Source organism: Sphaerospermopsis sp. FACHB-1194, assembly GCF_014696235.1.
Classification (GTDB): domain Bacteria; phylum Cyanobacteriota; class Cyanobacteriia; order Cyanobacteriales; family Nostocaceae; genus Sphaerospermopsis; species Sphaerospermopsis kisseleviana.
This window is the reverse complement of the sequence record NZ_JACJPU010000017.1, coordinates 1-91017: the sequence shown is the minus strand read 5'-3', so window position 1 is coordinate 91017 and position 91017 is coordinate 1. Positions and strand designations below refer to the sequence as shown.

The 91017-nt window shown below is 36.9% G+C and carries 94 protein-coding genes and 3 pseudogenes; 51 read left to right on the top strand and 46 right to left on the bottom strand.

Going from position 1 to position 91017, the window contains the following annotated elements; translation table 11 throughout:
- The 3 genes from H6F45_RS12320 to H6F45_RS12310 all read right to left on the bottom strand — a co-directional run.
- On the bottom strand, positions 1-267 hold a 267-nt coding region (locus H6F45_RS12320; RefSeq protein ID WP_190347312.1), incomplete at its 3' end, for a helix-turn-helix domain-containing protein.
- 359 nt (positions 268-626) lie between these two features.
- A complete protein-coding gene (locus H6F45_RS12315) occupies positions 627-1844 on the bottom strand; it encodes a HetZ-related protein (protein ID WP_190347311.1) in 1218 nt (405 codons plus the stop codon).
- A gap of 372 nt (positions 1845-2216) precedes the next feature.
- A complete protein-coding gene (locus H6F45_RS12310) occupies positions 2217-2876 on the bottom strand; it encodes an L-threonylcarbamoyladenylate synthase (protein ID WP_096570043.1) in 660 nt (219 codons plus the stop codon).
- 114 nt (positions 2877-2990) lie between these two features.
- On the opposite strand from H6F45_RS12310, the gene larC reads away from it, so the two are divergent.
- On the top strand, positions 2991-4316 hold the full coding sequence (larC, locus tag H6F45_RS12305; protein WP_190347310.1) for a nickel pincer cofactor biosynthesis protein LarC: 1326 nt from the start codon (positions 2991-2993) through the stop codon (positions 4314-4316).
- Positions 4317-4482: 166 nt separating this feature from the next.
- Here the strand turns inward: larC and H6F45_RS12300 are convergent, their stop codons facing one another.
- A complete protein-coding gene (locus H6F45_RS12300) occupies positions 4483-5085 on the bottom strand; it encodes a hypothetical protein (protein WP_137667991.1) in 603 nt (200 codons plus the stop codon).
- 380 nt (positions 5086-5465) lie between these two features.
- Between H6F45_RS12300 and H6F45_RS12295 the strand changes: the two genes are divergently transcribed.
- The 6 genes from H6F45_RS12295 (at position 5466) to H6F45_RS12270 (ending at position 10970) form a co-directional block, all read left to right on the top strand.
- Entirely contained in the window at positions 5466-6404 is a 939-nt protein-coding gene (locus H6F45_RS12295; RefSeq protein WP_190347309.1) for a lysylphosphatidylglycerol synthase domain-containing protein, read from the top strand.
- 241 nt (positions 6405-6645) lie between these two features.
- On the top strand, positions 6646-7230 hold the full coding sequence (locus H6F45_RS12290; RefSeq protein WP_096572751.1) for a Uma2 family endonuclease: 585 nt from the start codon (positions 6646-6648) through the stop codon (positions 7228-7230).
- Between the two features lie 1299 nt (positions 7231-8529).
- Positions 8530-8739, top strand: coding sequence for an NAD(P)H-quinone oxidoreductase subunit L (ndhL, locus tag H6F45_RS12285; RefSeq protein WP_096572750.1), 210 nt, complete (start codon positions 8530-8532; stop codon positions 8737-8739).
- A gap of 36 nt (positions 8740-8775) precedes the next feature.
- Positions 8776-9075 carry a DUF3007 family protein gene (locus H6F45_RS12280; RefSeq protein ID WP_096570035.1) on the top strand — a complete coding sequence of 100 codons (300 nt, stop codon included), beginning with the start codon at positions 8776-8778 and terminating at the stop codon, positions 9073-9075.
- 176 nt (positions 9076-9251) lie between these two features.
- Complete coding sequence (gene trpA, locus H6F45_RS12275) at positions 9252-10055, top strand: tryptophan synthase subunit alpha (RefSeq protein WP_137667988.1); 804 nt, start codon at positions 9252-9254, stop codon at positions 10053-10055.
- 255 nt (positions 10056-10310) lie between these two features.
- A complete protein-coding gene (locus H6F45_RS12270; protein WP_096570032.1) occupies positions 10311-10970 on the top strand; it encodes a heterocyst differentiation related protein in 660 nt (219 codons plus the stop codon).
- Positions 10971-11036: 66 nt separating this feature from the next.
- Here H6F45_RS12270 and H6F45_RS12265 read toward each other — a convergent pair whose 3' ends face one another.
- Positions 11037-12932 (bottom strand): serine/threonine protein kinase, encoded by a 1896-nt coding sequence (locus H6F45_RS12265; RefSeq protein ID WP_190347315.1) that lies wholly within the window; start codon positions 12930-12932, stop codon positions 11037-11039.
- 166 nt (positions 12933-13098) lie between these two features.
- On the opposite strand from H6F45_RS12265, the gene H6F45_RS12260 reads away from it, so the two are divergent.
- Entirely contained in the window at positions 13099-13587 is a 489-nt protein-coding gene (locus H6F45_RS12260) for a hypothetical protein (RefSeq protein ID WP_096570028.1), read from the top strand.
- A 160-nt stretch (positions 13588-13747) separates the two neighbouring features.
- Here H6F45_RS12260 and H6F45_RS12255 read toward each other — a convergent pair.
- Positions 13748-14020, bottom strand: a pseudogene (locus H6F45_RS12255) (hypothetical protein); the annotation flags it as partial.
- 492 nt (positions 14021-14512) lie between these two features.
- Here H6F45_RS12255 and mgtE point away from each other — a divergent pair.
- The 3 genes from mgtE (at position 14513) to H6F45_RS12240 (ending at position 17890) form a co-directional block, all read left to right on the top strand.
- Positions 14513-15862, top strand: coding sequence for a magnesium transporter (mgtE, locus tag H6F45_RS12250; protein ID WP_190347307.1), 1350 nt, complete (start codon positions 14513-14515; stop codon positions 15860-15862).
- A 111-nt stretch (positions 15863-15973) separates the two neighbouring features.
- Positions 15974-16969 (top strand): aspartate carbamoyltransferase catalytic subunit, encoded by a 996-nt coding sequence (locus tag H6F45_RS12245; protein WP_190347306.1) that lies wholly within the window; start codon positions 15974-15976, stop codon positions 16967-16969.
- A gap of 468 nt (positions 16970-17437) precedes the next feature.
- Positions 17438-17890: a hypothetical protein gene (locus tag H6F45_RS12240; protein WP_096570018.1), complete on the top strand. Its 453-nt coding sequence runs from the start codon at positions 17438-17440 to the stop codon at positions 17888-17890.
- Between the two features lie 198 nt (positions 17891-18088).
- On the opposite strand, the gene H6F45_RS12235 is transcribed toward H6F45_RS12240, so the two are convergent.
- Entirely contained in the window at positions 18089-18898 is an 810-nt protein-coding gene (locus H6F45_RS12235) for a prohibitin family protein (RefSeq protein ID WP_096570016.1), read from the bottom strand.
- A gap of 357 nt (positions 18899-19255) precedes the next feature.
- On the opposite strand from H6F45_RS12235, the gene H6F45_RS12230 reads away from it, so the two are divergent.
- Positions 19256-19501: a hypothetical protein gene (locus tag H6F45_RS12230; protein ID WP_137667897.1), complete on the top strand. Its 246-nt coding sequence runs from the start codon at positions 19256-19258 to the stop codon at positions 19499-19501.
- 188 nt (positions 19502-19689) lie between these two features.
- Here the strand turns inward: H6F45_RS12230 and H6F45_RS12225 are convergent, their stop codons facing one another.
- From H6F45_RS12225 to H6F45_RS12210, 4 genes are all read right to left on the bottom strand, one after another.
- Positions 19690-20244: a DUF1634 domain-containing protein gene (locus H6F45_RS12225; RefSeq protein ID WP_137667896.1), complete on the bottom strand. Its 555-nt coding sequence runs from the start codon at positions 20242-20244 to the stop codon at positions 19690-19692.
- Positions 20245-20246: 2 nt separating this feature from the next.
- On the bottom strand, positions 20247-21083 hold the full coding sequence (locus tag H6F45_RS12220; RefSeq protein ID WP_096570011.1) for a sulfite exporter TauE/SafE family protein: 837 nt from the start codon (positions 21081-21083) through the stop codon (positions 20247-20249).
- Positions 21084-21314: 231 nt separating this feature from the next.
- Positions 21315-21956 carry a cadmium resistance transporter gene (locus tag H6F45_RS12215; protein WP_096570009.1) on the bottom strand — a complete coding sequence of 214 codons (642 nt, stop codon included), beginning with the start codon at positions 21954-21956 and terminating at the stop codon, positions 21315-21317.
- Positions 21957-22029: 73 nt separating this feature from the next.
- Complete coding sequence (locus tag H6F45_RS12210) at positions 22030-23484, bottom strand: APC family permease (protein WP_190347305.1); 1455 nt, start codon at positions 23482-23484, stop codon at positions 22030-22032.
- Positions 23485-24206: 722 nt separating this feature from the next.
- Between H6F45_RS12210 and H6F45_RS12205 the strand changes: the two genes are divergently transcribed.
- On the top strand, positions 24207-24899 hold the full coding sequence (locus tag H6F45_RS12205; protein WP_242052604.1) for a hypothetical protein: 693 nt from the start codon (positions 24207-24209) through the stop codon (positions 24897-24899).
- Positions 24900-25037: 138 nt separating this feature from the next.
- Here H6F45_RS12205 and H6F45_RS12200 read toward each other — a convergent pair whose 3' ends face one another.
- Positions 25038-25715 carry a phosphatase PAP2 family protein gene (locus H6F45_RS12200; RefSeq protein WP_190347304.1) on the bottom strand — a complete coding sequence of 226 codons (678 nt, stop codon included), beginning with the start codon at positions 25713-25715 and terminating at the stop codon, positions 25038-25040.
- A gap of 641 nt (positions 25716-26356) precedes the next feature.
- On the opposite strand from H6F45_RS12200, the gene H6F45_RS12195 reads away from it, so the two are divergent.
- Positions 26357-27151 (top strand): sulfite exporter TauE/SafE family protein, encoded by a 795-nt coding sequence (locus tag H6F45_RS12195; RefSeq protein ID WP_190347303.1) that lies wholly within the window; start codon positions 26357-26359, stop codon positions 27149-27151.
- A 107-nt stretch (positions 27152-27258) separates the two neighbouring features.
- Here H6F45_RS12195 and H6F45_RS12190 read toward each other — a convergent pair whose 3' ends face one another.
- Positions 27259-27918, bottom strand: coding sequence for a cadmium resistance transporter (locus tag H6F45_RS12190; RefSeq protein ID WP_190347302.1), 660 nt, complete (start codon positions 27916-27918; stop codon positions 27259-27261).
- Between the two features lie 25 nt (positions 27919-27943).
- On the opposite strand from H6F45_RS12190, the gene H6F45_RS12185 reads away from it, so the two are divergent.
- Positions 27944-28624 carry a cadmium resistance transporter gene (locus H6F45_RS12185; RefSeq protein WP_096569997.1) on the top strand — a complete coding sequence of 227 codons (681 nt, stop codon included), beginning with the start codon at positions 27944-27946 and terminating at the stop codon, positions 28622-28624.
- A gap of 63 nt (positions 28625-28687) precedes the next feature.
- Here the strand turns inward: H6F45_RS12185 and H6F45_RS12180 are convergent, their stop codons facing one another.
- The gene (locus H6F45_RS12180) at positions 28688-29170 is read right to left on the bottom strand and encodes an Rrf2 family transcriptional regulator (RefSeq protein WP_096569995.1); all 483 of its coding nucleotides are present in this window, start codon (positions 29168-29170) and stop codon (positions 28688-28690) included.
- Positions 29171-29478: 308 nt separating this feature from the next.
- Between H6F45_RS12180 and H6F45_RS12175 the strand changes: the two genes are divergently transcribed.
- From H6F45_RS12175 to pheT, 4 genes are all read left to right on the top strand, one after another.
- Positions 29479-30072, top strand: coding sequence for a Crp/Fnr family transcriptional regulator (locus H6F45_RS12175; protein ID WP_096569993.1), 594 nt, complete (start codon positions 29479-29481; stop codon positions 30070-30072).
- 461 nt (positions 30073-30533) lie between these two features.
- Positions 30534-31109 (top strand): Uma2 family endonuclease, encoded by a 576-nt coding sequence (locus tag H6F45_RS12170; protein WP_190347301.1) that lies wholly within the window; start codon positions 30534-30536, stop codon positions 31107-31109.
- A 25-nt stretch (positions 31110-31134) separates the two neighbouring features.
- Entirely contained in the window at positions 31135-31347 is a 213-nt protein-coding gene (locus H6F45_RS12165) for a type II toxin-antitoxin system VapB family antitoxin (RefSeq protein WP_190347300.1), read from the top strand.
- A 186-nt stretch (positions 31348-31533) separates the two neighbouring features.
- The gene (gene pheT, locus H6F45_RS12160; protein WP_190347299.1) at positions 31534-33969 is read left to right on the top strand and encodes a phenylalanine--tRNA ligase subunit beta; all 2436 of its coding nucleotides are present in this window, start codon (positions 31534-31536) and stop codon (positions 33967-33969) included.
- A 4-nt stretch (positions 33970-33973) separates the two neighbouring features.
- Here the strand turns inward: pheT and H6F45_RS12155 are convergent, their stop codons facing one another.
- Genes H6F45_RS12155 through H6F45_RS12145 form a run of 3 tightly spaced genes read right to left on the bottom strand, consistent with a single transcriptional unit; the run spans position 33974 to position 34586 of the window.
- The gene (locus tag H6F45_RS12155) at positions 33974-34126 is read right to left on the bottom strand and encodes a hypothetical protein (RefSeq protein WP_190347298.1); all 153 of its coding nucleotides are present in this window, start codon (positions 34124-34126) and stop codon (positions 33974-33976) included.
- Between the two features lie 56 nt (positions 34127-34182).
- Positions 34183-34350, bottom strand: coding sequence for a hypothetical protein (locus H6F45_RS12150; RefSeq protein WP_190347317.1), 168 nt, complete (start codon positions 34348-34350; stop codon positions 34183-34185).
- A gap of 2 nt (positions 34351-34352) precedes the next feature.
- Positions 34353-34586, bottom strand: a complete 234-nt coding sequence (locus H6F45_RS12145; RefSeq protein WP_190347316.1) for a hypothetical protein — start codon at positions 34584-34586, stop codon at positions 34353-34355.
- 188 nt (positions 34587-34774) lie between these two features.
- On the opposite strand from H6F45_RS12145, the gene H6F45_RS12140 reads away from it, so the two are divergent.
- From H6F45_RS12140 to H6F45_RS12100, 9 genes are all read left to right on the top strand, one after another.
- Positions 34775-35017 (top strand): hypothetical protein, encoded by a 243-nt coding sequence (locus tag H6F45_RS12140; protein ID WP_137667887.1) that lies wholly within the window; start codon positions 34775-34777, stop codon positions 35015-35017.
- 558 nt (positions 35018-35575) lie between these two features.
- Positions 35576-35806: a hypothetical protein gene (locus tag H6F45_RS12135; RefSeq protein ID WP_190347297.1), complete on the top strand. Its 231-nt coding sequence runs from the start codon at positions 35576-35578 to the stop codon at positions 35804-35806.
- Between the two features lie 59 nt (positions 35807-35865).
- A complete protein-coding gene (locus H6F45_RS12130) occupies positions 35866-36096 on the top strand; it encodes a hypothetical protein (protein ID WP_190347296.1) in 231 nt (76 codons plus the stop codon).
- A 61-nt stretch (positions 36097-36157) separates the two neighbouring features.
- A complete protein-coding gene (locus H6F45_RS12125; RefSeq protein WP_190347295.1) occupies positions 36158-36397 on the top strand; it encodes a hypothetical protein in 240 nt (79 codons plus the stop codon).
- A 170-nt stretch (positions 36398-36567) separates the two neighbouring features.
- A complete protein-coding gene (locus H6F45_RS12120) occupies positions 36568-36837 on the top strand; it encodes a hypothetical protein (protein ID WP_190347294.1) in 270 nt (89 codons plus the stop codon).
- Positions 36838-36929: 92 nt separating this feature from the next.
- Positions 36930-38135, top strand: a complete 1206-nt coding sequence (locus tag H6F45_RS12115) for a phosphotransferase (protein ID WP_190347293.1) — start codon at positions 36930-36932, stop codon at positions 38133-38135.
- A 152-nt stretch (positions 38136-38287) separates the two neighbouring features.
- Entirely contained in the window at positions 38288-38443 is a 156-nt protein-coding gene (locus tag H6F45_RS12110; protein ID WP_190347292.1) for a hypothetical protein, read from the top strand.
- A gap of 68 nt (positions 38444-38511) precedes the next feature.
- Positions 38512-39609, top strand: a complete 1098-nt coding sequence (locus H6F45_RS12105; protein ID WP_137668721.1) for a T3SS effector HopA1 family protein — start codon at positions 38512-38514, stop codon at positions 39607-39609.
- 99 nt (positions 39610-39708) lie between these two features.
- Positions 39709-40011 carry a HetP family heterocyst commitment protein gene (locus H6F45_RS12100; RefSeq protein ID WP_096572749.1) on the top strand — a complete coding sequence of 101 codons (303 nt, stop codon included), beginning with the start codon at positions 39709-39711 and terminating at the stop codon, positions 40009-40011.
- Positions 40012-40178: 167 nt separating this feature from the next.
- On the opposite strand, the gene H6F45_RS12095 is transcribed toward H6F45_RS12100, so the two are convergent.
- The 5 genes from H6F45_RS12095 to H6F45_RS12075 all read right to left on the bottom strand — a co-directional run bounded on the left by H6F45_RS12095 (position 40179) and on the right by H6F45_RS12075 (position 51156).
- Complete coding sequence (locus H6F45_RS12095) at positions 40179-40979, bottom strand: peptidylprolyl isomerase (protein ID WP_137668719.1); 801 nt, start codon at positions 40977-40979, stop codon at positions 40179-40181.
- 72 nt (positions 40980-41051) lie between these two features.
- Positions 41052-42578, bottom strand: coding sequence for an HlyD family efflux transporter periplasmic adaptor subunit (locus H6F45_RS12090; protein ID WP_137668718.1), 1527 nt, complete (start codon positions 42576-42578; stop codon positions 41052-41054).
- 514 nt (positions 42579-43092) lie between these two features.
- On the bottom strand, positions 43093-46146 hold the full coding sequence (locus H6F45_RS12085; RefSeq protein WP_190347291.1) for an ABC transporter transmembrane domain-containing protein: 3054 nt from the start codon (positions 46144-46146) through the stop codon (positions 43093-43095).
- A gap of 17 nt (positions 46147-46163) precedes the next feature.
- The gene (locus H6F45_RS12080) at positions 46164-46763 is read right to left on the bottom strand and encodes a helix-turn-helix domain-containing protein (RefSeq protein WP_096569959.1); all 600 of its coding nucleotides are present in this window, start codon (positions 46761-46763) and stop codon (positions 46164-46166) included.
- A gap of 1867 nt (positions 46764-48630) precedes the next feature.
- Complete coding sequence (locus tag H6F45_RS12075; protein WP_190347290.1) at positions 48631-51156, bottom strand: mannose-1-phosphate guanyltransferase; 2526 nt, start codon at positions 51154-51156, stop codon at positions 48631-48633.
- A 769-nt stretch (positions 51157-51925) separates the two neighbouring features.
- Here H6F45_RS12075 and H6F45_RS26540 point away from each other — a divergent pair.
- A complete protein-coding gene (locus tag H6F45_RS26540; protein ID WP_242052602.1) occupies positions 51926-52114 on the top strand; it encodes a hypothetical protein in 189 nt (62 codons plus the stop codon).
- 180 nt (positions 52115-52294) lie between these two features.
- On the opposite strand, the gene H6F45_RS12070 is transcribed toward H6F45_RS26540, so the two are convergent.
- The gene (locus tag H6F45_RS12070) at positions 52295-52564 is read right to left on the bottom strand and encodes a YciI family protein (protein ID WP_137669112.1); all 270 of its coding nucleotides are present in this window, start codon (positions 52562-52564) and stop codon (positions 52295-52297) included.
- Positions 52565-52704: 140 nt separating this feature from the next.
- Between H6F45_RS12070 and H6F45_RS12065 the strand changes: the two genes are divergently transcribed.
- The 4 genes from H6F45_RS12065 to H6F45_RS12050 all read left to right on the top strand — a co-directional run bounded on the left by H6F45_RS12065 (position 52705) and on the right by H6F45_RS12050 (position 54663).
- A complete protein-coding gene (locus H6F45_RS12065; protein WP_190347289.1) occupies positions 52705-53157 on the top strand; it encodes a hypothetical protein in 453 nt (150 codons plus the stop codon).
- Positions 53144-53356, top strand: coding sequence for a hypothetical protein (locus tag H6F45_RS12060; RefSeq protein ID WP_096569953.1), 213 nt, complete (start codon positions 53144-53146; stop codon positions 53354-53356). The genes H6F45_RS12065 and H6F45_RS12060 overlap by 14 nt, the downstream gene beginning before the upstream one ends.
- Before the next feature lie 75 nt (positions 53357-53431).
- Positions 53432-53971: a Uma2 family endonuclease gene (locus H6F45_RS12055; protein ID WP_190347288.1), complete on the top strand. Its 540-nt coding sequence runs from the start codon at positions 53432-53434 to the stop codon at positions 53969-53971.
- A gap of 152 nt (positions 53972-54123) precedes the next feature.
- Complete coding sequence (locus H6F45_RS12050) at positions 54124-54663, top strand: Uma2 family endonuclease (RefSeq protein ID WP_096569949.1); 540 nt, start codon at positions 54124-54126, stop codon at positions 54661-54663.
- Between the two features lie 160 nt (positions 54664-54823).
- Here the strand turns inward: H6F45_RS12050 and H6F45_RS12045 are convergent, their stop codons facing one another.
- Together H6F45_RS12045 and H6F45_RS12040 are read right to left on the bottom strand one after the other, a co-directional pair.
- Positions 54824-56305 (bottom strand): pitrilysin family protein, encoded by a 1482-nt coding sequence (locus H6F45_RS12045; protein ID WP_199291290.1) that lies wholly within the window; start codon positions 56303-56305, stop codon positions 54824-54826.
- Positions 56306-56547: 242 nt separating this feature from the next.
- Complete coding sequence (locus tag H6F45_RS12040) at positions 56548-58155, bottom strand: pitrilysin family protein (protein ID WP_137669053.1); 1608 nt, start codon at positions 58153-58155, stop codon at positions 56548-56550.
- A gap of 150 nt (positions 58156-58305) precedes the next feature.
- Between H6F45_RS12040 and H6F45_RS12035 the strand changes: the two genes are divergently transcribed.
- The gene (locus H6F45_RS12035; RefSeq protein ID WP_096569944.1) at positions 58306-58920 is read left to right on the top strand and encodes a TetR/AcrR family transcriptional regulator; all 615 of its coding nucleotides are present in this window, start codon (positions 58306-58308) and stop codon (positions 58918-58920) included.
- A 102-nt stretch (positions 58921-59022) separates the two neighbouring features.
- Here the strand turns inward: H6F45_RS12035 and H6F45_RS12030 are convergent, their stop codons facing one another.
- From H6F45_RS12030 to H6F45_RS12020, 4 genes are all read right to left on the bottom strand, one after another.
- The gene (locus tag H6F45_RS12030; RefSeq protein WP_190347287.1) at positions 59023-59475 is read right to left on the bottom strand and encodes a DUF4332 domain-containing protein; all 453 of its coding nucleotides are present in this window, start codon (positions 59473-59475) and stop codon (positions 59023-59025) included.
- Positions 59457-59525: a hypothetical protein gene (locus H6F45_RS27330; protein WP_347237728.1), complete on the bottom strand. Its 69-nt coding sequence runs from the start codon at positions 59523-59525 to the stop codon at positions 59457-59459. The genes H6F45_RS12030 and H6F45_RS27330 overlap by 19 nt, the downstream gene beginning before the upstream one ends.
- 201 nt (positions 59526-59726) lie before the next feature.
- Entirely contained in the window at positions 59727-60524 is a 798-nt protein-coding gene (locus H6F45_RS12025) for a PhzF family phenazine biosynthesis protein (protein ID WP_190347286.1), read from the bottom strand.
- Between the two features lie 66 nt (positions 60525-60590).
- Positions 60591-61163 carry a Uma2 family endonuclease gene (locus tag H6F45_RS12020; protein WP_096569940.1) on the bottom strand — a complete coding sequence of 191 codons (573 nt, stop codon included), beginning with the start codon at positions 61161-61163 and terminating at the stop codon, positions 60591-60593.
- 166 nt (positions 61164-61329) lie between these two features.
- On the opposite strand from H6F45_RS12020, the gene H6F45_RS12015 reads away from it, so the two are divergent.
- Entirely contained in the window at positions 61330-61590 is a 261-nt protein-coding gene (locus H6F45_RS12015) for a type II toxin-antitoxin system ParD family antitoxin (protein ID WP_137669028.1), read from the top strand.
- A 141-nt stretch (positions 61591-61731) separates the two neighbouring features.
- Here the strand turns inward: H6F45_RS12015 and H6F45_RS12010 are convergent, their stop codons facing one another.
- A complete protein-coding gene (locus H6F45_RS12010) occupies positions 61732-61812 on the bottom strand; it encodes a XisH family protein (protein WP_242027488.1) in 81 nt (26 codons plus the stop codon).
- A gap of 287 nt (positions 61813-62099) precedes the next feature.
- Here H6F45_RS12010 and H6F45_RS12005 point away from each other — a divergent pair, with 287 nt between their 5' ends.
- Complete coding sequence (locus H6F45_RS12005; protein ID WP_190347285.1) at positions 62100-63890, top strand: hypothetical protein; 1791 nt, start codon at positions 62100-62102, stop codon at positions 63888-63890.
- 26 nt (positions 63891-63916) lie between these two features.
- On the opposite strand, the gene H6F45_RS12000 is transcribed toward H6F45_RS12005, so the two are convergent.
- Positions 63917-64138: a type II toxin-antitoxin system HicB family antitoxin gene (locus H6F45_RS12000; RefSeq protein ID WP_190347284.1), complete on the bottom strand. Its 222-nt coding sequence runs from the start codon at positions 64136-64138 to the stop codon at positions 63917-63919.
- Positions 64139-64299: 161 nt separating this feature from the next.
- On the bottom strand, positions 64300-64449 hold the full coding sequence (locus tag H6F45_RS26535) for a type II toxin-antitoxin system HicA family toxin (protein ID WP_190347283.1): 150 nt from the start codon (positions 64447-64449) through the stop codon (positions 64300-64302).
- 268 nt (positions 64450-64717) lie between these two features.
- Here H6F45_RS26535 and trxA point away from each other — a divergent pair, with 268 nt between their 5' ends.
- On the top strand, positions 64718-65035 hold the full coding sequence (gene trxA, locus H6F45_RS11990; protein WP_096569930.1) for a thioredoxin: 318 nt from the start codon (positions 64718-64720) through the stop codon (positions 65033-65035).
- Here trxA and H6F45_RS27020 read toward each other — a convergent pair.
- The 5 genes and pseudogenes from H6F45_RS27020 to H6F45_RS11970 form a co-directional block, all read right to left on the bottom strand.
- The gene (locus H6F45_RS27020) at positions 65006-65137 is read right to left on the bottom strand and encodes a hypothetical protein (RefSeq protein ID WP_277876979.1); all 132 of its coding nucleotides are present in this window, start codon (positions 65135-65137) and stop codon (positions 65006-65008) included. The genes trxA and H6F45_RS27020 overlap by 30 nt on opposite strands.
- Before the next feature lie 13 nt (positions 65138-65150).
- Positions 65151-66071 (bottom strand): 50S ribosomal protein L11 methyltransferase, encoded by a 921-nt coding sequence (prmA, locus tag H6F45_RS11985; RefSeq protein ID WP_096569926.1) that lies wholly within the window; start codon positions 66069-66071, stop codon positions 65151-65153.
- Positions 66072-66171: 100 nt separating this feature from the next.
- Positions 66172-67752, bottom strand: a complete 1581-nt coding sequence (gene serA, locus H6F45_RS11980) for a phosphoglycerate dehydrogenase (RefSeq protein WP_190347282.1) — start codon at positions 67750-67752, stop codon at positions 66172-66174.
- Between the two features lie 366 nt (positions 67753-68118).
- Positions 68119-68892 carry a 3-methyl-2-oxobutanoate hydroxymethyltransferase gene (gene panB, locus H6F45_RS11975; protein ID WP_096569922.1) on the bottom strand — a complete coding sequence of 258 codons (774 nt, stop codon included), beginning with the start codon at positions 68890-68892 and terminating at the stop codon, positions 68119-68121.
- A gap of 443 nt (positions 68893-69335) precedes the next feature.
- Positions 69336-69479: pseudogene (locus tag H6F45_RS11970) on the bottom strand (transcriptional regulator); the annotation flags it as partial.
- A gap of 442 nt (positions 69480-69921) precedes the next feature.
- On the opposite strand from H6F45_RS11970, the gene H6F45_RS11960 reads away from it, so the two are divergent.
- Positions 69922-70116: a hypothetical protein gene (locus tag H6F45_RS11960; RefSeq protein WP_137667762.1), complete on the top strand. Its 195-nt coding sequence runs from the start codon at positions 69922-69924 to the stop codon at positions 70114-70116.
- A gap of 10 nt (positions 70117-70126) precedes the next feature.
- Here H6F45_RS11960 and H6F45_RS11955 read toward each other — a convergent pair.
- Positions 70127-70285 (bottom strand): annotated as a pseudogene (locus tag H6F45_RS11955) (IS4 family transposase); the annotation flags it as partial.
- 793 nt (positions 70286-71078) lie between these two features.
- Between H6F45_RS11955 and H6F45_RS11950 the strand changes: the two are divergent.
- The 3 genes from H6F45_RS11950 to H6F45_RS11940 all read left to right on the top strand — a co-directional run bounded on the left by H6F45_RS11950 (position 71079) and on the right by H6F45_RS11940 (position 73390).
- A complete protein-coding gene (locus tag H6F45_RS11950; RefSeq protein WP_096569915.1) occupies positions 71079-72509 on the top strand; it encodes a form I ribulose bisphosphate carboxylase large subunit in 1431 nt (476 codons plus the stop codon).
- Between the two features lie 84 nt (positions 72510-72593).
- The gene (locus H6F45_RS11945) at positions 72594-73001 is read left to right on the top strand and encodes a chaperonin family protein RbcX (protein WP_096569912.1); all 408 of its coding nucleotides are present in this window, start codon (positions 72594-72596) and stop codon (positions 72999-73001) included.
- A gap of 59 nt (positions 73002-73060) precedes the next feature.
- The gene (locus H6F45_RS11940) at positions 73061-73390 is read left to right on the top strand and encodes a ribulose bisphosphate carboxylase small subunit (RefSeq protein WP_096569910.1); all 330 of its coding nucleotides are present in this window, start codon (positions 73061-73063) and stop codon (positions 73388-73390) included.
- A gap of 330 nt (positions 73391-73720) precedes the next feature.
- On the opposite strand, the gene H6F45_RS11935 is transcribed toward H6F45_RS11940, so the two are convergent.
- On the bottom strand, positions 73721-73930 hold the full coding sequence (locus H6F45_RS11935; RefSeq protein WP_137667765.1) for a molybdopterin-binding protein: 210 nt from the start codon (positions 73928-73930) through the stop codon (positions 73721-73723).
- 652 nt (positions 73931-74582) lie between these two features.
- Here H6F45_RS11935 and H6F45_RS11930 point away from each other — a divergent pair.
- The gene (locus tag H6F45_RS11930; protein WP_096569908.1) at positions 74583-74957 is read left to right on the top strand and encodes a hypothetical protein; all 375 of its coding nucleotides are present in this window, start codon (positions 74583-74585) and stop codon (positions 74955-74957) included.
- Between the two features lie 188 nt (positions 74958-75145).
- On the opposite strand, the gene H6F45_RS11925 is transcribed toward H6F45_RS11930, so the two are convergent.
- From H6F45_RS11925 to H6F45_RS11915, 3 genes are all read right to left on the bottom strand, one after another.
- The gene (locus tag H6F45_RS11925) at positions 75146-77071 is read right to left on the bottom strand and encodes an ABC-F family ATP-binding cassette domain-containing protein (protein WP_137667764.1); all 1926 of its coding nucleotides are present in this window, start codon (positions 77069-77071) and stop codon (positions 75146-75148) included.
- A 133-nt stretch (positions 77072-77204) separates the two neighbouring features.
- The gene (locus tag H6F45_RS11920; protein WP_137667761.1) at positions 77205-77624 is read right to left on the bottom strand and encodes a DUF1824 family protein; all 420 of its coding nucleotides are present in this window, start codon (positions 77622-77624) and stop codon (positions 77205-77207) included.
- A gap of 351 nt (positions 77625-77975) precedes the next feature.
- Positions 77976-78824, bottom strand: a complete 849-nt coding sequence (locus H6F45_RS11915) for a prohibitin family protein (RefSeq protein ID WP_190347281.1) — start codon at positions 78822-78824, stop codon at positions 77976-77978.
- A 243-nt stretch (positions 78825-79067) separates the two neighbouring features.
- Here H6F45_RS11915 and H6F45_RS11910 point away from each other — a divergent pair, with 243 nt between their 5' ends.
- The 3 genes from H6F45_RS11910 to H6F45_RS11900 all read left to right on the top strand — a co-directional run bounded on the left by H6F45_RS11910 (position 79068) and on the right by H6F45_RS11900 (position 82117).
- Positions 79068-80876: an ABC transporter transmembrane domain-containing protein gene (locus tag H6F45_RS11910; protein WP_190347280.1), complete on the top strand. Its 1809-nt coding sequence runs from the start codon at positions 79068-79070 to the stop codon at positions 80874-80876.
- Positions 80877-81012: 136 nt separating this feature from the next.
- On the top strand, positions 81013-81441 hold the full coding sequence (locus tag H6F45_RS11905; protein ID WP_190347313.1) for a hypothetical protein: 429 nt from the start codon (positions 81013-81015) through the stop codon (positions 81439-81441).
- A gap of 55 nt (positions 81442-81496) precedes the next feature.
- Entirely contained in the window at positions 81497-82117 is a 621-nt protein-coding gene (locus H6F45_RS11900; RefSeq protein WP_137667758.1) for a hypothetical protein, read from the top strand.
- 112 nt (positions 82118-82229) lie between these two features.
- Here H6F45_RS11900 and H6F45_RS11895 read toward each other — a convergent pair whose 3' ends face one another.
- Positions 82230-83114, bottom strand: coding sequence for an alpha/beta hydrolase (locus H6F45_RS11895; RefSeq protein ID WP_190347279.1), 885 nt, complete (start codon positions 83112-83114; stop codon positions 82230-82232).
- Between the two features lie 127 nt (positions 83115-83241).
- On the opposite strand from H6F45_RS11895, the gene H6F45_RS11890 reads away from it, so the two are divergent.
- The 3 genes from H6F45_RS11890 to H6F45_RS11880 all read left to right on the top strand — a co-directional run bounded on the left by H6F45_RS11890 (position 83242) and on the right by H6F45_RS11880 (position 86047).
- A complete protein-coding gene (locus H6F45_RS11890; RefSeq protein ID WP_096572744.1) occupies positions 83242-83553 on the top strand; it encodes a carbon dioxide-concentrating mechanism protein CcmK in 312 nt (103 codons plus the stop codon).
- A 59-nt stretch (positions 83554-83612) separates the two neighbouring features.
- Positions 83613-83963 (top strand): carbon dioxide-concentrating mechanism protein CcmK, encoded by a 351-nt coding sequence (locus H6F45_RS11885; RefSeq protein ID WP_096569894.1) that lies wholly within the window; start codon positions 83613-83615, stop codon positions 83961-83963.
- Between the two features lie 890 nt (positions 83964-84853).
- On the top strand, positions 84854-86047 hold the full coding sequence (locus H6F45_RS11880) for a HetZ-related protein 2 (RefSeq protein WP_096572743.1): 1194 nt from the start codon (positions 84854-84856) through the stop codon (positions 86045-86047).
- Between the two features lie 85 nt (positions 86048-86132).
- Here H6F45_RS11880 and H6F45_RS11875 read toward each other — a convergent pair whose 3' ends face one another.
- A complete protein-coding gene (locus H6F45_RS11875; RefSeq protein ID WP_096569893.1) occupies positions 86133-86396 on the bottom strand; it encodes a sulfiredoxin in 264 nt (87 codons plus the stop codon).
- A gap of 183 nt (positions 86397-86579) precedes the next feature.
- Here H6F45_RS11875 and H6F45_RS11870 point away from each other — a divergent pair, with 183 nt between their 5' ends.
- Positions 86580-88202, top strand: coding sequence for a SpoIID/LytB domain-containing protein (locus H6F45_RS11870; protein WP_190347278.1), 1623 nt, complete (start codon positions 86580-86582; stop codon positions 88200-88202).
- Positions 88203-88311: 109 nt separating this feature from the next.
- Here H6F45_RS11870 and H6F45_RS11865 read toward each other — a convergent pair whose 3' ends face one another.
- Both H6F45_RS11865 and H6F45_RS11860 read right to left on the bottom strand, forming a co-directional pair.
- Positions 88312-88611, bottom strand: coding sequence for a ferredoxin (locus H6F45_RS11865; RefSeq protein ID WP_096569889.1), 300 nt, complete (start codon positions 88609-88611; stop codon positions 88312-88314).
- A gap of 190 nt (positions 88612-88801) precedes the next feature.
- Complete coding sequence (locus tag H6F45_RS11860; protein WP_190347277.1) at positions 88802-89041, bottom strand: hypothetical protein; 240 nt, start codon at positions 89039-89041, stop codon at positions 88802-88804.
- A 45-nt stretch (positions 89042-89086) separates the two neighbouring features.
- On the opposite strand from H6F45_RS11860, the gene H6F45_RS11855 reads away from it, so the two are divergent.
- Positions 89087-90088 carry a Gfo/Idh/MocA family oxidoreductase gene (locus H6F45_RS11855; RefSeq protein WP_096569887.1) on the top strand — a complete coding sequence of 334 codons (1002 nt, stop codon included), beginning with the start codon at positions 89087-89089 and terminating at the stop codon, positions 90086-90088.
- Positions 90089-90092: 4 nt separating this feature from the next.
- Positions 90093-90857 (top strand): type I methionyl aminopeptidase, encoded by a 765-nt coding sequence (map, locus tag H6F45_RS11850; RefSeq protein ID WP_096569885.1) that lies wholly within the window; start codon positions 90093-90095, stop codon positions 90855-90857.
- The last annotated feature ends 160 nt before the right edge of the window (positions 90858-91017 follow it).

Below are 91017 nucleotides of genomic sequence, written 5' to 3'. Positions count from 1 at the left end.
ATATCTTAATGCGTATTGAGGGGCGCATTTAGACACTTCATAATACCAAGGATGGGTAGATTTAATGGCTGCTACTAACCATTTGTGTAAATCTATGGCTGTGGGAAATTTGATTTTTTCTTCTGGTTGCAGTTTATTATGTAATAATACCTGTTGACAAAGTGCTAAACCTTGATTCCAAGCGTGTCTGGCTACTCCTGCGTTTTGCGCCAGTAGTAGTCGTTGTTGCTTGTTAACTTTGAGTTGGGTTTTGAATCCTAGTAGCATACAGTGATTTTACTGTAATTCTGTCACAAAGCAAAAGATGACAGGAAATTTTCAGTAAATGTGAGTATTTGTTAGTATTGGTTAAGAAAACAGTAACTAGCTACTAACCCTTGCCTAAAGGACGGTTAAGTTTTGGAGCGTGGCGTAAAAACTTAACCTCAAGGGTTTTCAGCCTTTGTTCTTATAAAAGAAGTCGGGGATCTTAATTTTTTTTGATTTTTATTAATTTTTAATGGTGATAACTACTTCTCTAATTCTCCCGTGATGGGGGAGAAATAGAGGAGAATGTTATTTTGTAGAAACAGGTGTATAAGGTGGCTAGGTATGCAGATAAATGTAACAATTTCACCAGAGAATGATCAGGCCTTAACTTCAACATTACCGTTGCGGATAGCCCAAGCTAATTCTAACATTTGAGTCCAGCGTTTTTGTAGCTGCTTGGGAGTGCATTGTACAGCCTTAGCGATCGCCTGATCACTTTCCTTCGCAGTTTTTAAGTTAAAAATTTGCTGTTGTTGTTCAGTCAATTGATTCCAGAACACTTCCCATTGTTGAGAAGACAAACCCAACTTATGTTCTAAACCAGCACCCAACCATTGATGTACTAATTGCCAATGATGCTGTTTAGCAAACTTCTCAACATGATATTTAAATCTTTGTTGCAAATAATCACGCTGACGACTGGTTAAACCTAAAATTTGGTCAATTTCTGGTGCAGACAAATCTTGAAGTTTCAAAGACAAATAATTCATACAGTCAGATTGACCTTGAGACTCCAGATATTTCATCAACTCAGTAATTACGCGATCGCGTTCTGACTCCTCAGAAGGATCAAAACTAGGTTTAGCAACCATCTGGGATCTAATCTGCTGCACTGCTAAATTACGTTGATAAGATTCCGCTTCTTCAGTTTTAGCAGAATCAACCGCCATTTCAATATCAACAGTCGTTTCCTGGGGTTGACGACGAGCAAAACCTTGAGCGCGTAACACGATCAACTGTTGATTCGCACCACCAGGTAAATTAATTCGACGTTTGGCATACTGCTCCGTAAACGCCATATACTCAGCTAATTGTAACTGAGTCCGGGGAGTATAATCTTCAGCTAATTCATTTTCCCGACGAAAAGCTTTAATCGCTTCGATATAAAAAGCTTGGAGAAAATCCTCAATCAGATTATAACGAGCTTCAAAACCCAATTCTGAGCCAGCAAGAGTAACGTGGCGATAAACAATAGCACCTAAACTACTATGTAACTCTACCCTCCCTTGTCGTGAACCCAACTGATAGTAACGCAGGCACTTTTGTAAACGATGTCTTGCTAAAGTAATCTGCCAAGACCTAACTTGCCCAGAAGTTTGAATGCGGGAACTTTTATCACATATCCGTTCTACTTCTTTAGTGATGCGTTTGGCTACAGCTTGGACACATCCAGATGAAGCCTTGACTTGAGACTGCATTTCCTGACAAAGAAGCTGTACTAAAGTCTCAGAATTAGTACCTGATAAATCTTCATTTGAAACATCACTATCAAAAGCAGGTGTAGAATTTGGCAGATTGACGAGGTTAGCTTTCATGACTTTTCCTGGAGTTGGTATTGCACCTTAACTAAAACGCAGACACAGTTCTTAAGTCCAGTCATCATCAGAGAATCTTGGTGACATACATCTATCAAGACTCCCCGCAAACACTGTTGACATATAAGACTGTAGGAAATTTCAGAAGTTAAGGGGCCTGTCAAGTGTGTCGCTTTTTTGATCAGCAACCAGATTAAAGGTGAGATATCGGTATGGAGAAGACGCTAAAAATGATTCAAACCCTAGCAATGCTAAGATTTGCCACCATCTCATTTTCCCTGATCCCAGCGTTTTTTGGTATGACAATTTCAAAATTGGAGTATATTTATCACAAATTACGAAACAGAGGGTTGAATCTGTAAAGCTGAATTATTATACCCAAACTGCTGCGGCTTCCCAACCTAAACCCCTCCGTGTAATTATTGGTTCTTCATCCGTCAAGTCTAAAATGGTAGACACTTGATTCGTAGGTTCTTCACCTGTATCAATAATGATGTCCACCAAGTTATCTAAACGGTCAAATAGCTCTACCCTTGACAGAATAGATTCAGAATCTACTCCTAATATTTCATCATCTGTGTCATTGTGTGGTAAATGTGCCGAAGTGGAAATAATCGGATTTCCTAACGCTTCCAGCAATGCCAAACATACCCTATGATCTGGCACGCGGATTCCTGTTGTTTTTCGCTTAGGACTTTGCACCAGTCGCGGTACTAACTTGGTAGCAGGTAGCAAAAAAGTGTAAGGACCTGGTATCAAACGCTTCATAATCCGATAGGCTGTATCACTTACGAAGGCATAAGTAGACACATTAGAAAGTGAAGGACATAAAAAAGTCAGTGGTTTATCATTGGCTAACTGCTTAATTTGTCTCACTCTTTCCACCGCCGACTTAGCATTCAAATCACAACCAATGGCATAGACTGTATCAGTAGGGTAGAGCATGATAGCGCCACTAGAAAGCGCCAACTTTATATCCTCTATACGGCGGTTTTGAGGGTTATCAGGATGAATTTCAAAAATCTTGGCCATGACTGGGGATTAGGGACTGGTGACTGGTGACTGGTGACTGGTGATTGGGTAGAATTAACTAATGACTAATGACTAATGACTAATGACTAATGATTAATGACTAATGACTAATTTATGCATAAAATTGCTTATTTTCAATGTCCCACTGGAATATCCGGTGATATGTGTCTGGGTGCTTTGGTAAGTCTGGGTGTTCCCGTAGAGTATCTGATAGAAAAACTCAATGGTTTAGGAATTGAGCAGGAATACCAGTTACGGTCAGAACTTGTCCACAGACAAACACAACAAGCAACGAAGGTTCATGTAGACCTAGTACATCACCATCACCATCACCATCATCATGAACACTCTCATCATCATGGCCGTCACCTGCCAGAAATAGAAGAGATGATTGTCAAAGCCAATCTACCATCACGGGCAACAGCTTGGAGTTTAGCCGTTTTCCGCCAGTTAGCAGTGGCAGAAGGGGCAGTTCATGGCATTGAACCGGAAAAAGTTCATTTCCATGAAGTTGGTGCTGTAGACGCGATTGTGGACATTGTGGGGACTTGCGTGGGTTTAGATTGGCTAGGTATCAATACAAATAAAGAAGGATTACCTTTAATATACTGTTCACCGTTTCCCACTGGTGGGGGAACTGTTCGTGCGGCACATGGACAAATGCCAGTACCAGTACCCGCAGTTTTGAAGTTGTGGGAAATGCGGAGTTGTCCAGTTTATAGCAACGGCATTGATAAAGAACTGGTGACACCCACAGGGGCAGCGATCGCCACTACTTTAGCTAGAAGTTTTGGTTCACCACCACCAATGATCCTCAAACAAGTAGGATTGGGTGCAGGTTCTCTTGATTTACCCATCCCTAATATACTACGGCTGTGGATTGGTGAAAGTTCAAATCTTCAAACCACTGTTACAGATGTTGCTAATACTCATCACCATTCAGAACATCATGCAGAGCATCATGCAGAGCATCATTCAGAATCACATTTAGAACCTATTTCAGTTTTAGAAACCCAAATTGATGATTTAAATCCCCAAGCGATCGGTTATATTTTTGATGCTTTATTTGCGGCTGGTGCGGTGGATGTCTTTACTCAAAGTATAGGGATGAAAAAATCACGTCCAGGACTTTTATTAACCGTGATTTGTCATCCAGAAAATTTAGCCATTTGTGAAGAAATTTTATTTCGTGAAACTACAACTTTAGGGATTCGTCGCACAACTCAACAACGCCGTATTTTACAACGAGAAATACAACAAGTAGAAACCCCCTATGGTAAAGTCGCTGTCAAAGTTGCCTGGAAAGGAGAAGCAACAGCAAAAGTCATTACCAATGTGCAGCCAGAATATGAAGATTGTGCAGACTTAGCACGAAAACATAATATTCCTTGGCGGGAAATTCAACGTTTGGCTTTACATAATTGGTATAGTCACAATTAACAACATCACACAAAATCAAAAATGTCAGAAGTCAGGAGTCAACAGTAAAACCCTATTGTAGTAAGACTTTGATGATCCATTGATGTCTTAACTACTCTGTGTAAGGCTATAGGTACAATATCTAATTATTCTTCTGTAACTCCTGACTCCTGTATTCTTCTTAATATCAATGCGCTTCTTGTAAAGTCCTGTTTATTGCTTCTCCTGTATCTTCTGCTCGACGTTGAATATTTCTACCGATGTCTTCAGTTCCACGTTGTACATTTTTAGTTAAGTCTTTGACTCCTCTTTCCACATTTTCCTGAAGATTTTCCATTCCTCTTTGAGTACCCTTGGTTACTCCTTCTCGCAATTCTTCCGCTGAACTTCCCACATCTTCACCTAAGTTTTTCACCCGTTCACCAAAAGGTGTTCCTTCTCGATAATTACGAATATATTGATCAGTGCTATCAATTCCCTTGCGTTCAATATTTCTCTGAGCATTTTCTATGAGTTGATCTGCTCTATATCTGGCTGCTTTTTCAGCTTCTCTTGCTCTGGGATCTACATCACTAAAGTTGTTCATTCCTCCTTGATATTTGGAAATAGGATAATCTTTTGTCGGATCATATCTTTTTGCATTTGGTGGTTGTGCCGCTGGTTGTGGTGGTTGTCCCGCTATATTAGGACGATTACAAGCTTGTGCTAAACATAGGAATGTTAACGCCAAAAATATGCTTAAAATTTTCAATGGTCGCAGATTTTGTAACCAATTAGTTAGCCTTTTCATCTTATCCTCCTTGTATTTTTTCGACTGCATAAAAGCATAAAAGCTGAATCACAAAAGTCTATTTACTTACTGCGGGATTTTTCTGTAATTCAGGTCTATTGCTTGCTTTATCTGCTTTTTATTTTAAAAATCCTGAAGCTTTTTCTACTGACTATTACTGATTACTGATTGCTGAATACTTACATAGTTTGAGTTTGATTTATTTAGGTTTGATTTATTTACATGGAAAACCTGATATTATTCTAAGGATTTTTAAATCAACTCTACCTCTAGCTTAGGTGACATTTTAGTGGTGATTAATTTTTGATTTTATCTAACTATAGGGAGATATTATTTAATATAATGATCTTGCTCCATTTAATGCTTAAATTCTACAAATAATGAAAAAAGTTGTGAAAAACGCTTTACGCTGGTTCATTTTCGGGGGAACGCTATTTTTTTTAGGGAAAGCTTTAAAGGATAATTGGCTAGAAGTGAGTTCTATCCGTATAGATGCGGCCGGATGGGCAATTTTAACAATTGCTACTGGTGTAACTTTACTGGCACATACTTGGGCTGGTTGGATCTGGACTTGGATATTAAAAGAGTTTAATCAATCTGTTTCAACTTTTGAATTTATTCAAGTTTATTTAAAAACGAATATTGCTAAGTATTTACCTGGCAATGTTTGGCATTATTACGGGCGTATCTTGGCAGCTAAAAATGCTAATATTTCTACTGTTACTGCAACTTTAAGCGTTTTATTAGAACCTTTACTCATGGCTACTGCGGCTTTAATAACTGTTGTTTTGTTTGGTAGTCAATTGGCAGTTAATAACACTAATATTTGGGTACAAATTTTGCAATTTCTCAGTTTAGTTGTGCTGCTGGGTGCTGTTCATCCTTTGGTTTTAAATCCCATAATTCGCTTTTTATATCGGTTAAAAAATCAAAAAAATCAAAATTCTACATCAGAAAACCAGTCTATTAATGGTTTAGGTCTGGAATGCTATCCTCTGCTTCCTTTGTTGGGTGAATTGATTTTTTTAGGATTACGGGGAACTGGGTTTGTTTTAACTATGTATGCTTTATTTTCTGTAAAATTAAGCCAAATTCCTTTATTATTCGGGGCTTTTAGTTTTGCTTGGGTTTTGGGTTTGGTTGTTCCCGGTGCGCCTGGTGGTTTGGGGGTGTTTGAAGCTACAGCGATCGCTCTTTTACAACATCGTTTTCCTGCTGCTTTGGTAATCAGTGCGATCGCTCTCTATCGTCTCATTAGCATTTTGGCTGAAACCGCTGGTGCTGCTTTAGCTTCCCTGGATGAACGTTTTTCTAGTTAGGTGACTGGTGATTGGTGATTGGTGATTGGGAAACAAAACAACAGAAAATAAGTACCCAAGCAAAATTAATTGTACATATTGATTGAAAACAAAAAGGTCTGTATTCCTTCGCTGTTCGCTGTTCGCTGTTCCCTGTTCCCTCTCCTAACTATCAAATTTATTTTGCACGACTACTTATAATAAAAGTATTACCCATTAGCCATTACCAATTACCCATTACCAATTACCAATTACCAAAAAAATGATCGCCGCTAAAGACAAAACCCCCCACCTCACCCCAGAAGAGTACCTGACCTGGGAACTCACCCAACTAGAAAAACACGAATATATCAACGGGCAGGTTTACGCCATGAGTGGTGGTAGTGTCAATCATGGTCGTATCGCCATCCGCTTCACCGCCATGTTTGACAGCCACCTAGAAAATACAGGCTGTATCACTGGAAATTCTGATATCAAAGTTAATATTTTCGGTACTAATAACTACACTTATCCAGATGCGAGCGTCACCTGCGACGATCGCGACAAAACTAATACTCAATACATCACCTACGCCTGCTTAATTGTTGAAGTTTTATCAAGCAGCACCGAAGCTTATGATCGTGGTGGTAAATTTAGAATGTATCAAAAAAATCCAGCCTTAATAGATTATCTCCTAGTCAGTTCTACTAGCATGGAAATTGACTTATATCATAAAAACGACGTAGGAGACTGGTTGATTATCAACTACAAACCAGGTGACACTATTGAACTCAAAAGTATTAACCTCAAATTCCCCATTGAACAAGTCTATCGCGGTTTAACCCTTGAAGCAGGGAATGGTAAGTAAAACAAAAGCATTTCATATCATGATTTGTCTTATTTGTCAATACCAGGAGCTAGAACCCTCAAATAACAGCATCGAATTTCTGGGAAAATTAGTTTTTCTGAACCTTGGTTAATTGGTTAAGTTTTGTATATTTGATTTTTTTATTTTTCGCAAAGTCTTATATAGCAATGATTTCTAGCTGCTGCTGCAAAATTAATCTTGAAAATACTTACTATTTAGGCAATTTACAAATTCTTCTAAATCATACCAGAAGGCTGAAAATATTGCAATACCGTGAATAAATAAAAATAATTCTCAATTAATTGTTAAGAAATAATAAAGCAGAAATTTTGAATCATATAAATTTTAAAATTGATAATGTTTTATAATCAGTTTTACCTATCTGTAATAATGAAAGGCAAGTAATTGATAGGAGGAATTAATAAAATTAAAAGAGCCAGTGTAACTGAAAATATCACACTGACTATAATTAGTTTTATTTATAAAAAGTGGGAGTGGGGGGACTTGAACCCCCACGACCGTTTAAGGTCAACGGATTTTCATTCTCTCGCAGCTTTCGCTACTTCCTTACAGGTTTTGAGAATTGGACTCTCCCTTTACCCTCGTCTTAACGTTAGGGTAGCTCCCGTCGAGTCTCTGCACCTTCCCGGAATTTTAACTTTGAAATTTGAGTTTTGGATTTAACCCCAAAATCAATTCTCAACTCTAAAGGTTCTGGGCTTGGCTCAGGATTGCCATATCTGTTCACGTAGATTACAGATTTAGGTTTCCCTGAATTTGAGAGCTTCCACTTGAAAGATTTCTCTATCAAGGCTCAGTTTTCTAAGTCCGTAGCGTCTACCATTCCGCCACACTCCCAAAGGGTTTTTTGTTTAGGGTTTTTTGTTTTTGTATCTCAAAACACCCTTAGTAATCCTACCATTAACTGCGTTTTTTGTGCAAGTAGTTTGAAAAAAATTTTTTAACTTTTTTTTAAGTTGGATTTTTCACAAGCTACGGTGTTTGATGCACTCGCATTTAACAGGCGATTTTTATTATAACACAATTTTACCTGGTTTTTATAATTTTGCCAAGTATTTGGCAATTTTTTTTTCATTGTCAGCTACAACTCTTGAAAATAGGCAGGTTCAGGGGAGATAGGGAGATAGGGCAGGTAGGGGAAGAAAGGGAAGTTAATAACCCAGTCACCAGTCCCCAATCACCAGTCCCCAATCACCAATACTTCCCTTAGTTGACAGGTTGGGCATATCATGGGTAGTAGATGCACCAAATGGTATTCTCAAATCTAAACAAAGAATTATGGTTGTAGCACTACTGTATTTAGCTTTAGCGGGAGCTTATCTTCTGGTAGTACCAATGATTGTGATGTTTTATCTCAAGCTGCGTTGGTATTCTGCCAGTTCTGTAGAACGTGGATTCATGTACTTTTTGGTGTTTTTCTTCTTTCCGGGTCTGTTGCTGCTCTCCCCAATTGCCAATGTTCGACCCCGGCGCAGACAAATTGTTTAATTTGTTCACTTAGTATATTGGTAGGTCATAACTCTCATGCGACGTATTGATGCAATCGGTATTACTTTGGGCGTTTTTTTGGCTGGTGGACTGGCTTATGTAGGATTACAGTTAGTCGGTTTCGATGTCCAAGACGCTGGAATTTGGAGTCAAGCTTTACTGGTTGTGGGTTTGATAGGTTGGTTAGCCACATATCTTTTCCGTGCAGGGAGTAAAAAAATGACCTACCATCAACAACGGGAAGAGTATGAAAAAGCGTTCTTAGAAAAGCGACTAGATGAACTCTCTCCCGAAGAATTGGCGAAATTACAAGCTGAAATTGAATCAGGTGATTAGTGACTGGGGATTGGGGACTGGGGACTGGTGACTGGGGACTGGTGACTGGGGACTGGGGACTGGGTAAGATGAATAACCCAATTACCAATTACCAATTACCAATTACCAATTACCAATTACCAATTACCAATTACCAATTACCTGATAACTGACCACTGACCACTGACCACTAACAAATGACTGCAATTTCTCGTTGTTTTGAAACTTTAAGACGGAATCACGAGTGCGCTCTGATTCCGTTTATTACTGCTGGTGATCCTGATTTAGAAACTACTGCTCAGGCTTTAAAAGTTTTAGATCGTTCTGGTGCGGATATTATTGAACTGGGTGTTCCCTATTCTGATCCACTGGCAGATGGTCCGGTGATTCAAGCTGCTGCTACCCGCGCTTTACAAAAGGGTACTACTTTGGATCAGGTACTGGAAATGTTGCAAGCTACTACTCCCAGTTTACAAGCGCCAATTATTTTATTCACTTATTACAATCCAATTTTACACCGAGGAATTGATAAGTTTCTGGGGCAAATTAAGGCTGCTGGTGTGGCAGGTTTGGTAGTTCCTGATTTGCCTTTAGAAGAGGCAGCAGGGCTACTGAAACCAGCGAGTGAGATGGATCTTGATTTAACACTGTTGGTAGCTCCTACCAGTTCTGCTGAGAGAATTGAAGCGATCGCCAAAGCATCCCAAGGTTTTATCTATTTGGTAAGTGTTACCGGGGTAACGGGAATGCGATCACAAATGGAAAGTCGTGTTTCTGACTTACTCACACAAATTCGCAGTTTTACAGATAAACCCATTGGTGTTGGTTTTGGAATTTCCGATCCTGAACAAGCGCGGCAAGTGCGAGAATGGGGAGCGGATGCAGCCATTGTTGGTAGTGCGGTGGTGAAGCGTTTAGCAGAAGGAACACCAGAACAAGGACTCTCGGCGATCGCTCAATTTTGCCAAACTCTCAAGCAAACAATCACAACTCCCTCTTGATGATTTGGGAAAAGTAGATTAAAAAAGATAACAGCGTAGTTTTTTTATCATTCCCTGGTGGACAATTTGACTGATATAGTCTTGAATATTAACAATACATACCAGGCTGAAAAAAAACTACCTGATATATTTGCTTATAGGTTGAGTCCTATGTGAATTAAAACTAGGCAATAAATTTATGAGTGTGAGAGAGAGTATAATATTGTGTCAGTCACAATTAAATTATGGTTTGGTATTAGTTGAGGGGTAAATTTTATGAGTGAAAGTATGGCATTTATCGGCGGAGTGGCTGTAGCTGGTTTAGCGGCTCTCCTGTTGCTCAAAGGAACGAATACCCCTATACAACAACCTAACTTTGCTGTGGCTCCACAAATGCCATCTGCGGTTGTAGCGCCCCAATTGATGCAGCCTTCAATGCAATATCCCCCTAACTATGGGCAACCAGTATATCCTAACCCCCAACCCATTGCACCCAATTCCGACCAACGTCTGGAAATGGAAAAGCTGAATATGCAGATGGAGAAGTTGAAAACCGACAATGAACAACTAAGATTACAAAATCAGCAACTTCAAGGTCAGGTTCAAAATTTCACTCAACATCAGTGGCAGTTAGCTCAACAGCAAAATCAGCAAAAAGTCGCTGCTGCACTACCAGCTGAACAAAATCCCTGGTGGTCTTCACCTATAATTTGGGCTGTAGGTGGGGCAACTCTGACTATTGGTGGTGGTGTGGTTGTCGCTGGAGTTCTATCCCTGTTCTCTCCTAAGCAACGTCCTACCCGTACCGTCCAAGTAATTCACCCCTATCACGGACCCACACCTCCTTTAGCTACAATTAGACGGGCTGAATTTTTACCATCTTCCCGCCCAGAAACCAGAAGAGTGGAAACGGCAGAATACGACGAATTACGTTAATGGGTAATTGGTAATGGGTAATTGGTAATTGGTAATGGGAAAAAGAACATTTCCATTACCATCTGGTTAATTAGCACTATCTTCCTTTTCCTTAGTGGTGGATGTTTTGGAAGTATTTGCTTGATTTTGATTGGGTTTTTGGTCTTGGTTAGGAAGAACCTGTTTAGCAGCGTTTTCTGCGGCTTGTTTAAACAATGGTTCTAGTTTATTTTGCCAATATTTAATATTTGGTAATTTTTCGGGCTGGTCTCGATAAGCTAAAACTTTATCCCATTGACCATTATCAATAGCTTTATTAATCTCATTAGCTAGTGCTTCAGCCTTAGCCCAGTCTTGCTGCCATTGATTAATTATTTCCACAGTTTCTTTAATACCAGAAGCTGCATTTTGAGGAATGGTTTTGAGTTGAGCGATCGCCCCCGGTAAATCTCCTGATTCAAATTTCTGTCTAGCCGTTTCGACAATTTTTTTCTGCTCCTCACTAGTTGGAGATTTTTCAGATTTTACTGGGTTGGGAGTAGCAACAACAATTGGTTTTGGTTGTGGTTTGGGAACAGGTCGAGATGCAATTAAAGGCAGATCATCTACTGTTTGAATAGAAATTCCTTGATCCCGCAAACAAGCAATCCATTCATTATTATTAATAATAACATCAGAGTGCGCCCAAGCCAAACGACCAGATTTAAGTTTTAATTCTATCCAACCGCGTTTTGTTCTTTTACCAGTGACATCGAACTCACTAGCATCACCAAGAGTCTTTAAAATATTATCAGAATTAATCGCACTAGGTTCAGAACGGACATTAGAATTAGGCTTGACTATAGCCAAGCAATTTGTAGCTGAAGTGCTACTTTTCCCTGTCCAATTAGCAGCGATATTTTTCACATTTGGATATAAATTTGTTACCAAAGCTGCTGCACCACCAGCTAATAATAAACCAATGATCAAGGGTAATGGATCAGGTTTGTTATCCTGTTGTTGAATAACAGGTTGAGGAACAACAGGACTAGAATTACCAGGTGCAACTGCGACGGTTTGCTGTGAAAAGATTTGAGATAGTTTGCTGGTAGAAGCGAGTTTGGGGGGATGGTAGCTAACTTGTTTGGGAGCTTCGGAATAAACAGAAGATGTAGAAGTCATATTCACAAACTCTCTACAAGCTTGTAGTGCTTCTGTTGCAGTTTGGTAGCGATCCTTGAAGTGATAACGCACCATTTTACTGAGAATTTCCGCCAATTGATAATTGACAGGTCTAAAATGCTGCCAAATAATTTCACCGGTATCAGGATCTTCTGGAAATTGGTTAGCGGGTACTCCAGTTAAAGCTTGAATAGCAATAATTCCCAAAGAATAAATATCACTATTAGGACGGGGTTTACCTTGTCCTTGTTCTGTGGGCATATAGCCAGGAGTGCCTATAGCAACTGTAGCGGTGAGTTGTGCGCCAATAGAGACTAAAGGCGACCTTAATTGTTTAACTGCCCCAAAATCTACTAAAACTAATTTATAATCAGCAGCACGACGGATGATATTATCTGGTTTGATGTCACGATGAATTACACCTTGTTGATGGACAAATTCTAAAATTTCCAGCACTTCCAACAACAACTGCATCACCTGGTTTTGACTCCAAGGTTGGCCGGGTATCAGTTCTTCTGTGAGAGTATGTCCGTCAATATATTCTTGAACTAAGAAAAATTCTTGATTTTCGTCAAAATAAGCGAGTAGTCTGGGTATTTGGTCATGATTACCCAATTTTTCTAAAGTTTCTGCTTCGCTGTTAAATAGACGTTTAGCAGTTTCAAAGATTTTTTGGTCTGTGCTGGCAGGTTTAAGGTGTTTGACAACGCAGATGGGATTACCAGGCCGCCTAGTATCTTCAGCAATATAGGTTTGACCAAATCCTCCTGTTGCCAAAATGCGTATGACTTGGTATCTATGGTCTAGTAGTTTGCCAATCATCATTCCCTCCCCAGTTTTAACACCTAATTTTGCAAACGGTAATAAATATCTCCAAATTTTCTGTCCTGAGATCCGCTATCTTGAGAAAAGATTTAGACTAAAATTGCAGTTTTTTAATAAAAACAACAAATTGTTACTGTTTGTTTAGTATTTTTCTTAACTAACAATGCCACCTAAGATAACAAACTCTACCACATGGCAGCAAGCTGAAATCCTCATGCAACCGGCTTTTATTCGCGTTGTTGATAATATTCGTAAGCATCTGGATACATCCTCTTGGAAAGGAACTTACCATGATGTACTGATTTGGCCACCTGGTACAACTGATGAAACCAAGGCTATGGTGACACAGTTGTTGCAAGATATGGAAACTGCCACACCGGAAGAGGTGGAAGATATTAAGGCCAATCTTGCTTTGTTGCCTATGCCCCATCCAGGATACCATTTGCGCTTGCAACGTCAAGAACAGCAAGTGAATGTGGATTTGTGGGATCTGTGTTATCAAGTGTGTTTTGTCAATTACAGTCCAGAAAATACAGATGTTGATATTGATACTAATTTATTAGATGAGTTTGGGGAAGTGGATTGGCAACATTTGGAAAATAAGACTAAGCAGTTAGTTCAACAGGTATTTGACAGTTTACCAGAGGGTTAATTTCTGGGGGTGTAGGGTGTGGGGTGTTGTGTGGGATTATACATAAGGTATCAGGCAGGGGGCAGGAGGCAGAAGGCAGAAGGCAGAAGGCAGAAGGTGTTAATTTTTTGAAGATGTGGATAATAAAACTTGATAAGGTTGGTTATTTTGTTACCAGACTTTAATCAATTTGGTTGGTAATATCTACTTTTAAGGTTTTCTGATCTAAAAATTTACTATAGGTGAGATTTTCAAATTTAAGTGATAGATTAAATTTTAAAGATACCCATCTTAAATAACCTATCAATTTACCATTTTCCAAGAGATTTATAATAATTGGTTGATCAAGTTTAGAAAAATTATTAATTTTTTCTTCACTGCCAAATTCACGCATTAATTTATCAAGTGCAGGAGATGTAATTAACATAATTTCTAAATCATGATAATCAGTAAATAATAGGTTTTGACTTCATGAAAAAGTAATTGAACTGGTTGTTATCGCTGATGATGTTACAGTAAATTAAGATTATAGGTTTTCTTGCTTTTATCTTTATATTACCCGATTCTTACCACAAAACCCCTGAACATAGTGAAAACCAGATTTGTAACCAGAGATATCTCCATTGTGTAAAGATTTCCAGTAAAGTGCCTAATAGACTTAACACAGATTAATATAGTAGTAAAATCACTACATCTATACTATAAAAAATCAAGGCATCTAAAATATATATTTGTGTAAAATGATACAGTATAAATCATTATTACCAGGTTGTTATCAAATCAGCCCTTTCCGGGTTAGGATGATAACTTAATGATGACTTGATTAAATATCAATATTGAGTTCTGAAGATTTTATGGACAAAAGTCCACCAGATGGCAGTAGTATCCTCCCCTAAGCTGGCGAGAAAGTCTCCCAGCGAGGGGGAGACATTAGGAGGAATTTATTATGCTGACACAAGATGTTCGCAATTCATTGGATGTTGCTGACTTAAATCAATTAAAATGTGATTTAAATAATCTACAACCTGTGGATGTGGGGGAATATATTTCAGAATTACCTGAAAAACAAAGGGCGATCGCTTTTCGTTTACTGAACAAAAATCAAGCTATTGATGTATTTGAATATTTACCCACAGAAGTACAAGAAGAACTGATCAACTCTTTACATGATGCCCAAGTAGTACATCTTGTAGAAGAAATGAGTCCTGATGAAAGGGCATATTTATTTGATGAATTACCCGCAGGAGTTGTTAAACGTTTATTACAACAACTTAGCCCAGAACAAAGACAAGCAACAGCAACAATTCTCGGTTATCCTGAAGGTACTGCGGGCAGGGTAATGACAACAGAATATGTACGGTTGCGAGAAGGTTTAACTGTAGGTGAAGCGTTAAGCAAAATTCGTTTACAAGACGAAGATAAAGAAACAATTTATTATGCTTACGTCACCGACGATAACCGTAAATTAGTTAGTGTTGTTTCTTTGCGTCAGTTATTATTTACATTTCCCGAAGTCTTAATTAAAGATATTGCTAGTTCTCATGTTGTGAAAGTGAAAACTGAAACCATACAGGAAGAAGTTGCCAGAATTATGCAACGTTATGATTTAATTGCCATGCCTGTGGTGGATAGGGAAGAGAGATTAGTCGGGATTATTACCATTGATGATGTCATTGATATTTTAGAAGAAGAAGCTACAGAAGATATCCAAAAATTAGCTGCTGTGAGTGGCGATGAAGAAGCTTTGTCTCCTCCTCATGTTACCATTCGTAAACGGTTGCCTTGGTTATTAGGTATCATGGCATTGTACATCGGTGCGGCTAGCGCGATCGCTCCCTTTCAACAAGTTATTGCGGCTGTACCGGTTCTAGCTGTAATTATGCCCATATTTTCTAACACCGGGGGAACTGTCGGTATTCAAGCCTTAACCGTGACTATTCGCGGTTTAGGTGTAGGAGAAGTAACAGCAGAAGATACTGGTAAAATTCTCCGCAAAGAACTTTTAGCAGGTTTAGGAACAGCTATTGCATTAGGTGTAACAATGATCGCCCTATCTCTTATTTGGGCAAAACCGAATGAAAGATGGGTAGCTTTAGTTGCCGGCACAGTCATGGCAACGAATACAATGGTGGCGGTGAGCTTGGGAACCTTGCTACCAATGGGATTACAAAGGCTAAAATTAGATCCAGCTTTAATGAGTGGTCCATTAGTAACCACCATGCTGGATACTATCGGTTTTGTCACCTTCCTGAGCATAGTTTCTATTGCTTTGAAAGTCTTTCATTTACCAACTTAAAGGTTTGGTGATTGGTAATTGGTAATGGGTAATTGGTAATTGTTCATGACTACTGCTAATTACCTCAAAAATCCCAAATCCAAAATCTAAAATCTAAAATCCAAAATCTAAATGCCTACAACTACTTGGAATCGTCATCACATTCTTTCTGTATCTGACTTCACAACGGATGAATATAATGCGGTTTTACAAACTGCGGCTTCATTTAGAGAGGTTCTATCACGCAGGACTAAAAAAGTACCCACTTTGCAAGGACAGGTAGTGGCAAATTTATTTTTTGAACCTTCTACCCGCACCCGGAGTAGTTTTGAAATAGCTGCTAAAAGGTTAAGTGCAGATACTCTGAATTTTGCTGCGGCTACATCTTCCATGACTAAAGGAGAAACAATATTAGATACCGCTAAAACCTATTTAGCAATGGGTACAGATATTATGGTAATTCGCCATAAAGAAGCAGGAGTACCCCAGGCGATCGCCCAAGAAATGGATCGTTTAGGTGAAAAAGTCAGTGTCTTAAATGCAGGTGATGGACAACATGAACACCCATCTCAAGCATTATTAGATTTATCTACAATTTGTAGTTTAATTAATCCCGAAAAACCGAGAATCGAATTATTAGCAGGTAAAAAAATAGCCATTGTTGGCGATATTTTACATTCTCGCGTTGCCCGTTCTAATATTTGGAGTTTAACCGCCAGTGGTGCAGAAGTGCATTTAGCCGCACCTCCCACATTATTACCTAAATTCTTTGCTGAATATTTACAAGGTACAGCAAATGCAGAACGTTTATTTATCCATTGGCAACTAGAACCAGCTTTAGAAAATGCTGATTTTGTGATGACATTGCGTTTGCAAAAAGAACGAATGACAGCCCATTTATTACCCAGTTTAAGGGAATATCATCAATTATTTGGAATTACTAGAAATCGGTTGAAAGCCTGTAAATCAAATGTGAAAGTTTTGCATCCTGGTCCAGTTAATAGAGGTGTAGAAATTAGTTCAGATTTAATGGATGATCCTGAATTTAGTTTAATTCAAGATCAGGTGACTAGCGGTGTAGCTGTGAGAATGGCATTGTTATATTTTATTGGTGGTGGTAGGGGTTAGCAAAAGAGAGTTAAGGCGGTTAGTTAGGTGTTTTTATGGTATCTAACTTTCACCTTAATTTTTACCCACATTCCGCACTTCATCAAGTTGTCTAGTGCTTCAGATATAAATAATATGTATATTTACATAACTTATGCGGTCTTGCACACCATACTCATGTGCCAGTTGCGTCAGTCCTGCATTAATAACTAGGGGTTGCTGAGAAAGTCTTTCCGTGAGGGCATAGGAGTCAGGAGTCAGGAGTCAGGAGTCAGGAGAAGATTTGAAAATTTCTTTGCCATCTCTTGAAATCCCAAAAAATGCACACTTTTTCCGGTATACCCTTCAAAACCCTTGCACTAATTTCTGTGTTTATCAGCCTCTAACCTTTGATATATCAAGGTTTTAGGTTTATTCAGCAAACCCTAACTATGGACTTTTTTTTGATTTAAAGTTAAAATACACTAATTTGATAGGAATAGTGTATTTATGAAAAATTTATCCGTAACCAGTCAAAACTTTGATCCCACTTTAGAAGAGAAAAAAGAAACCACCTCCCACCAACCAAGCAGCAATATTTGGAAGAAATTAAGAGGAGGGTTTTTTGTTGTTTTCGGATATTTGCTTTCTCCATTATGCTGGTGGAATGATTTATTATTCAATCTACCGATAGCGTACTTTTTTGGTTATGTGTGCAGTTTTTTGTCAGAAAATTTACTTTTACCTTGCACAATTATTGGTTACTGGTTATCAAATATTATTGGTATTCTCATGATGCAATTTGGAGCCGGTGATATTTTTCAAAAACAACCCCAGGAGCGTAATCTTAAAAAAGAGATATTCAATACTTTGATTTCTTCAACTGCATATACCTTATTAATTTTGTTTTTACTTCAGTTGAAAATTATTGATATTCCTCTAGAAATTTTCAAAAATTCATAAACAATAAAATCCCCAATTTTAACCAAGAGGGGATTTAAAATCAAGATTCATGATTAAAAAAATAACTGTAAGCATTCAGCTATCAGCTAACAGAAATAAGCTTTTTAAGGGTTAGACTAAAAATCACATATTGATAATCTACTGATTTATCCAATATTCTGACTCCTGACTCCTGACTCCTGAATTCTTACAAATAACTTAATTTTCACTTGCTGTAATTAACTGTTGAATATCGCCAATTTTAAAATCTTCTTTACCCACAATTAACGGTAATTTACCATTCCACTTTTCTAATGCTTGTCTTTGTAATAATTCTGGAGTCAAAATATTTTTTAATAAACTCAAAGATTCAGCTTCACCCTTGGCTAAATTTACCTTAGCTTCCGCTTCCTTAGCTGCTTTAATCGCTAAAAATTCCGCCCGTTTTGCTTCCTGTGCAGCAACTTGTTTTGCTTCTACAGCTTCTATAAACTGATCAGAAAAGTTGATATTAACTAAAGATACATCGTCAACTACAATATAATAATTATCTAATCTTTGTCTTAAAAAATTATCTAATTTATTTTTCACATCTTCACGTCTAGTAATGATTTCTTCTGCTGTATATTGAGCGACTATAGCTTTTACAACTTCTGCAATTGCTGGATCAATAATCATATCTATAATGTTTTTTTCATCGCCAATTTGTTGAAATACTAGATTTGTTTTTATGGGTTGAATATGCCAATTTAGCACTACTTGAGTAAAAATATTTTGTAAATCTTTAGATATAGACTCAGTAGATATAGATTGTTTTTGGATTCTAATACTTAATTTTTTAACTGTATTCACTACAGGAATAATTAAGTGTATTCCTTCGCCTAATACTGGATCTTGCACGTTTCCAAACTTCATTAATACACCACGCTCACCAGCATTAACTATAACAAAAGGAGTAACTAAAATAGTAATTAAACATATTAAAGCTGTGAGTTTACCTGCTTTTTTGAAAGTGTGATATTTTTTCATCTCGGTCGCATTCTTTGATCATGTTGATACAATATTCTGTAATTATGTCTATCGTGCAAAATTATATCATGACTTTAGTAACTATACACTAAATATACAAAAATACTGTAGTTAATAGTATATAGATTCCCGACTTCTTAAAGAAGTGGGGTATTCGGGTATTACAGCAAATTTCAATTTGATTTACTGATCATTATAGTCAATTTGTATTTACCAGTGTTTCCAACTATGAGAATACTGAAAAATGTATTCACTAATACTGCATTTAAAGAGAGTTTATGAAATACTAACATAAAATTTTCTTAAATACCACTTGCATAATTTCTGATTGTTTTAATTCTAACTACCTGCTTGTATATGAACCAAGACCCTTATTTTCTCTCAGAAATATCTGATTTTCTTTATCCACGTAGTGCATATTATGGACAGTTTGAACCAGAATATTTATTATTTAATGCTCATCTTCAAGATTTTTCTCAAAGGGTGAACTACATTTGTGGTCTACAAACTGGTGGTAAACTTTCCCCAGAGGATGCTTATAAACAAATTCAGATTCTTTGGAAAAACTTAAAAATGACTAAGAAAAAATTGTTAATTTCCTAGTAATACCATTTCTGTAGAAGAATGTGCCAAATTTCTGAATATCTTGCTTCCTTCTTTGTGTACTTTGTCTTCTTTGTAGTTATTTGATTCTTGAATTTGGTACACATGATTGGTATAAATATCTGATTATATCCCCGAATGACCAAAAAATTCGGGGATTTATCTACTGATTTTTTACCTATTACATATTAGTAGGCACTGAGCAAACTGTAAATAAGACTCGTTAACACTAAAGAAGTAATGACTACATAAATAAATTGTCGCAGGAATAAAAAAGTCAAAAAAGAAATAAGGACTCGTAAAACTGGAACAGCAATTAATATTAAAAGTCCTAGTTGAATAATTGCCCGCCGACTACCTGATAAAATTGCTGTGAATACGCCAATAGGTGAGCATAATTCAGGAGATGTACCACGAAATATATGATATTGAGCAGGTTCTGAACCGTGATTGATTAAATGTAATATTCCTCCTATAAATACTATAGAACTGGCAATCAAAACACCATATCTAAGTAAATTACTGAGCAGATTTTCTAATAATTGCTCACCCGGCAATTTTTCTATTTTATGATTATTTGCAATTACACCCTGATAATTGAGATGATTGACATGATGAAAATGTTGTTTTTCTAGTTGTTGAATATCTGAATCTGGTTCTTCAGATATTAAAGCTAGAGTCATTACTTCAGTTTCTTGTTGTATTGATGAAGTCCAACGAAAACCCGAATTTAATCTATACATAATTATAACCCCCCTATAAGACTGTTGTACACCATTTTGATAGCCATTACGACTAGCACAAGGCTAAAAATTATTCTCAATGTTTGGGTTTTAGCACCAATTAAAATTCTTGCTCCTAAAAAAGCGCCTGGTAAAACTCCCAACATTACTGGCATGGATAAACCAGGATCTATATATCCACGACTTAAATAAACACCGGCAGAAGCTGCTGCTGTAACACCGATCATAAAATTACTGGTGGTGGTGGAAACTTTAAAAGGTAGACGCATGGCTTGATCCATTGCTAATACCTTAAATGCTCCCGAACCAATTCCTAATAAACCAGAAAGCACACCGGCAATTAACATAATGCTAAATCCAGCAGGTAAGGCATTTATTTGATAAGGTATCACACCGTTAGGTGTGGGATAAGTGCCATTGAGTTGGAGATATTCCGCAATGGGATCTGGTTCGGCAATTTCTTGATTTTCTGCTTTTGGGCGTTGGGATAAATATGCTGAATAAATTAAAACAACTGCCAAAATAATTGTTAAGAATTTCACGGAAACAAAGGCAGCTAATAAAGCTCCAATCATTGCACCAATGGTAGTGGCAACTTCCAAAAACATTCCTAAGCGCAGGTTAGCAAATCCTTGTTTAATGTATGTAGATGCTGAACCTAATGATGTGGCAATTACTGAGACTAAAGATGCACCAACAGCATAACGAATATCAACACCAAAAACTGAAGTTAATAAAGGAACTATAACGACTCCGCCTCCTAAACCTGTTAATGATCCTACTAACCCAGCACTAAATGATCCCAGCCAAACTAATAAAGAAAATGTGAGTATAGTCAAAATTTTTTCCTCTTGGTGTATTAGTTATTATTGATGATTAATCATTCATTTGTCATTAGTTGTTAGCATTTTTTATTAATTGTTGAGCTACCAATATTTAACAGTCAGTAATAGGTAAAAATTAAAGATAAATTTCAGTTTGTAAATGTTTATTATGGAGTTATACAAACTTTAAATTTGATGCTTAACCTAAGTACTGATAACTAAAGGCTGATTTTGTTTTTTACGCTGTTATCTGTTAAGTACATTCATTAGACTTAAACTATGACTGTCAATGAAGACAAAAGTACCTAATCCAATCAAAACATAGGGCATGAAACGATGACCATATTGGGTGAACAGATGGGCGATCGCCTGGTTATGAGTTAATTTATATGCCACATAACACAATAATCCCACGGACAAAAAGAACACACCCAAAATTAATAAAAGACTCTGCCAATTACTACTAGCAAATATCGGTACATAAATACTAATGTTGTCTGTACCATTAGCGAAAGTAATAGCAGCTACACTGTAAGTTTGCACATTAAAAAATTTAGCTAACAATGATTCATGAGATGTTTCTGTATTTGTATCTACATCTTCTGATTCTTCATCTTCGGAATTTAGTAAAGTTTTGATGCCGATGATGATTGGTATTAAACCAAATAAACCAATCCAAGGACGAGGTAAAATTAAACCGCCAAAGAAACCAGGTAAACTCACCAAAACTAAAGCTGTAAAACCTGCATATTGACCTAAAATTATATGCCATTTACGGAATTTCACATTTACTTGTGAAAAAAACAAAGTTAAGATGACTAAATCATCAATATTGGTGGCACTAAAAGCGGCCGCCCCTGTACTAATTGCTGTAATTACACCACTCATAGGAATTTGAGATTTGAGATTTGAGATTTGAGATTTGAGATTTGAGATTTGAGATTTGGGAAATTACCACCTGTTAATAGTTATTTCTTTCCGCAAAACTCGCATGAATTTCATCAACTCGTTGCTGCATTCCTGCTACTAAATGGGGGGAGCGTTGTTTTTTAATTAAAAACCAACTACAACTAGTAACAAGATAGATTAAAAACAAGTAAGGAAAAAGATTATAAGGAGCTTCTGGAACAGGAAAAAGATTACTACCAGGAATACCCACACTTCCTAAAATGGGAATCATCATAAAACCCACCGCCAACATAGAAAATACTATATCTATGAGACGGAGTTTATTAATTTTGTGTAGATAGACTGGAGCAGCAACAGAAATCAAAATATAAACAGTTAAAAAACCATAACTACAAATAGCACCCAAATATCCCATACACTCAAAGAGTTTGATGTGGAAAAAAGACATGATCGCCGGAACTAAAAATGTCAAAAATGAACACATTGTAACAGCAACATGAGGAGTTCTATTTTCTGTGTGGGCATGACCTAAAGACGCATGAAATAAACCATGACGTGCCATTAAAAAAGCTACTCTAGCAGCAGGGTTAATACTTCCTAAAATGCAAGCAAAGAAACTAAATAATGCTCCTAAACCTACTAATTCTCCTAAAAAACCAACTCCTACTTGTTGAGAAAGAAAACCTAAAGGTTCTTCTGTTTGAGTAATAGATACCCCAGTACCACTAAAACCCAAAACTTCTATGTAAGTAGTAGAAACAAAAAATAAACCTGCAAGGATAACACTACCCATCACTGCTTTAGGTATTGTACGTAATGGTTTTTTGGCTTCATCTCCTAAGCTAGTGGCACTTTCAAAACCAGAGAACCCAAACATAACTAAAACTAATCCAGTGGCTATATTACCGGGATTCACACCAGATAAAGTTAATTGAGACATATCTACAGCAAAACCTTTGTGCGCCCAAATAATCAGGCACAAAATGATAATTAAAACTAAAGAAACTACTTCTAACCACAGCATAGTTAGTGCTGAAAGTTGAATATCTTTATAAGCTGCATACCAAGAAATTCCCGCCCCAATAGCTAATAGTGTAATACTCGAAGGATGAATACCTAAATGGCTAATAAAAATCCCAAAAAAGTTAGCAAAACCACAAAGAACTGACATTCCTGTAAATAAATAAGCCAGTACCAAACTCCAACCACAAATTACACCTGCGGTTGCTCCTAAACCTTTGGTAATGTATGAGTATAAAGAACCAGGAGAAGCGGAACGACTGGCGAATTGGTTGATATTAATGCTAACTAATAATAATCCCATCAAACCAATCACAAAACTTAGCCAAGTACCATTTCCTGAGAGTGCCACAATCAAACCAATGTTAGATGCAGGTACAGTTGTTGGTGCAATAACCGCAAAAGATTGAGCTAAAACTTCTGAGAAAGAAAGGCAATTTGGCTTTAAGCCGTGAAAACTTGTAGGTGATTTAATTTCTGTGTTCATCTTCAGGATTCTCTATTGTGAAATGACGCATACATAGATGGACAATAGGGAGATTTTGATTTTTGTCTGAGTAATACCTAATGGCAAGTAATAAAAATTTACAAAAGTGTAAAGTTTTCCTTTTGTTGTGCATATTTACCAGCCAATTCCACAGAAATAAATCCCTGATCTGTATTGGATTATGGCTAATTTTTAGTTATACCTTCTAGGCTATTCAGACCTGTGATTTATGTGTACAAAATTCCCTTAAAGAATCTGTAGCTGCTGTTTATAGATTAACCCCATATCTATTCCTAGCAACTACTATTAGGATTTGTGTTTTCTTTGACAAATCAAATATTACATGATGCTTTGATATTATGCAAGTGGTTTATCTATTTTTTTCTGATATTTTTTGTAAAATTATTTTCTGTTGATAAATACTCAAAAGAGCATCGGATTTGGTGGGAATTAAATTTGTATAAAAAATTCTTTTCCAAGATTTAATAAAAGTATGTAAAAATACACTACTTAATCATGAGTTATTTAGGGTGTTATATAGGTAAAAGCCTATAAAATTATAGATTTTTGAGATTTTTTAATATGCAAATTCAAGTTAATACTGGGTATTCTAATTGGCTAAATGATATTCTTGCTCATTTGAATTAATTATGATAATTTAAACTAGCGAACAGTTCAGTAAGTAGAAACATGATGTTTTTTTCATTTCTACTTTGGGTCAAATGGATAATCTAAATATTCTCAAATCAGGAATTACTACCATGAAAAGTCTCAAGTATATATTGATGATTGCGTTATGCTGTATCAGTTTATTATTTTCTGAATCTGCGTTAGCAGATCCGCCCAGATATAAGAAAAATCCTGATTACATAGCCCTGACTCAACAATTGAACCAGTTAGCAAACGCAAAAGCTACACAAACTTTACCCCAAGGCTATACACCAGAACAATTAGAGCAGAAAATCAGTGATTTAAAATTACAAAAATTAGCCTTTGAATCAGGGATTGATTGGGGGCAATGTATTAATAAAACAGGTAAAACAATAGCTATTTATGGACCAGAACCAAATTTAGAAGAAGATGATTATTCCCAAGGATCAGCTTTATATTTTTTAGGTGATAATCAGACAACCAAAAATAAATGGAATTGTCAAGGAGTTTATATACCTTCAGATGTTAAAGCTGTAGCTGTTGGTTTAGATGGAGAAAACCAAGAATTAACAGGTGATTCAATTGTTAAAGTTACTAATGGCACTAAGTTAGTTTTGACAACTAACCCAGATACAGGTGTTATTGAGTTTAGCCAAGCAGGAACACAAATTCTCAAACCTGGTGAAATTAACTGGTTTATTCCTAATGTTTCTCAGGCAATTGTAAATGCAAGAGTGATTAATGCACCTGCTCAAAAATCTTAATTTTTACTGGTTAGTAGTTATTAGTCATTTCATTAAGCATTTCATTAAGTATTCAGCTATCAGTAATCAGCTATTATTCATGATTTTCTTCTTTGCTGATGGCTGAATACTGACGGCTGAAGACTTATGGTTTAATAATTATGGTTTAATAATTAAATTCATACCAATAGCCCAAGCTAAAGCAAGCATCCAACCTGCAAGTATATCACTAGGAAAATGAACTCCTAAATATAGTCTTGTCCAAGCAATAATTAAGAGGTAAAAACTACCAATAATTAAAACTAACCACCACCAAGGATGATCCCAAGTTAAAATTACTAAAATTGCTACTAATGTCATACTTGTCATGGCATGACCACTAGGAAAAGCATAATCCAATTCTGGTGCTTTTGATATCCATAAATTAGGGCGTGTTCGCTGTATAATTTCTTTAGCTGTGTGATTAATAATTAAATTTCCTATAGCAGTAGTGATCAGATAATTAAAAGTTCTCCATCTGCGGTTACGTAATAAAATTATGGCGATCGCACTCAACACAGGAAATGCAGTCCAAAATGATCCCCACTTAGTTAACACTACTGCGATCGCATCTAGTTGAGGATTAGCTGTACTATGAATAGCCATCAAAATCGGCACATCCCAAGAAAAGCTATCTTTATTCTGCCAAATTTTCACCGCCATAATTTCCACAACTTGCAAAGGTAAATACACACCTATCAACATCAGCAACAAAGAACGCCAATTAGAAAACAGCAGGTTTTTGATCACCATAACCTTTGATGTGTGTTCCTCTTTCATCATTTTCATTTTATTCATAAGTTAAGAAATTAGCTATTAGTAACTAGCTATTAATAATTCAATACTTTTCGGTTAACCCTAAAACAACGACATAACGTAGGTTGGTTTGAGGAAAGAAACCCAACATTTACAAGGGTTTGTTGGATTTCCACACGGTAAACCCAACCTACAAAAATCCTTAATCGAACAGTATTGCCTCAAAATCAATATTATTACACTGCCAAAAGCGCAAATTACACAAAAGTAAAAGATTTATAAGAAATTTTTTATAGTAGCTGCGTTTATTTTTTATTTGATGCAAATATTTCTATTTAAGTAACTTATTATTAGCGTTTAATTAGGATTTATTATTATTTAACTAGCAATAAAATCCCCCATAGCTGTAGTTTGTATTTCCTCAACTATTGATCATTTTTTCTCTATTCGTCAGCAAATAATCACCACAAAATCAACAAAAAATTATTTCATTTTCAGACCTTGACAATATACTTTTCCCAGGTGTACTATTAAAATACGGTAAGTCAATCAAGATTGCGGTGATTAACCCAAGTGAAGACAATCAGGTTAAGAAAATAACAACCTAAATTTTCACCAGAGGGAAAACTCATCCTTGAGGAGTTATTACAGATCACAGCTAAAACCCACTACAAAACAGGAACATGGACTACTTACTACTACCCGTTTTCAGCTTTTTCATCGGTATTATTGTCGGTTTAACAGGAATAGGAGGCGCATCTTTAATCACTCCAATGTTAATTTTTATTTTTCAAGTACCGCCTTCTATTGCTATCAGTTCTGATGTTGTAGCAGCCACATTAATGAAAGTAGTAGGTGGAGTCAAACACTGGCAACAAAAAACCCTAGATATAGAAATAGTTAAATGGCTGGCAATAGGTAGCGTTTCAGGTTCATTGTTAGGTGTAGCGGTTTTACATCAACTCAGAAACAGTAACCTCAACATAGATAATCTTTTGCTGCGGTTATTGGGAGTAATGATTTTAATTGTTACATTCACAGCATTAATCCAAATGTTGTTAGTGAAGTTTTTCCCCAAAGTCAATTTACCCGAATTACCAACATTAAATGTTAAAACTAATCAAGGGCGGTTTTTAACATTGTTAATTGGCGCACTTTTAGGTTTTTCTGTGGGTATGACTAGCGTTTCTTCCGGTTCTATGTTTGCCTTGGTTTTGATGGTTTTCTTTCGTCTTGATGCCCGTAAATTAGTAGGTACAGATATTACTCAAGCCGCAATTTTATTAATATTCACATCTTTAGGACATCTCACATTAGGAACAGTTAATTGGGGTTTAGTGATACCAATTTGGATCGGTTCAGTTCCCGGTGTAATTATTGGTGCTAAACTTTGTGAAATTACACCTCAACGCCCTTTGAAATTGATTATATACAGCATTTTAATGATGGTAAGTTGGAAGTTAGTTTTACCAGCATAAGTAGGGTTTAACCAAAATCACATTTCTCCATCTTAATAGAGATTTAGTGGAATAAAAAATATCTGTAAACCTGAAAATGCTTTTCCAATATTTTATTTTCAAATATCTTATAACAATGATTTGATCATTTCTAAAGTACCACGTTCATACATAATAAATAATCCCAAACCAATTAACACAAATGGAACTAAAGCCTTACCATAACGAGTTAGAATATAACCAATAGCAGCTTGACGACTTAATAAATAGGCAATACCACACCACACCCCTACCATAGATAAGAAAACAATCAGAATAATTCCTAAACTACCAAAACTCTGACCAGCAAATAAGGGAATGTAAATACTAATATTATCACCACCATTAGCCAGCGTTACAGCCGCAACTTTATAAGTATTAGGGTGAAGAATACTTAATAAAAAAGCAAATATGGGATTGGGATTTGATGACTCTAATAAATCACTATTTACTGTTTGTACTTCTGTATTTTCTTCTTCTCGATTCAATAAATATTTAATGCCAATTACTATTGGTAATAATCCTAATAATCCAATAAATTCTCGCTGAATCACTAAGCCACCAAAAAAACCTGGTAAACTAAGAATAATAATAGCTAAAAAACCAAGGTATTGACCGATAAAAATATGTCTACGGCGAAAATTACTATCTATTTGTGAAAATAAAAGTAGTAAAATAATAATATCGTCTATATTAGTGGCTGCAAAAGCGATAATACCTTGAGTAAAAGCAGTAATTAAACTATTCATGATGTTTGAAGATTAATGATGTAGAATGAATGATTTATTGATATCTATAATCACAGGAGTTGTAACTTTTATTGCTACTAATATTGATGATCTTGTGATTTTGTTGGTTTTTTTTGCCCAAGCTGATGATAATTTACAACCTTGGCAAATTGTTTTAGGTCAATATTTGGGTTTTACGATTCTTGTCATTCTCAGTTTACCTGGTTTATTGAGTGGTTTAATTATACCTACAAACTGGATTAGTTTATTAGGTTTGATTCCTTTGTCTATGGGTATTAGTAGTTTAGTTAATCAAGAACAAGATACCAATTTATCGGCTGAAATTAATACCGAAATTACACCATTTGCATCATCAAGTCAAAGTAATTTGTTAAGTTCTCAAATTTATACCATTACTCTAATTACTATTGCTAATGGCAGTGATAATATTACTGTTTATATACCTTTATTTTCTACCAATAAACTAGATAGCTTTTTAGTGATTATAGTTGTCTTTTTCCTCCTATTGTCAGTTTGGTGTTACGCAGCTTATAAGTTAACCCACCAGAAGCAAATAGCAAATTTTTTAACTAATTATGGTAGTTATTTTGTACCTTTTGTACTGATGGGTTTGGGTGTTGTAATCATCTATCAAAATCAGGCATTAAGTCCGATCAAACTCCTTGGTATTTGTCTGTGTTTGTTAGTTTTGATGAAAAAGAATTAATTGATTGATTAATTGATTAATTGATTAATTGCTTTTCCCATATTTATTAGCTGATGACTCACACTAAATGTAATACATGGGATCATTTTGAGTGCGAGTTTCTTTTTCTTGACATAAGTCTTGGAGTGTGTGACTACGCAACACTTCACTAGAAGCGGTGTTAGCTTTTTCCCAAATTTCACGCACTAGAGTCCTTTCTATAGTTGGATTTTCAGAATTTTCTTTCTCTTTCCGTTCTCCTTCTACCAAGGTGACTATTTCTAGTAAGGTTATTTGCCAAGGTTCACGCACTAAAAGAAAACCACCTTTTGAACCGCGCTGACTCTGCACCACACCCGCACGTCGCAGTTGAGTGAGAATTTGTTCTAAGTAACGCTCTGGGATGGGTTGCTTGGCTGCAATTTCACTTATAGTTAGAGTAACTTTTTGATCATGGTGGCTGGCTAGTTCTAGCAGTGCTAAGAGTGCGTATTCCACCTTGGCGGAAAGTTCCAGGAGACGGTAGCTTTGACTATTCACGTCTGTATTTAAAATACTACTGTACATTGATAGATTTAAGAGCCTTTTTACGAAAGAAGTCTACTTTAAAGTGTTAAATGTGATAGCTTCTCACTTGTTTTACTAAAATATCATAAATCTATCGGATTACCGTAGTTATTTAATATAATTCCCATAGTTGCTCTATATTGACCAGAAATCAACACATTTGTAGGGTGCGCCCGATGTCAAAATTGCTTGATTTACTTGATTTGTGCGGTCTGACTTACCCTAGAAGATATTTTTGGCGTGACTTTCTGATCCGAAATCATATATACTACGGTTAGAACATCGGAAAATAGTAATATAATATACTTATGCCTTTAAATACAATTATTTTCGGGTTATCTACTGATAACGATCGCCAAAAGTTTCATTTTTCCAGGCGATCGCTCATACCCAGTAAAAAAAATGCCCTCTGGCAAATAGAAAGCGGCTTTGTCATGACTTATACCTACTTAGAAGACGGTACAACAGTAGCTTTAGGTTTATGGGGACCTGGGGATATAGTGGGTGAAATGCTGTCAAAAATCAAACCCTATTGCATAGAATGTTTAACTAATGTAGAAGCGAATATTTTAGCAGCAGATAACTTGCAGCAATTTACAGATGCTTTACTTCAGCACATCCATCAAGCAGAAGAATTAATGTTAATACGTAGCCATAAAAAAGTAGAAACTATGCTAATTCAACTTCTAGCATGGTTATCTAAAAAATTTGGCTCACAGGTAGAAACAGGGAGATTAATTAATATGCGACTGACACATGAAGACTTAGCCGCCCTTGTTTGTTCTACCCGTGTTACTATCACTAGATTATTAGGACAATTAGAAGATGCAGGAGTAATTGATCGAATGTCTTTGAATCGGATTATTGTCAAAAAAGAAAATATTTGGTATTACGAGATTTAAGTATAAACATTCATCCGTCAGCCAGAAATAAGAAGCTCATCAATAATAGGTTTTAAATTGGTTTCATTAAGACTGGTGTTATTTGACAACACAGGAGCATCCTTATTATTAACCCAGTCTTTCTCTAAAGAATAACTGGATAATTAATATTGTCTGAATATTGTCTGAATCAAGATATCCAGGATTTGAGGATTTACAGGATAAGTAACTAGAAAGCTGGTAAAATATATTAAATTTTTGATCCTGATTTGATATAATATCTATGATTGGTAGTAAAATGATATAGATATTAATTAGCTAACTATAGTTCCTAACTCTAGTTGCTAATTATCTAGTTAATCCTAATCATGGTTAATTACTGACAAATATCTGTTTTCATCCTGTAAATCCTCTAATCCTGGAAATCCTGATTCTGACAATATTGAAAAATACCTGTTTTATCCTATCACCCCATATTGACAATGACAGCCATAACCATTAACCTAAACCCTATTGTCAGATTTACCGATGATCAATTTTATCAACTCTGTCGGAAAAATCCTGATGTAAAATTTGAACGCAACGCTAAAGGAGAACTATTAGTCATGTCACCCACAGGAGGGGAAACTGGAAGAATTAATTCAGAAATTAATGCTGATTTTGGTGTTTGGAATCGTCAAACTAAACTAGGCGTGTGTTTTGATTCTTCCACCTGTTTTAAACTTCCTAATGGTGCAAATCGTTCTCCAGATGTTGCATGGATTAAAAAAGAAAGATGGGATAGTTTAACCACAGAAGAAAAAACTAAGTTCCCTCCCATTGCCCCTGATTTTGTTTTAGAATTAATGTCACCTACAGATAGCTTGCAAGAAACACAAAAGAAGATGCAAGAATATATGGAAAATGGTGTAAAATTAAGTTGGTTGATTAATCCAAAAACACGCCAAGTAGAAATTTATCGTTTAGGTAAACCAGTCGAAATATTAACCGCACCATTAGAATTATCAGGGGAAGATATTTTACCAGGATTTATTTTAAACATGGCAATAGTTTGGTAAATGAAATTTTAGAGAAAAATACAATATGATGACAAATTTAGAAATAGACGAAAACTTAATCAAAGAAGCACTTGAACTGAGTGGTTATAGTGATCAAAGTGCTGTAATTGCAGAAGCTTTAAAACAATTTATACAACAACGAAAACAGCAGGAAATTATAGAACTATTTAGTACAATTGAATATGAAGATGATTATGACTATAAACAACATCGTAAAATTTATAATTGTCAACAATAGTTGTGCTTCATCAATAGAAATATTTGCAGGTAATTCCAGCCTAAGCTCATTCATAACTTCTACCTGATAATCATTTTGTGAATCATATCTTGAACTTTAGCATACACAGCCAAATATCCTAAAAATTATAATAAAATTAATTATAAAATTAAAACAAAACACAAATCCAAACACAACGACAACTAAATGCGTATCTCTTTCAATTGGTTACGGGAACTCGTAGAAATTAACCAAACTCCAGAAGAACTAGCCCACACCTTGACAATGGCAGGGTTTGAGGTTGAAGATATAGAAGATCGGCGCACTTGGGCGGATGGCGTTGTGATCGGTAAAGTGCTGCAACGGGAACAGCACCCCAACGCGGATAAACTAAGTGTCTGTACAGTAGATGTAGGTGCAGAGGAAACATTAAACATCGTTTGTGGTGCGTCCAATGTCCGCGCAGATATTTATGTACCAGTTGCAACCAAAGGTACTTACTTACCCAACATTGACTTAAAAATTAAACCCACAAAACTTAGAGGTGTACCCTCTAACGGGATGATCTGTTCTTTAAAAGAACTGGGTTTACCTACCGATGTAGACGGGATTCATATTTTCACAGAAGAAAATCTCACTTTAGGTAGTGATGTACGTCCTTTTCTGGGTTTAGATGATGTCATTTTAGATGTCACCGCAACCGCTAACCGTGCAGATGCTTTATCTATGGTGGGTATTGCGCGGGAAGTTGCAGCTTTAACCGGTGGAAAATTATCTATTCCCCAACCACCAGCAGTTACAATTAATAATAATGCTGGAAATTTAAGCTTGAAGATTTCCGAAAATAAAGCTTGTCCTGCATACATTGGAACTGTTGTAGAAAATATCAAAATTGCCCCTTCTCCTGAGTGGTTAAAACAAAAATTACTTGCTGCGGGAGTCCGTCCCATTAATAATGTGGTAGATATCACCAATTATGTGTTATTAGAATGGGGACAACCGTTACACGCTTTTGATCAACAGCGTTTAAAATCTGTAGCTGGTGGTGAAAATTTAACCATTGGTGTGCGCTTTGCTGAAAGTGGGGAAACTCTCAAAACTTTAGATGGACAAACTCGCAATTTATCTACTCATAATTTGTTAATTACTGCTAATAATCAAGCTGTAGCTTTAGCAGGAGTCATGGGTGGTGAAGAAACAGAAGTTTATGAAGGAACAACCAGTTTAGTTTTAGAAGCTGCGTTATTTGACTCTGTTGCTATTCGTCGTTCTTCTCGCAGTGTGGGTTTAAGAAGTGAAGCTTCGGGAAGATATGAAAGGGGTGTAAATCGTGCCGAATTAGAAACAGCTTGCAACCGCGCTTTATCCCTAATTCAAGAACTAGCAAATGGTGTGATTACTCAACAGGAAATAGTTGATAATCGTCCTGATGCTTCCACCTGGTCCCATTCTATTGTTTTACGGTTAGATAGAATTAATGAAGTGCTAGGTCCCATTGATTTGGGATTAGAAAGCGGAGAATTGGAAGCAGCAGATGTAGAAAGAATCTTGACTGCTTTAGGATGTGAATTAACTGATAACAATGACCGCACTTGGACGGTAAAAGTACCACCCTATCGTTATCGTGATTTAGAACGGGAAATTGATTTAATTGAAGAAATCGCCCGTCTTTATGGTTATGATAATTTCGTTGATACTTTACCAGAAAAAACCGAACCTGGTTATTTACCTTTAGATCAGGAATTACTGCGGAAAATTCGCGCTTATTTGCGGGGTGAAGGTTTAACAGAATTAATGCACTATTCTTTGGTGAAACCAGGGGAAGATAAACAAATTGTTTTGAGTAACCCTTTATTTGCCGAGTATTCAGCTTTGCGGACTGATTTAATTTCTGGATTGATTGATGCTTTTCAATACAATTTAGAACAAGGAAATGGAGCGTTAAATGGTTTTGAAATCGGGCGCATTTTCTGGCAAGAAGAAGAAGGGTTAGATGAAGCGGAAATGTTAGCTGGTATCATGGGTGGTGATACTAGCATTGGTAAATGGTCTCGTGGTGGAAGAGAACAACCGATGACTTGGTTTGAAGCGAAAGGTATTTTAGAAAATGTCTTTCAACAATTTGGTTTAGAGGTAGAATTTCAACCAGAAAATAGAGATTCGCGTTTACATCCAGGACGCACTGCTTCTTTATGGTTGGGTGGTAATAGACTGGGAACTTTTGGACAAGTTCACCCCCAACTGAGAAGGGATAAGGGTTTACCAGATGAGGTTTATGTGTTCCAAATTAGTTTGGATACTTTGTTAAATGCACTGGATAATGATGATTTACTAATTCCCAAGTTTAAATCCTATTCTACCTATCCCCCAAGTGATAGAGATTTGGCATTTTTTGCACCTGTGAAAGTCACAGTTTCCGAACTGGAAAAAGTGATTAACAAAGCTGGGAAAGGGTTGTTAGAATCGGTGGAAGTCTTTGATGAATACCGTGGTGAAAATGTACCTGCGGGTCAAAGAAGTTTAGCTTTTCGTTTAGTTTATCGTGCTGGCGATCGCACTCTCACTGATAATGAAGTTGAACCTGTACATAATAAAGTGCGGGAAGCTTTAGTAGAAAAATTCGGTGTGAGTTTGAGAAGTTAATTTATCAAAGTCCGCTGATAACTGCACCTTGGGCATACATAGGGAATAGAGTGACTGGTGACTGGTGATTGGTGACTGGTGATTGGTGACTGGGGACTGGGGACTGGGGACTGGGGACTCTCACAAGGGTAGGTATTTTACATTGTCGTGAGGGCAAGACTTGGGGGACAAGGAAGGACAGTGGACAAGGGAGGAAAACCGTACAAAATCATATTATCTTGGTAACAAAAAGACTATTGTGCGGAGAAAATCTTCCTTGTCTACTTTCCCTCCTTGTCTTCCTAGTCCTGCCTCAACAGATAATATTAAAAACCTACCCCTGTGAGGACTGGGGACTGGGGACTGGTGATTGGTGATTGGTGACTGGGGACACTTCGACAAGCTCAGTGCATCGCTGGGGACTTGTGACTGGGGACTGGTGACTGGGGACTGGTGACTGGTGACTGGTGACTGGTGACTGGGGACTGGGGACTGGGGACTGGGGACTGGGTAAAAACTAAATTCTTACTATATATTCCCAATTCCCAATTCCCAATTCCCAATTCCCAATTCCCAATTCCCAATTCCCAATTCCCTGTTCCCTGTCCCCTGTCTCCACGACAAGACTTTCTCAGCAACCCCTACTTAATAGAAAATTGCATTTCTAAAAAACTATCAGTTTCCTAGACAAAACTCATGAAATTCTGTCTGGAAAATGGCTCTAAAAATCTTGACTTTATCAGATATAAGTTCACAATATAAGCAAGGGAATTTAAAATTTTAACTCAGTTCTATTCAAACCAGTATTTCAGGAGGTGATCCAAAAATGGGCATAAAAATTTATGACCTCTACCCTAATCATGATGCACAGTTTATTCAGGAAGCAACTCCTGGGGAAATGATCAATATCAAAGGTGGTTTTGGTAGAAGAAGAAGGAGAGATCCAAGCACAACATTAGAAAGTAGTGATATTTCCGCGCTCATGGAAGACATCAATACTAATCTCGATAGATGGAGAATGGACATTGACACCACACTTGAGGACTTGAGACAGTCAATCAATTTTTAACAGATTGGCTGGGTAATTTAACCATAGTTTCCATATTCGTGTGTTTTCTGTTTAGAAATAGATAACGCACGATTTTTTATGCAATTTTCAAAATCATCACACAAGATAGGATAATTGATTTTTGTTTATCTATACTGGACTTACTCAATCAAGATTGGACTAAAAACCTAATTTTTGGTAGGGGTAATTCATGAATTACCCTGACTTTCATTCTTTTTTGTGTAAGTCCTGATATAGCTGTAAACAGAGTATTTAGGACATCTCCTGTAGGGTTTTAGCATTGCTAAACCCCTACTACATCTGTGAAATCTTATGGTTTACTTACAGCAGTTCCAATCTGAATGTTGACTTGAAAAGTCATGTAACTCAAAAATTAATCAGCTATAAAAAAGACATAAATTCATGATTAATGTCTGATCAACCCAGTTCAAACCCTTGATTTTCCAAATTTTCTTCAATAAAAATAGGAGTATCGGTTGAGCAAAGAAAAACTTAACCGCTCCCACAAATTCTCATCATTGTTCTAATCACTGAGAACAAGTCTTTTAGGAGGAAATTATGGCTAGTATTAAACTCTCTGAATTGCAAGCAACTGGTTCTGAATTATTCCAAGATTCCGAAAGCTTTCTTAACGAAATGAGTGATGCTAATTCCATTTACGGTGGTGGATATAGCAGCACCGTTAGTGATATGTCCACACTCACAAAATTAGCTGAAGCTTTTGTGAATACCTATGGCATTGGACATATTGCTTACTTAGCTAAATCCTACAGCGAAAAATGGTACTAATTACAGTTTCGTTGTACACCGATTGAACTTTCTGAGAACAAGTCTTTGAGGAGGAAATTATGGCTAGTATTAAACTCTCTGAATTGCAAGTAGCTGGTTCTGAATTATTCCAAGATTCCGAAAGTTTTCTCAACGAAATGAGCGATGCTAATTCTGTTTATGGTGGTGGTAACGATTATGTGAGCGATATGTCCACACTCACAAAATTAGCTGAAGCTTTTGTGAATACCTATGGCATTGGACATATTGCTTACTTAGCTAAATCCTACAGCGACAAGGGCTACTGGTAATTTTGTAGTTCCCCATAGTGCAATTTTTAATCACTGAGAACAAGTCTTTGAGGAGGAAATTATGGCTAGTATTAAACTCTCTGAATTGCAAGTAGCTGGTTCTGAATTATTCCAAGATTCCGAAAGTTTTCTCAACGAAATGAGCGATGCTAATTCTGTTTACGGTGGTGGATATAGTTACGACGTGAGTGATATCTCAACACTGACAAAATTAGCTGAAGCCTTTGTGAATACCTATGGTATTGGCCATATCGGTTATTTAGCTAAGTCCTACAGCGATGGCTACGGCTACGGCTACTAATAGTCTTTCTTGTAGTGAACGACTGAGCTAAATGGCTCTCCTGGGATCAACGGTAAAAGTAATTTATGTAATTCACATATATCTAATTCACATAAGTTGACTATTTTACCAATAAACCAGGAGAGCCAATAAAAAAATCAACAAAATCTAATTTTTACAGCATTAAATAAATGGCACGAATTATTATTGCTGACCTGCATCCTATTGATTCAGAAGTATTTATCAATGAAGTCAATAATCAGGAGTATCAAGCAGTATTTGGTGGTGTAGATGGTTCTAGTTATCAAATTCTAAATTTTGGTGTTAAGACTCTTGAATTTATGCTTGTAATTGTGGCTATTGATGCTATTTCATTTTTAACAACCTCATTCATAAACAAAGATTATGAATTGACTGGTAGAGACTTTTTATTAGAAAGTATGTACAATATTCAAGAATAAGTATGATTGTTAAATACGGAAGCAAAAATAAGGATTTTTCTGGAAAAATATCAAATATTATTGATTAAAATTTTTTCATTTTCAGTAAAGCTATGCCATTTCTTTTAAGTTCTCAAAACGTTTTTCCTTATCTCATTTCCCAAGGAATTTGTACTCAAGCAGAACAGTCATTGAGTAAAATTGAGTTAAAATCTGCCAAAAATTTTAATTTATTAGTTAGCTTGCCCGATGGTAGTCAATTGTTAGTAAAACAAGAACGTCTTAACCGAGAAGGTAGAACTCGTGGTGAGTTTTTAGATGAATGGCAAGTTCATAATTTTTTCCAAACCTTCCCAGAAGTTAGTCATCTACGCTCATCTTTATCAGAAGTAATTCATTTTGATGCTGAAAATTCCATCATTGTTTTTAATTATCTCAATAACTATCGGGATGTAGCAGAATTTTATGCTAAGGAGAATTTATTCCCGACTAAAATTGCTCGCTCAATAGGAGAAAATTTAGCTTCAATTCATCGTTTAACTTTAGACCGTCAAGAGTATCAGCAATTTTTCCAAAATTCTGAAGTGATCACACAGCCAACAAGTTCTCAGATGAATGGGGGAGTAAATAGAATTACACCAGAAGTATTTGGTCACGTTACATCTGATGGGTTGAAATTCTTTGCACTTTATCAACGTTACGATAATTTAGGAAAAGCGATCGCCAATTTGAAAGAGGCTTTTCATCCTTGTTGTTTAACTCACAATGACCTCAAACTTAACAATATTTTGCTTTCTTTAAATTGGGAAACAGCAGCAGAAAGAGAAATATCTTCAGAATTTTTCTTGCCTGATCAAGATGATCAAATTATTCGTTTAATTGACTGGGAACGTGGTTCTTGGGGAGATCCAGCCAATGATTTAGGATCAATAATTGCTAGTTATTTACAAATTTGGCTATATAGTATGGTAGCTAGTAGAACCATACCCATTGAAGAATCTTTGCGGTTAGCGGCAATTCCTTTACATCTAATACAGCCTTCCATAGCAGAATTAATGGCTACTTATTTAGCTAACTTTCCCGAAATTTTAGAGTGTAGTCCTGAGTTTTTACAACGAGTTGTACAATTTACCGGTTTTTCTTTAACTACATCTATTCAAGCTAAATTGCAACATGAAAGAACCTTTGGTAATTCGGGTATCTGCATTCTTCAAGTCGCCAAAAGCTTATTGTGTCGTCCTCAAGCATCTATGACCACAATTTTTGGCATGGAAGCCTCAGAATTGATACCTACCAATTTATCAATGACTGTCGCTTGATGAGGAGTCAGAAGTCGTAGGGGCGAAGTAGGGGCGAAGCATTCGGAAAATAACCTTTTCATAAAATTGATAATTGATTGCCTTCGGCACGCTACGCGAACGCCTGAATGCTTCGCCCTTACAGGAAAATAACCTTTTCATAAAATTGATAATTGATCGCCTTCGGCACGCTACGCGAACGCCTGAATGCTTCGCCCTTACAAGAAAATAGCTTTGGACAAAAATTGATAATTGGTCGTCCGAATGCTGATGCTTCCAGCACGCTTCGCGAACGCCCGTACAGGAGTCAGGAGGTAGAATTTCTTTAATTTTGACTTTTGACTTGATACCTCCCCACCTCGCCACACCCTACACCCTACACCCTACACTAGAAACTATGCAACTATTAGATTCGGTACAGTCTCAACTTGCAGAACTGCCCCAGCAATTGCAGACATCACTAGCGGATATTGTCAATAACATTACAATTGAATCTCACCACTGTATCAAGCATCCAAAGTACAAATCTTTAGAATTGCCAGAGTCAGTGATCCCTCGCTTTGAGAAGTTACCACTGGAGATGCAGCAACAGCACTTAAAGTTACAATTGCGTAATTTTATATACAGTGCTTATTATAACGTTGCCACAAAACCTGACCAAAATCCTGATGACGAGGAAAGCAATAGTAAAGTAAACCAAAATCTTGAAAATAATAGTTTATTCGGAGTGGATTTAGAATTCTATGATCTTTTGCATACCAGGAACAAAAGTCAAGGCTACTGGAGTCATAGCTGGCAGATAGTCAGGGAAGAAACAGATGGCAGTTTGGCAGTGCATAAAAATGGGTTAACACTGCACGTTGATCCTAACTTGCATCTGTTACCAACAAAGCAAAAATTAACTGTTGGTAAGTTTGTATCTATTAAAATGCCGAAGAATTTGGTGCAGAAGGGATTTTATATGGCCGTAGCAAATGCAGGTTCCCAAAATAATCATGAGATTACGCGAATTTACTTTAACTTAACACCTGAAGGGGCAGCAGCCGTGATGGAAAGTTTAACAGAAGCACTAAATAATATCGACATTTCATTTTCGTTTAAAGCACTATATAATCCTGTCGATTATCGACGTTATGACTCAGCCGTGCTTTACTTTAACAAAGGCAAATATGAGCTAGTTCACCCAATATTACCAAGAATATATGAGGAAAATAAATCCTATTTTCAAGAGCAAGTACCTTTGTTTACTAAGTTATTAGCACCGGGGTTAGCTTGCGCTGAAGAACCAGAGCAAAAATTTGGTGATCAGGAAAGTTTTGGTACTCATCGCTGTCAAATTATTGCTAATGGTTTAATAGCAGCTTGGCAGCAAGGTGATCATAGCCCAGAAGGTCGTATGACATCTATTATTCAGCAATTTTCTGCGATGAAAATTGACTTACAAAGTCCTTATCTTAATCCCCGTTCTCAGGATATTTACACTCCTTTGTTTTAGTTGCACTTAAGAGCATTTAGCATCTGTGCTAAATGCTAATGATTTTAGCATCAGTACCGTTGATAAATTTGTTTGGCTTCTCATTTTAGAGGTAATGGTATGATTCAAGAAAATTTTGAGCAAAATCAACAATTAGATAAGATATTTAAAGACGCACAGTTTCAACAAATTATCAAAGCTATTATCCTTGGTAAATATGCCTGGGCTTGCGTTTTATTTCTCCACTTTGCTGGATGCGACCCTCTAGACTATATACCCCATGAAATTTATAGTCAATTAATCCAAGATAACTATATTTTTACTGGAGATAAGCAGCATTTAAAGCAGGATAAAAAATTAGAATTTTCTGGTTTAAAGGTAAATTGGGGTAAATTTACGAGCAGTAAACATAGCTCAAATTAAATTTTGGTTACTCATAAATATATCCCCGACTTCTTTGAGAGGTTGGGGATATTAACATGAACATTAAAGTTCAGTTAAGCCTATTTCTCGCAATGAATAAAAAGCTAGATACAAATCATAGGTTTTCAATTCTTTACTCATGGGTTGTTTTGTTATTTATAATTGCCTTAGCTGGCTTCGCTGAATATTTGTGTAGAAGATTTTTGTGGAGAAGATTGATAATTTTTATCTTCTTCTAAATTGGCTTTTATTTCTAATGTTTTCACTTGTTGTTTTAACCAATTTGTAAATAAATCACCTATGATTTTCACCCGCATCTGTTCATTTAATTGGGGTTTAATAATTTCCTCTACCATAATGATATGCGCTCCTTGAGATGTAATGATTGGTTTGATAATTTGGGGGGGGTTGGCTGCAAAAATAGCGGCGGCTATTTCTGGTCTAAAATCACTGCGTTGGCGCATACCTTGATATCCTCCAGCACGACGAATTTCGGGAGTTTGAATATATTGACGAGCAATTTGGTGGAAACTGATTTCACCTTCTTGCAAAGCATAAAATATTTCTAAAGCTAAATCTTCATCATCTAATATCACTTCATAAGTTACTGCGGCGGTGTAGTCGAGTTGGTGAGCATAAAAAAATGGTTCAACTTTATCTGCAAATAAATGCTCGGCTAATTTTGCAGATACTAAGTTAGTATGGGCGATTTCTTCAAAGTTATCCAAAGAAAGATAATGTTTATTTAACCATGCCCAAGTGTCTTCTGCTTTAATCAGTTTGTTGGCTAATCGTAGGCTATCTGCTGCTTGTTGTAGTTCTTCTGTTGTGATAGTAATATCTTCTTTGATAGCAGTATCCGCAATTATTTTTCTAGTGGCGATTGCTTCTAGTACATTAGGAATTTGGCAAGATATTTTAACATGGTAAAGAATATCCTCAGAAGAAACGCTGATAAATTTTGACATCTTCTAATTCTCCATTATTAATAATTGAGGAGTCAGGAGTAGTTTTACTCTTGACTCCTGACTCCTACTATATTAAAGGTCTAAACCATTCTTTTGCAGCTTTTTGAATGGATCTAAAATAAAGTCAATAACGCGACGTTGACGCACAATAACTTCTGCGGTTGCGGTTTGACCTGGTGTTAAAGGAATACGTTTGTTACCAGCTTGAATATAAGGTTGTTCCAAGGCAATTTCTAACTCATAAGTTTCTAAGCGAGTGGGGCTATTTTCTGGAATTTTAGCATCAGGTGAAATCCAGGTAACACGCCCTTGCGTCACACCATATTCCTGGAAAGGATAAGCATCAAACTTGATTTTTACTGGCATTCCTACCTTCACAAAACCACTTTGTTGACTGGGCATTTGTGCTTTCAAAATTAAAGTAGCACCTTTGGGGGCAATTTGCGCCAGCATCTGTCCTGTTTGCACAACAGAACCGGGTTTTTTCACAGGTAATTCAAAAATTGTGCCATCAATAGGCGATCGCACTACTCGCTGTTGTAATTGCAATTCCAATGATTTAATCTGACTTTTGGTTTGAGTAATTTCTGATGTCACTGAAGTAATTTGTGTTTGTAAATCTTTCAGTTGTTCCTGATTTTTCAACAATGTTAATTTACCTGCTTGTACAACACTTTGATAGCTACTTTCCTGTTCTTGTAAACGCAGTTTTGCTTGTTCAATATCTGACTTAGCTTGAGTCATCATTGAGTTATATCGGCTTACATCTTCCTGAAGACGCAACTGAGATTGTTTAATATTAGCTTTAGCTTCTTCTGCCAACCTTTGACTTTCTTCTGCTGTTTTTTCTATTTCCACAAATCTAATTTGAGGAATTACACCTTGCTTTAAAAGTTGACGATATCGAGCAACTTCTAATAAATCTCGACTTAAACGACTTTTAGCTAAACGATGGGCAATTTGGGTAGAATTGATACTCTGTTTTGCTTGTTCAATTTGAGCGAGTCTTTCCCATTGTTGCAGATTATATGCACTTTGTTTAGCATCCAAGTTTTCTCTTGCTTGATTAACTTGAGCGAGTTTTTCTAATTGTTGGGACTGGTTTTGTTGTTCTTGGATATTTATCGCCAGTAATACTTGATTTTTGAGTAATTCTAATTGAGCTTGGCGATTAACTAAACCTTCTAATTTAGCTTGGGTTTGTTGCATTTCTGTTCGCAAAACTTCAGAATCTATTTCTACTAAAACCTGTCCAGCTTGAACTGTTGCACCTTCTTGAACATTGACAGCAATAACACTACCAGTAACTGCACTATCTAATGTTTGGGTTGCACCTTTGGGTTCTATTCTACCACTAGCATTTCCAGTTTCATCAACTTGAGAAAACATTGTCCAAGGTAAGGCTACTGCTGTAAAACTAACTAGTAAATAGAGCATTGAGCGTGTCCAGGCTTTAGGTAAAGCATCTAATAATTCTTCCGTACCATAAAACCAATCTTTTTCTGTAGTTGCTGTCTGTTTTTCCTGTTGAATATCAGCAGAATGAGTTTGTCCTGATATCAAAATGGCTGAGGATGAATTGTAAGTTGATTGTGGCATATTTTAATTATTTGTCAATTTGTAAGGTAGAAAATGATTTTTTCAAGTAAGAAGTCAGGAGTTGTAGGGGCGACGCATTCGGAAAATAACCTGTGATAAAAATTGATAATTGTTAGCCCGAATGCTGATGCTTCCAGCACGCTTCGCGAACGCCCTTACAGGAGTCAGAAGTTAGAATATTTGTTTGTAGCAGGAATCCACAGGAGAAAGTTTTTTTATCAACAACCAATGACTCGAAAACTTTCATTTATACTGAACCCTGAATCCTTACTTTTTTCAAGCCAATTTATATGAAAAAGCCCTTTGATTTTTAAATAAATTCAGTTGAAAATCCAACATACATATTAGAGACGTTGTATGCAACGTCTCTTGATTTATATTGAAGATTAAGGTGATTGGTGATTGGTGATTAGTGATTAGTGACTGGGACGAAAATCAATAATTACCTGTTCCCTATTCCCTATTCCCTATTCCCTTCTTACTGTCACCTGTCACCTGTCACCTATTTACTGACTTAACCTGTAGCAGCTAGTTGTTGTTGATTGAGATAATAATAATGTCCTTTTTTAGCAATCAATTCTTCGTGAGTACCGCTTTCCACTAAAACACCGCGATCTAAAACTAAAATCAGGTCAGCATTACGCACAGTAGAAAGACGATGGGCAATAATTAAACTTGTGCGTCCTTTAAGGATTTTTTTGAGATTGTTCTGAATAATTCTCTCAGATTCAGCATCAAGATGACTGGTAGCTTCATCTAATATTAAAAGGCGCGGATTTCCTAATAATGCACGTGCTATGGCTAGGCGTTGGCGTTGTCCTCCTGATAACATTCCTCCACCTTCTCCAATTTGGGTTTCATAACCCATTGGCATCCGTTTAATAAACTCATCTGCACCTGCCAATTGTGCTGCTTCAATAATTTCTTCTAGACTGGCTTCGGGGTGAGCTATGCTGATATTTTCCCGAATTGTACCACCAAATAAAAATGTTTCTTGGTCAACAACTCCTATTTGCGATCGCAAGGATTTTAAGGCAATACTAGTCACATCTTGATTGTCAATTAATACTCTACCATCCGTCGGCAGATATAACCCTAAAATCAATTTAGAGAGTGTGGTTTTTCCTGAGCCACTGCGCCCAACTACGGCTACAGTTTGTTTAGGTTGAATTTCAAAACTTAAATTTTCTAGAATGTTAACCTCGCTGTCTGAATGATAGCGAAATGTCACATTATCAAAACAAATTCTTCCATGTAATCTTGGTAAATTTTGCCGGGGTTGTATTGCTAAATCTTCTTCTACTTCGGCTTCTAAGACATCATTAATCCGCTCGGTAGAAACAATCACTTCTTGTAATTGATTCCATAATACAATTAACCTTTGAAAAGGTTGAATAATGTTGCCCAATAACATATTAAAAGCCACTAATTGACCAATAGTTAATTGATTTTGAATCACTAACCATGCTCCAAACCACAATAAACCAGTGGTAGCTAGGGATTGAATGGTAGAACTAATTATTTGCAATTGGTTGCCGATTACCTGAACGCTAAAATTTTTCTTAGTCAAGTTATTTAGCAATTCTTCCCAATGCCAACGCACTGTTTGTTCAATAGCCATTGATCGAATAGAAGAAATGCCAGATAAACTTTGAATTAAGTAACTATTTTCTTTGGTTACCGCACCAAAGACTTCACGGCTCATGCGTCTTAAAAAAGGCGTAGCAAAAAAAGCTAAACAGACAAAAGGTGGAACTATTGCTAATACTAACAAAGCCAAAGGTGGACTATACCAAAACATCAAACCCATATAGATAAACACGGTCAGCAAATCTAAAATAATAGATAATGCTTCACCAGTAAGAAACCGTTGAATTTTTTGATTTTCTTGGACGCGAGAAACAATATCACCGACGTAACGCGACTCAAAAAATGACAAAGGTAAACGAAATGTATGTTTAATAAATCCCACCAACAACGCTACACTAATTTTATTAGCTGTGTGGTCTAATAAATATTGTCTGAGTCCATTGATGATAACACGAAATAAGCCAAAAATTAGCAAACCAAACCCAACAGTATTTAAAGTAATGGTGCTACCTTGAACAATGACTCTATCTAATAATAGTTGAGTAAATAAAGGTGTCACCAGTCCAAAAACTTGAATTAATACCGAAGCTACAAATACTTCTAGTAATACCTGAAAGTGAGGTTTAACTAAATCAAATAACTGCCAAAATGGTGTATTCGTTTCTGGGGTGTCTTTGAGTGATTTTGTCGGTTGTAATAACAACGCATAACCAGTCCAACCGGCTTTAAATTCCCCGATAGTGAGGGTGCGTTGACCAATAGCAGGATCAGCAACAATTACCTGTTTTTTGGTGATTTCATAGACAACGATGTAATGTTTACCTTCCCAGTGGGCGATCGCTGGTAATGGTTGTTGTGCTAATTTATCTAAACTAGCTTTTACTGGACGAGTAGCAAAACCAATACTTTCAGCCGCAGAAGTTAAACTCCGCATAGATGCACCAGCACGGTTAACATTAGCAAGTTCCCGCAAGCGATTTATACTGAAATTTTTACCCCAATAACGGCTAATCATCACTAAGCAAGCTGCACCACAATCAGAAGCACTTTGTTGTTCAAAATATGGGTAGCGTTTGCTAATTTTGCGCCACCAATTACTGGCGGTGACAGTAGGACTAGGAAAGTATTTTTGGCGTTGTTTGGGGCGTTGTTTCGATTGTGGTTGAGGTTGGTTTCTCGGTTGGGGAAATTGAATGACATTGGGATTTTTGGGTTTAACTTCGCGCTTGATCGGTTCGGTAATTGGTATATTTTCTGCTGCAATTAATGTACTAAGTTGCGGCCAATGTTGTATTGCTTGTTGCCAATCAGCTTGACGTAAAATGTAAGCTATTGTTGGTTCTGTTGCTTGCCAATTTTCCTGTGGGGGATTTGCCAAAATATTACCAGGTGTTAATTTTGTACCTTGAGCATTTTGTAATTCTCCCTGCCTTACTAACAACAGTTTAGCATCTTTAATGATTTGGGAATTGACAGTACCAATGTCTAAATTTTGTTTGGTAAATAAGGACAATGCTGTTAACATTTCCTCTACTGATTCATGGCGGGGAATAGCAGAGTTTTGGCACAATAACAGCAATGTATCCCAAAGTTCTGCCTTCAGGAATAGGCGCTCCCATACTGTCGAAATCTTATTAATTACCTCCTGGGGAAGATAACCTATTTTTAAATTCATAGAAGCTCTAGCTACATAATTGCTAAACTTCTGTTCGGGAAAAAGTGTCAACTCTCCAAATGATGAACCAGATGTTAAAGTCGTAATTAAATTATTTTCACCATCTAATAGTCTGACTTTACCAGCCAAAACTAAATAAATTCCTGGTGCTGCGGTGGCTGATTGCCAAAATTGCTTGGCTATTGGTGGTTCAATAATTTCTAAGGCTTGAATACAATTTTCTAAGTCTTTTTTAGACAGAGAATCACCCAAAATTTGGGTAATTTGTGCGGCTAATTGTTCCTGAGAAAAATTTGATGTCATTTTCTTACCTCCCAAGTTTAGTTATTGGTCTGAATTAAATTAAATGACCAATTGAAACTAGGTTCGGAGTTAGATTGCAAATCGCAAATGGTGATATTAGCATCCTGATTTGACAGATTTTTTTGTTGTTGGGAACTTTTGAATTTGGTAGAAAGTCCCATTTGTTTAAGCAAGCGATTAATGTGGCGATCGCTAATTTCAATTCCTAATTCATTGGCTAAATGTTTACTCAACCATTGAGCAGTCCAAGATCCAAAAGCATAGCCATATTCACGGGGACTATGAGTTACCAATTCTTTCAATCTTTCAATATATTGATTATTAACTGTTTTCGGTCTACCTATCCTTCTTTCATTCCATTTATGAGCCATTCCCGCCTCAGCAATACCGATCCAATATCTTGCCATCTCCTGAGAACAACCAATAATTTCACAGATATGAGATTGAGATTTACCCATATCTGCTAACAAGATAATTTCAATTCGTCTGCGATATTCTGGTTGTAAATCAGTTTGCAAGTTTTTTAACAATGTTCTCCTTTGAAAAGGTGTTAAAAACTTGCTATCGTGTGCATCGTAAAGATCCAAAACTTGATTTTGATGAGAAGAGAATGACATAATTCTTACCAGTTGCCGAATACTGTAAAATTTGGGCTAATTCACCTGTTACATCTGTTGCTAAAATCCAGATGTAAAATTCATAAATCACTTCTAACTAACTAAATATTTATGATATTTATGACGTGCTATGCAGCTAAAGCTGGCTGAAAAAATATACAGTAAAACACCTTTAAATCTTTATAATTGATTAATTCATAATTAGTTTTGAATAGAGATTTAGATCCCAAGCAAAACCTGGCTGCTTAGAGAATTGTTAAATTATCAGCAGTCTTTTAATTATGAATTATGAATTAGTAATTACTAATTGTTTTTAATCCTGCAATGCAGGTTCATCCAGCACCTTGCAAAGATTTAAGTTAGTTAGGTTGTGATTACCCAATCAGATTAAATGTGTTCCACAAATTGCAGCCTACAAATCATTTTGTTGGGGACAGGAAGCTATTTATTTTTTAACACTAGCTTAACACTATAATTTTCTCATCAGCAGATTTTCATAAATCTGAAATTGTTTCTCAGCCAAGTTATCAGCCAAGTTAAAAGACAAGTTAAAAGACAATGCCAAATTTCTTCATGCTTTGTCTTGAAATACTATTAGTCATGGCATAATTTTCCTACATATTCACGAAAGTTTTATGAAAGTTTATACAAGGGCAGATAGTCTTTCTTGAATCTTTATACTAATCTTACATCAAATTTATATTTTTTGACGCAATACTTTAGTTTGATGAAATGCACCTTGATCTAAAATATTTAAATTCTTCATTTAAATTCTTCAATTTTGCAAAAATATAAAAAATAAATATGTTTTCCTAAAAAATAGATAAACCTCTACCTATTGAAGTAAACATATATTCTATTACCATCGGAAATATACCAAATTTTTATCTATCTGTAGTATGAGAATTTTCAATTAGATTTGTAACCTGTTAGTCATAAGTCAACTGATTTAATAAATCTAACCTGCGATAAATAATGAAACAAAAAATATAGTGTACTAAGTAGGAAGTAAGGGTTTAGCATTGCTAAACCCTTACCTGAATGTAATACCTAGATCCCCGACTTCTTCAAGAAGCAGGGGATCTATCCACTTTTGATTTTACGTTTAATTATGTTAAGCTACTGATATAGCGTTTCCCAGTCTAATGAAGTACACACCAATTTATTCACTGTTCCCTAAAACACAAAAACTTTGTACCTCACTAGCATGGGAATAGCTATAAAAAAAGAAGCTGTGTAATTTACCAGCTTCCATGATCGGTTAATAAATTGCCAATTGATGCAGTAGAGATAATCCTGTTTGGGAGAAATAGGATTACCATAAATGAAGCAGAAGTGTGATAAATCAAGGTGCTACACTCAAGGTACTATCAGCCATAAGGAAGATTTCACCGTAACTTTTCAATTTCCCATTTTACTGTCAGTGCTAAAGATGATCGTAAAAAACTAACATCTAAAATAGCCGTAGAATTTTGCTAACAATCTCAAATTTCGGGTTAGCCATTACCCAAATTTGTAATTGTTTAAACTGTCGGGAAAAAAGAACCACCAATAGTTACGCTTCATCTGTCTTGGTGTAAAAGGTAAACATTTGGTTGTTAGGAAAAAGCCTAACGGTAGGCTATTTCCACAGCTATTTATGTTGTTATTTATAATTTATAGGATTTTACGGATGTATATTTGCCATTCTGGCAGAATCTTACACTGGCTTTGGTAATAGGTAATGGGTAATTGGTAATGGGTAATGGGTAATTGATAATTGATAATTGATAATAGATCCCCGAATTGTTGAAGAAGTCGGGGATCTGGGTATGACGTTTTTTAAGGTTGAGTTACTGAGAAAATCCTGTACATCCTGATTCAGAAATCAAACTTCTGCGTAATGTTCCTGTTCTCGTTCTACAAAACTCTGAACACGGTTGCGATAGCTTCTCAAACTATCATCTACCCAATCGCGATCGCTGCTGTTAACAAATAAATGTACCAAAGGTTCACTAGCATCGGGTAAAACCAACACCCAACTATCATCATAAGGTTGACAAATTTTCACCCCATCAATTAATTCCAAATTTTGCGCGGGGTGAGTTTCCACCAAATAACGCATCAACGCTCCCTTAGCAGTCCAAGGACAACGAACGGTAGAATTTTTGTGAATAACGCGGGGTAATTCAGCACGGACAGCAGCAAGCGATCGCTCTTGAATTGTCAGCATTTCAATCAACTTCGCAATGCAAAACATGGAATCAAAACCCGGATGTAAATGCGGGAAAATAAAACCAGTTTCTCCACTTCCCCCTAAAACCACATGGGGATTTTTTTGACAAGCTTCCATCAACGCTGTCGGGTTAGCCTTAGTTCTAATTACCCTCCCATCATGACGACGTGCTACCTGTTCCACCGCACTAGAAGCATGAACCGGTACAACTACTGAACCTCTAGGATTAGATGTTAAAATCATTTCCACCATCAACGCCGTCAACATTTCTCCCCGCACGGGATAACCAGACTCATCCACTAAAATCAACTGTTCCCCATTTGCTGATACCTGTACCCCAAAATTAGCCTTGAGTGCTTCCACCACATGACCTAACTGAGTTAACAAACCTTCCCTCGTAGTAGTCGTCATCGCGGTTTTATTCACACTGGCATTCAAAACCACCGCATCAGCACCAAACTTATCTAACATCTGCGGTAACACAGCCCCTGAAACCGCATAAACATAGTCAATTACAACCTTTGCCCGACTATTACGCAAAGTTTCCACATTCAAAAGCTTTTCAAAAGCAGTACAGTAACGTTCAATCACCTGACTAGGATATACCACATCACCTATTTCGTGACTTTGCGCCCTCCGCATATCTTCTTTAAAATACGCCCCCTCAATTTTCTTTTCCTGGGCTTTGGTAATATTAATCCCCTTGCTATCCATGAATTCAATCAGGATATAATCAGGACGATCCGGGTGTACCCGCACATGAATACCACCCGCTACCCCAATTTTGGGAATCACGGTTCTAGTAATAGGAATAGCTGTCGAATCAAGATTTTGCACATCTACACCTACCGACATCAACCCAGCAATGAGAGAACGAGTTACCATTCGTGACACATTCCGCTGATCACGGGAAACACTCACCTGAGAACCGGGTTTTAAAGTCGAACCATAGGCAGCACCCAATTTGACAGCAAATTCCGGGCTAATATCAATATTAGCTAAACCTTGTACCCCCCGTTGACCAAATAAATTTCTTTGGGCAGTGTTACCCCAAATCAAATTAATGTTTAAAACAGCACCTGATTCAATTTTCTTACTTGGCCAAACTCGCACCCCAGGGCTGATTTGTGCTTCTTCTCCCACCGTAGAAAGCGAACCCACTACAGCAGCTTCTAATACATGAGCGCGGCGATCAACACGAGTCCCACGGGAGATTATACAAGCTGATAATTGGGCTTCATCGCCTATTATTGCGCCATTCCAAACTATAGGACGTTTTAAATTTGCATCTGCCCCAATAGTTACATTATCACCAATAATCGTCCCATCTTCAATTTGTACCCTTGCCCCAATGCGACAATTATCACCAATTATGGCAGGACTTTCAATTCTCGCACTGGGATCAATATAAGTATTTTGACCTATCCACACCCCAGAAGAAACTTCTTGATATGCAAACTCTAGTTTTACCTTCTTAGCTAAAGCATCATATTGCGCTTCCCGATAAGCATCTAAATGACCCACATCACACCAGTAACCTTGGGCAATATAGCCATAAATTGGTTCATTTTTCGCCAATAGTAAAGGAAATAAATCTTTAGAAAAATCGGATTCAGTATGTTCTGGTAAATATTCCAAAACTTCTGGTTCTAAAATATATGTTCCTGTATTCACAGTATCAGAAAAAATTTCACTAGTGGAAGGTTTTTCTAAGAATCGGTTGATACGTCCTTCTTCATCTGTAATTACTACCCCAAATTCAATCGGGTTAGGAACACGGGTTAAAATTAAAGTAGCTTTAGATTGTTTTTGTTTGTGAAATTCAATAGCTGCCGTCAGGTCAAAATCTGTGATACTATCACCACTAATCACTAAAAAAGTTTCATCCAAAAGTTCAGCAATATTTTTAACACAACCTGCTGTTCCTAAAGGTTGGTCTTCTTCGATAGAGTATGTCATTTGTACGCCAAAATCGCTACCATCTTGGAAGTAATCTCGCAGGACATCGGGTAAATAGTGTAACGTAGCAATTATTTCTGTAATGTTATGCCGTTTGAGAAGATTGATAATATGTTCTGCAATGGGTCGGTTTAATATCGGCACCATTGGTTTTGGTAGATCACAGGTTAAAGGACGTAATCTTGTCCCTGAACCACCTGCCATTAGCACTGCACGCATAAATCCTCCTAATTACAGCCTTGGCTGCATCGAGATTCGTTATAAAAATTGGTTCTTCTTTATTTAGTCTCCTATGAATATTGATCTTTGAGGAACTTCCACAAGAAACATTTGATAAAAATTAAGTAAATCGACGCTTAAAATTATGTAAATAGTATTATTACAGCCCCGTATTTACATTACCCTTATTATATTTAACATAGCTGTAAATTTTCCCTACATCTTCCTATAAACTGCTGCTAATTCAGAACAATCAACTAACAACCAAACCTAAGTGTTCTGGATTTATTAGTAGCAATGGACATAATATACAAAAGTAATATAAATTTACATATACTTCTATATTTTTATTAACAATCTCTAGGACTTACGCCAGGATCAACCAAATATGAGGTATGGATTTCAGGCTTTTTAACGTGATTTTTTAATTATTTTTGGGCGATAGCGAAGCGCTGCTGCAAGCAGTTCGCTATTGATCGGAAGTTAATCGACAAAAGCCTGAAACGACGGATTTTAGTTCATGCACATCATGGTGAATTTGTACAGTGCGTCAGTCCTAATCTCTATAAATACCCCCATATTGGCATTGACTACCAAGCCGCATTCTGCAATACTATACTAATATCAACACATTGCAAAGTTAAGAGTCAAGTTTTACCTGCACCAACAGCGAAAAGCTTTGAAAAACTGTATTTTGGTAAGCAACTCTCTGCAATGTTTGTGACTTGTGATGCACAATTTTCTGCATTTACCATAGGAGTAGATTGTAATGGAATTAATTATTGTTGGGTTAACTGTGACTTATGTATTGGGCGCAGTGAAATTCTGGTCTGGTTTTAATAAGACTCATTTTACACAAACATTACTGAATCGTATTGGATTTAGTTTATTATGGCCAGTTTTGTTTATTGCTAATTCGTCCTATCGTCGCAATTTTAAAAGAGCATTGAGAGATTAATTCATAATTCGTAAACAAGGGAATAGGTGACAGGTGATACAATTATGGATTTTCGATTTTGGATTTTGGATTGTTTTTGTTAACTCCAATCTAAAATCTAAAATCTAAAATCTAAAATCTCAAATCATTCTGACTTCTGACTCCTCCTGCAATTATGAATTATGAATTATGAATTATGAATTAAAAAGCTTGAATCCACTCTTTAATAGAATACTCTGTCCAGATGCCATTTTGCCAATAAGGATCAGCTTCCACTAACTGACGCACGGTGTTTTCGTCTTCCGCTTCATAAATTCCAAAAACTTTGGTGACATCTTTAGTCGGACCCAGGGTAATTAAAATTCCTGCTTCTTTTTGTTTTGCTAGTCCTTCTAAGTGTGCTTGACGGTGGGGTTCTCGTTTGGTTAGTACGTCTTCGCAGTAGCTTCCCCACATTACGTATTTTGGCATGGTGTTGTTATTTTTATAATTGGTGAAATATTTATTTTAGATGTATTGGGAATTGTAGTCAATTATGATGAGGGGATATTTGGTATAATTTATATGATTAGTCTCTCCTAGATAACGAGCAAATATAGGTTAAAAATTTTATGATACCGATGATTCCTTTTTTATTTGGTGTTATGGGTCTTGCTCTTGGTGCTTTTGCTGCTTATGCTGCGGGAGGTAAGAATAGACAAGCAGCTAAACATTACAAAAAAATTGCTAATGAATTAAGTGATAAATATACCAATTTAGAAAAAGGATATCATCAACTTACTGATGAAAATAATCAAAAGATTGATGAATTAAATCAGGCTAGAGAAGTAATTGCACAAAACACACAAATTATTGATGAATTAACAAGTAGATATGACAATCTAGAGCAAGAATATCATCAAATAACTGATGAGAATAAACAACATCTTCATAATTTAGCTAATTCTCAAGAATTAATTACCAGAAATAAACAGGTTATCGGTGAATTAAATGATAAATTTGGAAATTTACAGAAAAAATATGATGAACTTATTAATGGAGATTTATTAGATGAGCCTAACTAACTATAATGCCATGTCTGATGCTGAATTAAAGCAATATTGCCTCAAACATCGTGGAGATAAAATTGCTTTTCAAACATATTTAGACCGAATCAATCAGCGTCCTCAGAGAATAATTGCTAGTTTCAATGATCCTGATTTTGATGAAAAAGTACAAGCAGCTATTCGTGAAAAACTAGAAAGAAATCGTCAAAATATGTAATAGTAATATTCTACTATTTGCAAAAAATTAGATTAAAATATTAACATTGCCTCAGTATTTCAGGAGAAAACCATCATGTCTTTAACCGTGAAAGAACTAGAAGAAATACAGACAGCATATCCAGATTATCGCATAGAATTAGTAGATGGGAGTATCATTATTATGAGTCCGTCGGGTTATGAACCAGAAGAAATAGGTACTGAGTTTGCGCGAATTTTAGGAAACTGGGTTAGACCTCGTAAACTAGGCCGTGTAGTGGGTTCTAGTGCGGGTTTTAAATTACCAAATTCTGATTTACGTGCGCCCGATGTTTCTTTTGTTCGTGCTGAGAGATTGAAAATATCAACAGAAGATTATGCGGAATTAGTTCCTGATTTGGTAGTGGAAGTAAAATCTAAAACTGATTCTATAGATAAACTGAGAGAAAAGATTCAAGAATTTATTAAATTAGGTTCACAGGTGGGAATTTTAATTAATCCTAAAACTAGAACATTAGAAGTTTCTCGAAATGGTGAAACAGAAATTTTCAAAGATGGTGATATTTTAACATTGCCTGATTTATTACCTGGTTTTGAATTGGTCATTTCAGAAATTTGGCCTCCTGTTTTTGAGTAGTGTCGATAATTAGTCCTATATGTATTGTTTCTGCAATATTATTAATAATAATATCATCTTTAACCTAAAATTGAACACATCAGATATAATCAAATATAACAATACACAAAAATCAGCAGAGTATTTCCGTAGTATTTCAGGAGAAAATCATCATGTCTTTAACCGTGAAAGAACTAGAAGAAATACAGATAGCATATCCAGATTATCGCATGGAATTAGTAGATGGGAGTATCATTATTATGAGTCCGTCGGGTTATGAACCAGAAGAAGTAGGTACTGAGTTTGCATCTTTGTTAAGAAACTGGGTTAGACCTCGTAAACTAGGCCGTGTCGTGGGTTCGAGTGCAGGTTTTAAATTACCAAATTCTGATTTACGTGCGCCCGACGTTTCTTTTGTTCGTGCTGAGAGATTGAAAATATCAACAGAAGATTATGCGGAATTAGTTCCTGATTTGGTAGTGGAAGTAAAATCTAAAACTGATTCTATAGATAAACTGAGAGAAAAGATTCAAGAATTTATTAAATTAGGTTCACAAGTGGGAATTTTAATTAATCCTAAAACGAGAACATTAGAAGTGTCTCGTGATGGTGAAACAGAAATTTTCAAAGATGGTGATATTTTAACATTGCCTGATTTATTACCTGGTTTTGAAGTGGTCATTTCAGAAATTTGGCCTCCTGTTTTTGAGTAGTTTTGATAATGGAAATTGGCAATTAGTAAATAGACAACAATTACCAATCACCAATTACCAATTACCAATTACCAAGTTTTAAGTTTTCAAACTCACACCAAACAGTATTGAACTGCAAATAGGTTGATTTTGGTGTTGATTTTGGTGTTGATTTTGGTGTTTATTTCTGTGCTTGGGTTTGAGAACCGGGAATAGTAACATCTATGGGTGTCACTGTAGCTGCTAACTGAGTTAATGGTGGTTTAATAGCGGTTTGATTTCCCACTACTAGGGTAACTAAATTTTCTGGTTTGAGGTATTTTCTGGCCACTCTTTGTACATCTGCTGTTGTGGTTGCAGTGACAGCTTTTTGATAACGAAACAGAAAATCAGCGGGATATCCATAATATTCGTAGCGCATTAATCGAGATAAAGTTTGACTGGGATCTTGAAAATTGAATACAAAAGAATTGAGGGTAGATTCTTTGGCATAATTTAATTCTTTTTCTGTTACTCGTTGATTTTGTATCCGTTTAATTTCTGTTTTCAATGCTTTCACAAACTGTACTGTAGCATCAGAACGAGTTTGTCCACCAGAAATAAACATTCCCGGATAATCGAAACGGGGACTCCACATACCATATACAGAATAAGCTAAACCTTGACGCGATCGCACTTCATTAAATAATCTTCCCCCAAATCCATTTAACACCCCATTCATGACACTTAATGCAGCATAATCAGGATTATCGAAAGTTCCCCCCAAATGTCCAATGAGAATATTACTTTGTGTGAGTTGGGGTTGATTAACAAAAAATACACCACCTAAATTAGCTGATGATACTTGCGGTAGTTGCGTTTTAGAAATATTAGGGTTAGGTTTCCAGTCACCAAACTTTTCTTGAATGAGCGATCGCATTTGTTTGGGGTTAAAATCTCCTACAATTCCCAAAATCATATTATTGGGATAATAATATTGCTGGTAGAATTTAACCACATCTTCACGGTTAATTTGATCCAGAGTTGCATATTCTACCGTGCGAGAGTACGGGCTTTCTGGACCATAGATTAATTTTCTAAACTCCCGACTAGCAATATCATCTGGATCATCATTGCGACGAGCAATACCACCCTTAACTTGAGTTTTAATCAAATCTAACTTTTCTTGAGCAAAAGCTGGTTCTCGCAACACTTCAGCAAATAACCCAAAAACCGTTTCTAAATCTTCAGTCAAACTGTCAAAACTAGCAGTACCAGCAGTTTCACTCATCTCTGTTTCAACAGAAGCTGCTCGTTGTTCCAGTATCTCATTTAATTGATCTGGAGAATTTTTGAGAGTACCACCAGTTCGCATCAGTGAACCAACAACATCCGCTAACCCAACTTTATCACCTGATTCCCAACGGCTACCAGTTTTAACCAGAGTTGTGCCACTGACTAAAGGTAACTCATGATCCTCAATTAAATAGACAACCAAACCGTTATCTAATACAAACCGTTCATATTTCGGTAATTTAATTTCCGACAAAGGAGTAAACTGTAAATCTGAATAATGCTTTGCTGCTGCCGTCGCTACCCAAGAAAAATTAAAAGTCAGCAGAAAAGCAATCACCAAAGCGGAAATAAACCGCCAACTCTTAGAAAACTTCAATGAAAACTTCAACTTCTTAACCTTCACATTTAACCTCTCTTCTTCCTTTGTGTACTTTGTGTACTTTGCGGTTCATAACTCTTATTTTGCAGGGAATAGGGAATAGGGAACGGAGCAGAAGGCAGGAGTTTTTTATTTTGGATTTTGGATTTTGGATTGTTTTTGTGATCTCCAATCTAAAATCTAAAATCTAAAATCTAAAATTTTCTTCCCCAGTCCCCAGTCCCCAGTCCCCAGTCCCCAGTCCCCAGTCCCTATCCTTGCTTCGACAACAACTTACCCACAGTGCGATTTTCTGGGGTAAAAGTTGCCTGAGCTACCCGTTGAATATCCGCAGGTGTAACTTTAGCAATATCATCCAATTGTTTAAACAAATTTCGCCAAGAGCCAGTTTTGACTTCATATTCCAATAATTGCTGCGCCATGCCCATATTAGAATCTAAACTGCGTAATAAACCCGCTCTAGCTTGGGTTTTCACCCGCTGTAATTCTGTTGCTGATACAGGTTCTGTTTTCAATTTTTCAATTTCTTTACCCAGGGCGATCGCCAATTCATCAACTGTATGTCCTGGTGCTGTCAGGGCATAAAATAACATTAAATTCCCATATTTATCACCAGGAAAACCACTCAGACCTTGAGCAGCTAAAGCTAACCGTTGTTTTTCAATCAAAGACTTATAAAGTCTGGAAGTGCGTCCATCACTTAATAAACTGGCCATAATGTCATAAACTGCATTATCAGGATCAGTGATAGCGGGACGGTGATAACCTTCAAAATACCAAGGTTGAGAAGATAACTCTACAGTAATTTCTCTGGGTTCATTTTGTTTCGGTTCTAAAGGAATTTTTGCCTGTGCTTTAGGTTTAGACTGATAACGTCCAAAGTAAATTTTGGCTAATCTTTTCACCTCATCCGGGTTAACATCACCGACAACAGCAATGGTTAAATTACTGGGAACATAATAATTATCAAAAAATTGTTTGACATTTGCTGGTGAAAGATTACGGATATCTTCGTCATAACCTATTACCGGTCTTCTGTAGGGATGGACCTTAAAAGCAGTATCCATAAATTTTTCTACCATGAAACCGACGGGAGAATTTTCTACACGCATCCGTCGTTCTTCTAAAATTACATCTCTTTCTTTATAAAACTCCCGAAAAACAGGTTCTAAAAATCGCTCTGACTCTAAAGACATCCACAGTTCCAATTTATTAGCGGGAAAACTGTAAAAATAACGAGTAGCTTCACTAGAAGTAGTAGCATTTAAACCTACACCTCCCGCTTGCTCAACAATTTTACCTATTTCGTTTTGCTTAACCAACTTCTGAGCCTGATTTTCTAATGATTTAAACTCAGTTTGTAGCTTTGCTAAGTCTTCTGTTTTATTTTGAGCTTTGGCGGTTCTAATTTGCTGATCTAATTGTTCTAACTGGTTTAATAATGGTTTTTCGGCTTGATAGTCTGTTGTACCAATGCGTTTTGTACCTTTAAAAGCCAAATGCTCTAAAAAATGCGCTACTCCTGTTTGGCCATCAGGTTCATCTATACCACCAACATCAGCATAGGTGACAAAGGAAACTACAGGGGCTTGATGTCGTTCTAAAACTATGAATTTCAGCCCATTATCGAGGGTAAATTCTGTTAACTCCTTCACCACCCGATCTAAATAAGGTTGAATGGAAGTTTGCTGGGGTTGCAGTGCTAAAGCTGCTGGGGTAGTGAAACTCACACCAAATATCAGCACCACTAAAGCAACTGCCAACAGACGACTGATAACATTGGAGAATGGAGACTTTTTCGTTTTATCCTTTAACCAATCCAAAATTCCAAATCTAAAATCCAAAATCGACTGTTTCATAGCAAAAATTAAAGTAAATTTACACTTCTTGAGAATTAGGTTAATTAGCAAACAGAGAGTTAATCTTATATTAAGCTTTCTGCGCTTTTTGGATTTGATGTTAGACAATATTGCTACAAGTCGTGTTCCTGAGATATAGCAATAACTACTATGCGAGTTTTTCATTCTCTCCCTCCCTCAGAAGCTCAAACCCGTGATCGCATTCTTCAGGCGGCACAGCGGTTATTTGCATCTCAGGGATTTGATGGTACTACAACCCGTGATTTAGCACAGGCCGCAGGTGTGGCTGAGGGTACGCTCTTTCGTCATTTTGCCAATAAAAAGGCAATTTTGGTAGAGGTGGCGACAAATGGCTGGGTGGAAATTCTCACAGATTTGTTGACAGAATTGAGTGAAATGGGTAGTTATAAAGCTGTAGCCCAGGTAATGCGCCGTAGAATGTGGAATATGCGGAAAAATGTGGACATGATGCGAGTTTGTTTCATGGAAGTGCAGTTTCATCAAGATTTGCGCGATCGCATTCAAACCGAAGTCATTGATAAAATGACAGATGTGGCAGAAGCATTTTTTCAAACGGCAATGGATAAAGGAATCTATCGCCAGATGGATGCTAAATTAGTGGCTAAGGTGTTTTTGGGAATGTTTGCGATCGCAGGTTTTTCTGATAATACCCTCATCGAACCCAACGCATCACCCCAAGAAATGCAACAGATGGCTGAAGGTTTGGCTGATATTTTCTTAAATGGTGTGTTAATTAAAGAGTAGGTGACTGGTGACTGGTGACTGGTGACTGGGGACTGGTGACAGGTGACAGGTGACAGGTGACAGTAAAAAGGGAATAGGAAATAGGGAATAATTATTTACCAATTACCAATTACCAATTACCTTTGCTTGTTGACTCCATTGTTGCACCAATTCCACAGCTGGACATAAATCACGTCGTTGAAAAGTTGCTACTTGCAAACGCATAATTTGCTGATGTAATTTATGGCTAGGAATTTCCGCCAATTGCACAACAGAAATGACACCCGCATGAAGCAATAAACCACAATATTGAGTACCCACACTGGGAAGACGTGCCAGATCCGCTAAAGCCACCCATTTATGAACATATTGAAGATTGACTTGTAATTTACTTGCTAATGCAAGTTTAGCTGCTGGTGTTTTCCCTTGTTTAACTAAATCCAGTGTAGTTTTAATATCACAACTTTGCAATTTTAAAAGTTCCTCTGGACTTAATCCTGGTAAATTTGCAATCGGCCAGTCACAAGGTTTGAAGACACTTTTATTACTTTTAATCTTTATCTGTTTAGTAGACATTGGGTAATTGGTAATTGGTAATTGGTAATTGGTAATTGGTAATTGGTAATTGGTAATTGGTAATTGGTAATTGGTAATTGGTAATTGGTAATTGGTAATTGGTAATTGGTGAGAATTGATATTTGATATTTGATAGTTAATTAGGAAATATAAAATTGATTACCCAGTCACCAGTCACCAGTCACCAGTCACCAGTCACCAGTCCCCAGTCACCAGTCCCCAGTCACCAGTCACCAGTCCCCAGTCCCCAGTCACCTGTGACCTAATAACTCACCGCGCATTACAGTTATAGCTTGTCCAGCTAAAAAAACGCGATTTTCCCCAGGATAAAAAATCTTAACCACACCCCCACGACTAGAAGCTTGATAAGCTAAAAACTCATCTTTTTTTAGCCTTTCACGCCAAAATGGGGCTAAACAACAATGTGCAGCACCAGTCACTGGATCTTCATCAATACCTAATCCTGGAGCAAAAAACCGCGATACAAAATCATATTCTCCATCACCAATACTGGTAACAATTACATTAGCAACGGGTAATTTTTTCATCTGTTGAAAATTCGGCTGCATTTCTCGCACTAATTCCGCAGATGCAACTTCTACTAAATAACCTAGAGAATTGAGGTAAACTGATTTATAATCTATTCCTAAAACTTCATTTAATGCTGATGGTGGTTCTAGGGTTTGGGAATAATTTACAGGAAAATCTAACTCAATCCAATTATCTTTTTTCTGAGCGATTAATAAACCACTTTTTGTATAGAAACGGGCTTCTTGTTCTGGTGATAAATGACCTTCTGACCATAATACATGGGCGCTGGCTAAAGTGGCATGACCACATAAAGGAACTTCTACTGATGGGGTAAACCAACGCAGATTAAAACCGTCATTTTCTCTGATCAAAAAAGCCGTTTCTGATAAATTCATTTCTTGGGCGACTTGTTGCATCCAGTCGTCTGGTTGGGGAGTTGTTAATACACAAACTGCGGCAGGGTTGCCTGTAAATGGTGTATGGGTGAAAGCATCAACTTGGGTAATTTTTTGGGTCATGTTTTGGGTGATAATGAGATTATTTGCATAATATCATTGATTGATGGTTACAGCAGAAATTGAAGCTTATCGACTAGGAAAATTAACATCTTCATAAACATCGGTTAAAAGACAGTTAAAATTTACGCTTGTTAACTCCAATTGTTGATTACCTCTATAAATATAAAGTTCCCATCTTCCTTGATTATTGCGACGAAAACAATCAACTCTTTGACGATTTTGGCTCACTAAAACATATTCTTGTAATGTTTCTAATTCTTGATAGTCAATGAATTTATCACCTCTATCAAAGGCTTCAGTTGCAGGTGATAAAACTTCAATCATTAAACTTGGATAGCGTTTAAAATATTCAAAATCTGTATCTCTTGGATCGCAAGTTACCATGAGATCAGGATAATAGAAAATATCCAGAGTTTCAATTCTTGCTTTCATATCAGCAACATAAAGACGGCATCCTGTACCGCGAATATGATTTCTTAAAAGAGCAACTAAATTAGTAGTGATTGTCACGTGGGCATCACTAGCACCTGCCATTGCGTAAATTTGCCCTTGAATATATTCATGTTTAATAGGACTGGATTTTTCAGCTTCTAAGTATTCTTCTGGGGATAAATATTGGTGAGATTGGGCAAGAGTCATATATTTTATGGTTAATAATAGATGAGTTTTTAGGTGTGTTTATAGTATAGCAAATTTTGAGGTATAGCAAATTTTGAGATTTTTTTATTTCACGCAAAGACACAAAGGAAGAGAAGTGTTAATAATAAAATATAAAATATATATAGGTCAAATACCAGAATAAATCATGAATATCCAAATTGAACCGGAATTAGAAAAAATTATTCAAGCGCAAATTGCCACAGGTAGGTATGCTAACCCTGAAGATGTGATTAGTAAAGCTTTGAAATTGCTTTTAGAGTGGGATAAGGGTTATCAGCAGTGGGTAGAAGAAACACGGGAAAAGGTTGATGTTGCTATTGAACAATTGGATAGAGGGGAAGGTATTGAGGGAGATGTGGTAATTGCACAATTGCGGGATAAGTTGCGTCAAGCGAGAGAGAGATAAGTATGAAAACACATATTATTTCTCCAGAAGCTAGTCGTGATTGATCAGAAATTATTGATTATTTTGCCAATAGAAATATTGATGCTGGAGAGCGTTTTATTGATGAGTTTGAAAAGAAGTGTAAGTATTTAATTAATTACCCTAAGGATCATCAGTAATTAACCAACTATCCTTTTCTAAGGCTATTTTAACAGTATTGTGAAATATATCTTTTGCTGACATAAAAAGTTAAAGTGATATTTTTTATTAAATTATACCTGAATTTTTAAGTAATGCCTCTATATTATATTCGTAGGTTGGGTTAAACAAAGTGCAACCCAAGGCAATAACATTATAAAGATGTTGGGTTTCGTTCCTCAACCCAACTTACGTACTTGTATAATAAAAATTAATATGATAAGCATTTGTCCTGATAGTAAATATTTTAGTTTCGTTATAATATTAACTGAGTTGTTATATATCTTTACCAATACAACTTTACCTAATTAGTTACTGAAAGGGGTATTTGTATGATTACCATTGCTATCTTGATAGGTATTATCTTAATTTTGAGTTATCTTTTATTTAAAGAACATAATCAACCGCAATTAAATATTGATACACAAAATGTTCAGAATGTGGCTAAATATAATTTAATCACTAAAGTTTTTTTAGATATATTTTCTCAGTTTAAACATTTGAATAAAAAAGTTGAGATATTGACTGGTGATAATGAATCTTTACAAAAAGAGATTCAAAAGCTAGAACAACAAATTAATACTTTGCTTCAAGAATATCAAACAACTTTAGAGTTAAATAATAAGTTACAGATACAAAATACTATTTTTACACAAAGAAATCAAGATTTAGAAACTAACCAAAAATCCTTTATTCAAAAGTTGGGTGGTATTGTTTATAAGGAGAATTTAGAAGATAAAACATGGGATTTAGTTCTAGATAAAGTTCAGGTGTTAATGAATGAACGCAATGAAACTGTAATAAAACTTCAATCGATTAACCAAGATTTTGAAGTTATTAAACAGACGAATGAGATTCTTCTTAAAGAAAAGAATACTTTTAATCAATCTCTGGAAGTTCTCAAGTCTATCATCGCTACAAAAGAAAATGAGATTAATTCATTAACACCAAAGTTGAGGGGTTTAGAATTTAGATGTGAAGAGTTAGTTAAAGATTTACAGTCTAGAACTGATAATAATATTGAGTTGGAAAAAATCAAAAATGATTTAAAAAATCTTCAAGATGAGATAATTCACAAGGATAATTTAATTCAGAGTTTGGAAATAGAAAAGAGTGAGAATTTACAAAAGATATCTTTATTAGAAGCAAGTGTTATTACTGAAAAATCTACTTGTGAATTACTGACACAAGAGAAATTGAGTTTGAATAGTCGTGTGCAACAATTAGAAGGTGAAATTGAAGTTTTAAATAATAAACCTATAGATATTAATATAGAAAGGTTAGAATCTCAGATTGCTCAAAAAGATAATGAGATTAAGAAGTTAGAAGATGAGAAAAATCAAAATATTCAAAAAGTAAAGCAGTTGGAAATAAGCGTTACTGAAAAAGAATTAGAGTTAAAAACAACTATAGAAGATAGTAATAATCGTATTCAAGAATTAGAAGAGGAAAGAGATTCTTTAACTGCTGATTTAAGAGATGTTGAAAGAAAATTAAGAGGTGTTGAAAGTGAATTAAGTGTATTTAAAGATGGTAATATTAGTGGTTTGACTGAGGAATTACAAAAACAGATTGCTCAAAAAGATGCTGTGATCAAAAAATTGGAATTTGAAAAATCTGAAATCCTTGAACGTCTCAATATATTAGCGGAAAGTTTTGATGAATTAACAGAAGATTTTAATGAATTAACAGATAATTTCAATGAATTAACAAGGAATTTTAATCAGAAAGAATACCAACTAGAAGTAGTTACAATAGAGAAAATTGATCTGGATAATCGTGTTAAAGAGTTGGCAGAAGATAACAGTATTTTAAAGCATAAGTTAGATATAACATCAGAAAATATTACTTCCAGTGTTTTACGTCAGAATAAGATTTGTCGAAATAAATTACAGCAATTGCAAAGGCAGATTGCTTATAAAGATGTCTGTATTCAAAATCTAGAAGAGGATTTAAATAAGTATATAGAATATGTAAAAAGGTTGGATAATTTAAAAAATAGATCCTATCTTGATGATGATCAAGCAATAGACATAGAATATATATATATTAGTTGTATGGATTGTGAAGCAGAAAAAGAAAAATTAGAACAATACATAGAATATTTACAATATTATCTATAATTTAATGTTTCCATAAGACTATAAAGCTATGAAGCTATCTGATAAATTACAGGTTTATATCTTGGTTCTGGAATAGGTTTACCTTCTATTTTCGCAGCTTCTAACCAAGCAGCTTTAGCTTTAAGAACTTCTTGCAGTGCTTCTTCTTCAGTTAAACCAAAACCTGAACAATATTTTAAATCAGGAATATCGGCAATATAACCTTCATCTTCTTGACTGTAAAAAATATTAATATGATAGTGTTTCATTGCTCATCCTCCAAAGTTAAGGAATATTCTTCAATTAATATAGGACTCATATTTGATTTTTGAAAAAAATCCGTACACCTAAATTCTCTGAAACCCTTTTGCATATTACCTTTTGCGTTTTATCTGACTACGCAAACAATTTCAGGTATCAAATATTATTCCTATATTAAAAATTGCCGAACTTGATAAGGAATAGCTTTACCATTGCAATTTTGTAAGTTAATAAGTTCTGGGATAGTTGGATGAGTAAAAATGTGATGACTACCGTTGATACGTAATAAAGAAAAACCAAAGGCTTCAAATAAAGTCACTAAATCCTCAAATTGAAGATTTCTAGGTTTTGTCTCCCTTGCTCACTTTAGCGTTTTTTCTTTTTCCCCTACTTATTGAGCCGATACGATTTGATCACCACAAAAAAAGAAAATGTTTAAATTTAGAAACAATACTTAATAAATTTATTGAGAACATCAACCAATATCAAGAAACCGCAAAATTTCTCAAGAAAAAATAAAATTCCACCGATTCTAATTTCTAAGAACTACCATTAAAACAAACAATCAAAAATTGGTGTGTGCCATCATGACAACTAAAAAGCAATTTAACAGCTTTGAAGAAATGCTCTCTGGTTCTGATGTACCAGTGTTAGTAGACTTTTACGCTGAATGGTGTGGTCCTTGTCAGATGATGGGACCAATTTTAGAACAAGTGAATCTGCAATTAAAAGACCGTTTACGAATTGTCAAAATTGACACTGAGAAATACACTCAATTAGCTAGTCAATATCAAATTGCAGCTTTACCAACCTTGGTATTATTTAAGAATGGTCAACCTGTAGATAGAATTGAAGGTGTACTGCAAGCACCACAATTAATTCAACATCTGCAAAAACTGGTTTAATTTGGTGATTGGTGATTGGTGATTGGTGATTGGTGATTGGTGATTGGTGATTGGTAATGGGTAATGGGTTATTAATCTTCCCAGTCCCCAGTCCCCAGTCACCAGTCACCAGTTTTTAAGAACGTCTGGCATTTAAACAACACCATTCTTTGCGTTTCCACAGGGTAGCCACAACCCAACCATTTTGTTCTAAAACATCAGCCACAGCTTTAGATTGTTCTAATAAAATACCACTAAAAATACCCCAGGTACTTGGTTTAATAATAGCTGCCATTTCTGGAATTAACTCAATAATGACATCAGCCAAAATATTACAAACAATACCATCAACTGGCTGATCAATTATTTTTGTCAAAACGTCCACACTACCCAAGGCTGGGATCAAGCGTTCTGAATTAATATCATTAAGGGTGCGATTGCTCAAAGTTGATTTTACCGCCAAAGGATCATTATCAACTGCATAAACTTTTTTTGCCCCCAGGAGTATAGCACCTACAGAAAGGATACCAGAACCGCAGCCAATATCCGCAATTACTAGGGAATCTTTTTTATTTTCTGTACCTATAAAAGAATCAGGAATTGCACTTAGGCGCATTTCCAGAGATTCTAGACATAGTTGAGTTGTGGCGTGATTACCTGTACCAAAAGCAACACCAGGATCAAGACGAATCACCAACCGTTCTGATGATGCAGGTAATGGTAGCCATGCGGGGTTGATCAAGAAGCGATCGCCAATATCTTGAGGTTGCCAATATTGTTTCCAACTACTAGACCAGTCTTCCTCATCAATCAAATTCCAGTGTAACAGCGGAGAAGGCAACCCGATACACAAAGCATCTTGACGCAACCATAAAGATAACGCCGATAAATCTAATAATTGTGCTTGAAAGCTAGGCAAATAAGCTTTTAACAGCGATGAATTTCCTTTGCTTTCAATAGCAGTACCACGACAGCCAAAAGTTTCCAGTCGCCAAAAGATAGAATCTTCTAGGTCTGGTTCACATAAAATTTTCAGTTCCCACCAAGTATTTGCCATAGAATTTTAAATTACTAGTACAGGGAACAGGGAACGGGGAACAGGAAACAGGGAATAAAGAATATAACTGTCACCTGTCACCTGTCACCTGTCACCTGTTTTAAAGTGTTACTGTATAAGCATCCCGAATACCAGATACTTGTTTAATTTCATCCAAGATGCCATCTGGTAAAGGATCATCAATACTTAAAGCCATTACTGCATCACCACGGACGATTTTCCTTCCTACCTGCATACTGGCAATGTTAACGTTAAAACTGCCCAGTAAAGAACCGAGTTTACCGATAATTCCTGGCATATCCCGGTGTAAGGTGAACAGCATATATTTGCTAGGTGGCACATTAATGGGGAAACCATCCACATCAGTTAAGTGAATTTCCTTATCACCCAACAAAGCACCTGTGACAGAGTGAGTACCTAAAGTACCTGTAGCTTCCAAATGTAGCGAACCTGCATAGTCTCTTGCTGAAGCATCCCTGGTTTCAATTACCCGAATACCTCTTTCTTTGGCTTCTATGCTGGCATTGACATAATTTACCCGTTCCCGCAAAGCTTGGTAAAGCAACCCTTTCAGCGCCGCTACTACTAAAGGCTGACTCTTATTAGTAGCCAGATCCCCTTGTAGTTTAACATTCAGTGTTTCCACCCTGCCACCTGCCAGTTGTCCTACCAAGTTACCCAAGGTTTCCGCTAACTGCATATACGGCTTGAGTTCTTCCAAGATATCGGGTCCGAGTCCAGGAATATTTACCGCAGAACGGGCTGGTAGTCCTAACAACACATCGCGGATTTGTTCTGCCACGTCTATGGCTACGTTTACTTGGGCTTCGGCAGTAGATGCACCTAAATGGGGTGTGAGAATTATATCTTTACCCAGCGATCGCAACTCAGATTCTGCCAAAGGTTCAGAGTCGAATACATCTAAAGCTGCACCTGCAATTTTACCTTCTTTAATCGCCCCTGCCAATGCTGCCTCATCAATAATTCCCCCCCTAGCACAGTTAATAATTCTGGTGGTGGGTTTCATCTTCGCCAAAGTTTTAGCGTTGATTAAATTGGCAGTTTCTGGAGTTTTGGGAATGTGTAAAGTGATATAGTCTGCTTGTTGGAATAATAAATCTAATTCCACCAACTGACAACCAATTTGTTCTGCTCTTTCTGTAGAAATAAAGGGATCATAAGCTAATAACTTCATCCCCATTGCCTTAGCTACATGAGCAACATGAGAACCGATTTTTCCTAACCCCACAATACCCAGGGTTTTCTTATAGACTTCCGCACCGACAAAAGTTTTTCTGTCCCATTCTCCCCTTTTTACAGAAGCATTAGCATCGGGGATATGACGAGATAAAGATAACATCATTGCTAATGCGTGTTCGGCAGCCGCAATGGTATTTCCTTCTGGGGAATTAACGACTACAATACCTTTACGGGTAGCCGCAGGAACATCCACATTATCCACACCCACACCAGCACGGCCAATAATTTTTAATTGGGTACTGGCTTCAATAATTTCTTGAGTAACGCGAGTTCCAGAACGAATCATCAGCGCGTCATACTCACCAATAATTTCTATTAGTTCTGCTGGTTTTAGATTTGTTTTGACATCAACTGTAGCAACTTGGGAAAGAATGTCAATACCAGCTTGGTCAATGGGATCGGAAACAAGAACCTTAGACATGATTACTTCATTTACAATGATAGGTTTTCCGCAAGCATTTAGCTATTAGCGGTCAGCAGTCAGGTTTTTAACAGTTACGTCCAAAATCATATATTTGATAATCTACTGTTTGATAAAACATTCTGACTCCTGACTCCTGACTGCTTACGAATTTGCTGTACAAGATTTTTAAGTTTAGTCCTTATCCGCAACAATTCAGCAAAAATTATGTGTTTCTATAACAAACTAGCAGCCTTACGTACTCTATAGTAATAGAATTACTCAGATGTACCTAAATGACATTGGTGATTGGTGATTGGTGACTGGTGATTGGGTAAAATTAAACTAATGACCAATGACTAATAACTAATGACCAATCACCAATAACTAATTAGGAAATTGTCCACCGCGCACTTCTAAGGCGTAACTTTGGACTGCGTTGGTAATTTGTTCTCGTAAGTTTGTATAAACTTTAGCAAAGGGTGGCTGTTTTTCTGAAAGCCCCAAAACATCAGAAGTCACCAATACTTGACCATCACAATCAACACCCGCACCGATGCCGATGGTAGGAACACGTACTTTTTGAGTAATTTCTAATGCTAAATTGGCGGGGATATGTTCTAAGACTAGAGAGAATACACCAGCTTGTTCTAGAGCGATCGCCTCATTGAAAATGCGCTCTCCTGCGGTCTGAGTTTTGCCCTGTTGTCGCAAACCGAGTTGATGTACTGATTGCGGTGTTAAACCCACATGACCCATGACAGGAATACCAGCTTGTACCAACCGGGCTACAGTTTCGACCATTGCCGGATAGCCACCTTCTAATTTTACCGCCTGTGCGCCAGTTTCTTTCAGTATTCTGCCAGCAGAGTGCATCGCTTGGGAAACACTTTCTTGATAAGTTAAGAATGGTAAATCTACCACCACCAAAGCCCGTTTTACACCACGACGCACAGCTTTAGCATGGTGGATCATTTCTTCTAACGTAACTGGCAGAGTGGTTTCATATCCCAGCATAACTGCCAGAGAATCACCCACCAAGATTAAATCTACACCAGCTGTATCTAACAGTTGAGCGATCGCATAATCCCAAGCAGTCAAAGCGACAATTGCCCGTCCTTGCTGTTTCCATTGTATTAATTGCTGGGTAGTAATTGGCATAATCAGGAGTTCAGGAGTTCAAGGAGTTCATTCAGGAGGCAGGGGGCAGGGGGCAGCTCACAAGGGTAGGTATTTTACATTGTCGTGAGGGCAAGACTTGGAGGACAAGGCAGACAAGGTGACAAGGGAGGAAATACGTAACAAAAATGTACAATTGGTAACAAAAACTGAGGCTAAACAGACCTTGTACTGAGCGAAGCCGAAGTACATTTTTTGTATAAAATCTTCCTTGTCTACAATACCTCCTTGTCTTCGGTGGTCCTGCCTCAACAGATAATATTAAAAACCTACCCCTGTGAGGGCAGGGGGCAGGAGGTAGGGGAGGTAGGAGTTATTTATTTTGGATTTTGGATTTTGAATTTTGGATTGTTTTTGTTAACTCCAATCTAAAATCTAAAATCTAAAATCTAAAATTTTTTTCCCCAGTCCCCAGTTCCCAGTCCTTACTTCACACTCCGCCCAAAACCAAAATGAGGCCGTGCTTTTTCCATTGTAGGCATTAACCACGCTAACCCTTCGCTGGTTCCCACCCATAACTTATTACCCACATCAGGGGCAAGAGTCAACACCTGACGAGAAGGCAAACCGTTTCAAGTTACGCATAGTTCATTTTCGGAGATATCTAAATAGACCCAGTATACCCCTAGCGCGTTTTGGGTACATATGTATATAATTGGTAATATTTTTCATCTTCGGTAGAACCACGGTATATTTTCCATTTACCGTTCTACCATTTTTTCGTTATATATTTCGGACAGGTCTAAAGACTATACTGAAATAAATAAAGAGATAAATACAGAAGTTATCAAGAAAATACAAACTATTTATAAACGCAGCATTAGCAATTTAGAAGAAAGAGGTTTAAGAACTTTATTTTTAGCTTATGGAATGGTCACTTGGACAGCAAATGATGGTGGTAGAAATCTTCAAGCACCTTTAGTTCTTATTCCTATATCAATTCAAACAAAGGGGTAAGTAAATTAATCCGATCTGGAGAAGCACAAATTAACCCTGTTTTACTCTATATTTTTGGAAAAAGAATATGGTTATCAAATTACTTCAGAGCAATTATTAAATGTAAATGGTGATTCTGATATTCCAGAAAATGAAATACCAGATTTACAAAATATTGCTGATAAATCAGAAATGTTGAATACTGTTACAGAACTTTACATATTTAGATATGGTAGTCCTATTAAGGGTAAAAATGTCAACATTTCATAATATCTTCCATCTAATGAACATAACTGATTTGTGAACACATACAAGCTTGAAGATAGCGGAATTTATCTAACATTTTTTCACCCCATTCTTTAGGAACATATACAAGTTGTCAAATTAGATAAGCGATGAGACTGGCATAAATTTGTATGCCAATACCATTAACATTTTGGGCTTAATTGTTTATTCAAACATCATAAATATGAACCCCAAGATCATCAAATAACTGAGTACAGTTAAATGCTTTCAGTATAAAGTTTGAATATTATACTCCGTGAATACATTGTATCTGTTTGTCAGCAGTGCAGTTTAGATGACTTGTGATACACTGATATGTACACAGTTGTAAAGCAATCTTAACAAAAAGTTAAAATTTTTCTTATATAAGAAATTTAAATATAAAAGTTAAAAAGTTTCAAAGAATAACTTATCCAAATCTTGATATATTGTGAGTCAAGTTACAAATTGCGTCGTGTGCAATTTTTTATCCTGCGCCCACCCTTGAGCTAAACCACAGTTAACAAAGTTTCCTCCATATCTTTTTCTCCTATCAGGGCAAGATATCAGGAAAGGAAAAACGGGAATGAAAGCTATATAGCCCAAAAACCCGAATTATTCCGATTTTGAGGGGATAACTTCCAAGAATGCCTGTAAAGTTCCGAAGTTTCCCTAAAACTAATCAGGTTTAGTAGGGTTAGCATAAGAGATAGAAAACACTTTGTGTGCGGGTAAAGAAAAATTAAAAGCGTGTCACAGTACGCCTACATATAAAAGAAGATATGCGGTAAACTACAACCGCTGCCAGCTTTTTGTAGCACTAATAACGCTATATCCGCCCACCTCCGTCTTTTCTATATAAGTTTTTCTTATAGTTATCATGAGAAAACGAGAAAGAAAAAGGGCGATAAGAAGTTGCACATAACGTGATTTGATAGTAATAAAGAGTGACTTCTTGGAAGGAAAATATGTCTTACGCGCAAACTTCGACTCAGAGCAAATCTGGGTATCAAGCTGGGGTAAAAGATTACAGACTTACTTATTACACACCTGATTACACACCTAAAGATACAGACCTGTTAGCAGCATTTCGGATGACCCCCCAACCCGGAGTTCCTCCTGAAGAAGCTGGTGCGGCTGTAGCTGCTGAGTCCTCTACTGGTACTTGGACAACAGTATGGACAGACTTGTTAACCGACCTAGATCGTTACAAAGGTCGTTGTTATGATATCGAACCAGTTCCTGGTGAAGATAACCAATATATTGCTTACGTAGCTTATCCTTTAGACTTATTTGAAGAAGGTTCTGTAACCAATATGTTGACCTCTATTGTAGGTAACGTATTTGGTTTCAAAGCTTTACGTGCATTGCGTTTAGAAGACTTACGCATCCCCGTAGCTTACTTGAAAACCTTCCAAGGACCTCCACACGGTATTCAAGTTGAGCGCGACAAATTGAACAAGTATGGTCGTCCTTTGTTGGGTTGTACAATTAAGCCCAAATTAGGTCTATCTGCTAAGAACTACGGACGTGCAGTATACGAATGTTTGCGTGGTGGTTTGGACTTCACCAAAGACGACGAAAACATCAACTCCGCTCCTTTCCAACGTTGGAGAGACCGTTTCTTGTTTGTAGCAGAAGCGATCAAAAAAGCACAAGCAGAAACCGGCGAAATCAAAGGTCACTACTTAAACGTAACCGCGCCTACCTGCGAAGAAATGCTCAAGCGTGCTGAGTTCGCTAAAGAACTCGAAATGCCCATCATCATGCACGACTACTTGACCGCAGGTTTCACCGCTAACACCACCTTGGCTCGTTGGTGTCGTGATAACGGTCTGTTGTTGCACATCCACCGCGCGATGCACGCTGTAATTGACCGTCAAAAGAACCACGGTATCCACTTCCGTGTATTAGCTAAAACCCTGCGGATGTCCGGTGGTGACCACATCCACACTGGTACTGTTGTGGGTAAATTGGAAGGTGAACGCGGCATCACAATGGGCTTCGTTGACTTGCTACGTGAAAACTATGTTGAGCAAGACAAGTCTCGCGGTATCTACTTTACCCAAGATTGGGCTTCTATGCCTGGTGTAATGGCAGTTGCTTCCGGTGGTATCCACGTATGGCATATGCCCGCATTGGTAGAAATCTTTGGTGATGACTCCGTACTACAATTTGGTGGTGGTACATTAGGACACCCCTGGGGTAACGCTCCTGGTGCAACCGCTAACCGCGTAGCACTAGAAGCTTGTATCCAAGCTCGTAACGAAGGACGCAACTTGGCTCGTGAAGGTAACGACATTATCCGCGAAGCTGCTAAGTGGTCTCCTGAGTTGGCCGTTGCTTGCGAACTGTGGAAAGAAATCAAGTTCGAGTTTGAAGCAATGGATACCGTCTGATGATTTAGGATTTGCGATTTTGGACTATTAGAGCAATTTAAAATCCAAAATCCAAAATCTAAAATCTATGGGGCTGGGTCAAGCATGAATCTCAAGCAAATTGCAAAAGACACAGCCAAAACTCTCCAAAGTTATCTGACTTATCAGGCACTTATGACTGTTTTGGCGCAGCTAGGCGAAACTAATCCTCCTCTAGCACATTGGTTGCAAAACTTTTCTGCCGGGAAAATTCAAGACGGAGAAGCGTACATAGAGGAACTGTTTCTAGTAAAGTCAGATTTGGCTTTGCGGATAATGACTGTCCGGGAACACATAGCAGAGGAAGTAACCGATTTCTTACCGGAAATGGTGCGTACTGGCATTCAGGAAGCCAATATGAAACAGCGTCGCCAGCATCTCGAACGCATCACGCAACTAGATTTATCAAGTCCCAGCCCAAAAACAGAACAGCAGAAAATCTCAGATCCTGATTTAGATAATTTATCTGATTAGGATAGGCTTAAGTGCCAAAAACCAAATAGTAAAAAATAGCCACTTAACTAACAACAGCTATGCAAACTTTACCAAAAGAGCGTCGTTACGAAACCCTTTCCTATCTTCCTCCTCTGTCTGACGCGCAAATTGAAAAGCAAGTTCAGTACATTTTAAGTCAAGGTTATATCCCAGCAGTTGAGTTTAACGAAACTTCTGAACCTACCGAACTTTTCTGGACAATGTGGAAGTTACCTTTGTTTGGTGCTAAAACCACCCGTGAAGTATTGAGCGAAGTTCAAGCTTGTCGTTCTCTGTATGGTAACTGCTATATTCGTGTTGTTGGTTTTGACAACATCAAACAGTGCCAAGTTTTAAGCTTCATCGTTCACAAACCCAGCAGATACTAAAATCTGATTCGGTTTAATGTTTCAATAATTTATACATACCCTGGTGAGAGGTAGAGTTTTCTATCTCTCTTTTTTTGTATCGCTCACACGGTTGTGAACACAGATGCAATGATGAGTTGTATTGAAAGTTCATGTTGACTTTTACCAACTTTAATGGTAAATTAAGCAAAACAATTTATGTTTTAATTGTAGTCAAATCTACCTATAAAACTTATTTAAATACATAAAATTCAGACAAATGTAAATTAATTTTGGGTAAGTAAAGTACCCACCCAAAATTTTTGAATAATTGATTTTTTAGAAATTAATCAAGACTAAAAATTTACTATTTTAGTCAGTGGCAATGATCACATCAGTGGCTTTAATTACAGCATAAACCTGACTACCTTCTTGAATTTTTAGGTTGTCAGCCGAAGTTTTAGTAATGATTGAAGTTACTTCAACTCCAGGAGCTATTTCTATTATTACTTCAGAATTAACCAACCCAGGTACAACTTTTTTGACAGTGCCTTTGAGTGCATTACGGGCGCTAACTTGCATATTTTTATCTTCCTGATTATTGTTTATAATCAAACCAATAGTTATCATTATCTCGTTTAATTTTTGATTATAATTATACTTAATATATTTTTAATTTTTTCATGAATTAAAAAATATTTGGTCTTATTTAATTCATCTTATTAAATTTAGGACTTACCCATAAGTCACGGAAGAATGAACCACGTTCGCGAAGCGTGCCGAAGGCATAGGAGCGAAGGACACGAAGGAAAGAGGGTTGGAGAGATATTTTGCGTAAGTCCTGAAATTGATGGCTAATATATCACAACATTTTGCCAATTTGCTGGCTAGGTACAAATTTTTCTCCTCAATTTTGTTGAGAGATTGATTGTATATTTGTATATATTTATGTAAATTTTCTGAAAACACTTAAAAACTCAACGGGTTCTCAAACCTGTTCTGCATCTAGATTTGCCAATATTAACAAAACTTCATAAAGTTTTGTATTTCAATTTATAAAGAAAATATGTGGAAAATTAGATGAGAGCAAATATCAACTATATAAACATTCATAAGGGAGTGAACGGTTGTCAGATAGGAATATCTCAAAATTTGACGTAATTTAAGATTCTAATTATCAAGAATAATAGAGATTACGTCAGTATCTTGTTCTTTTCAAAAAGGACGACATTATATGACTAAATCACACCTTTCTCCAGATGATTTGCCTACCTATAAAACTACGCAAATCAGCGAATTATTAATGAGTCAACTGGAAGAAGTTACTAAAAAACGCTTTTTCCTAGCGTGTGAAAATACGGTGCGCGTTGTCTTATCCAGTTGCCATTGGTATTTTAAGGTTAATGGTGGTATTTTAATATTAATGATGGTTTGTCATGATATCGAAAGTTACCAAAATATCATGATTAATGTTCCCTATTTGGCAGATAAGTTAAAGCGTTTTGCTAATAAAGCCAAAATTAGTATTAGTTCACCAGTAAATAATGGTATCCCTTGGGTAATAAGTGTAGATCAACCTTGGCCTGGGGAAGACGTAAATAATTCTTAAATCAGGGAACAGGTGACAGGTGACAGTAAGAAGAAAATATCTCGTTCCTAGTCTCCGGCTAGGAATGACATAACAGAGGCTCTGCCTCTGCTTTAATAGAAGTCAGAGACTTCTATAATTCATTCCCATACAGAGTATGGGAACGAGAATTTTTACTTCTGCCTTCTGCCTCCTGCCTTCTGCCTTCTCTACGCATCCATTTCCGCTAATTCTAACCAGCGTTCTGTGGCCACATCTATAGCTTGCTTGAGTGCTTCTACCTGTTCATATAAATTTTGCACTTGGGTATATTTTCCCGGTGGCACATTTGCTAAAGCTTTTTCTGTTTCTGCTTTTTCTGTTTCTAATTGGGCAATTTTACCTTCTAATTGCTCAAATTCTCGTTTTTCCCAGTTAGATAAACGCCGACGTTTTTTAGTTTCTGTTTCTGGAGTTGGTGTTTTTTCCTCGGTGGTATTTTTCGCCTTTTCTTTACTATTAACTGCTTCCTGTTGTGCAGTTTCTTCAGCTTTTTTGTAATCTAAATAAACTGAATAATTACCCGGATACTGTCGTAAATTCCCACCTTCTTCTAGTGCAAAAATAGTATCTACAGTACGATCTAAAAAATACCGATCATGGGAAACTACAATTACACAGCCAGAAAAATCTTCTAAATATTCTTCCAAAACTGCTAACGTTTGCACATCCAAATCATTAGTCGGTTCATCTAAAATCAAAACATTCGGCGTACTAATCAGCAAGCGTAACAAAAATAAACGCCGTTTCTCTCCCCCAGAAAGTTTATAAATGGGTGCATATTGCTGATTTCCAGGAAATAAAAACCTCTCTAACATTTGGGAAGCAGTAATTTTTGTCCCGTCAGCAATTTTGATAAATTCCCCTTCTTCCTTAACGTAATCAATTACGCGCTGATTTTCATTAACTGCTGATAGTAATTCTTCAGAATGTTGATCAAAATAAGCAATATGTATTGTACTACCAATTTCTACAGTACCGCTATCTGGGGGAATGCGTCCGGTGATAATATTCATTAAAGTTGATTTTCCAGAACCATTTCCACCAATAATCCCGATTCTATCTTCGGGACTAAATTCATAGGTAAAATCATTAATTAAAGTTCTATCATTGTAAGCTTTAGTAATGTTATTGAGTTCAATAACTTTTTTACCAATACGTCTGCTAACTGTAGAAATATCAACCTTACCCTGAGCTTGTTTAAACTCAGTTTCGCGCATTGCTTGAATACGTTGAATCCGGGCTTTTTGTTTGGTGCTTCTGGCTTTTGGTCCTCTCTTTAACCATTCTAATTCTCGACGTAATACACCTTGATGTTTACGTTGACTACTTACAGCAGATTCTTCTGCTAAAGCTTTCTTTTCTAAATAATAGGAATAATTACCGGAATAGGTGTAAATGTCACCTCTATCAATTTCGATAATTCTATTAGTAACTTTATCCAAAAAATAGCGGTCGTGAGTAATGAGAAATAATGCACCACGAAAGCGATTTAAATAACTTTGTAACCATTCCACAGATAAAGCATCCAGATGGTTTGTAGGTTCATCCATCAACAATACATCTGGTTCAGCTAACAAAGCTGTTGCTAGTGCTATCCGCTTTCTGTAACCTCCTGATAATGTGCCAACTTTCACATCAAAGTCAGCAATTCCTAATTTTGTGAGAATAATTTTCGCATTGGTTTCTAATTCCCATGCACCAGTAGCATCCATCTGCTGCATGACAAGAGATAAGCGAGACATTAATATAGAATCTTCGGGATAATGAGCTAATTTATCCGTCAGTTCTTCATATTCCCGCACTAAATTTGTATGTTCACCACTATCAGCAAATATCTGTTCTAAAACTGTGTGATTTTCATCTAATTCTGGTTGTTGAGGTAAGTAAATAATTTTAGCACCAGAGTTGGTTAAAATTTGTCCGCCATCAATTGATTCTAGCCCAGCTATCATTTTTAATAAAGTTGATTTACCAGAACCGTTAGTGCCAATTAAACCAACTTTATCAGTGGCATCAATGCTAAATGTGGCATCTTTTAATATTTCTTTGATCCCAAAATCTTTTTTAACTGATTGTAATGTAATAAGACTCATAAAATTTGGTAATGGGTAATGGGTAATGGGTAATTGGTAATTGGTGATTGGTAATTGATAATTGGTAATGGGTAATTGATTACTATTACCCCTCTTTCCTGTCACCTGTCACCTGTCACCTGTCACCTGTCACCTATCCAACAAATAAATCCAGGGGTAAATGTCCATACATTTCATTTACTCCACCTTCATAATAGGATTGACAAGAAACTAATACACCGCGATGATGTCCGGCGTAGGAATCTAAATAACACAGTCCATTTTTACCGTTTAATTTGATATAAACTGGACCTTCTGGGTGAGGTAAATTATCTGGTGCTTGATAACCGAAAGCGTGAGAATAGGTTTTCATTGCCAAAATTCCTTCTTCAGCTGTATCAGCACAAATCCCTAAAATTTGGTAATCAGACTGCTTAATAAGCAAAATTATTGCCTCACGGGTTAAGGCTTTTTCTAATGGTTTGAGGACAGGTGCTATATCTAAGCAGTTAAATTTGTTGAGGATTTTTTTGGCTTCGGAAATGGTGAGGTTGGTGCGGTTAGAAGTTGACATATAGCAATTGGATGTGTGAATTTACTTGGTTAGACAGGAAAAAGGTAAAAGTTAATAGAATTATAGAAGATTAAGGTATATTTCGTGAATTGAAAAATCAAATCTTCATGCTCTATATTTTATATATGTAAGTAAGTAAGTAAGTAAGCATTCAGCAGTCAGTAATCAGCTTTTGTTTCTAGTGAAATTGAGTTAATAAAAAGGATGCTCCAGTTTTGTCAAATTCCACCAGTGTTAATGATATCAATTTACAGCCTATTATGGTTTTCTTCTTTTTTGCTCACTCCTGACTCAAGAGGGCAACCACAGGGGGTTGCCCCTACGACTGACTCCTTTTATTTTTGATACAAATCAAGATTGATTTGAGATTTTGCCCAAGTTAAAAATAAAGGGAATACTACCTTGGGAATTTTCACCCATAACAAGCACATTTGGCATTTGTGCGCCCCCTGTTTTCCAAGCTTCAATTGCTTCTTTTTGTAAAACTAATTGTCCTCCTTGAGCTTTGAGAGTTTCTGCTAACAGTCTTTGAGCTTCGGCTTTACCTTTAGCGCGGTTAATTTCGGCTTGGGCTTCTTGTTCGGCTTCTCTTGCTATGTAGACGGCTCTTTGCGCTCTCTGTTCCGCAATTTGTTTTTCTTCAACTGCTCGCGCAAATTCTGGAGAAAAGGTTAAGTCAACTACGCTCGTATCTAATACGATTATCCCATATTTATCTAAGCGATCGCCTAATGCTGTATCAAAATCTTCTTTTAATTCACTTCTTTTGGTAATTGCTTCTTCTACTGTACGTTTTGCTGCTGCTATTTTAAATGCTTCCTGGGTTTGGGGCGCAATAATTTTAGAAACTATATTTTCTAGTGTACCTTGTTTTCTTCTTACTTCCACTACTTGCATCGGATCAAGACGAAAATTAATGGCAAATCTCGCAGTTAAATTTTGCAAATCTTTGGTAGAACTTTCTGCGGGAACTTCAAATTTCTGCACCGTTAAATCATACACATCTATCACTGAGATAAATGGCGGTTTAATGTGGATACCTTCTGTTAACGCACCGTCTCTAGCTTTACCCAAGATGCTAATCACTCCCGCTTGTCCAGGATTGATAATGACAAAGGAATTTAACCCCAAAATCACTATTATTGCCGCTATTATTCCTATAATTGAAGTCTGTAAATTTCCAAGTTGTTGATTTTTCAAGGTTATATCTCCTTTTATATACTGGTTTTTGAGTAAAATAACACAAATTCAGTTAATTAAAACTAATATTTGCCCAAGATTTAGATTTTTAATGTTAATTTGGCTGAAAATAACCCACCCATAACTATTTTTAATTAGGTTTCTGAAAATACACTGCTAGTAATATAATTCTTCTCTTGCTCAGGAAGCCGGATTTATTACCTGATTTATGGTAATATTGGATGCACGCGACTTTAAAGGGCTGTGGCTACAGAAATCAAATCTCACAAAGCATCAAGAAAGCGTAGGCATTTTGTACATCCTCTGCAACGTCTACTGGAATATGGACATGAATATCAACGACAAATTTGGTTAGCTACTGGTGCTTCTATCCTCAATAAAGTTTTTGACTTAGCACCACCGGCTTTAATTGGTATTGCGGTGGATGTGGTTGTCAAACAACAAGATTCTATCATTGCTCAGTTAGGTATTAAAAATATTTCTGGGCAGTTCGCTATTTTATCATTTCTCACGGTCGTTACTTGGATCTTAGAATCATTTTTTGAGTATCGCTATAAGTTACTTTGGCGGAATTTGGGGCAGAATATTCAGCATAATTTACGTCTGGATGCTTATAAACACCTACAAGACTTAGAATTAGCTTATTTTGAAGAACGCAGTACGGGTGGTTTAATGTCTATCCTCAATGATGATGTTAACCAACTAGAGCGTTTTTTGGATGTGGGTGCAAATGATATTATCCAAGTGATTACAACTATTGTAATTATTGGCAGCGCCTTTTTTATTTTAGCTCCTAGTGTAGCATGGATGGCTATGTTACCTATGCCCTTTATTCTAGGGGGTTCGGTAGCTTTTCAGAAATTACTTGCTCCCCGCTATGCTAATGTACGGGAAAAGGTGGGTTTACTTAATGGCAGATTATCTAATAATCTGAGTGGGATTACTACTATTAAAAGTTTTACATCTGAAGATTATGAAGCAGCGCGGATAGAATCAGAAAGTAATGCTTATCGGGTTAGTAATGCCAAAGCAATTGCTTTTTCTGCGGCTTATATTCCCATTATTAGAATGTTTATTTTAGCAGCATTCACAATATTATTGATTTTTGGGGGAATGCAAGTCATAGCAGGTAATCTAGCAGTTGGTGCTTATAGTTCTTTAGTGTTTTTAGTGCAATTATTATTGTGGCCTTTAACCAGATTAGGAGATACTTTTGATTTATATCAAAGGGCAATGGCTTCTACTAATCGAGTTATGGATTTGTTAGATACTCCGATTGAGATTCATACAGGAAATATTAATTTACCGATGGAATTGGTGCGGGGTGCGGTAGAGTTTCAAAATGTGACTTTTGCTTATAAAGATAGACTACCAGTAATTAAACATTTATCTCTAGAAATTCCTGCCGGAAATACCATTGCTATTGTGGGTTCAACAGGGTCAGGAAAAAGCACCTTAGTTAAACTTTTGCTGAGATTTTATGAAGCCCAATATGGTAAAATTACTCTTGATGGTGTGAATTTACAAAGTTTAAATTTACGAGATTTACGCCGTTGTATTGGTTTGGTTAGTCAGGATGTGTTTCTGTTTCATGGTACTGTAGCGGAAAATATTGCCTATGGTACATTTGACGCTTCCCAGGAAGATATTATCATGGCCGCGAAAGTCGCAGAAGCCGATGATTTTATTATGCGATTGCCCCAAGGTTATGAGACAATTGTGGGAGAGCGGGGACAAAAGTTATCTGGTGGACAGAAACAACGAATAGCTATAGCTCGTGCAGTTTTGAAAAATCCGCCCATTTTAATCTTGGATGAAGCGACATCGGCAGTGGATAATGAAACAGAAGCTGCTATTCAGCGTTCTTTAGAAAGGATAACAGTTAACAGGACAACAATTGCAATCGCTCACCGTCTCTCTACCATCCGCAATGCTGATTGCATTTATGTCATGGAACATGGACAATTAGTAGAATCAGGAACTCATGAACAACTGCTAGAGAAAGATGGCGTTTACACCAATCTCTGGCGTGTACAATCGGGGTTAAGATAGGTGACAGTTTACAGGTGACAGGTGACAGTGAATAAGCAGGGGAGCTTTCTAGCAGGGAGCAGGGGGAGGTTAATTTACCAATTACCCATTATGAATTATGAATTACCAATTACCAATTACCCATTACCAATCACCAATTATGTTTAGCAGTGCAAAACCAGAAACCGGGGATACCAAGTGGCGGAAACAATTAGATAAATTTGTCAAAGAAAATCAGCAAGAATTAGCTGCTTTATTTTGGGGATTGTGGTTAGAAAATGGCGATAGTCAGGGAACTATTGGTATTGATTTACAACCTCAGCCGCATTTTGTTTATTGTCCTCAAGAAGCGGTAGAAAAATTAAATGTGCGAGTGGAAAACCGACTACAAGAACTTCTAGGAATTATTGATAATAATAAACCAGAAATAGAAGTTTTAATGATTGGTATTGGTAAAGGAGAAATTAAATTAATTCAATTTGCACCTGAACCAGCACCGCAAAAGTGTTTTGAACAAGTTGGTAAAGATGTGGATACTTTGTTGGATTCTTTGGAACAAAAGATGAGTGAACAGTTAGTAATTTAAGAAAGCAAAAAATCGCAACTTTAGAAATAAGAAAATAATTAAATAGGAGAAAATAATGCCTAGAAAACGTCTGACTGAATTATTACAAGAAGAAGCTCAAAAATTTACCCCATCTCCCGATGAAACTGCGATTGAAGTTACAGCAGAAAAAGTCTTAGATACAGAAGAAACAGCAGAAACAGCAGAAACAGAAATTTCTACATTTGAGGAAACCACAGTTAAAACACCCTTGGAAACCACCGCTAAACGCGCAAATCCTACTAAAGCAGAATTAGAAATTACCATCAAGAACTTACAGGAATCTTTGGAAAAATACCAAAATCAAGAAACTACGCTGCAACAAGAAATCACTGAATTAAAAACCGCATTATCTGAACATAAATCTTTATCAGAAAAATTAGGTAAAGAACTTTATGAAACTAAAAAAACAGCATTAAAATTAGCTGAATCTAATTCTCAACTTATAGAAGAAAATAATGAACTTAAAAAGCAAACAGTGAAAGAAACAGTGAAAGAACCTGTTAAAGAAACCGTAAAACAACCTGCAAAAGAAATTACTAAATCTTTAGCAGTTAATCCCAGAAAATCCTACAAACCACCAGAAATAATTGTAGAAAAATCTAAACCAGATACAAAAAAAGATGATTTCTCTAATAATACTTGGTTGTATGATTAGAATTTAAGCTCCACATCATACCGCAGTTAGTAAGGATTCAGAATACTTTACCCCAAAGAAAATATTTTTAGCTGCTTCTAATTCTTTCTCCCGACTCCTGACTCCTAACTCCTTACCTAAATTCTAAAATATGTTGTGCTGTAATTTCTGCTTTTTCCAAGTGGGGAATATGACCACAATCTTTAATCCAAATTAGCTGACTTTGGGGAATAGCTTTTTTAAATTTGGGAGCATCCTTAGTTCCTAAAATTTTATCATTATCACCCCATAAAATCAGAGTTGACTGTTGAATTTTTGCCAATTGCGGAAATTTAAAAGCACTGTAACCACCGCTTTTAGTAAAAGCAATTAAAGCTTGACTCCAATTAGGCATTTTTAAGTGTAAATCCCCACAACATAAAGCATCCGCATTTATTAAATCTGGGTTTTTATAAGCACTGCGACAAATGCGATCGCGCACTTTGGGATTACGTAAAAACTCCGCTGCTAAATTATATAACTGGGGAATCATTAATTTACTTAATGCTGAACCACCTTTCAACCCAGCACTATCAATTAATATCAATTTTTGCACCACTTCCGGGTAAGTGAGGGTAAAATCTATCGCCGCAGCACCACCCATAGAAGCACCAACCAAAATCACAGGTTGGTTAATCAGGGTTTTCCAGAAATAATAGAGATGAGTTTTAATAGCTAAGGGACTATAAGCAATATCCGGTTGTCTATCTGTAAAACCAAAACCCAATAAATCTACTGCCCAAGTTTCATTTTTGTCAGCCAGCAGGGGTAAAAGTCGGCGATACTCTAAAATCGAACTATCAAAACCATGAACCAATAAAATTGGAGTATCGCCACTACCTTGATGTACGTAAGTAGTGGTAATAGGTTCAGGACTTAAAGGAGTAGCAATGTCTTGACTTTGGATACTTTGAGCCAAGGCAATAGAAGCTGGTTCTGTCAGCTTGTCAACAGCAGCGGGTAAAAAACTTGGAAACATAAACATCAGTTTACATCATCTTGACCACCGACTACTGACAAAAAGAAAATTTCCCCAAATGAAAAAATGGGGACCAAAGCCTCGTACAATAAATATCACTTATTCTGGATTTCTGGAGAGTCAAGCCATGCCAATGGCAGTTGGCGTAATCGAAACTTTAGGTTTTCCCTGTGTACTCGCAGCAGCAGACGCGATGGTTAAATCTGCCGCTGTCACAATCGTATATTATGGCATCGCAGAAAGCGGACGCTTGTTAGTCGCCGTCAGGGGACAGGTGGCGGAAGTTAAAACAGCAGTTGCTGCGGGAATAGCTTCTGGAGAAGAAGTTTATGGTGGACAAGTGATCACACATTATATAGTTCCCAATCCCCCGGAAAATGTGGAAACGATTTTACCCATCCACTTCACTTCCAAATCTGAACCTTTTCGGATTTTTTAAGCAAATTTGCTATCAAAATAACTTGTAGCAGATAATTTTATTCATAAAGGAGATTAATAATGTCACTACAGGCCGTTGGATCTTTAGAAACAAAGGGTTTTCCCGCAGTCCTAGCAGCAGCAGACGCGATGGTAAAAGCTGGACGAGTTACCTTAGTTGGTTATATCCGAGTAGGTAGCGCCCGGTTTACAGTGAATATTCGTGGTGATGTTTCTGAAGTTAAAACCGCTATGGCCGCTGGTGTGGAAGCAGCAGAAAACGTCTATGGTGGTACTTTAGAATCTTGGGTAATCATCCCCCGTCCCCATGAAAACGTCGAAGCTGTTTTACCCATTGCTTATACAGACCAAGTTCAGCAATATCGAGACTCTGTAGAAAATCCCATCGTCAGATCATCTAGCGGTAGATAAATACAGGGAACAGGTGACAGGTGACAGGTGACAGGTGACAGGAAGAAAAAGATTCTCCCCCAATCCTACACCCTACACCACACACCCGATAATTGACTACGGACTAATAGCTATGTATTCAAAAGCAATAAATTTTTAGTTCTCTTACTGCCATATCCAGAAATAATTACTTAAACTCAGTGATCTCAGTCACAGTAAACCTATAAACTATTTATAGTAATATTCTGAATACTGAGATTGAGCAAGAGTTATGCCCTGTTCTGCCCTTTTACCAAAATAGCTCCTGACTTTTGTAAAGAAATGATATTTGGATACAAAAATCTAAAGCTTTGATTAATTTTACTCAATAGTTTCCCCGGGGAGAAATAATTGTAATTGTGAGCATATCCAAATAATCTTTGTTTTTATGAAAGATGTGTAAACAGCAAAACTACTTGACTTTTCTGACTTGACTTTTCTTATTGTCTAATAAATATCAAGACTGGTAAAGAAGTGAACGCAAAAATAACGAGAGAAAGCTGAAACTTAGACAGGTTAATTTTCGTCAGAGACTCATAATTAATCTTTTTTACCTTTGGAAGTAAGCATTCAGCCGTTAGCCGTCAGCCGTCAGCAAAAGTCACAAATAACACAAATATCAGCCTGTGAATTTCTCTGCTCAAAGCCTGGTAATCTAGTAAAATTATGATTTTATTAACAACCAGTCTATTTACATCTGAAAGCTGATTACTGATTACTGATAGCTGAATACTTACCTTTGGACTAACAAAGTGAAATACCTAAACTAAAAATTCAGCTTTCGGATCAAAAATCAATGAGCAAGATTTTTTGAGAAGTAGTTTGCGTATTTTGAGAACAAGGGCAGCTATTGGTTAGTAATTTAAGTGGGTATAGGGGTTGTGATGCAAACTTTAAAGCCGAGTTTCGAGGAGCGCAATCTCACTATGGAAACGGATGCGGCACACTTAGCGCAATATTGGCAAAAGCGACTCGCTGCTGAATGTCCAGAACAAAGTGAGGGCGCTAGACATAGTATTTTGCTTTGGCTTTTGGGATCAGATGTCAAAAGATTTGATTTACTCACCCCAAAAGAACTGGAAATAGCTAAACAAGCAATGGAATATCGCTGTCGGATTTTACAGCAGCGATACTTAGGAATGGGGCGAGAACGTGCTTATCGTAACCTGATTAATCGCTTGGGAAGCGTGATGACACTGAGAAATAAAATTCAAACTTGGGTGTCTTTAAGTCGCGATCGCCAGCGCAGTGTGGTCGATGTATTACAAGAAGTTCTCCAAGAACTGCTGCAAAGTGATTCATATATGCAGCAACAAATGTCTGCCATTGCCGATGTCACCACAGATAGAAGATTACAGGATACCTTACTATTTGCCAGCATCGAAGAATATTGTTTGCGTCCAGTACGTAATCAACCCCTCTTGGCTTATCGTTTTGTTAACTACTTGCGACGGGTTCAGCGTGGTGGGCTAACCCAAGTTCCAGCCAACGACTTGATTCGATTGGTTTCTGATGAAGTGCTGACAGAAGATACAGATAACCCCCTGAACTTGGTAGATAATCAGGCGATCGCCCAATATCAAGAAGCACAAAAATTAGAAGAGCAACAATCACTACGTCAAGCTGTATATCAAGAATTTGCCCAATACTTACTGGAAAATCTGGGACAAACCGCAGTAGATTGGCTGCAATTATACCTCCAAGGCAAAACTCAAGAAGAGATTGCCAAAAAACTCAATAAGCCAATTAAGGAAGTATACCGACTGCGTGAAAAAATTAGCTACCATGCTGTCCGCGTTTTTGCCATCAAAGGTCAATCAGAACTGGTAGAAAGCTGGCTCTCAATTTCCTTACAAGAACACAATTTCGGTTTAACACCAAACCAATGGCAGCAGTTGGAAGAAAAAGTCACTAATCTGGGCAGACAGATTCTCCAGTTACGCAGAGCCGGTCACTCTATAGAAGCAATAGCCCAAAATTTACAACTCAAAACCCATCAGGTTATGGGTGAATGGACTAAAGTCTATCTGGCCGCTCAAACTTTAAGAACAAAAGATTCTCTTTAAATTTCGCAACTCTAGTTGGTGAAAACTGAAGAGAGCAAATTCTGACGTAGAATGTAGAATCTCCGTGGCTTTAGCCCGGAGAGTGTCAAGCTAGGTGCATCTTTAGCACACTCGGAGTAGCTTTTCTGACTCTAGCTAAAATCGTTTCTTTGCCTAGACGCTGACAAGCTTCATAACGATGGCAACCAGAAAAGCCATAATAGCTTCCATCTACTTCTAGAACGTCTATCGGTTCTTGTTGCCCAATTTCTGCTATTGATTCCATTAGTTGCTTAACTTTCGCTGGATCGTTCTGACGCGGTAATGGGCGTTGAATTTGATTTAAAGGAATTTCTTGAATTTTTACCATAGAAGTTTTGCTGATGAGTTTTCTATCCCAGCTAAATCATAATCATTATGACTTCGATTTGCAACTATTTGAGAAAAAAAAGGTAATGATATGATTGAATGGCATCAACAACAAAGCAAAATCGCTACAAAATTCCTTAAAAGTTGCCTTCAAGCCTCACTGTGGTAGCAAAATCAGGTTTTCATGAAAATCTTTTTCTGGCGTTCTTCCTACAAAATACTCACCACATTCTGTTTACTGGGACTGACTGCTGCATCAACTCCTGTCAACAATAACCCAGATGTGGAACTGAAAATTGGTATTGTCCAGCGATTTGGATCTACACCTACTGCTAAATTAAAATTGACACCGACCAAAGGCGATCGCCTAAAGCTAAAATGGCAACAAGGTCATCAACAGCAAACCCTAGTTACTGCCAACCCCATCCAACTGGAAACCGTCATGGAGACTTTGCCTCAAGCAAAAGTGCAGGAGGTAGTAGTTTTAGGCAACTATCGCACCTTTGAAACAGCAGAAGACAGCGCCAGAAATTGGCGTTCTCAAGGTGTAGAAGTGGAAATAGCTCAACCTGAACGCTGGCAAGTATGGGCAAAACGAGATGTTTACAGCAGTCCTTTACTCAGGAGATTGTTGTTACAAAACATACAAAAATCAGGACAGAAACTGCCATATTTAGATACACAAATTCTCCAACAAGTACCGCAAGTCAGTTGGGAAATTAACGGTAAGCGATACAGCAATAATTATTTAGAAATTACCACAGATAAAAATTTAATTCGGTTGAATACAGGCACAAAGCCAGAAAATGCTCGTCTTTTCCCAGGGAGATTGAAATTACAGCCAAATGCTTATGGTAGCTACTCCTTAGTCAATCAAGTTCCTTTAGAAACATATTTACGGGGAGTTTTACCTTATGAAATTGGCACAAGAGCGCCCCAAGCGTCCCTAGAAGCTCAGGCTATAATTGCCCGCACCTATGCCCTGCGGAATGTACGCAGATTTGAAGTTGATAACTATCAATTATGTGCGGATACACACTGCCAGGTTTATGATGGACTAAATGGCGTGGCAAAAACCACAGATCAAGCGATCGCTGCCACCAGGGGCATGGTATTAACCCATAATAACGAATTAGTCGATGCCCTCTATTCTTCAACCACAGGTGGAGTTACAGCTTACTTTAGCGATGTGTGGAATGGAGAAGATCGTCCTTATTTGCGTCCAGTAGTGGATGCAGCTACAAATATTTGGGACATATCAAAAAATAATTTAGCAGATGAAAATAATTTACGGCAGTTTATTAACCTGAAACAAGGATTTAATGAAAGTAAATGGGATGTATTCCGCTGGAGCAAACAAACTAGCTTAGAAGATATTACCAAAGACTTACAAAAATTTTTGCGGGCAAAAAAGAGTCCATATAGCAAATTCAAAACCATTGAAGCTATGGCTGTTACCAAGCGCAGCAACAGCGGTAGAATTTTAGAACTAGCTGTAAAAACCGATATTGGCGTTTTCACCTTACATAAAGATGAAGTTCGCAGCGCCTTTGCGGCTCCCCGCAGTACACTATTTTATTTACAACCTCTCAACAAAGGTACACCAGGGATCTGGGGATACGCTTTTATTGGTGGAGGTTTAGGCCATGGAGTAGGGTTAAGTCAAACAGGCGCTCAAAATTTAGCCAAACTCGGCTGGCCAAGTGCTAGAATTCTTCAGTTTTATTATCCGGGTACAGAACTTAAAATACTTGGTAACGAAATTCAACCTTTCTTAACATCTTCAGATAGCAAAACAGGTAGATAATTGCGGTAAGCTAGAAATAACAAGAGAAGAAATTGATACAAAACATCCACCGCTGTACTGCTGTAACAGTAAGGCGGTGGTAAGTTCTCAAAAAAGTAAAGTTCGACTTTTAGTAAAGTTCTTCTTCTTTGTGTGTTTGGATTGTACAGTCAGAAGTTGGGTATGCAACACAAGTCAAAACATATCCAGCTTCGATTTGATCATCATCTAAGAAAGATTGATCAGATTGATCAATAGTACCAGAAACGATTTTACCAGCACAGGTAGAGCAAGCACCAGCGCGGCAGGAGTAGGGAAGATCAAGACCTGCTTCTTCAGCAGCATCTAGAATATATTCGTCGTCTTTAACGTTAATTTCGTTAGTTGTACCTTCAGCTTCGTTGATTAAAGTGACTTTGTAAGTAGCCATTTAGTATTCCTCTCTTGTAACAACGGCAGTATAAGCTATATTTCAGCAAAATCGGCGGCTGACCTGAAAGGATGAACCGTTGATTTTTATTTGCTTCAATTCTGATACTACGGGAAAATCTCAACCTTGTAACGGAAATTTGACCACGATTAGTAATGAAATTTAGTTACTTATTACCAATAAGTTTTAGTTATGTAAAATCATCATTGCGACAGATGGCGACGACATCTTTGAGGGTATGATTTTTGTGGTTGCACTGGGGACTGGGGACTGGGGACTGGGGACTGGGGACTGGGGACTGGGGACTGGGGACTGGGAACTGGGGACTGGGGACTGGGGACTGGGGACTGGGGACTGGGGACTGGGGACTGGGGACTGGGGACTGGGGACTGGGGACTGGGTAATCAATTTTATTTTTACCAATTACCAATTACCAATTACCAATGTTAATGATTAATTAAATAGATGAAAATTTATGTATAATTTTGAGCCACCTTTAAATAAAATCATGCGAGTGGGTTTAGTTGGGACTGGGTATGCAGCAAAATTGAGGGCTGAGGCATTAAAGCAAGATCCTCGGACACAGTTAGTAGCGATCGCTGGCCATACTCTTGAAAAAACAGCAGCTTTGGCTCAGGAATATCAAACAGAGGTGATAAATTCTTGGCAAGAGTTAGTCAACAGGGAAGATTTAGATTTAGTGGTCATTTCCACGATTAATCAGGATCATGGTAAAATAACTCAAGCTGCCCTGACAAAAGGCAAACACGTAATTGTCGAGTATCCTCTGTCTCTGGATGTCAAGGAAGCAGAAGCACTGATCGCCTTAGCAAAAGCAAAAAATAAACTGCTGCACGTTGAACACATTGAACTTTTAGGCGGTTGGCATCAAGCTTTAAAACAACATTTAGAGCAGGTGGGTTCTTTGTTTTATGTTCGTCAAAGTACCGTTAAACCTGAAAACCCTGCACCCCGCAAGTGGACTTATAACCATGAACAATTTGGGTTTCCTTTAATGGGGGCGTTATCTCGCTTACATCGTCTAACTGACTTGTTTGGTGAGGTGTTCTCTGTTAACTGTCATCAGCGATATTGGGAAACAGAAACCAACTATTATCAAAGCTGTATCTGTGTAGCGCAGTTGTGCTTTAGTAATGGTTTGTTAGCGCAAGTGATTTATGGTAAAGGTGAAACCATCTGGCAGTCAGAACGCAAGTTTGAAATTCACGGTGAAAAAGGCGGTTTAATCCTCGATGGTAACACAGGAATTTTCGTACAGCCAGAAAAAACAACATTGATAGATATGGGTACTCGTCGGGGATTATTTGCTAAAGATACGACAATGGCATTAGACCATCTTTTTTATGGTAAGCCTTTGTATGTCACCCCAGAACAAAGTTTGTATACTTTAAAAGTGGCAGATGCTACTCGTAAAGCCGCCCAAACAGGTTTAACTATATTTCTAACAAAAGACTAGATAGATGAGAACTGAACAAATTGTTATTTTATCCCAAAGAGAAATAGAAAAAATGCGTCGGGCTGGACGTTTAGCAGCAAAACTGTTACAGCATCTAGAACCGATGGTTAAACCAGGGGTAAGTACCCAGCAACTCAATGATGAAGCAGAAAGATGGACACAAGCACAGGGAGCTAAAAGCGCACCTCTAGGTTATAAAGGTTTTCCTAAGTCAATTTGTACCAGTGTAAATGAAGTTATTTGTCATGGTATTCCCCATGCTAGACAAATTCTCAAAGAAGGGGACATTATTAATATTGATGTGACACCTATCGTTGATGGTTATCATGGCGATACATCTAAGACATTTATCGTTGGTAATACTAGACCCAAAGCGCAGAAATTGGTAGAAGTAACAGAAAAATGTCTTTATTTGGGTATTGCGGAAGTAAAACCAGGGGCGAAAATAGGTGATATTGGTGCGGCTATTCAAGAGTATGCTGAAGCTGAAGGTTTTTCCGTAGTGCGGGAGTTTGTGGGACATGGTATCAGTAATATTTTCCACACAGCACCGGATATCCCCCATTTTGGCACAAGGGGTAAAGGTAAACGGTTAAGACCGGGAATGGTGTTTACCATTGAACCGATGATCAATGAAGGTACTCAGGAAATGGAAATGTTAGCTGATGGTTGGACTGCGGTAACACGCGATCGCAAATTTTCGGCACAGTTTGAGCATACCATTGCTGTAACAGAAGATGGAGTAGAAATACTGACTCTACCAGAATAGGGAACAGGGAACAGGGAACAGGGAACAGGGAAAAGAGCTTGTCCTAAGTTGACAATTTAATAGACAAACCTGTACACTCATAGACAAACATAAGAGTGACTTTATGTTTAAACCTCATGAATTTGCTAAAAAAATCGGAGTTTCAGTCAAGACCTTGCAA

Bases quoted from the DNA above. Each gene is read 5' to 3' on its own strand.
- H6F45_RS12235 (WP_096570016.1), bottom strand. From the start codon at position 18,898: ATGAAAAAATATCACACTTTCAAAAAAGCAGGTAAACTCACAGCTTTA.
- H6F45_RS12070 (WP_137669112.1), bottom strand. From the start codon at position 52,564: ATGCCAAAATACGTAATGTGGGGAAGCTACTGCGAAGACGTACTAACC.
- H6F45_RS11920 (WP_137667761.1), bottom strand. From the start codon at position 77,624: ATGTCAACTTCTAACCGCACCAACCTCACCATTTCCGAAGCCAAAAAA.
- H6F45_RS12135 (WP_190347297.1), top strand. From the start codon at position 35,576: ATGGCTAGTATTAAACTCTCTGAATTGCAAGCAACTGGTTCTGAATTA.
- H6F45_RS12065 (WP_190347289.1), top strand. From the start codon at position 52,705: ATGATACCGATGATTCCTTTTTTATTTGGTGTTATGGGTCTTGCTCTT.
- H6F45_RS12085 (WP_190347291.1), bottom strand. From the start codon at position 46,146: ATGACATCAAATTTTTCTCAGGAACAATTAGCCGCACAAATTACCCAA.
- panB (WP_096569922.1), bottom strand. From the start codon at position 68,892: ATGCCAATTACTACCCAGCAATTAATACAATGGAAACAGCAAGGACGG.
- H6F45_RS12090 (WP_137668718.1), bottom strand. From the start codon at position 42,578: ATGCCACAATCAACTTACAATTCATCCTCAGCCATTTTGATATCAGGA.
- mgtE (WP_190347307.1), top strand. From the start codon at position 14,513: ATGCTGACACAAGATGTTCGCAATTCATTGGATGTTGCTGACTTAAAT.
- H6F45_RS12215 (WP_096570009.1), bottom strand. From the start codon at position 21,956: ATGAGTGGTGTAATTACAGCAATTAGTACAGGGGCGGCCGCTTTTAGT.
- H6F45_RS11885 (WP_096569894.1), top strand. From the start codon at position 83,613: ATGTCACTACAGGCCGTTGGATCTTTAGAAACAAAGGGTTTTCCCGCA.
- H6F45_RS11895 (WP_190347279.1), bottom strand. From the start codon at position 83,114: ATGTTTCCAAGTTTTTTACCCGCTGCTGTTGACAAGCTGACAGAACCA.
- trxA (WP_096569930.1), top strand. From the start codon at position 64,718: ATGACAACTAAAAAGCAATTTAACAGCTTTGAAGAAATGCTCTCTGGT.
- H6F45_RS12265 (WP_190347315.1), bottom strand. From the start codon at position 12,932: ATGATTGGCAAACTACTAGACCATAGATACCAAGTCATACGCATTTTG.
- H6F45_RS12115 (WP_190347293.1), top strand. From the start codon at position 36,930: ATGCCATTTCTTTTAAGTTCTCAAAACGTTTTTCCTTATCTCATTTCC.
- H6F45_RS12280 (WP_096570035.1), top strand. From the start codon at position 8,776: ATGCGACGTATTGATGCAATCGGTATTACTTTGGGCGTTTTTTTGGCT.
- H6F45_RS12125 (WP_190347295.1), top strand. From the start codon at position 36,158: ATGGCTAGTATTAAACTCTCTGAATTGCAAGTAGCTGGTTCTGAATTA.
- H6F45_RS11945 (WP_096569912.1), top strand. From the start codon at position 72,594: ATGAATCTCAAGCAAATTGCAAAAGACACAGCCAAAACTCTCCAAAGT.
- H6F45_RS12035 (WP_096569944.1), top strand. From the start codon at position 58,306: ATGCGAGTTTTTCATTCTCTCCCTCCCTCAGAAGCTCAAACCCGTGAT.
- H6F45_RS26540 (WP_242052602.1), top strand. From the start codon at position 51,926: ATGGAATTAATTATTGTTGGGTTAACTGTGACTTATGTATTGGGCGCA.
- H6F45_RS12010 (WP_242027488.1), bottom strand. From the start codon at position 61,812: ATGTCAGCAAAAGATATATTTCACAATACTGTTAAAATAGCCTTAGAA.
- H6F45_RS12055 (WP_190347288.1), top strand. From the start codon at position 53,432: ATGTCTTTAACCGTGAAAGAACTAGAAGAAATACAGACAGCATATCCA.
- H6F45_RS12015 (WP_137669028.1), top strand. From the start codon at position 61,330: ATGAATATCCAAATTGAACCGGAATTAGAAAAAATTATTCAAGCGCAA.
- H6F45_RS12245 (WP_190347306.1), top strand. From the start codon at position 15,974: ATGCCTACAACTACTTGGAATCGTCATCACATTCTTTCTGTATCTGAC.
- H6F45_RS12205 (WP_242052604.1), top strand. From the start codon at position 24,207: ATGGATAATCTAAATATTCTCAAATCAGGAATTACTACCATGAAAAGT.
- H6F45_RS11875 (WP_096569893.1), bottom strand. From the start codon at position 86,396: ATGGTAAAAATTCAAGAAATTCCTTTAAATCAAATTCAACGCCCATTA.
- H6F45_RS11925 (WP_137667764.1), bottom strand. From the start codon at position 77,071: ATGAGTCTTATTACATTACAATCAGTTAAAAAAGATTTTGGGATCAAA.
- trpA (WP_137667988.1), top strand. From the start codon at position 9,252: ATGACTGCAATTTCTCGTTGTTTTGAAACTTTAAGACGGAATCACGAG.
- H6F45_RS12310 (WP_096570043.1), bottom strand. From the start codon at position 2,876: ATGGCCAAGATTTTTGAAATTCATCCTGATAACCCTCAAAACCGCCGT.
- pheT (WP_190347299.1), top strand. From the start codon at position 31,534: ATGCGTATCTCTTTCAATTGGTTACGGGAACTCGTAGAAATTAACCAA.
- H6F45_RS12295 (WP_190347309.1), top strand. From the start codon at position 5,466: ATGAAAAAAGTTGTGAAAAACGCTTTACGCTGGTTCATTTTCGGGGGA.
- H6F45_RS11890 (WP_096572744.1), top strand. From the start codon at position 83,242: ATGCCAATGGCAGTTGGCGTAATCGAAACTTTAGGTTTTCCCTGTGTA.
- ndhL (WP_096572750.1), top strand. From the start codon at position 8,530: ATGGTTGTAGCACTACTGTATTTAGCTTTAGCGGGAGCTTATCTTCTG.
- H6F45_RS12225 (WP_137667896.1), bottom strand. From the start codon at position 20,244: ATGTATAGATTAAATTCGGGTTTTCGTTGGACTTCATCAATACAACAA.
- H6F45_RS11935 (WP_137667765.1), bottom strand. From the start codon at position 73,930: ATGCAAGTTAGCGCCCGTAATGCACTCAAAGGCACTGTCAAAAAAGTT.
- H6F45_RS11930 (WP_096569908.1), top strand. From the start codon at position 74,583: ATGACTAAATCACACCTTTCTCCAGATGATTTGCCTACCTATAAAACT.
- H6F45_RS12270 (WP_096570032.1), top strand. From the start codon at position 10,311: ATGAGTGAAAGTATGGCATTTATCGGCGGAGTGGCTGTAGCTGGTTTA.
- H6F45_RS11940 (WP_096569910.1), top strand. From the start codon at position 73,061: ATGCAAACTTTACCAAAAGAGCGTCGTTACGAAACCCTTTCCTATCTT.
- H6F45_RS12095 (WP_137668719.1), bottom strand. From the start codon at position 40,979: ATGTCAAAATTTATCAGCGTTTCTTCTGAGGATATTCTTTACCATGTT.
- H6F45_RS12185 (WP_096569997.1), top strand. From the start codon at position 27,944: ATGAATGATTTATTGATATCTATAATCACAGGAGTTGTAACTTTTATT.
- H6F45_RS11865 (WP_096569889.1), bottom strand. From the start codon at position 88,611: ATGGCTACTTACAAAGTCACTTTAATCAACGAAGCTGAAGGTACAACT.
- H6F45_RS12020 (WP_096569940.1), bottom strand. From the start codon at position 61,163: ATGACTCTTGCCCAATCTCACCAATATTTATCCCCAGAAGAATACTTA.
- H6F45_RS12200 (WP_190347304.1), bottom strand. From the start codon at position 25,715: ATGAATAAAATGAAAATGATGAAAGAGGAACACACATCAAAGGTTATG.
- larC (WP_190347310.1), top strand. From the start codon at position 2,991: ATGCATAAAATTGCTTATTTTCAATGTCCCACTGGAATATCCGGTGAT.
- H6F45_RS12180 (WP_096569995.1), bottom strand. From the start codon at position 29,170: ATGTACAGTAGTATTTTAAATACAGACGTGAATAGTCAAAGCTACCGT.
- H6F45_RS11900 (WP_137667758.1), top strand. From the start codon at position 81,497: ATGCCTAGAAAACGTCTGACTGAATTATTACAAGAAGAAGCTCAAAAA.
- H6F45_RS11870 (WP_190347278.1), top strand. From the start codon at position 86,580: ATGAAAATCTTTTTCTGGCGTTCTTCCTACAAAATACTCACCACATTC.
- H6F45_RS12080 (WP_096569959.1), bottom strand. From the start codon at position 46,763: ATGTCATTCTCTTCTCATCAAAATCAAGTTTTGGATCTTTACGATGCA.
- H6F45_RS12210 (WP_190347305.1), bottom strand. From the start codon at position 23,484: ATGAACACAGAAATTAAATCACCTACAAGTTTTCACGGCTTAAAGCCA.
- H6F45_RS12130 (WP_190347296.1), top strand. From the start codon at position 35,866: ATGGCTAGTATTAAACTCTCTGAATTGCAAGTAGCTGGTTCTGAATTA.
- H6F45_RS12140 (WP_137667887.1), top strand. From the start codon at position 34,775: ATGGGCATAAAAATTTATGACCTCTACCCTAATCATGATGCACAGTTT.
- H6F45_RS12000 (WP_190347284.1), bottom strand. From the start codon at position 64,138: ATGAAACACTATCATATTAATATTTTTTACAGTCAAGAAGATGAAGGT.
- H6F45_RS11950 (WP_096569915.1), top strand. From the start codon at position 71,079: ATGTCTTACGCGCAAACTTCGACTCAGAGCAAATCTGGGTATCAAGCT.
- H6F45_RS12165 (WP_190347300.1), top strand. From the start codon at position 31,135: ATGATGACAAATTTAGAAATAGACGAAAACTTAATCAAAGAAGCACTT.
- H6F45_RS11855 (WP_096569887.1), top strand. From the start codon at position 89,087: ATGTATAATTTTGAGCCACCTTTAAATAAAATCATGCGAGTGGGTTTA.
- H6F45_RS12120 (WP_190347294.1), top strand. From the start codon at position 36,568: ATGGCACGAATTATTATTGCTGACCTGCATCCTATTGATTCAGAAGTA.
- H6F45_RS12300 (WP_137667991.1), bottom strand. From the start codon at position 5,085: ATGAAAAGGCTAACTAATTGGTTACAAAATCTGCGACCATTGAAAATT.
- serA (WP_190347282.1), bottom strand. From the start codon at position 67,752: ATGTCTAAGGTTCTTGTTTCCGATCCCATTGACCAAGCTGGTATTGAC.
- H6F45_RS12315 (WP_190347311.1), bottom strand. From the start codon at position 1,844: ATGAAAGCTAACCTCGTCAATCTGCCAAATTCTACACCTGCTTTTGAT.
- H6F45_RS12060 (WP_096569953.1), top strand. From the start codon at position 53,144: ATGAGCCTAACTAACTATAATGCCATGTCTGATGCTGAATTAAAGCAA.
- H6F45_RS12105 (WP_137668721.1), top strand. From the start codon at position 38,512: ATGCAACTATTAGATTCGGTACAGTCTCAACTTGCAGAACTGCCCCAG.
- H6F45_RS12040 (WP_137669053.1), bottom strand. From the start codon at position 58,155: ATGAAACAGTCGATTTTGGATTTTAGATTTGGAATTTTGGATTGGTTA.
- H6F45_RS12170 (WP_190347301.1), top strand. From the start codon at position 30,534: ATGACAGCCATAACCATTAACCTAAACCCTATTGTCAGATTTACCGAT.
- H6F45_RS12100 (WP_096572749.1), top strand. From the start codon at position 39,709: ATGATTCAAGAAAATTTTGAGCAAAATCAACAATTAGATAAGATATTT.
- H6F45_RS12195 (WP_190347303.1), top strand. From the start codon at position 26,357: ATGGACTACTTACTACTACCCGTTTTCAGCTTTTTCATCGGTATTATT.
- H6F45_RS12030 (WP_190347287.1), bottom strand. From the start codon at position 59,475: ATGTCTACTAAACAGATAAAGATTAAAAGTAATAAAAGTGTCTTCAAA.
- H6F45_RS12175 (WP_096569993.1), top strand. From the start codon at position 29,479: ATGCCTTTAAATACAATTATTTTCGGGTTATCTACTGATAACGATCGC.
- H6F45_RS12230 (WP_137667897.1), top strand. From the start codon at position 19,256: ATGAACCAAGACCCTTATTTTCTCTCAGAAATATCTGATTTTCTTTAT.
- map (WP_096569885.1), top strand. From the start codon at position 90,093: ATGAGAACTGAACAAATTGTTATTTTATCCCAAAGAGAAATAGAAAAA.
- H6F45_RS12050 (WP_096569949.1), top strand. From the start codon at position 54,124: ATGTCTTTAACCGTGAAAGAACTAGAAGAAATACAGATAGCATATCCA.
- H6F45_RS12240 (WP_096570018.1), top strand. From the start codon at position 17,438: ATGAAAAATTTATCCGTAACCAGTCAAAACTTTGATCCCACTTTAGAA.
- H6F45_RS12005 (WP_190347285.1), top strand. From the start codon at position 62,100: ATGATTACCATTGCTATCTTGATAGGTATTATCTTAATTTTGAGTTAT.
- H6F45_RS12025 (WP_190347286.1), bottom strand. From the start codon at position 60,524: ATGACCCAAAAAATTACCCAAGTTGATGCTTTCACCCATACACCATTT.
- H6F45_RS12075 (WP_190347290.1), bottom strand. From the start codon at position 51,156: ATGCGTGCAGTGCTAATGGCAGGTGGTTCAGGGACAAGATTACGTCCT.
- H6F45_RS12190 (WP_190347302.1), bottom strand. From the start codon at position 27,918: ATGAATAGTTTAATTACTGCTTTTACTCAAGGTATTATCGCTTTTGCA.
- H6F45_RS12290 (WP_096572751.1), top strand. From the start codon at position 6,646: ATGATCGCCGCTAAAGACAAAACCCCCCACCTCACCCCAGAAGAGTAC.
- prmA (WP_096569926.1), bottom strand. From the start codon at position 66,071: ATGGCAAATACTTGGTGGGAACTGAAAATTTTATGTGAACCAGACCTA.
- H6F45_RS12260 (WP_096570028.1), top strand. From the start codon at position 13,099: ATGCCACCTAAGATAACAAACTCTACCACATGGCAGCAAGCTGAAATC.